Raw genomic sequence first — 110706 nt, forward strand, 5'->3', positions numbered from 1 at the left:
CAGCACCGGCGACTGCCACAGGTCCCGTCCTTCCGCCTGCCCGAACAGGAAGGCGGTGTAGCCCGCCATCAGGGCGGCTGCCGGGATGGCCAGCCAGGCCAGGACCGTCATGGCCCAGCCCACGTCGAGGACGGCAGCGAGAAGCCACAGGACCGAGCCGCCGGTGAAGAGGGTCAGCACATAGCCGCCGAGGACGAGCCAGGACGTGAAGTTCGACTTGAGGAAGAGGTAGAGGAACCGCTCGGGCCGCTTGAGGTCCCAGACGAGCAGACCACCGGTCGTCGCCGCACCGAAGATCCCGAGAGCGGGCGCAACGTAGTCGCCGAGGACGCCGAGGTCGGTGCCGAGGAGGACCGCGAGGGCGGCGACCAGCAGGGCGCCGGCCCCGATCCCCTTGGTCCACAGGTAGGTCACCACCTTCCACCCCCACGGGCGGGGGTGTGCAGTGTTGAGCGTCGTCCTCGCGCCGGTGCGCGGGCTACCCGGCACGTCGCCCTGGGTCAGCAGGCGCTGCGCGTCCGGCTTGGCCCAGATGTACGTGTCGTCCACCGGCGCGGCGAGCGGGTCGAGGACCGCCTGGTCCGCGCCGAGGTAGAACACGTTGGGGCCGGTGTTCTGCTCCGGGGTGCGCACCGACGTCTCCTGGGTGGCCACCAGCCGGGCGATGCCGCTCGTCGGGTCGTCGAGGTCGCCCACCCAGATCGAGTGGGTCGGACAGACGACGACACACGCAGGCTCCATGCCCTCGTCGACCCGGTGCGCGCACAGGTTGCACTTGGCCGCCGTGTGGGTGTTGGCATCGATGTAGATCGCGTCGTACGGACAGGCCTGCATGCAGCTCTTGCACCCGATGCACCGGTCGCCGTCGAAGTCGACGATTCCGTCGTCGCGCTTGAAGAGGGCCTGGGTCGGGCAGATCTTGACGCACGGCGCGTCGGTGCAGTGGTTGCACCGCATCACCCCGAAGGACCGCGTCGTGTCGGGGAACGTGCCGGTGTCGACGTACTTCACCCAGGTGCGGAACTGGCCCAGGGGCACCTCGTGCTCCGTCTTGCACGCGACAGTGCAGGCGTGACAGCCGATGCAGGTGCGCTGGTCGATCGCGAAACCGTACTGCACGGGCTCACGACTTCCTGACGACGTAGCGATGCACGCCATCCACGGTGGTGGCCTCGAGCAGCTCGTTCCCCGTGTCCCTGGCCCAGGAGGGGATGTCGCTCTGCGAGCCGTTGTCGGTCGCCTCGATGAGCATGACCTGGCCCGGCTGGAGGGTCTTCAGGCCGCGGGAGGCCATGAGCACGGGCATCGGGCACTTCTTGCCCTTGGCGTCGATGGTGGCGTCGATGGGGTGGTCCATGGGAGCTCCTTGCTGGCGGTCTGATGAATCGTCAGATGAAGAGGTTGACCTGGGATCGGCTCATCGCCGAGAGTGCGGTGGCTGCGCCGACCGGTTCGCCCACCCCGTCGATGAGCTGGTCGGGGCGCAGACCCATCAGCTCCATCGTCATCTCGCACGGCCAGAGGTTCACCCCGAGCTCCACGCACATCTCGAGGAGCTCCTTGGGAGGTGACACGTCATGGTCCTTGGCCAGCTTGGACATCATCCAGGCCCCCGCACCGCCCAGATGCAGCTTGGAGAGCTTCATGTTGCTGATGCCCGGGCGGTTCATCCCGGCGAGTGCCTTGGTCATGGCGTTCGTCCCGGTGATCCGGACGTCGTCCCGGACGAGGGGAAAGAGCCCCCAGAACGTGAAGAAGATCGTCGTCTGCATCCCGTAGGCCGCCCCGGTGGAACCGAGGATCAGGGTGGGCCAGATCCGGTCGAGATCGCCCGACCAGGCCACGATGGTCAGGCCCTGAGTGGCCGGGCCCTCAGCCGGGGGGACGGGGTGGGTGAGTGGGTGAGCAGGCGGATCTGCCACTGCCTCAGTCATGTTGGCCTCCTACGCGCCATTGCGAGAAGCTGTTGAATCGTGTGACACTCGACACTACATTCACGTATTCGCATATAACAAGACCCCAGTCCGTTGAATCCACCAAACACCGGAAGGACCTCTTCAATGGCGAAGACGATCACTCCCGCCCAGCTCTTCTCCGAGATCGAGGCGGGCACCGTTCCCGAGATCCTCGACGTCCGCAACAAGGACGACTTCGCGGCCAGCCCGGTCGAGGGCAGCCGCCCCATCCCCACCCGCAACGTGCCCGTCTACGAGGTGTTCGAGGACCTCGAGGAGCACTGCCGCCGCACACCCCAGGGCGCCGTGGTCATCTGTGGCCAGGGCAACGGATCCGAGCTCGTCGCGGAGGAGTTCGAGTCCCTTGGCGTCGAGACCCGCTCGCTCGAAGGTGGCACGGACGCGTGGGCGAGGCTGCTCGTGCCCAAGGAGATCACCGGGCTCCCCGGCGAGGTGCGCGCGTGGCAGTTCCAGCGCCCCGCCAAGGCCTGCCTGTCCTACGTCATCGGCGTCCCGGAGGGACGCTGCATGATCGTCGACCCGACCCGCCACCCACAGCCGTACCTCGACCTCGTCGCCGAGCACGGCATGACCGTGACGCACATCGTCGACACGCACGTCCACGCCGACCACATCAGCGGCGGCCCCGTCCTCGCGGAGCGGCTCGGCGCCGAGTACCACCTTCCCCCGGAGGACGCCGGCGGCATCGTGCCCTTCCCGAACCGTCCCCTCAAGGACGGCGACGTGCTCGATCTCGGCTCGGCGGTGGTGCAGACCCTGACGATGCACCTGCCCGGCCACACCCCCGGGACGACGGCCTTCCTCGTCAGCGACCGGCTCCTCATCGTCGGCGACACGGTCTTCGTCAGAGGTCTGGGCCGGCCCGACCTCACCGGTCAGGCGGAGGAGCTGGCGCGTGACCTCTTCCACTCCGTCCACGAGCGACTGCGTCCACTGGACCCGGCCACGATCATCGCCCCCGCCCACTGGTCGAGCAGCGCGGAGGTCAACGACGAGGGCCTTGTCGTGACGACCCTCGAGGACGTCTTCACCGCCACGTTGCTCAACGAGCAGGCGATCGAGCGCTTCGTCGAGGAGATCGTCGCGTCGCTGCCGCACGCTCCGGAGACCTACGACACGATCCGGCTCGTCAACGCCGGCAAGCTCGCGCCGCCCGAGGACGAGATGGATCTGCTCGACGTCGGCAGGAACCAGTGCGTGGCCTCGACGACGTTGGCCTGAGCCGGGGCGCCCGGGCCCGAAAACGGTCGGCCCAACCACCAAGCGCCCACCACCGATCGGGCCCGGGCCCGAAAACGGTCGGCCCGACCCCGGGCGCCGGGACAGGACCTAGACTGGCCCCGACGTCGGAGGCGTGTGGGAAGCGTTGGGGATCGGAGGAAGGATGCAGGCTGAGGTCGCACGTCAGCTGCAGGAGCTGCACGCCCGGGTGTGCAAGGCCATCGCCGACCCCAAGCGTCTGCTCATCATCAACGAGCTGCGGGACCGCGAGCTCAGCGTCGGCGACCTGAGCGAGGCCCTGAACCTCAACCAGTCCAACACGAGTCAGCACCTCGCCGTCCTCCGCGAACGCGGCATCGTCACCTCGCACCGGGTGGGGACCAACGTCTACTACGCCCTGCGCAGCCAGAAGGTCATCCAGGCCGTCGATCTGCTCCGCGAGTTCCTCGTCGAGGACCTCGCGGAGCAGGGTCGCCTCAGCGGCGCGACCTCCCACTGACCCACCGACGAGGCGGGGACATGGCCCTGGTCGTCGCACGAGCGGTCACCCGCCGCACCAGGAGAGCACCGTGACCATCCCGTTCATCCTCGACACGGACACCGCCCAGGACGACTGCGTCGCCATCATCGCCGGCCTCCTCGACGCGGAGGCGGACCTCCGGGCGATCACCATGGTGGCCGGCAACGTCGGGTTCGACCGTCAGGTCCGCAACGCGCAGCTGACGCTCAGTGCGGCGGGGCGCCTCGGCACCGTGCCGGTCCACCTGGGCTGCCGCCGCCCCCTCGTCCTGCCCTGGGTCTCCGCGGAGAACGTCCACGGTGACGGCTCGGGCGGCCTGGACATGGACTTCGACGGGGCGGTGACGGAGGCCGAGCACGGAGTCGACGCGCTGCTCCGGCTCACGGCCGAGACACCGGGCGAGCTCTCCGTCGTCGCGATCGGTCCGCTGACGAACGTCGCGATGGCGGCCGTCAAGGACCCCACCTTCGTCGACAACGTCAAGAGCCTCGTCATCATGGGGGGTTCGAACAACGGCCGCGGCAACATCACCCCGGCCGGCGAGTTCAACTTCTACGTCGACCCCCACGCAGCGCAGGTCGTCTTCGAGGCCGGATTCCGGGACATCACCGTCGTCCCGTGGGCCCCGCTCACCCTCAACGACGCCGTCTTCAGCCGGGACCAGCTCGCCGCCATCGAGGCGATCGGCACACCGCTCTCGCGGTTCTTCCTCACCGTGTGCGGCCCGACCCTGGAGTTCGACGAGAGCGTGGGCATCCCGGGTACGACCCACCCCGACTCGCTCTCGGTGGGCGTCCTGCTGCATCCGGAGCTGGTGACCCGGGCCGGCCGGTACCACGTGGCGGTGGAGACCGGCTCGACGCTGACTCGCGGCTACTCGGCGATGTCCTGGGGAGTGCACGGGCTCGAGCCGAACGCCCGGGTCATCGAGGCGGTGGACGGTCCGGCCTTCCACGACTGGATCACCGGCCTGCTCGCGACCGACACGGAGGTGAGCCGACCGCTCCGTGGTGGCCGCTTCGACTGGTAGCACCGTAGGGTTTTTGCACTGAGTGCACCGGTGCACGTAGTGTCGTGAGGTGACCGCGACTGACGCCTCCCCCGACCGTCGCGCGCAGCTGCGGCAGCGCCACCACCGGGCCATCATCGACGCGGCCGCCGCGCTCCTCGACGCCAAGGGACCCGACGGGTTCACCGTCGACGAGCTGGCCGAGCGCGCGGACGTGTCCCGACGCACGGTGTTCAACCACTTCGGCTCCGTCGACGACATCGTCATCGCCGTCTGCAGCGAGGTGCTCGGCGCCGTCGTCGACAGCGTGGAGGCGCAGGCGACCGCGCAGACCGACCCTGCGCCGGCGAGCGCCTTCGACGAGGTGGCGGCCGCGCTGCGGACCACCGACCTCGTGACCCCGATCGCCTACCTCACCCGGGTCCTCGGCGCGCCCGGCCCCGAGCCGTCCCACCGCGGGGCGCTCGTCCTGCTCCGCGCCTTCACCGAGGTGAGCGAGCACCTGTCCACCCAGCTGCTCGAGCGCCACCCCGAGGCCGACGTGCTGACGACCCGGCTGCTCGTCAGCTCCCTCATCGGGGGCCTCGTGGTGCTCCACACGCACTGGCTGGCAGCGACGGGCGGCACCGTGGACGAGCCGTCCCGGGCCGTCTGGGACGATCTGCTCGACCAGCTCATCGACCGCACTCGCGACGGCTACGGTCCCAGGCCTGTCGACGCGCCCACCCGCTGACCACCCTCACCGAAGGACTCCCATGGCTGAATTCCTCTTCCGACTCGGTCAGTCGGCGGCTCGCCGGGCCCGCCTCGTCATCGCTCTCTGGTTCGTCCTCCTCCTCACCGCCGGGTTGGCCTTCGCCGTCGGAGCAGGCACCCTGACGAGCACGGTCTCGATCCCGGGCACGCGCACCGCGCAGGTGACCGAGCGGCTCCAGGCCGTCCTGCCCCAGGCCTCCGGAGGCAACGGGACGGTCGTCTTCGCGACCACCGACGGCTCCGCCCTCACGGACGCCCAGCGGGCCGCGATCAGCGCCGAGGTGAGGGACGCGCGCGGCCTGGACGCCGTCCGGACGGTCGTCGACCCCTTTGAGACAGAGCGGGACCGGGCCGGCCGAGTCGACGAGATCGAGCAGGGGCGTGCGCAGATCGAGGACGGCCGCCAGCAGCTCGCGGCCGGTGTGGCCAAGCTGGAGGACGGCCAGACCCAGCTCGATGCGGCTCGCGAGCAAGCCGACGCCGCAGGCACGCTGGACCAGATCGCCGAGGTCCTCGATGGGCAGCAGGCCAACCTCGACGCCTCGCGCAAGGCGCTGCAGGAGCGGGCCGACCAGCTCGACGCCGGCAGCCGGCAGATCGACGAGGGAGCCCGGTTGCTGGAGCTCTCGTCCGGGATCGGGATGGTCTCGACGGACCGGAGCACGGCGCTCGTCACGGTTCTCTTCGACAAGCCCCAGGTCGAGGTCACGCAGGAGGACAAGGACGCCGTCCTCGCCGCGTTCGGCAGCCCCCTCGACGGCGTCAAGGTGTCCTACTCGGCTGAGCTGGCCAGTGGCATCCCCGGCATCCTCGGCGTGGGCGAGGTGATCGGCATCGTCGTCGCCGGGCTCGTCCTCATCGTCATGCTCGGCACCCTGGTCGGTGCGGGCCTGCCGATCCTCACCGCCCTGATCGGGGTCGCGATCGGAGCCCTCGCGACGATGTCGCTGTCGAGCGCCATCGAGATGACGTCCGTGACCCCGGTGCTCGGCCTCATGCTGGGCCTCGCCGTGGGCATCGACTACTCGCTCTTCATCGTCAACCGGCACCGGCGGCAGCTGAAGCAGGGCTATGACGTCGAGGAGTCGATCGGCCTGGCCAACGGGACCTCCGGCAACGCGGTCGTCTTCGCCGGGGCCACCGTCCTCATCGCGCTGCTCGCCCTCAACGTGACGGGCATCCCCTTCCTCGGCCTGATGGGCACGGTGGGCGCGCTGTCGATCACGATCGCGGTCCTCATCGCGGTCACGCTGACCCCGGCGCTGCTCGGCGTCCTCGGCGAGCGCATCCTCAGCCGCAGGGAACGCACCCGGCTCGCGGCGGCCGGCGCCCGAGCGGAGGCGACCGCCCTCGGCGCGCCCCCGGTCGACTCGGCGCCCACGACGCGTGGGCCGGGCACCCGCCCCATGTCGACGCTCCGGGCCGTCGGCAGCATCGTCCTCGGGATCAGTGCCCTGCTCGCCATCGCCCTGCCGTCCCTCGACCTGCGGCTCGGCCTGCCCGACGGGTCCTCGGAGGACACCGCCTCGACCCAGTACCAAGCCTTCTCGACGATCTCCGACCAGTTCGGGCCCGGCCGCAACGCCCCCCTCCTCGTCGTCGCCGACATCGCGGGAGTGCCCGGGGACACTCCCGACGTCAGCGTCCAGGCCGCCGTCGCCGAGGAGATCGCCGCCCAGGGCGACGTCGTCGCCATCGCGCCGATCGGGCTGTCCGAGGGTCGCACCGTGGCCGCCTTCCAGGTGGTCCCGGCCGGCGGGCCCAACGACCCCTCCACAGAGCAGCTCGTCCACACCCTGCGAGGGCTCGAGCCGATGGGCGGCGCGGTCAGCCTCGACGTCGCCGGCATGGCGAGCGGCAACATCGACATCTCCGGCAAGCTGTCCGACGCGCTGCCGGCCTACCTCGCCCTGGTGGTCGGCCTGTCGCTCGTCATCCTCGTCCTCGTCTTCCGCTCGCTCTTCGTGCCGGCGATCGCGACGCTCGGGTTCGTCCTCTCCTACTTCGCCGCGATCGGTGGTGTCGTCGCGATCTACCAGTGGGGCTGGCTGTCCGACATCTTCGGCGTCGACAACCCGAGCCCCATCCTCAGCTTCCTGCCGACGATGCTCGCCGGCATCCTCTTCGGCCTCGCCATGGACTACATGCTCTTCCTCGGCTCGGGCATGCGTGAGGCGTACGTCCACGGAGCCCCGGCCCGGCTGGCCGTCGTCCAGGGGCTGCACGCCGGTCGGAGCGTCGTCACGGCGGCCGCGATCATCATGATGGCGGTGTTCGGCGGCTTCGTCTTCTCGCACAGCGCGATGATCCGGCCGATCGGCTTCGGCCTCGCGTTCGGCGTCCTCGTCGATGCCTTCGTGGTGCGGATGCTCATCGTGCCGTCGCTGATGCACCTGGCCGGCGACCGGGCCTGGTGGCTGCCGGGCTGGCTCGACCGCAGGCTGCCCAACCTCGACGTCGAGGGAGCGGCTCTCGAGCGCCGCCACCCCCACCTCGAGCACCACGAGGAGGCGGTCGCACCCGGCCGACGCTGAGAGGCCACGTCCTCCCGGGGAGCGAGCCCAGCGGCATACGGCATGCTCGGCGGTATGCCGGACCTGATCCGCTCCACCGCCACCGAGGTCGTCGCTCTCCTCCGTGCCGGGGAGGTGTCCCCCACCGAGGTGCTGGACGCCCTCGAGGCGCACGTCACGGCGACGGACCCGGTCGTCAACGCGCTGCCCATCCGCTTCTTCGACGCCGCCCGCGTGGCGGCCCAACGGCTCGAGCGGGACCGGCCCACGCCGACCGGGCGCGGCTGGCTCGCGGGGCTCCCGGTGGCGGTCAAGGACTACAACGACGTCGGCGGGCAGCTCACGACGAACGGCTCGCCGATCAACCGCCACCACGTCGCCGCCGAGTCCGACGCGATGGTGCGCCGGCTCGAGAGCCACGGCGGCGTGCCGTACGCGAAGACCAACGTGCCCGAGTTCGCGGGCGGGCACACCGACAACACGGTCTGGGGCGCCACGCGCAACCCCTGGGACACCGGGCGGACGGCCGGCGGTTCGTCCGGCGGGTCCGCAGCGGCACTCGCCTCCGGTAGCGCCTGGCTCGCCACTGGCAACGACCTGGGCGGCAGCCTGCGCACCCCTGCCGGCTACAACGGCGTCGTCGGGGTCCGCCCGACACCGGGGCTCGTTCCCCGCAAGCAGCCTCCGGTCCCCTTCGACGCGCTCTGGGTCGAGGGACCGATGGCCCGCAACGTCGCCGACGTCGCCCTCATGCTCGACGCCCTCGCCGGTCCCGACCGGCACGATCCCCTCACCCACGAGCCGCCGGCGCGGTCCTTCGTCGAACGACTGGAGGAGCTCCCGCCGCGACTGCGGGTCGCCTACTCGCCCGACCTGGGGCTGCTGCCCGTCGACCGTGGCGTGCGCGAGGTCACCGAGGGCGCCCTCCACCACTTCGCCTCCCTCGGAGCCGAGGTGACCTCGGCCTGCCCCGACTTCACCGGCGCCCACGACGCCTTCCAGGCCCTCCGCGCCCAGCTCCTCGCCACGATCAACGGGCACCTCCTCGAGACCGACCGCGACCGGATCAAGGACGACATCGTCTGGAACATCGAGCTGGGCCTGACGCAGCCGCTCACGGCGGTCCAGGCCGCCGAACGGTCACGCGGCGAGCTGATCCACCGGACCATGGACTTCTTCGCCGACCACGACCTGCTCGTCGTCCCCTCGGCCCAGCTCGACCCCTTCCCCGTCGGCTGGACGTGGCCGCGCGATATCGACGGGACGGAGCAGCACACCTACGTCGACTGGATCGCGATCACCTTCCTGATCACCCTCACCGCCTGCCCCGTCGTCGCGCTGCCGTGCGGCTTCTCCGCCGAGGGGCTCCCGGTCGGGCTGCAGCTCGTCGGCCGGCCCGGGTCGGAGAGCGAGCTGCTCGCCGTGGCGGCGGGACTCGAGCGGTCGGTCGGGATCGCGGCGCAGCTCCCGATCAGTCCGCGGGAGCGCTGAGGGCCGACGGCCGTATGCCGCTGGGCGCGCCGGGTGCCCACCGGTCCTCTCGGGTCGGCCGGCTCACGGCTCGCGCTCCACGTCGGCCCAGAGGGCCCGGTGGTCGGAGATGGGAAGTGCGGGCGCGCCGCTGTCGCTCGTCGTGAGCGGCCCGCGGACGAGGACGTGGTCGATCTGCTCGCTCGGCGCGCCGACGGGGTACGTGGCGTGGCTGGCCGCCGCGCGGAGCCCGGTGGTGCGCTCCGCCTGATCCGGCCCCATGTTGAGGTCTCCCATCAGGATCACCGGCTCCCGGCAGTCGAGGGTCGCTCGCACGACCTTGCGGAGCTGGTGCACGTTCCACCGGGGGATGAAGGACAGGTGGGTCCCCACCACGGTGCACTCACCCACCGGTGAGTCCACGGTGGCCAGCACGGCGACCCGGGGCTCGTCGGTGACGAGGTACGGCCGCAGCCGACCCCTGAAGCGCATGGGAACCCGGAACGGCACGGGCTCGAGGCGGATCACCTGCCACCCCTTGACGGGGTAACGCGAGAGGAGGGCGACTCCGTAGGCGGCTGAGTCGGGCTGCTCGTCCCCCGTCGAGGCGACCCAGGTCGCCCCCGGGCTGCCGTGGATCGCCGCGACGAACCGGTGGTGGGGGGCATCCATCGCCTCCGCCGCGACCGAGGTGAGGTCGGCGAAGCCGGAGCGGTGCTGGTTCTGGTCCACCTCCTGGAGGGCCAGGATGTCCGCGTCGAGGCGCTTCACCGCGTCGGCCAGGCCGGTCGGGTCCACGTGCTGGTCCGCCGGCACGCGCCCGTTGAGGATGTTGAACGTGGCGACTCGCATGCAGGGCCGTTACCCCTCCGCACCGACTCTCCCCACGGGATCGGAGGTTGTCGAGGACGGATGCAGGCCAGCGGGTACGAGCGAGGCATGGGAGAACCTGACCAGCACGACCTGCGAGAGGCGCTCAAGACCGTCGCCGTCGCCCTGAAGCGGGCCGGGCGACCGTTCGCGCTCATCGGCGGCTACGGCGTCTGGGCGCGGGGCGGTCCTGAGCCCAACCACGACGCCGACTTCCTCATCGCCAAGGAGGACGCGGCCGAGGTCGCCCAGGCGCTGGCCGACCAGGGACTGCAGGTCGTCCAGCCGCCGGAGGACTGGCTGTTCAAGGTCTTCGTCGACGACGCCCTCGTCGACGTCATCTTCCGACCCGCCGGGACCTTCGCGGACCGCAGCGTCGTCGAGCGGGCCACCCCGCTCCGCGTCCTGTCGATCGAGATGCCGGTCATGCCCGCCACCGACCTGCTCGTCCATCGGCTCAACGCACTGACGGAGCACTACTGCGACTTCGCGGTGCACGTCCCGGTGGCTCGGGCCCTGCGGGAGCAGGTCGACTGGGACGTGGTGCGGCGCGACACGGCCCACAACGACTTCGCCGCCGCCCTGCTCTTCCTCCTCGAACGGCTCGAGATCATCAGCTCTCCTGAGGCCCCTGGTGTGGTGAACGGGGCCACCCGCCTCGGTCCTTCACCGACGAGCACCTGAGCCGCCCTCAGGGACCACCACCCATCGGACCCCGGCCCGATACGTGTCGCCCGCACGCTCGCACCTCCACCATCTATCGGACCCCGGCCCCCAAAGGGTCGCCCCCACCACGGGCCCGCACGGCTTCGGCCGGCAGGGCGTGGGCCACGCGGCCGTCGGGCGTGCGGACCGTGTCCGCCGCGAGGAGCGCATCGACGACGGCCTCCTCCACGCAGTCCATGGCCGCCTCGAAGGCCGCGCTCAGCCGCTCTGGCGGAAGGGCCTCGGAGGGCGGCCCGGGTACGACGGAGAAGGCCAGCCCGTAGTCGCCGCTGCCATGGCTGAAGCGCGCCCCCGTCCGACCGAGCCCGAACACGAGACGTCGCGCCAGGCGCGTGAGGTCGAGTGCCGAGCAGGGGAAGTCGACGGCGGCGACGATGACGCAGGACCCGGCCTCGGCGGTGACGGGACCTGCGGCGCGCAGCCCGAGGTCCCCAGGGCGGAGCAGCCGGCCGCCGAGCCGCAACGTGCCACCCATGTTGGCCTGGACGATGACGCCGATGGTGCCCCCGCGGGCACCCGGCAGGACCCGCGAGGCGGTCCCGACGCCGCCCTTGAACCCGAGGGCACAGGCACCCGTTCCCCCGCCGACGTTGCCCATCGCGACGGGGCCCGGACCGGCGGCCCGGAGTGCCGCGTGCACGTGCTCCGCGGTGACGGCCCGCGGAACGGCCGAGGAGAGCCACGAGTCGTTGATCTCGCCCACGACGGGGTTGACGCTCGTCGGTGGCCCCGGGTGGTGCTCGAGGACCCACGTCACCAGGGCGTCGGCGGCCCGGAACGTCGACAGCGTCGAGGTGAGCAGCACTGGCGTCTCGAGCAGGCCGAGCTCGACCACCTGGGTGGCTCCGACGAGCTTGCCGTAGCCGTTGCCGACGAACAGTCCCGCTGGCAGCGAGGTGCCGGCAGCGAGGGCCGGATGGCTGATCGCGGTGACTCCCGAGTGGAGGCCCGCCGCGTCGTCGCGGAGCGTGGTGTGGCCCACCGCCACGTCCGCGACGTCCGTGATCGCGTTGTGCGGACCGGTCCCGAGCTCGCCGAAGGCCAGGTCGAGCTGTCGGGCCCGGGGGCGGACGGGCCGGCCGTCAGGGTCATCCTCCACCGGTCAACCGTATGCCGCTGGGTTCGTCCGCGCGGACCTGCAGGTCGCGCGGGGCCGAGCCACCCGCGACCGCGTCGGGCCTGAGCGCTTCTGCGCGAGGCAGGGGCCCCGTGTGGCAGCCTGATCGCGTGGAGCGGTGGGCGGGTGGAGTGGACGTCCGGACTCGGGGAGAGTCCGGGTCCGCCACCGCGCTGCCCCGGCGCCGGCAGCTCATGGGGTTCGGACTCTGCCTGGTCGGCCTGCCGCTGCTCACCGTCGCCACGCTCGCGGCCGGGCTCCCCGACCGTGGCGAGAGCATCCTGCTCGTCTATCTCCTCGCCGTGGTCGTCATCGCTGTCGTCGGTGGCCTGCTCCCGGGCGTGCTCGCGGGAGTGGGGGGCTTCCTCTCCGCGAACTGGTTCCACACCCCGCCCTACAAGACCCTGACCGTCGAGCGGCCGGAGGCCCTCGTCGACCTCGTCGTCTTCGTCCTCGTCGCGGTCATCGTCAGCGTCGTGGTCGAGATCGGGGCACGGGACCGCGCCCGGGCGGAACACAACCGCCTGGCGACAGCCCGGGAGGCCGCCCGCGCCGAGCGGCTCGTCGAGACGGACCGCGTCCGCTCTGCCCTGCTCACGGCGGTCAGCCACGACCTTCGCACCCCGATCGCCGCGATCAAGGCCGCCTCGTCCGGGCTGCGTCAGGAGGACGTCGACTGGGAGCCGGCCCAGCAGAGCGAGCTCCTGGCCGCCATCGAGGGGGGCGCCGACCGGCTCGCCGATCTCGTCGACGACCTGCTCGCGATGAGCCGGATCCAGGCCGGCGCACTGTCCGTGCAGCTCACGGCGATCCCCGTCGACGAGGTGATCGACCGAGCACTCGCAGGGTGGGTGGACCCGGTCACCGTGGTGGTCTCCGATCCCGTCCCGGTGGTCCTCGCCGACTCGCCGCTGCTCGAGCGGGCGCTCGCCAACGTCCTCGACAACGCCCGCCGGTTCACCCCCGACGGCCACGCCCCCGAGATCCGCGCAGGTCGCGCCGGAGGGTCCCAACGGCGCAGGGTCGAGATCCGGGTCGTCGACCACGGACCCGGCGCCCCACCGGCGCGTTGGGAGTCCATGTTCGCGCCGTTCCAGCGGCTGGACGACAGAACTCCCGGCGGGTTGGGCCTGGGCCTGGCCGTCGCGCGCGGCCTCGTCGCGGCCATGTCCGGGACGATCCGGCCCGAGGCGACACCGGGCGGCGGGCTGACGATGTGCATCGACCTCCCGGAGGCCCGATGACCCGCGTCCTGATCGTCGAGGATGACGACCGGCTGCGCCGGACGCTCGCCATCAACCTCCAGGCCCGCAGGCACGAGGTGCACACGGCAGCTGACGGCGGGACCGGTCTCGAGCTCGCCGCGACCATCCACCCCGACCTGGTCATCCTCGACCTCGGCCTGCCCGACATGGACGGCGTCGAGATGGTCTCGCTGCTGCGCCGGCGCAGCGCCGTGCCGGTCATCATCCTGTCCGCGCGGGACGCCGAGGCCACCAAGGTCGCCGCGCTCGATGCCGGCGCTGACGACTACGTCACCAAGCCGTTCGGCATGGAGGAGCTGCTCGCCCGGATGCGCGCCGCCGTGCGACGGGCGACCCCCGAGGACCTGGCCCACGTCGAGACCCCGACCCTGTCGATCGACCTGCGGGCCAAGCGGGTCCTCCGCGACGGGCTCGAGGTCCGGCTGACCCCGACCGAGTGGCACCTGCTCGAGGCGCTGGTGCGGTCCCCGGGGCGACTCGTCCCGGGACGCGAGCTCCTGCGGCAGGTGTGGGGCCCGTCCTACGGCGAGGAGACGAACTACCTGCGGGTCTACATGGCCCAGCTGCGCCGCAAGCTCGAGGAGCTCCCGGCCTCGCCCCGTCACCTCATCACCGAGCCGGGGCTGGGTTATCGCTTCGAGCTGTGACGGAGTCTCGCGCGGCCCGATCGGGCTCCGATCGGGGCTCCACTCCGGCTCGGCGTTAAGGCTGCGTCAAGATCGGCGGCGACGCGCCCGATTCTGCCTGCCGCGGCGTCACGGGAGTCCTACCTTTCGAAGTGCGCACCCGTCCTTCCCCCTGGAGGCGGGTGCGCCTCACGTCCCCTCCTCCGCCAGAGTCCTGTGTCGCTCCTCCTGTGCCGGAGCGTTCCGTCACCCGGCAGCGGGGGCGAGCCCAGCGGCATACGGCACCTTCTCCTGTGGCCAGCGTCTCCCGGAGGGGCGAACGAAGCCCACGTCTGTAGTACTACACTCTGTCGTAGTTGGTCCGGCACACATCCGCGATACGAGGAGGCCACGAGCCCCATGTCTCCGCACAGCCCCACAGCACCGAGCAAGGTCAACTTCGACCAGCGACCGATGCTCGTCTTCTGGGAGGTCACCCGAGCCTGCCAGCTGGCCTGCAAGCACTGCCGGGCGAACGCGATGGCCGGCGCCCTCCCCGGAGAGCTCAACCATGAGCAGGGCCTCGACCTGATCGACCAGGTCGCCGCCTTCGGCCGGCCGTACCCGATCCTCGTGCTCACCGGTGGCGACTGCCTGCTGCGCCCAGACATCTGGGAGCTCGTCGAGGCCTCCCGCGCGCGCGGCATCCCCACCGCACTGTCACCGTCGGTGACGCCCCAGCTGACGCCCGAGACGATCGCCCGGATGGTCGACTCCGGCATCAACGCCGTGTCGATCAGCCTCGACGGCGCCTGCGCCGCCACCCACGACGGCGTGCGCGGTATCCCCGGGCACTTCGCGGACACGATCCCGGCCATCCGGGCGCTCTCCGACGCCGGCCTCACCGTCCAGATCAACACGACCGTGATGAAGAGCAACCTCGACGAGCTCGCCGACGTCGCCAAGCTCATCTCCGACGCCGGCGCCCACATCTGGGAGGTCTTCTTCCTCGTCCACGTCGGCCGCGGCGTCGCCGAGGGCGCGATCAGCGCCGAGGAGCACGAGGACGTCTGCAACTTCCTCTACGACGCGAGCCAGCACGGCTTCATCGTCCGGACCGTCGAGGCGCCCTTCTTCCGTCGCGTCGTCGCCTGGCGTCAAGACGGTGCTGCGCCCCCCGAGACCACCACCTACCGGCAGCTGTCCGCCCGGCTCACCGAGCTCATGGGCGAGCCGGCGGCTCGGGTCCGCGCCCAGACCGCACGGACCCGGGACGGCAAGGGCATCGTCTTCGTCGGCTACGACGGCGAAGTGACTCCGGCCGGCTTCCTCCCCCTGCCGCTCGGCTCGGTCAAGGAACGCCCCCTCGCCGAGATCTACCGCGACACTCCCCTGCTGCGCGACATCCGGGCCGCCCGCTTCTCGGGCCGGTGCGGCGTGTGCGAGTACGCCGACCTGTGCGGCGGCTCCCGAGCCCGGGCCTACGCCGCGTACGGCGACCCGCTCGCCGAGGACCCGGCCTGCGGGTACCTGCCCGGCACCGCCGCGCCTGAGCCGGCCGGACTGGCCGAGCCGGCCGGACTGGCCGAGCCGGCCGGACTGGCCGAGCCGGCGCCGCCGTTGACCTCTGTGCACGCCTGACGGCGCTTCGGTGGCCCGCGCGCGGGCGACCGAAGCGGGCGAAATAGAGTTCCCCCGTGGCTGAAACCCCCCTCCCGCAAGCCATCCCGTCCCGCCCCCTGCCCGAGCGCGAGATCACCTCACCCGTGCTCCTGACGCTCCCGGACGGGCATCTCAACGACGACGCCGTGGGGTGGACCCGCGCCCCCCTCGTCATCACCGACGGCATCGGGCGCGGCGCCCGCGCCTGGGGTCGCTCGAGACGATGGGAGCAGTGGACGGTCACGACGACCACCCACGTCGTGACCCTCACCGTCTCGGACCTCGACTACGCCGCCCTGCATGGGATCTGGATCGTGGACCGCCGCAGCGGCGCCGAGATCGCCCACGACTCGGTCGGCCTGCTCGCCGGCTCCGCCTCATTGCCCGGGACCCTCGGACGAGGATCGGTGCGGGCCCGGACCCTGCCGGTCCGCATCGACATCGACGAGATCGAGAACGGGACCCGCCTGCGCGCCGTCGGCGAACGGATCCGGGTCGACATCGTCGCCCACCGTCCTGAAGGGCACGAGAGCCTCGGAGTCGTCGTGCCGTGGAGCCGGCGCCGGTTCCTCTACACGGTCAAGGACGTCGCCCGGCCCGCCGAAGGCACCCTCTACATCGACGGCCGCCCGCAGCCCTTGCCCGCCGCTGTCTCGTGGGCGACTCACGACCACGGACGCGGACGTTGGCCGAGAACCCCCGCATGGAGCTCCGGCACGGCCTCCGGAGTCACCGACGGACGGGTCGTCGGGTTCCACCTCGGCGGCCGCTGGGCCGACGGCACCGGCTCCGCCCCGAACGGGCTGCTGGTCGACGGACGGCTGAGCAAGGTCAGCGAGGAGCTCACCTGGGAGTACTCCCCGGAGGAGTGGATGGCCCCGTGGCAGGTCCGTGGCGACACCGTTGACCTCACCTTCACGCCTGAGCACGCACGGACGTCGAGCGTCGGCACCACGTTCGGTGCGTCCACGGCGAAGCAGCTCTTCGGGACGTGGTCCGGGCGGGTGCGCGACGAGAACACAACCTGGATCACGGTGACCGACCTCTTCGGGTCCGCGGAGGAGATCCGCACCCGCTGGTGACCGCTTGGTGCCCACAGCCGTTGATGACAGGTCCACCTGAGCGTCACCCGCCGGATCCAGCTGAGCTCGAGGGCTGTGGCGATGCGGTAGGAGCCGCGGGTAGCCGTCAGGCGATGGGCCGCATCTGGCGGCTGCGCGCTGGTCCGACGGGCAGCGCGGCACGGGCATCCCGCCCAGCCGTCGTAGGCTCACGGCATGGCGAAACAGTCCCCTGTCTCCGAGTCATCCGCCCACCTGGATCTGGTCGACGCGCTGCCGGTCGTGGCCGAGTCGACCACCTCGCGGGTCCTGGTCACGAACGACGTGATGCGGATCGTGCAGTTCACCTTCGACGCAGGAGAGATGCTCACCGAGCACACGTCGCCGCGTGCCGTTGCCGTCCAGCTGGTCAGCGGCCGGATGCGGTTCACCGTGGACGGGACCGAGCACGCGATGGGAGACGGCGACATCATCTACCTCGCACCGGGTGCGTCACACGCTCTCGTCGCCGAGACAGCCTGCCGGATGACTCTCGTCATGGTCGACGTCCTGACCTGATCAGACGGGCGCCCCGCCACATCAGGTGAGCCAAGGACTCAAGGCAATCGACAAGAGGGCGAGTGATGGACACGCGACGGAGCGGCCGTCGGAAACGTGTCCCACTCCACCTACCGCGTTGCCCGGTCGGTGGAGGATCAGCTGAGTCCATGACGTTGGGGTACGACGACCCGGGGTGAGCGTGCCCAGAGGCCCTGGCACCGGGTCTGAGGATGTGCTTCGACGGGCGCTCTGCGCCGGGCTGAACGGCCCGTATCGCTGCCGCCGCGCCGTAGGGCGTGGGAGTGGCGTCAGCCACCGTGGGAGGCGAGCACTCTCCCGAGGATGAGCGCGCCCTCCGGGAAGGCGGCCGGGTTGGGGCCTGAGTAGTTGAGCCGGAGGAAGGCTCCGGCTGGTTCGGCGGGGAACCATTCCGTGCCGGGTGCGATGAGCAGCCCTGCTCGTTCGCAGTCCTGGGCGAGCCGGTCGAGGTCGGTGCTGTCGGGCAGGCGGGCCCATAGGTTGAGCCCGCCTGCGGGGATGTGGTCGACGTGCACCGTAGGTGCGTGCTGGTCCAGGCTGTCGAGGAGTAGGTCGCGGCGTGCGCGGAGCTGGTCGCGCATGCCGCGCAGGTGGGTCAGCCAGGCGGGTTGGGTGACGACGTCGAGGGCTGCGGCTTGGAGCAGGCCGCTGACGTACATGGACTCGGCGACCCGGTCGGCCAGGATCCGCTCGCGGGCGGGCCCTCGAGCGATGACGGCAGCGATCCGCAGGGCCGGGGAGACGCTCTTGGTCAGTGAACGCAGGTAGACGACGTGACCGGCGTCGTCGTGGGCGGCGACGGGCCGGGGTGTGGTGGCGATGCCGAAGTCGTGGGCCCAGTCGTCCTCGATGAGGAAGGCTCCGTGGCTGCGGACGACGTCGAGGACTTGCGCGGCACGCTCGGTCGACCACTGGATGCCGGTCGGATTGGCGTAGGTGGGTTGCGTGTAGAACGCTCGGGCTGCCGTTTCGTCGAAGGCCCTGGCCAGTTCGGCCGGGTCGGGCCCGGCGGATCCGGTGGGGACCGGGACGACGCGGACGCCGGCTTGGGCAGCAGCCGCGATGGCTCCCCAGTAGGTGGGTGACTCCATGAGGAGCGGCTGCCCCTCTGCGGCGAGGGCGCGGAAGATCGAGCTGAGCCCGCTCTGGCTGCCGGGCAGCACGGTGACGTCGCTGGGGGTGGGTGGCGTGACCCCGAGCGGGCTCGCGGTGCCCAGCTCGTGCGCGAACCAGGACTGGAGCTCCGGGAGGCCCGCCGCGGGCGGCCGCGAGAGGGCGGTGTCTCCACGGGCCGCGCGTGTCAGTGCGGAGCGCACCAGCCGTCGCGGCAGAAGCTCCGGGTCGGGGTAGCCGGCATGCAGGGCGATGACGTCGTTGCCGACGGTGCGCATGACCGTGGCTCCGGGCCTGCTGCGGGCCCGCGGCCCGCGAAGGGCCGCTGTCTGCCAGCCGTAGTCAGCCGGCCGGGCCGTGCGCACGGTCCGTACGAAGGTCCCGACGCCGGGCCGGCTCTCGACGAGACCCAGCGCGGTGAGGTCGCGCAGCGCCCTCTGCACCGTCACCGGGCTGGCTCGATGCTGGGCGACGAGCGCCCGACTCGAGGGCAGCCGGGCCCCGGGCGGGGCCGAGGCGATCCAGACGCGCAACGCGGCTGCGATACGGGAACTGCTATCGTCATTCATGTCAAGACACAGTAGCGCTACTCTCGACCGTCCCAGAGCGATACCGTCCACGCCCGCAGCCGGTTTGATGTGGGGACTGGTCGGAGTCGCGGCCTTCTCCTTCACGGTGCCGTTCACCCGCGTGACCGTAGGGGGTCTCTCGCCCCTGTTCATCGGCTCCGGGCGCGCGGTCGTGGCCGCCGTTCTCGCAGCCCTTGCTCTGGCCCTGACGCGGCAGCGGCTCCCCCGGGGAAGGCAGTGGATGCGCCTGGCAGTCGTCGGCGGCGGAGTCGTCGTCGGCTTTCCCCTGCTCACCTCGTTCGCGCTCACCACGACCCCCGCGAGCCACGCAGCGGTTGTCATCGCGCTGCTGCCCGCGGCGACCGCTGCCATGGCGGTGCTCCGCGGCCACGAACGCCCGCCCGCCCTGTTCTGGGTCGTGTCCGCCTTCGGGGCTGTGGCCGCGATGGCGTTCGCCTCGGCACAGGGTGGGGGCGTGGGCCACCTGCAGTGGTCGGACCTGCTGCTGTTCGGGGCCGTGGTGGCCGCGGCCATCGGCTACGCCGAGGGTGGCCTGCTCGCGCGCGAGCTCGGGGCCTGGCAGACCGTGTCCTGGGCTCTGGTCGTGTGCTCGCCACTGATGCTGGCCCTGACGGCGGTAGCGGTCGGCAGCCAGCCACCGTCAGGCACACCCGTGCAGTGGGCGGCCTTCGCCTACCTCGGCGTCGTCAGCATGTTCCTCGGCTTCTTCGCCTGGTACCACGGTCTGGGCATCGGACCCATGGCACAGGTCAGCCAGGTCCAGCTCGTCCAACCCGTCCTCTCCATCCTGTGGGCCGGGCTACTGCTGGGCGAACATCTCACGCGGGCAACAGTCTTCGGCGGCCTGATCGTCATCCTGTGCGCCGGCGCCGCCGTACGCGTGCGGCTGGAGCGACGTGCTTGACTCAACCCCCTGACTCACCACCCTTGGACTCACGCGACCCGCTCGCCTCTCGTCGGAGCAGGCAGGCCGCGCATGAGGATCCGCACGAGACGCCACCCGTTCGGCTCCGATGCGCCCGGCCGAGCTGGATGTGGCGATACCGGGGCAGGGCCTCGACAACCATCGCTGAACGCACGATGTGGTCTGCGGCCCAAGCCCCAACGGCGCGCACCCACCTTGGACGACAGACCGTCCGCACCAACAGCGAGGGCCATCTCGAGCTGGTGCGCTGGTCGGCACAGTCCGACGAGGACAATCAACCACGACGAAGTGGACGTTCGAGCCGGCGACACCCACCTGGAGGATCGAGGGCTCAGGTGGTGCGTACGTCGGCCTGGAGGGCACGCCTCGGCTGGGACCTGGTCACGGGGTGCTGGGCTTCGATGTGGAGGCTCCAGCCGAGAGCGGTGAAGAGCAGCATCCAGAGCCCGATGGCCAGTCGGGCGATGACGAATCCACCGAACATCCCGGGTGTCAGGACTGCGAAGGTGGCGATTCCGATCGCCAACGGCGTCCATCGCCGCCTACCGGGCCATACCTCATCCGACCACCGCACTGCGCTGACGTCCGAGCTGCTCGCGGCGGGCTGAGTCGCCGAGGTCAACAACACCCTCGACCCGGACTCCTTCACCAGCCGCCCAAGTACTGGCGGTGCCATCCGATGAGATACGTCAGCGGCGCAGCGCCTCGACCACGCCCGGAGCCAGCCTTCCGGCACTATCTGAGGACGTCGCCGCCCTCGAACGCCACGGCCCCGCGGAGTCCGCGGCCACGCCATGAACTTCACGGTCTCTGAGTGGAGCCATCGCAATCTGGACGGTCGGGGTTTACAGCCGGGGTGCTCGTGGTGCTGACCTGTCGGGACTCAGTCGGATCCCAAACTTCCGCACAATTTCCGCACCGCCAGTCGGCCGGTCCCGTGGCCAGTCGGTCATCAACGGACCCGCAGGATGGGTCGGCCATGAGGGCGGGCCACCCGCCCAGATAGGGCTAGGCCCCACCCCCCGGCCAAAATGAGCGTCATCTGCACGCGAAGGCAACAAGGGCGACGGGCTCCACGGAACCCATGCACGGCTGGAAGCCAGTCTGGCCCGCTCCACGTCGCTGCGAGAGCCTGGAGGACACAGCGCCCAAATCGTTTAGGGGGAGTGAACATTGACTGTTTACGTGGGCTAAACTACCGTGGTGCCGAAGCCGATGAAGTACCGGGACGTCGCCAGAGCGCTCAAGAAGCAGGGCTGCACCAGCCGCCCCGGCAAGGGTGATCATGAGGTGTGGACGTGTCCGTGCGACCAGAAGCACCGCGCTGTGGTCACAAAGCCGGGCGAGATCTCCCCCGGCGTCATAGGGGACGCGATCAAGAAGATGGCATGCCTGCCGAAGGGATGGCTGCAGTGAGCACCAAGACATACAGGGCCGAAGCGGTCCGTTGGGAGAAGGGCTGGGAAGTCCACATCGAGGGGGTGGGCGTCACGCAGTCCCACAGCCTCGCTGGCACGGAACAGGCAGCCCGGGACTACATCAGCAGCCTCTACGACCTCGCAGACAATGCCGACTTCGAGGTGACCGTGACGCCGCGCCTGGGTGAGATCGCCGAGCTGGTGCAGACCGCGAAGGCCAAGCGCAACGAGGCAGACGAAGCCAATAGCGCCGCCGCGGCGGCCGTGCGGCTGGTCGCCGCGAAGCTACTGGCGAAAGGCCTGTCCACGGCGGACGCTGCAACCGTCCTTGGGGTTACCAAGGGGCGAGTTTCTCAGCTGACATCCGCGGGCGCTGCCACCAAGCGCACGAGCACAGCGACCAAGGCTGGCCCCGTACGCGTGACGCGGGGGAGCAAGGTTCACAAGGCGCGCGGTGCATCCACCACCAAGCACAAGAAGGCGGAGCCGGATCCCAAGGCAGCTGTTCGCGTATCTCGATGAGCACGGTGGGTGCGAAGTCGCGAACTGTCGCCACTGGCCCGCGTCATAACGCCGCGATAGCGTCGGTCTGACTTGGCATCTTGGCGAGCGTGTTGAGCGCGGCCCGAGCGTGCCGCGGACCAAGCTCTGGGGATCTCGGGATCGGGCAGACGACGGGTGGTCGCGATCCAGGCATTAGCGGCCCTTCGTCGTCCGCTCCGGCAGCTGCTCAAGGGTGACTCCTCCGGGCTGCCACCGGATCCCGGGGATGGAATGGAGCGGCGCGAACGGGTCGGCTGCGTTTTGCCAGGCGACCGCGAGACTTTCTGCGATCAGCTGTGCCTGTGCCGGGTTGGCCTGCACAGCCAGCCGGCGCAACTGGTCGACATCGGTCAGCTTGACGGTGACCGTCCAGGCAGCCTTTCCCCTGTCGATGGACGCTGCCACCGCCTCGCTCTCCACCGAGAGGATCCGGAACGCGCCGGCCTCCCGTAGCTCGTCCAGACCATCGGTTGGCCAGATGAGCCAAGCGAGGGCGTCGAACGCCTCGTTGGCTCGCGCCACCCCGTCGCTGTCCTGCGGCTCGCAGGTCTGCGGGTCGGCAGGCAGGTTGATCATCACGCCGTCTTCTTCGGCCCGCGCATAGGCCTCAAGAAGGGCACCGGCGTCCACGACGGTGACCGCGGCGGTCGTCGTGAGGCTCCACGTCTCGCGGTTCCTCCCGCACCGCGAGCGTTCGGAAGGACCCGGCTGGTCCAGGTCAGGCAGTTCGAACAGGCCAAGCTGCGTGGCGTCCATACCGACCGACCCTATGCCGACTCGTCCGGCCCAAGCGATCTCCAGTGGGCGATCGACCCTCCAGTCAGGCCGGCACCGGCGTCACCACGCGACCAACTGCTTGCCGTCAAGGAGCGTGGCATCTTGGAGCCATGGATACGGCTGTCTGAATCATCAATCGGTATCAGCGGCGCCGGTCAGCGCGTCGAGGGCCGCGTCGAGTCGCCGCTGACGGGGCCTGTTCGACTCGTGGTTGGCTTCGGCCGCCACGTACCCAATCAGTTCGTCCAAGTCCTCGTCGCTGGCCAGCAGGGCGGCACCCTCGCCGTGAGCACGGGCCCGATAGACCAGCCGTTCGCAATCCAGGTCGAGCAACCGCAAATCGCGCAACGTTGCGGCGACGCCGGCCGATATGACGATCTCGTTGACGGCACCAGCGACGGTGAGCTGTCGCGCACGCAGATCGAACGGCGAGCCAGCCCAGTTGCTGATGACGCCCTCGTCGTCGCAGACACTGCACCGCCAACGAATCGTGGCCGGCGCCTCAGTCCGCTGCACCACCATCCGACCCGGGCAGGGACGGTTAGCTGGCCGGCGCCGACACGGCAGCGCACTCTCCCACCCGACGCCCAGGTCTCCGGACGTCGCGGCCCGAACGATGTTGCCCAGTTGCTCGGCCAGCCGTCGAGCCGGACCCGGCACATCGACCGGCAGGACGAGGAAGTGGTGCAGATCAGTAGCCATCATTGCCTCGGACACTACCGCTGGAAGAACGCAACGCCCGTGAAACCAGTTCGGGTGCCTCCCTTCCGCGAGTGATACGGGGCCGCAACGATCTCGGGACAGTTCAGCCGACCCGAAGCTCTGCCGCCCAGTCTGCAAAGAACACTCGCAGCGCGGGGACGTCCGTGACCTGTGGGTCAAGGAGCAGATCGACGTCGGTATAGGCGTCGAGGCGGTCGATCATCGAGGCGAGGACCTGCGTGTCGAACCCCAGGTCGATCATCGCTGCCTGTGTGAGCAGCGTTGGCTTCCCGAAGAGCCCGGTCAAGGAATACACATCGACGAAGTCGCGGGCGGCGGCTCGGTCGAACAGCGCGATCAGCTTACGGCCGGCGAGTTCTTCCGGCGCGAAGGTCGGTCCAGCGACGCTGGCTCTCGCCGGCATGCCTGGCCTGGACTCGAGCGCCAGGTCAACCAACAAGTCCCCCTCCCGCCCGTGGATGAGCAGGCGGCAGAAATCACCCGAGCCTTGAAGGTGCTCCACCGCCCATCCCCGGGCGCGCGCGGCAGTGGTGAACTCATCCTTGGCACGTACCACGTCGCCAACCCCGCGCACAGTGAAGAAGTCGAGATCCTGTGTCGGCCGGTGAGTCAGTTCCTGGGCAAGCAGGGCAGCACCACCGGCCAGGAGGAAACCCTCAGCAGCCGGCAGGCTGAAGAACACACGCGCAACGTCAAGCTGGAACGGCGTGAGGAGCGAACGATCGCGTCCCATCAGGCCGCCAGCAGCCGCTCGATCAGAGGCGCCCACGCGGTCCGCAGATCGGCCGGAAGCACCAGGTTCATCCACTGGTCGACCAGCAGTGCCCCGTCGACATACCGCTCGATATCCGCGCCGTCGCCCTCGCGAAGGACGATCTCGTACACACGGGCCCGGTCGCGGCGGTCACTGAGCCGGTAGAGCCGATCCGGCTCGGACCAGTTCAACCGCAGGGGAAGCCGAACCATACCCAACGCCTGTTCCACCGGCAGCCGCGGCAACCGGTCAGGGACGGCATACCGCTTGCCCCTCCGGCCCGTCACGGCCCGGAAACTCAGGCGCGGGCGGACGTCCAGCTCGTACCCACTCGCTGCCAGCAACCGCTCGACGGTCCCCAGGGACGGAGACTTGCGCCCATGCTCATAGGCGGACACAGCCGTGCGTGACGTGCGCGCCCGCTCCGCCAACTCCTGTTGGCTCAGCCCAGCGCCACGACGCGCCCGCTCCAACACATTGCTGCCAGCCATCTCCACTCCCATCTCACCCGCACCCATCGTATCCGATGAGATACGTAAGCGGCGCAGCGCCTCGGCCACAGTGGTGCGAGCCCTCCGCACCAATCGAGGACGAAGCTGCCCCCGAGCGCCACGGTCTCGCAGAGTCCGCGGCCATGCCATGAGCTTCACGGACTCTGAATGCGACGCCATCGCTATGGGGACGGTCAGGATTTCCGCTCCGATTGCATACCCCCTCCCCCGCGTTGCTGCAGGTCAGGCGATGTACGAGTCCGCACGGCGCGCCGGAAGGGGACGCAACTTCCGCACGCATTCCGCACGGGCGTCGATGCGCCTCGCGTTTCCGCAGGTCAGCGACCCGGCGTCTCACCTTCGGCATCGGTTGCGCGAGATACCCCACCGGGGTACGTGCGAGAGGCCCTGGCCGGCGTTTCCGCTGGTCAGGGCCTCTTGGGGCACTACGTGGCAGGTGAAGGATTCGAACCTTCGAAGCTTTCGCGACGGATTTACAGCCGGGTGCTCCCGGGCGGCTGAACTGCCCAAGCGTGGCTCAGCGACGAACTTCCCCACGATTTCCGCACGGGTATGTCGGGCAACCCCGCCCAAATGGGTGGTCAACGACGCCGCGTACGGCGCATCTCATGCTTCAAGCCAGCCAGCGCCGCCCCGGCCGCTGGTAGAGCCCCCTGCCCCCCGGTCCCAAGCGTCATTCTTGCTCATGAGCCGTCCGGTGAGCGGGTCCCGGACCGGACCTACCGTTGTTGCACCACACGGTCTATCTGCTTTAGGGCCTTTCGAGCCTCACTCTGGACATGTTCAGCCTGATCACTCAACTTGCTCGCGATGAAGTCTCGGGCAGGGACGTGCCCCAACTTCCCAAGACCCTCAATCGCATATCCCACAATCGATATTTCACGGTCATTCAGAAGACTCATGAGCACTGAAGGGACGCGTGGATGCCTAGTTCTTGGCAATCCCCATACAATGCGCGCCCGGGCACGGCCATACTTCACATCCAACGCCAGTTCAATGAGTTCGTCAGATATTGCCGGATTGGCCAATATTCCTAGGCCGTTGCCGATAACCCACCTAATTCTCTCTTGCGGAGGGTCCGCATCGGGTCCAGCTGTGGGATCGACAAGGTGCGCTGGAGGCTCCCGGAACAGTTTCAAGAACAGGGGTGCAACCTGCCGAGCGGCGAACTTGACCGCTAAAGTTCTTAAAACATCCTCGACAAGTGGCAAGTAGGTGATGCCATGCAATGCCTCGATCAGAATTGGGATAGCGTCGCGATACGGTTTGGACGAATTCCTCAGGTCCCCTACGGAATCGAGCTTGTAGCCAGCCGCCCGCAACGAGGCAAGCAAGTCCGCCCCCGCTTCGAGATATAGGGCTCTTGCTCGACTCATCGACGGATCTTGCTCGCGGAAACGCTGCATTCTGGGAGAATGCAGGAACTCTTGAAATTCATCCTTATTGCTTTTGGAAATCATGGCAACTCGATTACGTTTGCATTTATGGACAGCAGTTCGGCCACAAGTGGTCGAGAGAGCGTCGTTCCACCGTTCCTCCGAACGTACAAGTTGAACGTGTAGCCATTCTTTCGAGCGTAGGCGATATCATCCCTCAGTTGCGTAGAAAGGTGCTGATAAGCCACATTCTTCACCTCGCCAATCACCTTATTCATGTGATCGAACTCGTCAGGGATCCGATCCTTCCCACTTTGGCCAGGGAACGATTCATTGTTCTTTCCGATCCCCGCACCGACTTCGCCCGCCTTCCCAAGATCGTTGGGTTCGACTCCACCACAATTGTGCACAAGGACGGGCACGCCGAACTCGGTGAGCACATTGTAGGTGTGGAGGTCGGTGACGGTCAGGTTGTAGGCGGGTGCGTCGGTCCGGGTGGTCCAGTCCAGGGCCAGGACGGTGACCCGGTTCCCGTCGGGGGTCAGGAGCTGGTCGCCGCGGTTGAACTGCTGGATCTGCTCCCAGGCGCTGTCGGTGGCGTTCCAGTACGGGTGGTCTTCTGTGGTGACGATCTGACCGGCGCTGGTGCGCAGCGTGACCAGGTCGTCTCGGTGTGGCCAGGTCGCCTCGACGGCCCTGCCACCGGTTTCACCGGTCTCCGGGTCTGCGGCAGCGACCTGGTCCCCTTCACGGATCTGGTCGATCCGCTTGCGGGTCCCGTCGGCCATCAGGACCCGGGTGTCAGCCGAGAACGACATCGCCCCGGCCGGGCACGCGTCCAGGCCGCGACTGGCCCGGCTCGCGTCACCGGCGGCGTCCGCGGCGTTGCTCGCGGCCTTGGCGCCGCTCTTGAGGCTCATCACCAGACCGGCAGCGCCGCCGCCGACGATCTTGCCCAGCAGGTCCGCGCCGACACTGACGGCCAGTTTGCCGACGGCCTCACCGAAGACGTACTCGTCCCCGCCCTGGTACGCGTCCCACACTGCCTTGATCTGGTCGATGTGCGAGAAGCTGGACAAGGCGGAGCAGAACGCCCCCCACGGGTCGTCCACCATCGACTGGAGGCCCGCGATGATGTTCTTCGGGTCCAACGACTCGACGCATTCACGGAACTGCTCACCGGCGCCCTTGACGAACCCGGACTTGAAGTCGCGCGGCTGCTGCGCCGGCGGCGCGTACACCGTGCTGATCCGGCCGCCGTGCCACAGCTCCTCACCCGACGTGGTCGTCTTGGCCACCTTCGGGCTCGAGGACGGTGCCGAGCCTCCGCCCTCACCGACCGTCAACATCAGCCCGGTCGGGTCGCTGAAGCCCATCGGGTTGTTGTTCGCGTAGACGTACCCGTGCGCCGCCTGCGGGTCATCCGGCACCAGGATGGGATCGACACTGGTGAACCGGCCCGTGCTCGGGTCGTACTCCCGCGCCCCCATGTCCACTAGGCCGGTGTCGGCGTTGACCGGCTTGTTCAAGAACCCGCGGTCATCTGGCCAGGTGCCACCGGTGACGGCACCCAGCGGGTTGCCGTACGGGTCCAGGTAGCGGCGCGTCACTGACCAGGTGACCGGGTCCACCGCCAGCTGGTTGCTGCCGTGAACGTCGGACATCACGTACAGCACGCCACCCTTGTTGACCCTGGTGGCGACCTGCACCCCACCGAGCTGGTAGTACCGCGTGGTCTCCACGCCGGTGCGGGCAGCGTTGATCTTCGCCTGCATCCCCGGCAGGTAGAGCGTGGTCGACCCGTCCGGGTTGCGCCGGGCGATCGTGTTGCCGTCCGCGTCCGGGATGTACGTGCTGGACCCGGTCGCCGTCGTGACCGTGTCCAGGTCACCGTCAGCGCGGTACGAGAACGAGGTGAGCGCCCCGTTCACGATCCGGGACTTCATCGACCCGTCAAGGTTGTACGTGTAGCTCGCCGACCCGGTCCGGCCACCGGTGGTGGCGCTCGATGCCAGCGCGTGCGGCGGGAACCCGGCCACACCGCTCGTGCCACCCGGCGTGTACGTGGTCTTCACGTCGGCGACCGGGCTGCCCGGGCTCTGGTGCTGCACCTGCTCCTCTACCGTCGGGCGTGAGCCGCGTAGGGGTCAACCGATCCCCTGGCCGGCTCGGCGGGACACGGGATCGACCGCTGCACAGTGACGTTCCTCACATCACACCGCCGCCGGGCTGACATCCCTTGCCGGGCCTGCGGCCCCGGCGTAGCGTCGTCGTTACCCAACCGTGACAAGGCGCACTCGGGCAGGGTGCGGCGTTGGAGTTCGGTCGTCGCATCCCACACCGGAGGATCACATGCGGACTGACATGGCGCGTCGGCTGGGGGCGGAGCTTGTCGGAACGGCGCTGCTCGTGCTCTTCGGAGCCGGATCCGTTGTGGCCACCCTGACCGTGGGAAAGGGAGAGCTGACCTACCCGGGTCTCGGGTTCATCTCGCTGGCCTTCGCCATCGTCGTGGCCTTGGTGATCTATGTCTTCGGCCCCGTGTCGGGGGCCCACATCAATCCGGCCGTCACGATCGCCCTTGCTGTCACGCGACGCTTCCCCTGGGTCGAGGTGGTGCCCTATGTCGTCGCGCAGCTGGCCGGCGCAGTCATCGGCGGCCTGCTCGTCGTTGCCACCTTCGGCACCCACGCCGTGGACCTCGGCCTGGGAGCGACCAGCTTGGGCAACGGTGTCCCCTACTGGCAGGGCATGGTCGCGGAGGCACTCGGGACCTTCCTCCTCCTGCTCGCGGTGATGGGCCTTGCCGTGGATGCGCGCGCCCCGCTCGGCTGGGCCGGCCTCATGATCGGCCTCGCCGTGGCTCTCGAGATCCTGCTCATCGGTCCGCAGACCGGCGGCTCGGTCAACCCAGCCCGCACGTTCGGCCCGTACCTCACCCTCAGCATGTTCGGCGGGGACGTCGCGTGGTCACAGTTCGGTGTCTACGTGGTCGGCCCACTCGTCGGCGGGATCGTCGCGGTGCTCCTCTACGACCTCCTCGCTCCGACGCGTCCCGTGCAGCGACCCGCCATGGAGGACTCGTACTCACCCGGCGACCCGGGTAGCGCGATGTCCGCCCCACCAGAGACCTCCGTCGGCCCCGCAGAAGCGGGCTGACGAACCAGTACGAGGAAGAGAGGTGCAGGCAATGACAGGTAACCGAGTCGTGGTCTACAAGGGTCCCGGGGAGGTGTCGGTCGAGTCGACCGACTACCCCAAGCTCGAGCTCCCCGGCGACGTCGCCAAGGGCTTCGGCCTGAAGACGGCGGCGCCCCACGCCGCCATCCTCCGGCTCGTGGCCACCAACATCTGTGGCAGCGACCAGCACATGGTGCGCGGCCGGACGACCGCGCCCATCGGGCAGACCCTCGGTCACGAGATCACCGGCGAGGTCGTCGAGGTGGGCGACGACGTGCTCTTCCTCAAGGAGGGCGACATCTGCTCAGCGCCGTTCAACATCGCCTGCGGGCGGTGCCGGATGTGCAACGAGGGCAAGACTGGAGTGTGCCTCAACGTCAACCCGGCCCGCGCAGGCGCGGCCTATGGCTACGTCGACATGGGCGGGTGGATCGGCGGTCAGGCGGAGTACGTCATGATTCCCTTTGCGGACTTCAACCTGCTGAAGTTCCCCGACCGCGACCAGGCGCTCGAGAAGATCATGGACCTCACCATGCTTTCCGACATCTTCCCGACGGGATACCACGGCGCCTACACCGCTGGGGTCACGACCGGTTCGACCGTCTACGTCGCCGGTGCCGGGCCGGTCGGGCTGGCTGCGGCCTACGCGTCCCAGCTGCTCGGGGCCTCCGTCGTCATCGTCGGCGACATGAACGCCGAACGGCTGCGGCAGGCCGAGAGCTTCGGCTGCGAGACCGTCGACCTCAGCTCGGGCGCCGACCTCGCGGACCTCATCGAGCCGATCGTCGGCGAGCGTGAGGTCGACGCGGCTGTCGACGCGGTCGGCTTCGAGGCCCGCGGCCACGGCGCCGGTGCCAAGGAGGCGCCAGCGACGGTCCTCAACGACATTATGAGCGTCGGACGGGCGGGCGCGGGACTCGGCATCCCCGGGCTCTACGTCACCGGCGACCCGGGCGCTGTCGACGAGAACGCGAAGATCGGTCAGATCGGTGTCCGACTCGGACTCGGCTGGGCCAAGTCGCACCACTTCACGACAGGGCAGTGCCCCGTCAAGCGCTATAACCGTCATCTGATGAACCTCATCCTGGCCGACAAGGCGCACATCGCGGACGCCGTCAATGCGACGAAGATCAGCCTCGACGACGCACCGCGCGGCTACGAGGAGTTCGACAAGGGCGCAGCCAAGAAGTACGTCATCGACCCGAACGGCATGATCCCGGCCTGACAGGTCAACCCGAACGTGAGGAGGGTATGCCGCTCAGCCGGGTGAGTGTGATGTGAAGGGAGATGGGTGACACCGTTGAACGGACAGTGGTGACACTCGGGTTTACGGTTCCACGGTACTGCGCGGCCCGTCAGCTGAGCGTGGCACCGTCTTGGAGCCGGTCAAGGCCGGGGCCCTTCGGGTGTCCTGACGTCCAGCCTTGACCGGCTCCGGCGATCGGCGCCTTGGGGCGGCGGCCGGGCCGGGCTGGTCCGGAGGAGCGTGCACCTCAGCGCGGGTCGTGTGCGGTTGCCCGAGGCCGGCCTCGCGGTCGAGCTCGACCTTGGCGATGATGTCGTTGCCGTGGAAGAGCACGACGTGGCCCAGGTCGGCCAGATAGGTCAGGTCCGCGCCGGCCCAGTCCGAGCCGAGCCGGATCCGGGTTCGGGCGATGTCGACGTAGCCGCGGGAGCTGGCCCGCACGTCGTGCAGGAATCGCCGTGACTGGGGCCCACCCGGGCCGGGCTCGGCCTTGGCGGTGGCTTGGTACACGGAGGCCGGGGTGGCCCCGTCGAGGGACTGGTGGGGCCGGCTGGTGTTGAAGATGGCCTCGTACGCCTCGACCATCTTGGTCAGCTCGTCCTTGCTGTGGGCCGGTGGGCGGGCTCGCAGCCACTGCTGCAGCGAGCTCCACTCGCGTTCTTTCTTCCCGCAGGTCTGCGGGTGCCGCGGGCTGGAGGTGGTGGTCGCCACCCCGATGAACGCGAGCCGGGGCCCTCTTCGCCTCTGCGGTGCTCGTCCACCGGTGAGCCGAATGCTTTGGACCCGCGTCAGAACGCCGCCATGACACGGGGAGCACGAGGTCGGGGTAGCTGGTCGCACGGGAAGGCAGTCGACGTCTTGTGTTTTTTGTGTTTACGCGCGACTATTGCGACATGGCCACTGACGGGCAGCTGCTCACCACCGGACAGGCGGCACAAGTTCTTGGTTGTTCACGCCAGCACGTCGTCGACCTGTGCGACTCGGGAAAGCTGTCGTGCGCCGTAGTCGGTTCCCACCGGAGGGTCGCCCGCGTAGACCTTCAGAGGTTCTTGGACGAAGGCAAGGTGTTGCGTCGGGAAGAGGAGCGCTCATTATGGCTGCATCGGGCGCTGCTCGGCCCGCTGCTGCGCGACCCGGAGCGGGTGCTCGACAAAGCCCGTTCGAACATTCGCCGGTGGAGCGGCGCGCACCGACCGGATGGGATGAGCCAGTCCTGGCTGCGCGAGTGGGAGCGAGTGCTCGACCAGGGAGTGGACGCGGTCGCCGACGTCCTGGCCAGCCGCGCCCCCCGAGCGGTGGAGCTGCGAGCCAACTCCCCCTTCGCGGGAGTCCTGGACGAGCGGGAACGTCTCGCGGTCCACCAGTCCTTCCGCCGCCACTGGGCCGCCGAGCACCCGGCCGCATGAACCGCGAGCAACTCGCACACCTCTTGCGGGCCAGCACTCAGATCGCTGGCGACCCGGACATCCTGGTCATCGGCTCCCAAGCGATTCTCGGGTCGTTCGACGAGGACGACCTTCCGGCGCCGGCCACCGCCTCCCGGGAGGTGGACATCGCCTTCCTCAACGATCCCGGCGGGCAGAAGGCCGACCAAGTAGACGGCGCCATCGGGGAGCTGTCCCAATTCGATGAACAAGTTCGGCTACTACGCCCAAGGAGTCGAGGTCAGCACCGCAGTGCTGCCAACAGGCTGGGAGGACCGACTCATCACCTGGCAGAGCCAGGCCATGCGGCCATCTCGAGCACTCTTCCTCGAGCCACACGACTTGGCCCTGGCCAAGCTGGCAGCATTCCGCGACAAGGACCGAGCCTTCGTCACTGCCCTGCTCAACGCGAAGCTCCTCGCAACAGACACGATCATCGACCGACTCGCCGACCTACCGGTATCGCCGCAGACCCGCGACCGAATCACCGGCTTCCTGCGCCCCTGGTCTAGTTGAGTACGTCTTCGAGACAGAGCCCGCCGGCTTCCTCATCGCGCCGGTTCACTATCCGTCGCCGCGAAGCCGTATGACCTGCGGAAGGACCACGGCCGCCGCGCTTTTCGCCGCGTATTCGCCACCGACAGCCCTTGACGCGGCGAGGCATCCGGTGCACGTCGCGCACCTCCGGACTGCGGGTCCTCGCTGGCAGCGTCGAAATCGCGGCGAAGTCCCCCACTGGCAGCCTTCCAAGCCCATTCCAGCAACAGGCGCGAGAGAGGCCCTGAACAACCTTTCCGCTGGTCAGGGCCTCTCGGGTCACTATGTGGCAGGTGAAGGATTCGAACCTTCGAAGCTTTCGCGACGGATTTACAGTCCGCTCCCATTGGCCGCTCGGGCAACCTGCCGTGGTGCGTCTGGAAGGATAGCAAGAGAACGGTCGGGCTTCGAATCAGGCCCCACCCCGCCCGGCAAGCCATGCCAGACACCCACTGTGCCACCTCGCTGGCACCACCCCGGAAGGAGCCAGGATGGCCGACGCCTCGTTCGACATCGTCAGCAAGTTCGACAAGCAGGAGATCGCGAATGCCGTCAACAGCGCGGCCAAGGAGATCTCGACGCGCTATGACTTCAAGAACGTCGGCGCCTCGGTCGAGCTGGCCGGCGAGGTCATCAAGATGAAGGCGAACACGGAGGATCGCTGCAAGGCAGTGCTCGACGTCGTCCAGACGCACCTGGTCAAGCGCAAGGTCAGCCTGAAGCATCTCGATGTGCCCGAGGCAGGCCCGCGCCTGTCCGGCAAGGAGTACCACCTCGACTGCCCCCTCAAGGAGGGCATCTCGCAGGAGAACGCGAAGAAGATCAACAAGCTGATCCGGGACGAGGGGCCCAAGGGCGTCAAGTCGCAGATCCAGGGAGATGAGCTGCGCGTCACGAGCAAGTCTCGCGACGACCTTCAGGCCGTCCAGCGGATGCTCCAGGCCGCCGACCTCGACGTGGCGCTGAACTTCACCAACTATCGCTGAGTCCACCAACCCCGGGCCGTGGGCCGCTGGGCTCACTCAGCCCAGCGGCATACGGCGGACTCGGGTGCGCCCCCCGCTCAGAGCACCTTCCCGACGGGGGTCGTGCGCCCCGGCGCCGACCCGTCCCCGGGCTCCACCGCGGCCCGCACCGCCTGCGCGACCGCGGGGGCCACGACGGGGTCGAACACCGAGGGCACGATGTAGCTCGCGTTGAGCTCCTCGGGCTTCACCGCGTCGGCGATGGCCGTCGCCGCCGCGACCATGACCTCCTGGGTGATGTTCTTGGCTCCCGAGTCGAGCATGCCGCGGAAGAACCCCGGGAAGCAGAGCACGTTGTTGATCTGGTTGGGGTAGTCGGACCGGCCGGTGGCGACGACGGCGGCGTGCTCGCCGGCTGCCAGCGGGTCGACCTCCGGGTCGGGGTTGGCGAGCGCGAAGACGATCGCGTCGTCGGCCATCGTCGCGATGTCCTCACCGGTGAGCAGGTTGGGTGCGGACACGCCGATGAACACGTCTGAGCCCTTGAGGACGTCACGCAGCGACCCCTCCTCGTGGCTCCGGTTGGTGTGCTGGGCGATCCACTGCCGGTCGGGGTCGTCGTAGGACTGGCCCGCGTGGATCGCACCGGCACGCCCGCACGCGACGATGTCGGTCGCGCCCTGGGCGAGGAGCAGCTCGATGATGGCGTGGCCGGCCGCGCCGACCCCGCTCACGGCGATGCGGATCTGGGAGATCTCCTTGCCGACGACCCGCAGCGCATTGGTCAGTGCCGCGAGGACGACGATGGCCGTCCCGTGCTGGTCGTCGTGGAACACGGGGATGTCGAGCTCGTCCCGCAGCCGCCGCTCGATCTCGAAACACCTTGGCGCAGCGATGTCCTCGAGGTTGATCCCGCCGTACACAGGCGCGATGGCCTTGACGATGGAGATGATCTCCTCGGTGTCCTGCGTGTCGAGGCAGACGGGCCAGGCGTCGACGCCGGCGAACTGCTTGAACAGCGCAGCCTTGCCCTCCATGACGGGCAGGGCCGCGGCGGGCCCGATGTTGCCGAGCCCGAGCACGGCCGACCCGTCGGTGACGACGGCGACGGTGTTGCGCTTGATCGTCAGGCGGCGTGCGTCGGCGGGGTTGGCTGCGATGGCCAGGCAGATCCGGGCGACGCCGGGGGTGTAGGCCCGGGAGAGGTCGTCCCGGTGCTTGAGCGGCACCTTCGGGTTGACCTCGAGCTTGCCGCCGAGGTGCATCAGGAAGGTCCGGTCGCTGACCTTGCGCACGGAGACCTGCGGCACCCGGGCGAGCTCCTCGGCGATCTCCTCGGCGTGGTCGGCGTCCGACGCGTCGTAGGTCACGTCGACGACGAGCCGGTCGTGGGTCGACTCGGCGATGTCGAGCGCGGTCAGCGACCCGCCGGCCCGCTGGACCGCGGCGACGAGGCCGCCGGTGGCCCCGGCGGACGCGGGAGCCTCGACTCGAACGGTGATGGCATATCCGGGGCTGGGGTTGCGCATGCGGGCCTTCTTCTGCGACGTGCGATAGGGGTCAGGACCTGTCTAGCACTCCACCTCGCCGCCCGCTCCGGCGCCCGCCAGTTGGCCGTATGCCGCTGGGCTCACTCCGCGTGGTCCGTGGCCTCCCGCCGGGGCGGGCTCTCAGGCGGGAGGTCCGGGAAGGCCACCCTCGCCAAGGGCCACCAGAAGAGGTCGGAGCACAGCTCGGCGTACTGGGCCGGCGTCACCCAGCGGGTCTCGTGGATGCCGTCGTCACCGTCGGTGAGAGGCGGCCGGACTGCCTGGAGCGCAGTCCGGTAGACCTGCAGGTAGGGACGCTTCGGGTCGATCACGTTGTCCTTGGTGCGCGGCGTGAACCGCTCATAGCCGACGATCTCGACCGTGGACGGGTCGACGCGCAGGCCGGTCTCCTCGTGGGCCTCGCGCAGGGCGTTCTCCAGCGGAGTCTCACCCGGCTCACGCCATCCGCCCGGGGAGCCCCACTGGTCCCGACGGATGCTGTGCACGACCGCGAAGTCGCCGCCGGCGTCACGGACGAACAGCATCGCTGCAGTGACCTGGTGCTCCGGTGCCGGGTTGGGCGACGCGATGAGGTCGACGTCGCTCGCCCCGTTGGGAAACGGCAGGTTCAGGTAGCGCACCAGACCTCGGTCCCCCTTGCGCTTGCGCAAGCGCAGGCCCGAGGCGTTGAGGCGACGGATGAGCTCCACCCCGGTCGTCAGGGTCGCCCCGGCTGTGACGACGTCCGCCCAGCGAACGTCGGGCACGTCGTAGTGGTCGCCGTCGAAGGAGCGAGGGTGCAGACCCACGGCGCGGGCGAACTCGTGCAGCTCTGCGTAGGAGGCGTCGCTGACGAGGTGGGCGAAGTGGCGGCCGTGTGCCGGCCAGATCGGCTCGTCGATCCACAACGTCATGGTCGCGAGCCTATCCAGCCCCCCTCCGCTGAGACCTGTGGACAACGCGGAGGGCGTGCCGGCTGATCCGCCTAGCGTTCCCGGTGTCAGGTCAACCAGCCCGGCTGACCAGCCGAACGAAGGAGAACCACCATGGCCAGGTCCGTCGTCGACACCGAGGCGATCCGCGTCGCCTCCGTCGACATCCAGCGTCTCTCGGACGACATCCAGTCCGCCACCACGGCCCTGCGCGGCCGGCTCGGCTCGCTCGGCGGGGCGTGGGAGGGCCCGGCGCGCAAGCAGTTCGACGACGTGATGGAGCGCTACAACCAGATGCAGCAGAAGATCAACACCACGCTCGGCGAGATCAGCACCCTGACCGCCAAGGCCTCGAGCGCCTACGAGCAGCACGAGACCGCGACCCGGGCGATGTTCTCCTGACCGCTCCCCCCCGGACCGCTCGACCCGGCCATGACATCCACTGCCCCTGGGCCGGGTCGAGCCCCACGGTTTCCGGGGTGACGATCGACTACTGGGCGTCGCTCGTCATCTCGAACCCGCTCTCACGGGGCAGGCGCAGCACGAAGGAGGTCTCGGGCAGCGGCTCGAGGTCGAGCCGTCCTCCACGGCCGCGCCACGCGATCTCCCCGCCACCTCCACCGTTTGCTACGTCTTGTCCACAGGTTGCCGCGACCAGCAAGAGGGCGACAAGAAGCGAGTGCCGGACGCGCGACAGGTCGCGCGTCCGGCACTCGCCGGTGATGGTCAGGCCAGGCTCAGAAGCCCATGCCGCCCATGTCGCCCATGTCCGGGGCGCCCGCACCAGCGGACGCCTTCTCCGGCTTGTCGGCGATGACGGCCTCGGTCGTGAGGAACAGCGCCGCGATGGACGCCGCGTTCTGCAGCGCCGAGCGCGTCACCTTGACCGGGTCGATGATGCCGGCGGCCATCAGGTCGCCGTACTCGCCGGTCGCAGCGTTGAGGCCGTGACCGGGCTCGATGTTGCGGACCTTCTCGGCCACGACGCCACCCTCGAGACCGGCGTTGATCGCGATCTGCTTGAGCGGGGCCTCGGCGGCGACGCGGACGATGTTGGCGCCCGTCGCCTCGTCACCCTCGAGGTCGAGGGAGTCGACGGCCTTGGCGGCCTGGATGAGCGCCACGCCACCACCGGCGACGATGCCCTCCTCGACGGCGGCCTTGGCGTTGCGCACCGCGTCCTCGATGCGGTGCTTGCGCTCCTTGAGCTCGACCTCGGTCGCCGCGCCCGCCTTGATGACGGCGACGCCGCCGGCGAGCTTGGCGAGACGCTCCTGGAGCTTCTCGCGGTCGTAGTCGGAGTCCGACTTCTCGATCTCGGCCTTGATCTGGGCGATCCGGCCCTCGATCGCGGAACGGTCCTCGGCGTCCTCGACGATGGTCGTCTCGTCCTTCGTCACGACGACCTTGCGCGCCTTGCCGAGCAGGTCGAGGGTGGCGTTCTCGAGCTTGAGACCGACCTCCTCGGAGATGACCTGGCCGCCCGTGAGGATGGCGATGTCGGTGAGCATGGCCTTGCGGCGGTCACCGAAGCCCGGGGCCTTGACGGCCACGGACTTGAACGTGCCACGGATCTTGTTCACGACGAGCGTCGCAAGGGCCTCGCCCTCGACGTCCTCGGCGATGATGAGCAGCGGCTTGCCGGACTGCATGACCTTCTCGAGGAGCGGCAGCAGGTCCTTGACCGAGCCGATCTTGGAGTTCGCGACGAGGACGTAGGCGTCGTCGAGGACGGTCTCCATGCGCTCGGTGTCGGTCACGAAGTAGGCCGAGATGTAGCCCTTGTCGAAGCGCATCCCCTCGGTCATCTCCAGCTCGAGGCCCATGGTGTTGGAGTCCTCGACGGTGATGACGCCTTCCTTGCCGACCTTGTCCATCGCCTCGGCGATGAGCGCACCGATCTCCTCGTCCGCGGCCGAGATGGACGCGGTGGAGGCGATCTGCTCCTTGGTCGTGACCTCCGTGGCGGCGGCCAGGAGGGCCTCCGAGACGGCCTCGACGGCCTTCTCGATACCGCGCTTGAGGGCCATCGGGTTGGCGCCGGCGGCCACGTTGCGCAGGCCTTCCTTCACCATGGCCTGGGCGAGCACGGTCGCTGTCGTCGTGCCGTCACCGGCGACGTCGTCGGTCTTCTTGGCAACTTCCTTGACGAGCTCGGCGCCGATCTTCTCGTACGGGTCGTCGAGCTCGATCTCCTTGGCGATCGAAACGCCGTCGTTGGTGATGGTGGGCGCGCCCCACTTCTTCTCCAGGACGACGTTGCGGCCCTTCGGGCCCAGCGTGACGCGGACGGCGTCGGCAAGGATGTTCATGCCGCGCTCGAGGCCGCGACGCGCCTCTTCGTCAAACGCAATGATCTTGGCCATTCGGGTGGTTCCTCCCACACGAGTTGCTACGACTGGCGCGACGGGCGCTCCGGGTCTCCCTCGCTGGAGCTCGGTCGATCCTCACGCCCTGTGTCAGTCGATACGTTGGTTGGTGGCCCGCACGACGCCCGCGACGGACGAGGCCGGCGCCCTCAGCTCACGTCGCTGGGAGGACGGCCCCTCGTGGTGCGGCCCATTTCTGTCACTCCCCAGGGGAGAGTGCTAACGCCATTATTGGCACTCTCGGGGTGCGAGTGCAAACCTTGGGGACCCTTGGTTCACTCCACCTGACAGATCGGTGCCTGCCCAGGGGCGATCACGTCGAACCAGCCGTCGGGGCGCCATCAGGGAGGGCAGCGGCCAGCCGGGCGGCATACGCAGCTGCCTCGTCGTCGCTCGCATACGCCGTCCGCGGCCAGAAGAACCCGCGCAGCCCGTCGCCCTTCGTCCGCGGCACGACATGGACGTGCAGGTGCGGGACGGACTGGCTGACGACGTTGTTCATGGCGACGAACGTGCCCTGGGCGCCCAGCCCGTCCACGGCGGCCGCCGCGAGACGCTGCGCGGCCCGGGTCAGGCCGGCAGCGAGGCCGTCCGGCAGCTCGAGCAGGGTGGCGACGTGAGTCCTGGGCACGAGCAGGACGTGTCCCTTGAAGACGGGCCGACGGTCGAGGAAGCCGACGAAGTCAGCCTCGTCGAGGACGAGGTCGGCCGGGACGTCGCCGGTGACGATCGCGCAGAACGTGCAAGCCATGCCGCCAGCGTGCCACGGCTCAGAGACAGACCCCGAAGAGCTCCACCGCGCACTCCGTCGCGGCAGCGGAGGTCTCCGGCTTGGGCGGCTTGGTGGGCCGGTTGGTGTTGGGCGGCTTGTTCGGACCGGTCGACTTGGCCGTCGTGGTCGCCGGAGGCGAGGCGGTCGGGGTCGGGGTCGGGCTCGTCGCCGGCGAATCGGTCGGGGCGACCGTCGGCTCCGGCTCAGACGTCGGTGCGCCGCTCGACGTGGCGGACGTGCCGGCGCTCGTGGTGGTCGTCGCGGCCGGTGTGGAGCCGCCCGGACCCGCCACGGTCCGCCAGTCGTCGGTCAGGGGCGCCTGCGTCCACTCGGAGCCGACCGTCGTCGGGATCAGGCCGGAGGACAGCGGCTGGTCGCGCCACTGGCTGTCGTCGGGCCACCACAGGGCCAGCCCCCCGAGCAGCGCGACGACCGCCGAACCGGCCGCGACGACCGCGTGGCGGCGCCGTCGGACGGCTCGCTCCCGGGCTCTCATCTGGGCACGCATGACACAACAAGGTAGACGAAACGGGCACCTGGTGCGCATTTGCCGCGGTCCCGATACGGTGACGGGCACCGGACATTGGGGTGACGACGCGAGGAGGTCGCGGTGATGGGCTCGGGGTTCCGCGAGGTCGCAGACCGGGTGTTCGTCGCGCGTTATCCACAGTGGGATGTCAACGTCGGGCTCATCCTGGGGCGTGACGGCGCGGTCGTCGTCGACACGAGAGCGAGCCTGCTCCAGGGCTTCGGGGTCCTCGACGACATCCGCCGCCTCGGCTCCGACATCGAGGTGCGCCACGTCGTCAACACCCACGTGCACTTCGACCACACGTTCGGCAACGGGGCCTTCACGGCGGCCACGGTGCACGCCCACGCCAACGTCGCCCGGTCGGTCGAGGGCGACGCGGCGCGCATCAAGAACCTGTTCCGCGCCGACCCCGGCGACCACCCCCAGGCCGGCTACACCTCCCGCGACGTCGTCGAGGTGTGCGCGACGGCCGTTCGGCCCCCCGACCGGACGTTCGAGCACAGCGCCACCATCGACCTCGGCGACCGGGCCGTGACGATGAGCTGGGCCGGCCGCGGCCACACCGACGGAGACATCAGCGTCCACGTCGACGACGCCGGCGCGATGTTCCTCGGCGACCTCGTCGAGGAGTCGGCACCCCCGGCCTTCGGCGCCGACTCGTGGCCGCTCGAGTGGGCCGACACGCTGGGCGAGCACCTCGGGTGGCTGGACCTCAGCAGCGTCGTCGTGCCGGGCCACGGGACTCCGGTCGACACCGAGTTCGTCCGCCGACAGCGCGACGACGTCGCCATGGTCGGTCGGGTCATCCGCGAGCGACACGACGAGGGCTGGTCGCTCGACGCGGCCCTCGCCGAGCCGGACCCGCGGCTGCCCTACGCCCTGGACCGGCTCGAGGCCGCGTTCAGCCGCGGGTGGGAGCAGGCCGTTGTCGACGGCGCGGACGGTCCCGCAGGTGCGGCCGGCGCTCCGAACCCCCTGCCCACCGGACCCCTGCCCACCGGACCCATGCCGGCCTGACCCGAGTCAGCCCAGCGCCGGGGAGAGCGCCGAGGGAAACGCCTCGGACCAACTGCGGATCGTGAGTCCACCGTCCCCAGCCCGGTCCACGGAGGTCGCGGCCAGCAGGGCGTGCACGATCGCGCGGGCCACGCAGTCGGCGCCCGCCTCCATCAGGACGAGCAGGTCGATCGGCTCGAGCGGCCCCCGCTCCCCCGTCGCCATCGCGAAGAGCGTGTCGCCGTCGAACAGCGTGTGGACCGGCTTGACCGCGCGCGCCAGACCGTCGTGCCCGACGCCCGCCAGCTTCTGGCACTGGGCCTTGGTCAGGGCAGCATCCGTGGCGATGACGCCGATCGTCGTCGCCATCGCGGGCATCCCGGCAGCGCGGTCCGGCAGCGACTCGGCCCGCGCGCGAGCCTCGGCCAGCTCCTCCGCACTGCCCACCCCGACGTGGTCGAACTCGTCCGCGAGACCGAGCCCAGCGGCATACGGCCTGCCGGTGGTGGGGTCGACGGCGGAGCCGACGGCGTTGAGCGCGACGACGGCGCCGACCGTCACCCCAGACGGCAGGACCACGCTCGCGGTGCCGACCCCACCCTTGAGCCCTCCGACGCGGGCGCCGGTGCCCGCCCCGACGCAGCCCTGGGCGACCGACGTGACGGCTGCCGCATAGGCCGCGCGCCCGTCCGCGGCCCGCGGGTGGTGGCGCCACGCGCCGCCCCGACCCAGGTCGAAGAGGATCGCAGCCGGCACGATCGGCACGACCTGTCCCGGCTCGCGCATCGGCCAGCCCCGCCCGTCGTCGAAGAGCCCCTCCACGACGCCGTCCACGGCCGCCAGTCCGGGGGCGCTGCCCCCTCCCAGCACGATGGCATCGACCCGGTCCACGAGGTTGCGGGGGTCGAGCAGGTCCGTCTCGCGGGTGCCGGGTCCGCCGCCGCGCACGTCGACGCCGGCTGCGGCCCCTCCCGGCGGGGCGACGACGACGGTGACCCCGGTGAGCCACCCTGGTTCGTCGCGGGTGCAGTGCCCGACGAGGACCCCGGCCACGTCCGTGATCGAGTTGGTGGGTCCCGGTCGACCGCCGGTCACGTCCGCGGTCACTCCGGGTCCCTCAGGTCGAACTCCATGAGCCGGCCCGGCGAGGCGAAGCCCAGCCGCTCGTAGAACTGCTGCTCCTTCTCATCCGGGGCGTTGACCCGGATCCACTTCACGTCCGTGCTGCGGGACCACTCGATCATCGTCTCGGTGAGGGCCCGCGCGACCCCGAGGTCGCGACACTCGGGGATGACGTACAGACCACCGACGTGCAGCCAGCTGACGTCCTTGCGCCCCGGCCACGGCAGCGCCCGGATCCGGCGCGTCTCGAGGATGCCCGCGTGCTCGCGTCGGGCCTCGGCGATCCACGTCGGCCGGTCTGGTCGCTCGGCCAGCCACGCGTCGACGAACCGGTCGAGGTACCCGGGCTCGGACGGCAGCCCCAGCTCGCGCGCGAACTGCAGGTGCAGCGCCGCCACGATGAAGGCGTCATCGGCTGCCGCACGGCGAACCACGACGTCGGCCATGGCTGAAGTGAACCACGCCGCCCATCGAAAGAGCAGTTCGTCCCGCAGCGGCGAGTCGAGCGTTGCCACCCACCGACGGGGACGAACTGCTCTCTCGATGCGAGGTGGTGGGAGCCGTCAGGCGTTGAAGCCGAGGCGACGGCTCGTGCGGGCCCGCTGCCGGCTCGCTCGCATCCGGCGCAGCCGCTTGATCAGCATGGGATCGGCGTCGAGGGCGGCGGGCTGGTCGAGCAGGGCGTTGAGCACCTGGTAGTACCGCGTGGAGCTCATGTCGAACAGCTCCTTGATGGCCTGCTCCTTGGAGCCGGCGTACTTCCACCACTGTCGCTCGAAGGCCAGGATCTCGAGGTCCCGGTCACTGAGCTCGCTCTCGGAGTGGTGCGTCTGCTCCGTGGCGTGTTCTGTGCTCATGGTCCCTAGTCTTTGGGTCGCGCCGACTGTCGGCTGGTCCTGCGAAACGGTAGCGACTCCCGGTCAGGCACTTCCAGTCGGGAAGCTGTCCATCCCGTGAACGCGATCGCGTTGGCTCCACTACCCACCTTAGTCGGTGAATCACACGAGTGTCATTTACTCGCGGCCGTCACCCCATCGTGTCGAGGATCGCAGTGACGTCCTCCTTCGTCGTGTGTGGGTTGACCACGGCGAACCGCGTCAACGTCTCCCCGCGGAAGGTCGTCGGCACGACGAAGGCGAACTCAGCCGCGAGCATCCGGTCGGTCCACGCCTGGTAGTCCGCGGGCCCCCAGCCGAGCCGGCGGAACACGACGACGGACAGGTCCGGCTCCCGGACGAGCTCGAGGTGGGGTCGCTGCCCGATCTCCCGCGCGGCATGCCGCACGACGTCGAGGGTCCCCTCGATGGCCTCGACGTAGGCGTCGGTCCCGTGCACCGCGAGCGAGTACCAGAGCGGTAGCCCCCGGGCGCGGCGGGTGAGCCCGATCGAGTAGTCGGTGGGGTTCCACTCGGGGGCCTGGGTGAGCACGTCGAGGTAGCCGGCCTCCTGCGTGTGGGCGAGGCGGGCCAGCTCCGGCTTCCGGTAGAGCAGGGCACAGCAGTCGAACGGCGCGAAGAGCCACTTGTGCGGGTCGAGGATGAACGAGTCGGCCCGCTCGATCCCGTTGAACAGGTGGCGCACCGAGGGTGCCGCCAGACCCGCTCCCCCGTAGGCGCCGTCGACGTGCAGCCACAGCCCGAACTCCTCGCACACGTCGGCGACGGACTCGAGGTCGTCGACGACACCGAAGTTCGTCGTGCCGCTCGTCGCCACGACGGCGAAGAACGTCTCGGGCCCGTGCTCCTCGAGCGTGCGCCGCAGCTCGGGCCCGGTCATCCGCAGCTTCTCGTCGACGTGGACGCCGCAGACCTCGGCGTCCATGACGGCGGCCATGGAGACGACGGACGAGTGGGCGTTGTCGGTCGCGGCGATCCGCCACGGGCGGGCGCCGGTGCCCGCCTCCGCGGCGCGGTTGCGGGCCGTGTGGCGGGCGACGACGAGGGCGGACAGGTTGCCGACCGTCCCTCCCGGGACGAAGACCCCACCGGCCTCCTCGGGCAGACCGGCGAGGTCCGCGATCCACCGGAGGGCCTGGTTCTCCGCGTAGACGGCGCCGGCCCCCTCGAGCCAGGAGCCGCCGTAGACGGAGGAGGCGCCGACGACGACGTCGAACGCGGCCGCCTCCCGGGTCGGTGCACACGGGATGAAGGACAGGTACCTCGGGTGGTCGGTGGAGAGGCACGCCGGGGCCAGGGTGTGCTGGAACAGCTCCATGGCGCGGGTCGCTCCGAGGCCCGCCGCCGTGATCGTCTGGCCCGCCGCGCTGCGGAGGTAGTCCTCCGTCTGCGGCCCGTCGAGCGGGATCGGGTCCATCAGGAGGCGTTCCCGCGCGTAGCGCAGGACCTGCTCCACCGCGATGTGGTCGGGGTCCTTGTCGAAGCTGTGCACGGACGCACTCTAGGGCCCCACCGCACCCCTGCCGTATGCCGCTGGGCTCGCTCCCGGACAGGCGCTCGCCCAGGCGGAGGTCAGGCGGAGGTCAGGCGGAGGTCAGGAGGAGGTCACGCAGCTCGGCGGTCGTCGTGGCGACGCCGTCGGGTCGGACCTTGTCGAGGTTGGCCCGCACGCCGGCGCCCCAGGTCACCGCGATGGTCGCCATCCCGGCGGCCTTGCCGGCCAGCACGTCGACGACGGCGTCGCCCACGTACGCGGCCTTGGACGGGTCGGACTGGCCGAGCCGCTCGAGGGCGAGCAGGAGCGGGGCCGGCTCGGGCTTGTGGATCTCGGTGTCCTCCAGCGCGACGAGGGCGCCGACGTGCGGGGAGAGGCCCAGCAGGTCCATCGCCTGCTGCGCGGACTCGCGGCGCTTCGACGTCGCCACGGCGACCTTGGCCCCTGCCTCGCCCAGGGCCGCGAGCACCTCGCGGGCGCCCTCGTAGCTGCGGATGAGCCGCTCGGTGTTGTCGGCGTTCCAGCCGAGGTACGTGTCGTAGAGCTGGTCGGCGTGCTCGGGCGCGTGGTCGCGGAAGGCGCTGCTCAGGGGGCGGCCGATCCACGACCGGATCACGTCGGGGTCCTCCTCGCGGCCCATGACCGTACGGAAGGCGTACTGGTAGGACTCGACGATGAGGTTCACGGTGTCCGCGAGCGTGCCGTCGAGGTCGAAGATCACGACGGGCCAGCGCGGCCTCAGGGAATCAGTCACCCATCTACCCTAGGCGCCTTTCGGGGACGTTCAGACACCGTGGAGCCAGCGACCCGCCCGCATCACCCGGGTGACGCGGGCCGCGGGGTCGAGCACGACGAGGTCCGCGCGGGCCCCGGCGCGCAGCGCCCCCCGGTCAGCCAACCCCAGCAGGCGGGCCGGCGTGCTGGTAGCGAGCTGAGCGGCATACGGCAGGGACATCCCGGCACCGACCTGGCGGGCGACGAGGTCGGCGACGTGGCTCGTCCCCCCTGCGATGGAGCCCTCGGGCTCCCCCGGCCGGCTCGAGAGGCGGGCCGTGCCGGCGGAGACGACGACGGACAGGCCCCCGAGGACGTACGGACCGTCACCGATGCCCGCGGCCGCCATGGCGTCGGAGACGAGCGCGACGCGGGACGGGCCGACGAGGTCGACCACCGACCGAACCGTGTCGTCGGAGAGGTGGACGCCGTCGGCGATCAGCTCGAGCGTCACCCCGTCATGGACGGCCGCACGAAGGAGGGCCGGGACCGCTCCCGGCGTCCGGTGGTGCCACGGGTCCATCCCGTTGAAGAGGTGGGTCGCGAGGTCCGCGCCGGCCGCCACAGCCTGCCCGACCTGCGCATACGTCGCCGTGGTGTGCCCGATCGCGACGTGGACCCCCGAGTGGTGGAGGTGTCGCACGAGCTCCAAGCCTCGCTCGCGCTCGGGGGCCACGGTCACCTGGGTGACGTGCCCTCGGGCGGCCGTCAGCAGGCGGTCGACCTCGTGGAGGTCCGGGTCGCGGAGCAGTCGAGGGTCGTGGGCGCCGCAGCGGGCCGCCGACAGCCAGGGGCCCTCGAGGTGGATGCCGTCGACGAGTCCGTCGTCCGCGAGGTCGGCGAGGATCTCGACGCCGCGCAGCAGGTCGGCCGGCGACATCGTCACGAGGCTCGCGAGCAGGCTCGTCGAGCCGCGGGCGTGGTGGTGCCGGGCGGCAGCGGCCGCCGCGTCGGGGTCGAGATCGGTGAACGCGCTCCCCCCGCCGCCGTGGCAGTGCAGGTCGACGTATGCCGCTGACATCGTCCCCAGGACCGGCTCGCTCCCCGGGGTGGCCGGGTCGGTGGGGCCCATCGGTCGGACGGCGGCGATGCGGTCCCCGTCGACGGCGATCTCGGCGGTGACGACGGCACCGTCGATGAGGGCTGGTCCGCGCAGTGTGGTGGTCATCGAGGTCGATTCTGCCGTGTCGCCATTCGGTACCGTGAGCCCGTGCCCGCCCACCCCCTGACCGAGCTCGTCCACCCGACCTGGCTGCCCGTCCTCGAACCGGTGGCCGACACCATCCGGTCCTTGGGGGACTTCCTCCGGGCCGAGGTCGCGGCCGGGCGCGGCTACCTGCCCGCCGGACCGGCGATCCTGCGGGCGTTCACCGTCCCGCTCGACGACGTCCGCGTCCTCGTCGTGGGGCAGGATCCCTACCCGACGCCCGGACACCCGGTGGGTCTCTCCTTCTCCGTCGCCCCGGACGTGCGGCCCGTGCCGCGGTCCCTCCAGAACATCTACCAGGAGCTGGGGTCCGACCTCGGGCTCCCGACGCCGGCCGACGGGGACCTCAGCCCGTGGTTCGAGCGGGGCGTCATGCTCCTCAACCGGGTCCTCACCGTGCGCCCCGGCCAGTCCGGCAGCCACCAGGGCAAGGGCTGGGAGACGGTGACCGCGCAGGCGATCACGGGGCTGGTGCAGCGCGGGGGCCCGATGGTCGCGATCCTCTGGGGGCGGCAGGCCCAGTCCCTCGCGCCGCTGCTCGGGACCGTCCCGCGCATCGAGAGCGCCCACCCGTCACCCCTGTCGGCGCGGTCGGGCTTCTTCGGGTCCCGGCCGTTCAGCCGGGCCAACGACCTCCTCGCCCAGCAGGGCGCCGCACCGATCGACTGGAAGCTGACATGACCGAGCCGTCCGCACCGACCCGACGCCTGTGGAGCCGCTACGTGGCCATCGGCGACTCGTTCACCGAGGGGATGTGCGACGACGACCCCCTGCTCGTCGGCGACGGGTCGCACGGCGAGTTCGGTGGGTGGGCCGACCGGTTGGCCGCGCACCTGTCCGAGATGGCGCAGGACGCGGGTCTCGGGTTCGGCTACGCCAACCTCGCCGTGCGCGGTCGCAAGCTCGCGGACGTCGTCGGCCCGCAGCTGGACTCGGCCCTGGCGCTGGAGCCGGACCTCGTCAGCATCGTCGGTGGCGGCAACGACATCCTCCGGCCACGCGCCGACCTCGAGGCCCTGGCGGCGGAGCTCGAGGCAGCCGTCGCGCGCATCCGTGCGACCGGAGCCGACGTGCTCATGGCGACGCCCGTCGACCCGGCCGACGCCCCGCTCGTCAAGGCGACCCGCGCCCGGGCGGCGATCCACACGGCGAACATCTGGTCGATCGCCCGACGTCAGGGGGCGCACGTCATCGACCAGTGGGGGCTGCACGCCCTCCGGGACTGGCGGATGTGGGCCGAGGACCGGATCCACATGACGAGCGAGGGGCACCGCCGGGTGGCCCTGGCCGCGCTGCAGGCGCTCGGCCACGCCCCGGCGGACGCTGACTGGGAGACGCCGCTCGACCCGGCGCCGCCGCTGTCCCGCCGCGAGGCCCTGCACGCCAACGCCCAGTGGGCGAAGGAGTACGTCGGGCCCTGGGTGCACCGTCGCCTCACCGGTCGGTCATCCGGCGACGCCCGGTCGCCCAAGCGTCCCGAGGTGGGCCCGCTCCCCTGAGGCTTGCGGCTCGGCTCCGGCTCGGCTCCGGGGACGGATGACGCACCTTCCGCCGCCCTCGGGAGCGGCTCCGCACGAACCAGGAGCACCTGACCGGGAACCTGCGTCATCTGTCCCGATGCCTGTGGATGACCGGCTCCCACAGCTTCCCCGCCTTGGCAGTCTCAAGGCGTGCAGCACCCCCTCGCATCCCCGACTCGGGCCACTCCCCGCCGGGGCCTGACCGCAACCGACGTGGTCTCGGCCGTCCAGGCGCTCGGTGGCACCTGCTCCTGGCGCGAGCTGCGACGCGCCGTCCCCTGGCGGCTGATCGGGCCCGCCGTGACGAGCGGTCTCGTCGTCCGGTCGAGCCATGGCGTGTACACCCTGCCCACCACTGACGAGGCACGCGTCGTTGCGGCGCGGATGACCGGAGCTGTCTCCCACCGCAGCGCGGCCCTCCACTGGGGGTGGAAGGTCAAGGCGTCGCCCGACCTGCCCGACGTCACCGTCCCCACGGGCCGCAAGGTGCGTCCGAGCGTCGCGGGACTCTCGACGGTCCACCGGCGGGACTGCGCCGATGCGGAGCTCGAGGACGGGTGGGTGACCTCTCGCGAACGCACGATCATCGACTGCTGCCGTGACCTCCCCTTCGACGAGGCGCTCTCCGTCTTCGACTCAGCTCTCCGAGGCGGCCTACGACGAAGCAGCGTCACGGCTGCAGCGGGTTCGCTCGGACCGCGCCACCGGGCCAAGGTGATGGCGGTGGCCCGGGCCGCCAGTGGCAGAGCTGACAACCCCTTCGAGTCGGTGCTGCGGGCCATCGCCCTCGGCGTCCCCGACACCACGTGGGAGCCGCAGCATCGGATCCGCTACGACGACTTCTCCGCCAAGGTGGACGTCGCGTGCGAGAAGCTGCAGATCGTCCTCGAGGCCGACAGCTTCGAGTTCCACGGCCGACGCGCTGCACTGAACCGTGACTGCGAGCGCTATGACGAGCTCGTGGCCCGCGGCTGGCTGGTGCTGAGGTTCTCGTGGGAGCAGGTGATGTTCCGTCCCGAATGGGTGGCCGGCGTCATCACCCGGGCGGTCCACCTCCGACGTCGTCCGTCAGCGGATGACGCAGCCCTGCAGGGACGGATGACGCACCTTCCCGCGGTCGAAGCCGTCGCCTGAGCACGCCACCGGTCCGGCTCGCCCGGGACGTGCGTCATCAGTCCCACACTCACCGCCCTCCCAGGGCAGGCGCACGGGTGAGCCAGCCCAGCGGCATACGGCAGCAGTGACTCAGCCGACGGCCTTGGCGAACGCCGCCTCGAAGATGTCCAGCCCCTCCGACAACAGCTCGTGGGAGGCGACGAGCGGCGGCAGGAAGCGGAAGACGTTCCCGAACGTGCCGCACGTCAGCGTGACGAGCCCCTGGGCGTGGCACTCGCGGTTGACCGCCGCCGTCAGCTCGGCGTGGGGCGTCAGGTCACCGGCGCCGCGCACCAGCTCGATGGCGAGCATCGCACCGCGCCCGCGGATGTCGCCGATCTGCGGGAACCGCTCGGCCAGGCTGCGCAGCCGCGGCAGGAAGACCGCCTCGATGGCCCGCGCCCGCCCGCAGAGGTCCTCCGCGCGCATCGTCTCGATCGCACCGAGCGCGGCCGCGCAGGCCACCGGGTTGCCGCCGTAGGTCCCGCCCAGGCCGCCGCCGTGGATGGAGTCCATGACGTCGGCGCGCCCGGTCACCGCGGCGAGCGGCAGCCCGCCCGCCATGCCCTTGGCCGTGGTGATGAGGTCCGGCACGACACCCTCGTGGTCGCTGGCGAACCAGTCGCCGGTGCGACAGAACCCGGTCTGCACCTCGTCGGCGATGAAGAGGATCCCGTTGTCGCGGCACCAGTCGGCGACCTGCCGCACGAAACCGGGCGCCGGGACGATGAAGCCACCCTCGCCCTGGATCGGCTCGAGGACGACGGCGGCGATGTTCTCCTCGCCGACCTGGGCATGGACGTGCTGGACGAAGACGTCGAACGACTCCTTCGCGCAGTCTGCGGGGCCGCCGGGCCACCGGAAGGGGTAGCTCATCGGCGCCCGGTAGACCTCGCCCGCGAAGGGCCCGAACCGGTGCTTGTAGGGCATGTTCTTCGCGGTCAGCGCCATCGTCAGGTTGGTCCGACCGTGGTAGGCGTGGTCGAAGGCGACGACCGCCTGCCGTCCCGTGTGGTGCCGGGCGATCTTGACGGCGTTCTCGACGGCTTCGGCGCCGGAGTTGAAGAGGGCCGACCGCTTCTCGTGGTCGCCGGGCGTCAGCTCGGCGAGGGCCTCGCAGACCTCGAGGTACTCCTCGTAGGGCGTGACCATGAAGCAGGTATGCGTGAAGTCGGCGACCTGGGCCTGGACTCGCTCGACGACGCGGGGCGCCGCGTGGCCGACGCCGGTCACCGCGATGCCGGACCCGAAGTCGATCAGCTGGTTGCCGTCGACGTCGACGAGGATGCCGCCCTCGGCCCGCTCGACGTAGACGGGCAGTCCGACACCGACCCCCGCCGAGACGGTTGCGGCCTTGCGGGCGTGCAGCTCGGTGGACCGTGGGCCGGGGATCGCGGTCCGGAGGACGCGCTGCTGGGCGACGTTGGTCATGGGGGAACTCTAGAGGCGTCCGTATGCCGCTGGGCGCGCTCCCCGGCAAACCTTCCCGCCGCTCCTCCCGCCCACGTGGAGGGAGCGCCGACGACATCGAATGAGCAGTTCGCGACACGCGGCGCCCGCGTGACCGGGCTCGATTGTCACGAACTGCTCTTTCGATCGGCGTCACGAACTGCTCTTTCGATTGGTGGGGACGACGTGCGCGTTCGACTCAGCCGCCGAAGCGGGAACGGTGCTCGTGGTCGAGGTCGAACCCGCTTGTCGTCATGGGGCCCGCCTCAGGCGCTCGCACTCGCGGCGACGAGCTCGTCAAGGCGTTCGTAGCCCTCGCGCATGCCCTTCTCCATCCCGCTCGCGACCATGGCGTCGCGGCCCTCCACGGAGCTGCCGATGGACCGGCCCTCGAGGCGGCAGCGGCCGGGCTGTCCCTCGGGGCCGAGGTCGACGAAGCGCATGAACTCCAGGGCGATCTCGTCGGGCATCCCCTCGAACTCGAAGGTCTGCACCGCGAGCTCGTTGTCGCGGACGGTGTGGAACGTGCCCCGGAAGCCGTACTCGTTGGCGCCGTCGCGGTGCGTGTAGTGGTAGCTGCCGCCGTCCCGGAAGTCCCAGTGCTCGACGGTCATCTCGTAGCCGCGCGGCCCGAGCCACTGCTTGACGAGGTCGGGGTCGCGGTGGGCGTTGAACACGGCCGAGACCGGGGCGTCGAACTCTCGGGTGAACTCGATCCAGGGCAGGCCGGGGGGGGCGTGGATGGTCAGCTCGTTGGTCATGACTTCTCCTCTGTGGTGGTTCCTGTGGTGGAGGGTGTGGATGTGTCGGGGTTGTCCGCGAGCAGTGCGTCCAGGGTGCGGAACCGCTGCTCGTGGACGAGCCGGTAGCGGTCGATCCAGGCCGTGAGGGCCTCGAGGCGCCCCGGGTTGAGGTGGACCGGGCGGCGCTGGGCGTCGCGGCTACGGGTGACGAGGTCGGCGTGCTCGAGCACCTGGATGTGCTTGGACACCGCCTGGAGGCTGATCCGGAAGGGCTCGGCGAGCTCGTTGACCGTGGCCGGACCGCGGCTGAGCCGAGCGATGATCGCTCGGCGGATCGGGTCGGCGAGCGCGGCGAACGCGCGGTCCAGCCGCTCCTCCGTCGCTCCGTCGCCAATCATGTTCAACCAACTCCTTGATCAACTAATTACTTGATTAAAACCCCAGAGCGACGCCTGAGTCAAGGGCGTGCCCCGCGCCGATCTCCCCGGCGCGAGATCCAGCCGCAGATGCGGAGCTAGACTGACCTTCATGCCGCAACTGCGTATCAGCGAGGCCGCCGCCCTCCTCGGGGTCAGTGACGACACGGTGCGCCGCATGGTCGACTCCGGTCGACTGGCCAGCGGGACCGACGACGCCGGCCGCCGCACCGTCGAGGGCGCCGAGCTGGCCGCGGTCGCCCAGGAGCTCGCCCATCCCGCGGCCGTGGGGACGATCGGTGCGGCCTCGGCCCGGAACCGGATGCGCGGCATCATCACCGCCATCACCAAGGACACGGTGATGGCCAAGGTCGAGATGCAGTGCGGGCCCTTCCGGATCACCTCCCTCCTCTCGAGGGACTCGGTCGACGAGCTCGGGCTCGAGGTGGGCTCCGTGGCTGTGGCCTCGGTCAAGTCGACGCATGTCGTCGTGGAGGTCCCCGCGTGAGGAGGATGCGTCCGCGCGGACTGAGCCCAGCGGCATACGGCATCGTCGTGCTCGCCCTGGCGGCCTGCGGCAGCCCCGCCGCCCCCGCCACGGACACGGTCACCGTGCTGGCCGCGGCATCCCTCACCGAGGCGTTCGACCAGCTCAGCGGGGACTTCACAGCTGACCACCCCGGCGTGACGGTGGAGCTCTCCTACGGGTCGAGTGCGACGCTCGTCCAGCAGGTCGACCACGGCGCCCCCGCCGACGTCCTGGCGCTCGCCGGCGAGTCGGCCGCCGACCCCCTGGACCGGAGCGCCGTCCGCTCGTCGACCCCCTTCGCCGGCAACGTCCTCGAGATCGCCGTCCCGTCCACCAACCCGGCCCACGTCACCGGCATCGGCGACCTCGGTCGGGCCGGGCTCAAGGTCGTCCTCTGCGCGCCCGCCGTGCCCTGCGGCCGAGCGGCGGACGCGACCTTCGCCAAGGCGGGCATCATCCCGTCGGCCGTGTCACGCGAGGTCGACGTCAAGGCGACCCTGTCGAAGGTGCGCCTCGGCGAGGCGGACGCCGCGGTCGTCTACCACTCCGACGTCGTCGCGGCGGGCGTTGCCGTCACCGGGGTGCCGATCCCGGAGGCCGTCAACACCCGGCTGCGCTACCCCATCATCACGCTCACCGGGGACCCGTCGGCGCAGGCGTTCGTCGACTACGTCGTTGGTGAGCGAGGGCAGCACACCCTTCGCTCGTTCGGCTTCACGAGCCCATGAGGTATGCCGCCGGGCTCCGTTCCCGACTCACCCTCGGCCTCCCCGCGGGGCTGGCTCTCCTGCTCCTCGTCGTCCCCCTGGCCGCGCTGCTGACGCGGGCCGACTGGTCACGCCTGCCGGGGGACCTCGCCACACCGACCGTCCTGCCGGCGCTGCGGCTGTCGTTGCTGACGACCTCGACGACCGCCGGTCTGTGTCTCCTGCTCGGCACGCCGCTGGCCTGGTTCCTCGCGCGGTCGGAGCATCGCGTGACCCGGTGGGTGCGGGCGCTGCTGACCGTTCCGCTCGTCCTGCCGCCCGTCGTCGGCGGCGTCGCGCTGCTCATGGCGTGGGGGCGCACCGGTCTGCTCGGCCAGCACCTGGCGCCCTTCGGGGTGCAGATCCCCTTCACGACCGTCGCGGTGGTCCTGGCGGAGACGTTCGTCGCGATGCCGTTCTTCGTGCTCGCCGTCGAGGGCGCCATGCGGGGGCTCGACCCGCGGCTCGAGGCGGTGGCCCGGACCCTCGGGGCGACCGACGTGCGCTACCTGCGCACCGTCGCGCTCCCCCTCGTCCTGCCCGGCCTCGCGAGCGGGCTGGCGCTGGCGTGGGCCCGGGCGCTCGGGGAGTTCGGGGCGACCCTGACCTTCGCCGGGAGCTTTCCCGGGCGGACGCAGACCGCGCCGCTGGCCGTCTACGCCGCACTCGAGCAGGACCCGCAGGTGGCGATCTCGGTGAGCATCGTGCTGCTCGCGGTCAGCGTCCTCGTGCTCGGAGTGCTCCGGGGCCGGTGGCTCCGATGAGGGGCGGGCTGGACGCGCGGATCCGTCTCACCCGCGGCACCCTGGACCTCGACGTGGAGCTCGCGGCCGGCCCCGGCGAGGTCGTCGGCGTGCTCGGGCCGAACGGCGGGGGCAAGACGACGACGGTGCTGGCGCTGGCCGGCGTGCTCACCGGCTCGGACGGCTGGGTCCGCGTCGACGGCGCGACGTGGCACGAGGGCCGCGTGCGACGGGCCCCCGACCAGCGACACGTCGGCCTGATGCTCGCCGACCCGCTCCTCTTCCCCAACCTGCCGGCGGTGGAGAACGTGGCCTACGGGCTGCGCAGCCGCGGCGTCCGGCGTCCGGCCGCCCGCCGACGGGCGCTCGCCGAGCTCGAGCGGGTCGGGCTCGGCCCCCAGGCCGAGGCTCGACCGCGCGAGCTCTCCTCCGGCCAGGCCGCCCGGGTGGCGCTGGCCCGTGCCCTGGCGACCGACCCGGCGCTCCTCCTCCTTGACGAGCCGCTGTCGGCCCTGGACCCGGAGACCCGGGCCCGGACCCGGAGCGACCTCGCCGCGCGGCTGGCCGCCTACGACGGCGTGACCGTGCTCGTGACCCACGACCCCCTCGACGCCCTGACCCTCGCCGACCGCCTCGTCTTCATCGAGAACGGCCGGGTGACCCAGGCCGGCACCCCCGGCGAGGTCCTCCGCCAACCCCGCAGCCCCTACGTCGCCACCGTGGTCGGCCTCAACCTCTACGCGGCGACGGGTGACTCGCAGGGCCACGCCCGGACCGACTCCGGTTCGGTCCTCATGACGACCGACCCCACGGAGGGCCCGGTGTGGGTGGCCTTCTCCCCCAGTGCGGTCTCGCTGCACCGTCGCGAACCCGAGGGCTCGCCGCGCAACACGTGGGCGCTGCGGATCAGCGATGTCACCCTGCACGGCCAGACCGCCCGGGTCGGGCTCACCGGGCCGATCGACCTCACGGCCGAGGTGACGATGGAGTCGATCAGCGCGCTCGGGCTGCGGGTCGGGCAACAGGTGTGGGCTGCGGTCAAGGCGACCGAGGTGCGCACCTACCCGCGCTGACCGTGGTTTGGCGGCATTACTTTGACGTCCTAGTATCTGGACCATGCCAGCGACGAGGCTGATGCCCACCGACGAAGCCGCCGACCTCATCGAGCTCACCCGGGAGATCTGCCACAAGGAGCTCGCACCGAAGGTCGACGAGTCGGAGCGCAAGCACCTCTTCCCCAAGGCGACCTTCCGCACCCTCGGTGCCGCGGGCCTCCTCTCGCTGCCCTACCCGGAGGAGTTCGGCGGGGGCGGCCAGCCGTACGAGGTCTACCTCCAGGTCGTCGAGGAGATCGCCTCGGCCTGGATGAGCGTCGCGGTGGGGGTCAGCGTCCACAGCCTCACCGCCTACCCGGTCGCGACCTTCGGCACCGACGCCCAGAAGGCGGCCCTCCTCCCGGGCATGCTGTCGGGCGAGCAGCTCGGCGCCTACTGCCTCTCCGAGCCGCTGGCCGGCTCCGACATCGCGTCGATGACGACCCGCGCGACCCCGACCGGCGACGGGTCCTACTCGCTCAAGGGCACCAAGGCCTGGATCTCCCACGCCGGCCACGCCGACTACTACACGACGTTCGCCCGGACGGCCGACACCGGCAGCAAGGGCCTGTCGACCTTCGTCGTCCCCGCGGACGCGGCTGGTCTTGCCTTCGCCGCTCCGGAGCGGAAGATGGGCCTGCACGGCGACCCGGTCGCCCAGGTGATGTTCGACGGCGTCGTCGTGGACGGTGCCCGCCGGATCGGCGAGGAGGGGCAGGGCATGATGATGGCGCTGTCCGCCCTCGACTCCGGCCGCCTCGGGATCGCTGCCGGGGCGACCGGTCTCGCGCAGGCCGCCCTGGACCAGGCCGCGACCTACGCCAACGAGCGACACCAGTTCGGCCGGCCCATCGCGAGCAACCAGGGCCTCGCCTTCCTCCTCGCCGACATGGAGGCCGCGGTCACGTCGGCCCGGGCCACCTACCTCCATGCGGCCCGGCTCAAGGACGCCGGTCGGCCCTTCAGCAAGGAGGCGGCCGTCGCCAAGCTCGTCGCCACGGACGCCGCCATGAAGGTCACGACCGACGCCGTCCAGGTGCTCGGCGGCGCCGGCTACACCGAGGACTTCCCCCTCGAGCGATACCTGCGCGAGGCGAAGGTGACCCAGATCTTCGAGGGCACCAACCAGATCCAGCGGCTCGTCATCTCCCGGCACGTCCTCGCCGGCTGAGCCACCCCGAACCCCGGAAAGGCATGCCATGCAGCTGAACTCGTCGTCGGTCGCCGTCATCACGGGCGGAGGCTCCGGCCTCGGGGGCGCCACGGCCCGCCGGTTCGTCGCCGACGGGGCCAAGGTCGTCATCCTCGACCTCGAGGGCTCGGCCGGCCCCGCGCTCGTCGAGGAGCTCGGCGCCGACCACGCTGCCTTCGTCGCTGCGGATGTCCGCGACGAGGCTCAGGTGCAGACCGCGATCGACCGTGCGACGGAGCTGGGCGAGCTGCGGGTGGCCGTGAGCTGCGCGGGCGTCGCCACGCCGGGGCGGGTCATCGGCCGCAAGGGGCCGTTGGCGCTCGACGCCTTCCGGACCGTCGTCGACATCAACCTCGTCGGCTCGTTCAACGTCCTGCGCCTCGCGGCCGCCGCCATGCTCGACAACGAGCCCCTCGACGGCGACCGCGGCGTCATCGTCAACACCGCGAGCATCGCCGCGTTCGACGGCCAGGTGGGGCAGGCCGCCTACGCGGCGAGCAAGGGCGGGATCGTCGGACTGACGCTCGCAGCGGCCAGGGACTTGGCGGACAAGGCGATTCGCGTCATGACGATCGCTCCTGGCACCTTCGAGACGCCGATGCTGGCCGGCCTCCCCGAGGAGACGCGGCACGTCCTCGAGCAGCAGGTGCCGCACCCCTCGCGGCTCGGCCAGCCCGCCGAGTACGCCAGCCTGGTGCGCCACATCGTCGACAACGCGATGCTCAACGGCGAGGTCATCCGTCTCGACGGGGCCCTGCGCATGCCGCCGCGCTGACCGACCCTGCTTGCTCGCCTCCTGAACGGCGAGGACGGCGTCACGCGCCACCTGTCATCGAGGGCACGTGCAAGGACGGCACCACCGTGGTCTCCATTTCCGCTCCGACCGGACAACCGTTCGCGGCGGTGGGAGCGTATGGATCAGGTCCGCTCCTTCGACAGGGGAACCACATGGAAACCGCCGATCGTGAGGCCGACTTCACGGCCTACGTCCGGGCGAGGCAACGGCACTTCGTTCGCTTCGCCTACCTGCTGACCGGGGATCCGCACAGCGCCGAGGACCTCGTGCAGAGCGCCTTCGCCAAGGTCTACCGCAAGTGGGGGAACATCCACGGCTCGCCCGACGCCTACGTGCGCCAGACGATCATCAACGAGCACCACAGCTGGTGGCGCCGCACGTGGCGGCACCGGGAGGTCACGGGCAGCGACCTCATCACCTATGCCGACCCGCCGGCGCCCGCCGACCGCTACGCGGACGGTGATCTCCACGACCACATCCGCAACCTGCCGACCCAACAGCGCGCCGCGATCATCCTGCGCTACTACGAGGACCTCACCGAGGCCCAGACCGCCGAGGTCCTCGGGATCTCCGTCGGCACCGTCAAGAGCCACACGAGCCGGGCGCTCAGCGCCCTGCGCGTCTCCATGAAGGAGGTCACGGCATGAGCCCCAGCGAGCTGGATCTGCGCCAGACCCTGCACCACGATGCGGAGCGCATCGACGCGACCGGGGACTTCGCCCTCGCGGCGATCGGCCTCGAGCGGCGGCGGGCGCGCCGACGGACGACGATCGCCGCAGCCGCAGCGGTCACCGCCCTGGCCGTCGCGACCCCGATGATCTGGTCGAACCTCCGGACCGGGACCACACCGGCGCCGGCGACCTCGTCCACCGCTCCGGTCTCACCCTCCCCGTCACCGTCCCCCTCGGCGACCGCCACCGGCAGCCCGACCTCGGAGGAACCCACGCCCGCACCGACACTCGATGCCGACGCCCCGCCCTCGGCCACCTCGCGGCCGAGCTTCACGGCCGTCGCCGGCGCGCCCGACGTGTCCAACGTGCACGGAACGACCGTCCACGACCTGGTCCGCCACCGTGAGGTGACGCTGGAGGTGGCAGCCGACTCCCAGCTGGGGGGCGTCAACGGCCTGTTCGCCGATGGCTCCGTGCTCGGCAGCGTCCTCGCCGCCGGCGACTGGGACGTCGTCGTCTGGGACGGCGCGACGGGCGCCGTGCGGGCCCGTCTCGCTGCCGGTACGGTCCTCACCTTCGACTCCGCGCATACCCGCGCCACCTACATCGACGGCGCTGAGCGCCTGCACGTCATCCGAGCCGACGGCACCGTGGTCGCCACCGCCCCCCGCCCGGGGCTCCTCGCGGTCGGCATCATCGGCGACGTCGTCTACGTCAACGACATCCGCAGCGAGCGGCAACAGGGCTACACGTGGAACCTTCGGACCGAGGCCCTCGAACCGTTCGACGGCCGGTTCGGCCCGGCCCACGCCGGGTCAGGGCTGGTCGTCTTCCTGCCTGCACCCGACGCCGGCTCCGGGACGTGCTTCCGGCTGCTCGATGCCCGGGCGGACCTCGCCGTCCGGTGGACCGCCTGCGGGGACTTCTACCCGACCGCCTTCTCGCCCTCGGGTGAGCTCCTCGTCGGCGGCCTGGGGATCGACGGCGGGTCCCCCTATGACCTGTGGGTGATGCGATCCAGCGACGGGGCCCGCGTCCTTCACGTCGACGCCAACCGGACGGGGCTGATGCTGACCGGGAGCGCCGTCGACGATCGCGACCAGGCCCTCACGGTCGTCGCGCAGAACGCCGACCTCGAGGAGGGGCTGGTGCGGTGCCCGCTCGACGGCTCGGCATGCACCGTCGTGGGCAAACCGGAGCGTCTCGACACGACGACCGCATCCGGGATAAGTCCCCCAGCGTGGCAGGTCCTCCGCTGAGCGGCCGGTGCCTGAGAGCAAAGGGCCGCCCCGTCAGCCGGCGACAGGGGGGAACGCCTGGCCGACGGGGCGGCACCATTGGCTCCGAGGTCAAGCCTCGAGCCGCCCGAGTGGTGCAGGTCACCCCGCGTCCACCGGGTCGGGCCTCGGCGCGCACCCCTCCACGAATGCGCCCCGACGCCCTGGCAACCGTCTCCGAGGAGACGGCCACTACTCTATTGACGAGCAGTGGCGCTCATCATGACACGAATTTCCGTTGAATCGAGAACTTTCTCGAAGTCACCTAGGACCCCTGATCGTTCCGGACGATGATCGGTGGCTCGACGAGGTCGTTCGTCGGCGACAAGGCGGTCATGGGATGCGGCTGGCCGTCGTCGAGCAGCCCGGCCACCGGGGTGAGGCGGACCTCAAACTCCTCGACGTCGACCAGGAGTAGATGCGCCTGCCCGGACCACGCCGTCGTGTGCGCCTCCTCGAAACCCTCCGGAACGCGCTCGTCGAGCTGGCCCGACGCCCCCGACACCACGTAGGTCCGGCCCCCGACATCGCTGACCTGGAAGTTGTGCTCGTGGCCGGCAAGGACGAGACGTACGCCGGCCGCGTCGAAGAGCGGCTCGAAGGACTCGCGCATCTCCTCGTCGTTCTGGTGGTCCGGGCCCGCCGTGAAGACCGGGTGGTGGGAGAAGGGGATGAGCCACCGTCGTGGGCGCCCGCCGAACGTCTGCCGTAGCCAGTCCCGGTGCTTGGGGGCCTGGAAGTACCGGTGGATCTCTTGATCCTCGCTGTCCAGCGAGGTGTCCAGGCAGACCAGCTCGAGGTCGGCGCCGTAGCGGAGCCGGTAGAAGAGGCCGGGCAGGACCGAGGCCGTCTCGAGGCCGCGATGGAACCGCTCCTCGATGTGGAAGTTGTCCTCCATCTGGGCGCGGTCGTCGCTGCCCTCGGAGTCGGCGCTGTCGTGGTTGCCGATGGCTGGGAAGACGGGCACCCGGGCGATGGAGAGCCGGTACGGCTGGAAGAAGCTGGAGTACCAGTCGTCGTCCTCGCCACCCCCCTCCTCGTCCACCCGGCCGCGCTCCCCCTGGTAGACGTTGTCCCCGAGCGAGAGGGCGAAGCGGACGTCGTGGTCACGGACCAACCGGTCGAGGACGGCCGCGATCCGCTGCTGTCGCCGGCTCGACTCGGCGTCGGCGCGCATGCCCACGCCGTAGTCCCCCATCGCGACGAACCGCAGTGGTGGCGTCGGGGCGTCGGGGTGCGGCCAGGTGTGGAACCTCAGGTCGTAGTGGCGACCGGCCGGTGCGAGGTCGTAGCCGCCCCGAGCGACCGGCACCCAGTCCCACAGCTCCTCGGCGGCCCAGTCGCGCCCGTCGACGATGACCCGGTAGTGGTATTCGGTGTCCGGTTGCAGGCCCTCCACCCAGACCCAGGCTCGTTCGTCCGGCGAGGCCTCGGCGACGACCTCGCCGCCCTCCGCCAGAACCTGCACCGTCGTCGGCCCGAACGTCTCCGCGCTGGATCCGATGCAGGTCCGCCGACCCACCTTGGCAGGCAGGGACTCGTCGTCGACGATGTCCCATCGACCGTTGGGCGCCCGCTCGAAGAAGAAGGCGCCCCAGGCGACGAGGGCGCGGTCGTGGGCGACGTCGACGAGGTGGACGAAAGGCTCCCGGTGAATCGCCGGGTCGGTCCGGGAGGGGGTCATGGGCCGATCATGCCCTGACCCCCTCACCGTGTCAGTCGTCGTTGTACTTCCGGCCCTTGGGGACGGTCACCACGATCGACACGATCGACACGAGGACGATCACCAGGTTGAAGATGAAGGTGACCGCACCGGCTTGGCGCACGGCCTCGTTCGAGTGGATCCCCTGCGTGACGAGAACGTCTCCGACGAAGGAGACGCCGGGGCCGAGGAACGAGGAGAAGATCGTCAGGGAGATCGCGGCACCGATCGCACCACCGAGCGACGAGGCCATCTTGTAGATGCCGGCTCCCGCGCCCGCCTGCGCCGGCGGGAGGTTGGACAGGGCCGCGTCCGTCGACGGAGTGGCGTAGAAGGCCAGGCCGACGCCGAAGAGCGTGTAGGCGACGATCGCGAGCACCTGGTACTGGCCGACGAGGACGTTCGTCGGGATCAGCGCGAGGCAGGCGAGGCCGACGATGCCCGCGCCCCAGAGCATCGGCTTGCGCGGACCGAACCGGCGCAGCAGCTTCTCACCGACCCGGATGAAGCCGATGATGGCGACCGCATAGCCGATCGTGAGGAGTCCGGCGCGCCATGGGTCGAACATCTCGGGCCGGGCGATCTGCAGCATCTGCTGGCTCACGATGAGCAGGCCGATCGTGCCGTTGAGCAGGAAGTTCGAGAGCGTGGCGCCGGTGAAGGTCGTGTTCTTGAACAGGGCGAAGTCGATGAAGGGGAGGTCGCGGGATCGCTCGACCCGAACGAACGCCCCGGCGCCGACGAGCGCGACGATGCCGAGCCCGAGCGTCATCGGACTGGCCCAGCCGATCTGGCGGCCGAAGATGAGGACGATCATCAGGGCGAGGACGGTGACCATGAAGATCGCGAGACCGGGCACGTCGAGGCGTCGGTTGGTCCCGGCCTCGGCCTTGCTCTCCGGGGTCCCGCGCAGGAGGAGGATCGCCAGGATCGAGACCGCGATGGAGACGTAGAAGATCACTCGCCAGTCGTAGGCCGAGGCGATGAACCCGCCGAAGAGGGCCGCGATCCCTGATCCGCCCCACGAGCCGATCGACCACATCGACACCGCCCGCTGGCGCTGGGGCCCGTCCCAGTACGCCTTCACCAACGCCATGGTCGCGGGCATGATGCACGCGGCCGAGAGACCCTGGAGCGCGCGTCCGGTGAGGAGCATCGGCAGCGCGACCGACCCGCTGGCGAGGGTGAGCAGGAGCGAGCCTGCGATGTTGAGGACGTTCCCGGCGAGCGCGACCTTGACCCGGCCGATGCGGTCCGCGAGACCGCCGAAGACGACGATGAACAGGCCGGAGAAGAGGGCCGTGACCGACACTGCGAGGTTCATCTGGTTGAGGTCGACGAGCGGCTGGGCGATGTCGTCGATCGGTCCACCGTTGATGTCGGTGAGGATGGCCCGCGCAATGGTGCCAACCGTCCCGGCGAACAGCCAGAAGGTCAGCACTCCCATGACGATGCCGGTGAGGAGCTTGTCGTTGCCCTGGAACGCGCGTTTCGCTGCAGGGGCGGCCACAGCCTGGGTGGTGCTCACTGGTTGTCCTTTCCGAGGTAGGCGAGCGCCGCGACGACGATCGCCTGGGTGCCCGTGTCGAGCGTGGGTTGGATGAGGGGGGCGAAGAAGGGTGAGTGGTTCGGTACGCCTCGACCGGCGGGGAAGCCACCGACGCCCCAGTACGTGTACGGAGTGCCGAAGGCATCGGGAAGCCTGCTGAAGTCCTCGCTGGCAGGGATCCGGCCGAGCGCGACGACCCGCTCCGAACCGAAGTGCTCGCGGAAGGCCTCAGTGACCTTCGCGGTGACGTCTGCATGGTTGTCGGTCAGCGGGAACTGGTCGTAGTACTCGAACGTCGGTGGCTGCGGCGAACCGGCGGCGTCGCACTCGCCCCGCACGATGCGCTCGACCGCCGCCATGACCTGGGCCCGGACGTCGAGGTCGTAGGCGCGGAGGTTGACGAGCAGGGTGGCCCGGTCGGGGATGACGTTGCTCTTCGTGCCTGCCGTGCTCGACCCGACGGTGACGACGGCGAAGTCGGTCGGTGCCACCTCCCGGGCCACGATGGTCTGCAGGCGCAGGACGATGGAGGCAGCGAGCACGACGGGGTCGACTCCGAGATGCGGCATCGACCCGTGCGAGCCCTTGCCGAAGACGGTGATCCGGACGCTGTCGCCGGCGGACAGCACCGGACCGGACTGGGTGGCGACGACGCCCGCCTCGTGGCTGAGGACGTGCTGCCCGAACGCGACGTCCGGACGGGGAACGAGCGAGGTCAGCCCCGCCTCGATCATCGCGCGAGCGCCCTCGGCGTTCTCCTCGGCGGGTTGGAAGACGGCGATGAAGGTGCCCGACCAGGGCCCGGGCTCCGTGGCGAGCAGCTCGACGGCCCCGAGGAGGCAGGTGACGTGCGCGTCGTGACCGCACGCGTGCATGAGGCCGACCGTCGCGCCGGAGTCGTCGACCGTCGTCTCGGTCGATGCGTAGGGCAGTCCGGTCTCCTCGGTCACGGGCAGCCCGTCCATGTCGGCCCGATGGAGGACGACCGGGCCGGTGCCGTTGGTCAGGATGCCGACGACACCGCCCCCAACCTCGACGACCTCGCAGCCGACGGCACAGAGACGCTCGGCGATGATCGCGCGGGTCCGCGTCTCGTGCAGACTCAGCTCTGGGTGGGCATGGAGGTCTCGATAGAGGTCCTCCTGCCAGGCTCGGGTGGCATCGAGGTGACCGAGCACCTGTTCGACCACGGACATGAGCGTTCCTTTCGGTGTGGCGACGCAACGACCCGGGCTGCGATGGATTGGGATGAACCCGGCGGCCAAAGGCTAGGAAGAGCGCTACGATCGCAACGACCGATGATGAAAAGAGTCCAAAGTCAGGCGCTGGATGACAGATGTGGATCTCGACACGGAGGATCGGCGCCTGATCGCCGCTCTTCAGGTGCGGCCGCGTGCGTCCTGGACCGAGCTGGCCTCCGTGCTGGGTCCGAGCGCGGTGACCCTCGCCCGGCGATGGGCGCGGCTGTCGGAGGCCGGAGCGGCCTGGATCACCGTCGCTCCGAACCTCCAGCCCGGCACGGGTGCGTTGGGGCTCGGTGTCGCGCTGGTCGAGCTGCGGGTCCCGCCGGGCCAGGTCCTCGCCATCGCCGGCGAGCTGTCCGCGGTGCCGGAGGTGGCGACGATCGACCTCACCTCAGGGGGCCGTGAGCTCGTCCTGACGGTCATCGCCGGCGACGAGGACTCGCTCGCCCGGCTGCTCCTCGAGCGGCTGCACCCGTTGGGAGTCGTGCTGTCGGTCCACTCGCACCCGGTGACCCGGACCTATGTCGACGGCAGCAACTGGCGTCTCCCGGGGCTGGGCGAAGGCGAACGGACCCGCCTCGCTCCACACCTCGCACCGGCCAACCGCGCCCGCATCTCGCCGCTCCTCGAGGCCGTCGCGCGTGAGCTGGCCAGGGACGGACGGATCTCTGCGACCGACCTCGCCGAGCGGTTGGAACTGCGGCCCCGCCGAGCGCGCGCCCTGGTCGCCGAGGTCATCGGCACCCGCCGGCTGCGGTTCCGCACCGAGCTGGCCCGTCGCCACTCGGGCTACCCCCTCTGCACCTGGTACTTCCTCAAGACGCCAGCGTCCCAGCGGGCCACCGTCGCTTCCCGCATCGCAGCCCTGCAGCAGGCCCGGGCCGTGGTCGCCATGGTCGGCCAGTACGACTTGGCCGTCGACGTCTGGACCCGGACGCTCGATGACGTGCAGCGGCTCGAGGCGACGATCGAGGAGCGGATGCCCGGCGTGCACATCGCCGACCGCTCACTCGTCCTGCGCACGGTCAAGCTCATGGGGCGGTTGTTGGACGAGTCAGGATGCGCCAGCGGGTTCGTTCCCCTACCTGCCTACCTCAAGGGCGGGGAGATCTGACCGCGCACCGGTTCGTGCACGGTTGGAACTCGGTGCCGATCCGGCTCGACGAGGACAGCATGACCGACCGGCCGACCTTCGGGCCCGAGGCTGGGTCGGCGGGACCGGTCTTCGGGTGCGTGGCGCTCGAGATCCAGGCACCGGCGGACGGGTTCCTCGCACTTCCCGGGTGGGGAGGGGCTTCGTCTGGTTCAACGGCGTGCTGCTCGGCCGGTACTGGGAGGTCGGCCCGCAGGTGACGCTCTACGCTCCGGCGCCGCTGTGGCTCGCCGGGGCGAACGAGGTCGTCGTCCTGGAGGTGGACCACCCCGGCACGCAGCTGGAGCTGCGGGCCGACCCGACCTGGGTCGCCCCTCCGCCTGAGGTCCAGCACCCGCCGAAAGCCGACAAACGGGTGATAGCACCCCAATGCCCCAAACGTGGCTCGGCCACGTTTCAATGAGGTGGTGACTCGAATCGGTGCCAGCGACCTGCCCACCCAGCTCCTGCTGATTCCGGGGCTGGGGTCGGATCCCTTTGCTGATGCACTCGCGACCCCGCCCCCTCTCGTCGCGGTGCTCATCGCTGTGGCACTGATGAGCTGGGTGGCGGTCACCGCCTTCGTCCTGGTCCTCACGGTCGCGGCCTTGGTCGCGGCTTCGGCAGCGGCCGTCTTCAGCACGGTCGTCAGCCTGCGTGCGGCGGCAGTGCTCCTGAGGGTCGGCGCCCTCGCAGCGGCAGCGGCGACACTGGCCATCACGGTCATCGCACTGACGGCGTTCATTGTGCCGGTCGGCTTGGCCTTCGCCAGCGCCGTGGCCCTGAGCGTCCGCCTCACAGCACGACAGGCCCCCGGTGTCGCTCCCTCAGGCCTGACGCCCCCAGTCACGGCGCCCGCTGCCGCAGCCTACGCGGCGCCGGCGGCAGCCCCGGAACCGGCAACACTCCCCTCCCCACCCTCAGCGGCGCGAGCCGACACCGCCTCCGCGGCCGGCGCCGGCCGACCGCCGGAGACCCAGCGCACGGCCGCCTGAGCGGCTACTTCACGCTGCCTGCGGTGAGGCCGCCGACGAGGTGCTTCTCGATGATGGCGAAGAGGATGACGACGGGCACCACGGCGATGACGGACGCGGCGAACAGCTGGTCCCAGTGCTGCTCGTAGCCGGTCACGTAGGCCCGCATGCCGACGGTGAGCGGCTTGCGGTCGTCGTCGATCATCAGCGTCAGCGCGAGGGAGGAAGGCGAACCCGACGAGGGCCCCGGCCGCCGCCATGAGGGTCCGCTTCCGACGCCGAGGGGATGAGCCGTATGCCGCTGGGCTGGCTTGCGCTGGAGCCGTCGTCATCGACTCGTCTCCTCTCGCCAGTTGATGATCCGGAGGTGGATGAGGACGACCGCGAGGATGAGGAGGACGTTGAAGATCCCGGCCGCGGCCGACATCCCGACGTCCTTCTCCTCGCCGACACCGGGGTCGACGCGCTGGCCGTCGCCGTGGGCAGCTCACACGCGATGACCGAGCGCACCGCCCTGCTCGACACCGACCTCATCGCGGAGCTGCGGGCCGCGGTGCCGGTCCCCCTGGTCCTGCACGGCTCGTCCGGGGTCCCCGACGAGGGCCTCGTCGCCGCCGTCCGGGCCGGGATGGTCAAGGTCAAGATCGCGACCCACCTCAACCACGTGTTCACCGCGGCCCTGACCGACCGACTCAACGACTCACCGACCGTGGACACGCGGAAGTACATCGGAGCCGCCCGGGCCGCCGTCGCCGAGGAGGCTGCCCGTCTCCAGCGGCTCCTCGCCACCCGCTGAGGTCACTGTCGCGGGGGCGGTTTCAAGGGGACCGAGCCCAGCGGCATACGGCATCGTCGTCGCCAGATGGTGGCAAGCCAGCCCAACGCCCTGAAGGATGACCCCATGGAAGCGAAGTCCCCCGACTGGTTCGCCCGCCAGGCAGCGGAGCTCGTCGACTTCGCCGCCGGCTCCCGCCATCCCGACGGAGGTTTCGCCTGGCTCGACGACGCGGGACGGCCCGAGCTGGACCGTCCGGTCGAGCTGTGGGTCACCTGCCGGATGACCCACGTCTTCGGCCTGTCCCTCGCCCTCGGACGACCCGACTCGGCGGACCTGCTCGACCACGGTGTCACCGCCCTGAGGGACCGCCTGCGCGACGACGTCCACGGAGGTTGGTTTGCCGGGGTCGACCGCGACGGGCCCGCGGACGACTCGAAACAGGCCTATGCCCACGCGTTCGTCCTCCTCGCCGCAGCCACGGCAACCCTGGCCGGCCACCCGGACGGCCGGGAGCTCCTCGATGAGGCGACCACCGTCTTCGACGAGCGGTTCTGGCGCGCGGAGGACGGCCTCGCGGTGGACGTCTGGGACCGCGCCTGGCGCGACCTCGAGGACTACCGCGGGGTCAACGCGAACATGCACACGCTCGAGGCGTTCCTCGCGGTGCACGACGTCACCGGCGAGGGCCGCTGGCTCGACCGGGCCCTGCAGATCGCGACGCGCGTCGTGCACGGCTTTGCCCGGGACCACGACTGGCGCCTTCCCGAGCACTTCTCGGCCGACTGGAGGGTCCGGCCCGACTACAACCGGAACGACCCCGGACACCCGTTCCGGCCCTACGGCGTGACGATCGGGCACCTGCTGGAGTGGGCCCGGCTGGCCCTCAACGTGCGCACCGCTCTCGGGGCCACCGCTCCCGCCTGGCTGCTCCAGGACGCCACCGCCCTCTTCCACACCGCCGTCACCGACGGGTGGTCCGTCGACGGCGCCTCGGGCTTCGTCTACACGACCGACTTCACCGGACGGCCGGTCGTCAGGCAACGGATGCACTGGGTGCTGGCCGAGGCGCTCAACTGCGCGACAACCCTCGGGCAGGCCACCGGCAACCCGGAGTACGCCACCTGGGCCACCTCCTGGTGGGACCACGCCGACCGGTTCTTCATCGACCACGAACGCGGCTCCTGGCTGCACGAGCTGGACCCGACGAACCGGCCCTCGGCCACCGTCTGGCACGGCAAGCCGGACGTCTACCACGCCTACCAGGCGGCCATCCTGCCGTTGCTGGGCGAGATCTCCTCCTACGCCGGTGGGGTGCGCGACCACACAGAAGGGGTCATCCATGGCATGCCGAATCAGTGAGCTCGTGCTGAGCTGTCGCGACCCGGAGCTGCTCGCGCGCTTCTGGTGCGAGGTCCTCGACTTCGTCGTCCTCGACCGCGAGGAGGACGGCAGCCTCGAGATCGGGCCGCGCGACGGTTTCGGTGGTCCGCAGCCCACGATCATCCTCAGCCGCAACGACGATCCCGTCGTGGCGAGGTCCCGGCTGCACATCGACGTCAACGCCACGGACCGCGACCAGGACGCCGAACTCGAACGCCTGCTGGCGCTCGGAGCCCGGCCGGCCGACATCGGACAGACCGGCGACGAGCCCTGGCACGTCCTCGCCGACCCCGAGGGCAACGAGTTCTGCCTGCTCAGAGCGCGTCTCGACCCGCTCTGAGCCCGGCCCTGTGGCCGACCTCGGATCTGCGGGTACGTCTTGGGGTGTCAGACCAGGACGTCGTGTCCTGCGTCCTCACCTACGGAAGGCCGGTCAATGAGGTCGTGGCGCAAGTCCGAGGTTGGCTCCCTCGCCAGGACGTATGCCTGGTTGGTCGTCAAGCTCCGCTGGTTCATCGTCCTGGGCTGGGCGGCGGCCGCCGTCGCGGCCGCCGTGTCGCTACCGGCGAGCATGCCCAACAGTGACCTGAGTGGTTTCGCCCCACCCAACAGCCGCGCCATCGCGACCGAGACGGCGTCCGCGAAGGCGTTCGGGTTCCCGGTGCTCTCCCGGACCGTGATCGTGCAACGGTCCGAGGAAGGCCTGTCGCAGGCAGCCCAGGAGCGTCTGGTGCAGCGTGCGCTGGGCGTGGCCAAGGGGACCCTCGGCGACGTCGGACCCATCGCCGGGGTCTTCCCGGTCGCCAACACGAGAGGCGTGTTCCCGTCGTCGGCGGAGCCGGACACCACCGCCCTCACCTACGTCGTCAGCAAGCCGGGTACCAGTTTCAGGCAGGAGGTGGCGGCGGCGGAGGCGTTCGGCAAGCAGTACGTGAACCAACCGGACGACCACCTCGTCGGAGTGACCGGGACCATCCCCGCCCAGCTGGCCCAGACGGACATCCTCTACGACCACCTGCCGCTGCTCGAGATCGCCACCCTCGTCGTGGTCATCGTGATCGTCGCCCTCAAGTTCCGATCGGTGATCGCCCCGCTCGTCGCGTTGCTGACCGCCGCCGCCTCCTACTTCCTCGCCGTCCGGGCGACGAACTACGTCGGCGGCTTCGTGCAGGGGGGCGTGCCCGAGGAGCTGAAGCCGCTGGTCCTCGCCCTGGTGCTCGGCATCGTGACGGACTACGCGATCTTCTTCCTCTCCAGCATGCGCACCACCCTCGACGAGGGCGTGGACCGGCTCAAGGCGGCCCAGACCTCGGCGGCCCAGACCGGTCGGATCGTCCTCGTCGCCGGGGTCGCGGTCGCAGCCGGCAGCGCGGCGATGCTCGTCGCCGAGTCGCCCTTCTTCCGTGCCTTCGGCCCGGTGCTCTCCGTATCGGTGCTCACCGCCATGGTCGTGTCCCTGACCCTGCTACCGGCCCTCCTCGCGATCTTCGGCCGCGGCTTGTTCTGGCCGAGCAGCAGCCGGCGGAACAGCACGCGCCCCGTCGCGCGGGCCGCCGCCCGGGTGCTGACCATCAAGGCCGTGGCCCTGGTCCTGGGAGCGGCCTGCATCGCCGGACTGGCGCTCCTCAGCATGAACATGGAGCGCCTCCGCCTCGGCGTGTCCTTCGTCGCGGCGCTCCCAGCCGACAGTCCGCCACACATCGCCGCAGAGGCGGCGACCAGCGGCTTCGCGCCCGGAATCGTCGCACCCACGGAGCTGCTCCTGCAGGGCCGTGACTTCGCCGGCGAACCGGAGAAGCTTGCCCAGCTGGGCCGGGAGCTCGCGCAACAGCCCGGCGTCGCAGGCGTCCTCGGCCCCGGCTCCCTGCCTGAGGAGGTCGTGAGCGGGGCGCTGCTGACCCGCACCGGCGACGCCGCCCGCTTCATCGTCATCCTCGACCACGACCCGCTCGGGGCCGTGGCCATCCGCGACCTGGACCAGCTCTCCACCACGGTGCCCGACCTCCTGCAGCGCGTCGGGCTCGACGGGGCGCGCGCCGGCCTGGCCGGTGACACCGCCGTCGCCAGTGAGCTGGTGGCGGCCACGACCTCCGACCTGCGTCGCATCGCCATCGCCGTGCTCATCGTGAACCTTGTCCTGCTCATGATGTTCCTTCGTGCCATCGCCGCGCCGGTCCTGCTGCTCGCCTGCAGCGTCCTGGCCCTCACCGCCTCACTCGGAGCGCTGACCTTCGTCTTCCAGGGCCGGTTCGGCCACGACGGGGTGACCTTCTACGTGCCGTTCGCCGCCTCCGTCCTGCTCCTGTCGCTCGGATCCGACTACAACATCTACGGGGTCGGTCACATCTGGACCCGCGCGAAGCACACGACGCTGCGTCAGGCCATCGCCGAACGGATGCCCGAGACGTCCGGTGCCATCACCGCAGCGGGCATCACGCTCGCCGCCACCTTCGGCATGCTCGCCCTGGTTCCCCTGCGCCAGTTCCGCGAGCTGGCGTTCGTCATGGCTCTCGGCGTCCTCCTCGACGCCCTCGTGGTGCGCTCGGTCCTGGTTCCCGCCGTCCTCGCCCTGCTCGGCCGGTACAGCGCGTGGCCGCGGAAGCTCGAGGGCACCGACGTCGCCCGCCCGCCCGCCCGGCCAGCTCGACCACCACAGGTCGAGGAGCCCGAGCCGTCGAGATGATGCCGCCCACCTCGCCACCACGGCACCGCGCCGGACCGCTCGACCGGGCTCAGCGGCATACGGCCCCACCCGAGTTCGCGGACCACGACTGACGGAACGTAGGCTCGGGGTGCCAGCCGGCACCTCATCAGCACGCCGAGGAGGCTCCGTGTCTCACCCCCCATCCCGGATCCGGACGATTCTGCCGACCTCCGGTCGCACCGCCCTCGGCGCGACCCTGGCCGGCGGTGTCCTGACCGGTCTCGCATCGGCCCCCGAGCGGGTGAGCCGGCTGCTGCGGCGTCGCTTCCCCATGGTTGCCGTGACCGGAATGACCGGGGTCGGCAAGAGCCAGCTCGTGGACCGGTTGACCCGGCGTGCCTCAGGCGACGGCGTGACCGAGGTGGGCTCTGCGGTCATGGAACGTCGAACCCGGCGCTCGCCTCGGCTCCAGGGCTTCCGCTTCCTCGTGGTGCCGGGCGACAACGCGGCGACACGCCTCGGCGCCCTCGACGAGGTCTTCCACGACGAGCCCGTCGACGGCGTGATCCACGTGGTCGCGAACGGTCACGCCACCCCCCGGCGTGCAGGAGGCACCACGGGCGCAGCGACCGCGACCCGCGAGGCACAGCTCGTCGCCGAGCTGGAGGACTGGACCATCACGTCGCACCGGATCGCCTCCATGGCGGTTCGGCGTCACAAACCGATCTGGCTCATCATCGCGGTCACCAAGACGGACCTGTACCCGGACGACGTGGACGAGGTGGTGCACTACTACTCGCCGGACAGCGGCTCGCCGTTCGGCGACAAGGTCGACGCGCTGCGGGCGCTCGCAGGCGGTGCGAAGCTCTCGATCGACGTCCTGCCGGTGTCCAGCCAGGCCGGCGACCGCAAGTCGGCCATCTCGCCGAGGCGTGCCAGCGCCATGCTCGACGCTCTCGCCGTCCGAATGGCTCAGCTGAGCGGCCACGCCTGAGCGGTCGCCGTGGCGCGGTCACGCCCGCAACAAGAGACTTGCGACCACAGAAAAGCGATCCTCCGACCCGTTGGGTCGGAGGATCGCCAAGCCCGGTTACCGGGATCGGTCGTGGGTCAGATGCCCCGAACCTTCTCCGCCTGCGGGCCCTTCGGGCCCTGCGTGACGTCGAACTCGACCTTCTGGCCCTCCTGCAGCTCGCGGTAGCCGCCGCTCTCGATGGCTGAGTAGTGAACGAAGACGTCGGCGCCGCCGCCGTCCTGCTCAATGAAGCCGAAGCCCTTTTCGCTGTTGAACCACTTCACGGTGCCTGTTGCCACTGGTGTTCCTCTTCTTGTGCGAGGCCTCCCGTGTGGAGACCTCAGGCTGCCGGTATTCAGCACCAGCGCGACCCGCGAACCTTCGCGCGGCGCCCAGTCCTGCCCAGCCCGTAACACGGACTGGGACGACAGCTGGGATTGACGGTAGCAGTCATCGTGCTCCTGCCGGGTCTCGTTCACGGACCAGTTGCAGGCACGGACCCGGTGGAGCGGTGCTTCGGTGCGGGAAATCGCGGGGTTCAAGGGAGTTACGCCCTGCACTCAACGCGCGGGATGAGCTGCGCCCGAAGGCCCCCCGGCCCTTGTTGGCCGGGCGAATCCTCCGCTCTAGTCGAAGAGCCGCAGCAGGAGCTGTCGGTTCTTCGGCGCCCAGAACAGCTCGCGGAACTGGTCGACCGGCCCGACCGGCCATCTCTGCGCAATGCTCACGACCGCGGGGTCGCGGATCAAAGGCAGGAGCAGGGCCGGGATGTCCGCCCAGGCGACCTTGAAGGGCCTGTCCCACAACTGCACGAGCTCCGTCGTCACCGGAGGGGTCAGGCCGAGCCCGTTGTGCATGAGCACCAGCCGCTCGTACGCCGCCATCAGCGCTTCCTCACGCTCCTGCCACACCTCAGCCCGCCCGACGTTCCACAGGACGGGCGTCAGGTCCGAGCCACAGGCGAGGCGGGAGAAGGCGGTTCCGAACCACTTCGAGTACGGCGCGTACTGCCGCTCCATCAGGAAGGCGAGCCGCATGAGGTCGACCACCAGGCGCGACCCGATCAGTGCAGAGCCCAGCTCGTCGCCGGCGGTTCCTGCTCGGCCCACCAAGTTCATCTCGGGGTGGACCCGCCACCAACCGGCGATCAGCAGGTACAACCAGACGTCGTGCGGGTAGAAGGCCAGGCGGTCCCGTGCTGCCTGCAGGCCCACCTCGTCGTGAAAGACGACCCCGGAGGTGAACATGCGCAGCGCGTGCTCCGGCAGTGTCAGCCAGTCGCGCGGCTCGATGTCGCCGTCGATGTCCATCTCGAACTGTTGCCGGACGTAACCGCGGACCGTGTGGACCTCATAGCCGATGGGGTGGCCCTCGAAGGTCGGCGGCAGGTTCCGCTGCAGCTCCTCCTCGACCTCGACGCGGCGCGGTTCGTCCTTCTCGGCGATGAAGATGAGGACCCGCGGCTTCCAGTCGTGGTCGCTCGACATCTCGTCGTCGAAGCCGAGCACCTCCGAGCCGCGGCCGAGCAGCGCCGCTGAGTGCGGCAGGCCAGGGAGTCTCGAGGTCATGACGGGCTGCACGACCTGCTCGTACAACCGCCGGCTCAGCTCGGCTCCCGAGACGAACGTCGACATGCCATCAACCTCCTACACGCAATCTCAGTGTGGCCCCGGCCACCAGCCCGGTCGAGCCCCTAGGGCGGGAGGACGCCCCTGGGGGTGCTGGCAGTGGCGCGCTCTCCGGCCGCATCTCCATCGGTGCCACCACCTGGCTGCGGGGATCGCGGTCCTACGCTCTCAGCATGACCGGTGCCGCCCAGTTCCCCGTCGCTCGGCGCTGCGCGCCGCGCTGGCGCTCGGGGCGGCCTCAGCCGTCGGGTTCATGCTCACAGGGTCGATGGGCGGCTTCGGGGCGCTCCTGCTCGCCAGCGACCTCGGTCCTGCCCGGGTGACCGGCGTGGTCGCCGCCAGTGCCGCCCTCTGGCGCACGGGCGCCGAGACCCCGGCCGGCGCCTACGACGACCGCGAGGACTTCGACCGACACTCGATCTTCGGGCGGGTCGATCGGCTCGCTGGCATCCCCGTACGCCTCGACTGTGGCCGGTCGGACCCGTTCGTCGCTGCGAACCGGGCCCTCGCGGAGCGGCTGCCCGGCGTCGAGGCCCACTTCGACCCGGGCGGGCACGAGGACGCTTGGTGGCGGGCCCATGCAGCTGCAGAGATGGCTTGGCTCGCAGCCCGCGCCTGACGAGCTGGGAGGCGAACTTCCAGCCCGCTCCCATCTGGCTCCCAGCCGGCTTGCCGGTGGCACTCAGACTGTTCCAAGGTCCCTTTCATACGGTGCTCCGGTGACTCCGAGCCCCAGCGATACCAACCTCTTCCTCGAGATCAACGGCTTTGCGCAACGGACCGCTTGGCTCCATGCCCCGCTGGCGATGTACGCCAAGTTCGGCATTCTGTTCTTTGCCGGACTGCTCGTGGCTGGTTGGTGGGCGGCGCGCCGACGCGGGATCGCCCGGATGGTCGCGCTCGTGTGTGCTGGGCTCGGCACGGTGGTGGCGGTGGCCGTGAACCAGCCGCTCGTCCAGCTCTTCCACGAGGCGCGCCCTTACACGCATCTGCACCAGATCCTCGTGCTGGCTCAGCCTTCGGTGGACTTCGGCTTTCCCAGCGACCACGGCACGATGGCGGGCGCCGTGACTGCAGGGCTCTTCCTCGTCGACCCGCTCCTCGGCTCGGTATCACTCCTGCTCGCGCTGCTCATGGCCTTCTCCCGCGTCTACATCGCGGCCCACTATCCGTCTGACGTCGTGGCCGGGCTCCTTCTGGGCGCCGCAGTGGTGCTCCTCGGCCACCTCGTGGTCCGCAAACCCCTCACTCAGCTGATGAAGCGCATGGCCCGCAGCCGACTCCAGCCGCTCGTCACTGACGCGGGTGCGGCCGGTGAGGGGTAGCCCCGTGAGCTGGTACCACCCCACGAGCCTGCTGGACAAGGTCTTCGAGGGCGGCATCATCATCAAGGGGGTCACCGGGCTGGTCGAGTTCGTCGGTGGGCTGCTGCTCCTCTTCGTGAACCCGGCACAGATGCACCAGTTCGTCGCTCTCGTCACCCAGCGGGAGCTGCTCGAGGACCCGAACGACCGCGTCGCACACCTCCTCCTCACGGCGACGTCGCACTTCGCCGAGGGTGGCGCCGTGTTCGTGGTCGCCTATCTGTGGATCCATGCCGTCATCAAGCTGATCGCCGTGATCGGCATCCTCAAGAACCAGCTGTGGGCCTATCCGTTCTCGTTGCTCACGCTCGGGCTCCTGATGGTGTACCAGGCGTACTCCATCGCGTTCGTGAAGTTCTCCATCGGAATGGTTTCGCTCACCGCGTTCGACGTGTTCATCCTGTGGCTCATCTGGCGCGAGTTCGGGAAGGTCAGGGGCGAGTCGCACGCCTCAGCCCCGGGGGACTCCCGGGCTGACAACTGCGCCCGGGTCTGAGTCACGCGGACACGTCAGCCAGCAGTTCCACGGGCCGGTGATCACCGTGGCTCCAGCATGAACCACACGGTCATCCCGACGGCGTCCAGTTCCGAGCCCCACCTCGTCGAGAGCGCGTCCACGAGCTGAAGCCCACGACCGTGCACTGCCAGCGGGTCCGCGGTGACGCCGTTGAGACCAGCGACCATGCTGGAGCCGCCGTCGCGAACGGTCGTGGTCAGCACCCCCCGGTCGAGGACGACCCGCACCTCGCAGCCGGCACCGGTGTGGATGATCGCGTTGGTGACCAGCTCGCTCAGGCACAGGACCGCGTCCTCCACGGTGTCCTCGTCTGCGCCCCATTCCGAAAGGGTCGTCCGCACGAAGTGACGTGCGGAACCGACCGACCGAGGGTCCGCGGTGACGAGGTAGGTGGCGGCGTGTGCGCCGTGCGGCACCGGCTGGTCCTCGAGGGACCTGCTGGCGTGGGTCGTGGCGCGCTGGACGCCACGCAAGGCGGCTCCCAGTCTTTCCGCGAGAGCCTTCAGGCCAGCGAGCTGTGGGCCGTCGAAGCGCTGCGGAGTGTCGTAGAACAGCGCGTACCCACCCTGGACGTGGCCGGCCGCGAAGATCGGCAGCGACGCGAGCGCCCGGGTCCTCGGACTCTGGCGGCCGGTGAAGTCGGGGTAGCGGCCGGCGAGGTCGTCCAGCGAGCCCACGACCGCCTTGCCAGTGCGCACGGACTCGTTCAGCGGGACGTTCTCATAGGCGTCGACCTCACACCAGTCAACGCTGCGCTCGTTGTCGCGGTCGCTCGCGCTGAACAGCAGCCGTCGTCCACCGCCTTCGGCGAGGGCGAGCCCCACCCGATGGACCCCCGGTACCTGACCCAGCTCCGCGAGCGCCGACCGCACCCACGTGTCCCCGTCAGGAACCGGTCTGCTCACGACCGTCTGCCCCACCTCGTCAGAATAGGACCGCACGCGCACCCTGAGGGGCGGGAGAGACGCCGTCTTCAGCGCGGGTTCGCGAGGCACCCTGGCCCAGCAAGCGAGCCCAGCGGCATACGCCCTATTCCGTATGCCGCTGGGCTCGCTTCACCACGCCCCTGCCGCCGACGCTCCTACCGCAGGCTGGCCACCAGCTCCGCCTCGTCAGTGGTCACCGGCGGCGAGCCGCTCGGCGGGGCGGTTCGGCTGGAGCGAGCTCGGACCTCGATGACGAGGATCACGTCTCGGGGTCCCCCACGTCGCACGTGGAGCACCGCTCCGGTCATATGGCGACATGGTGGAACCAATTCGGGATCACGACCGACGACTGGGGCCAAGGCCCCTCCTCACACCGGGTTCGTCTGCGATAGCAGCCCTCGCCCTCGCCGTCCTCGGCCTCCGCGGTCAGGGCGCTTGGACGACTGCTTTGAATGCCTTCCTTCCGGACGGCTTCGCCCCGAATGAGTTCGCGTGGTTCGTCGTGGGGGCTGGACTAGGTTCGCTGGCGGTGGCCGTCGGCGCCTGGTGGCTGGCACGCACCGTCCTCATCAAGGACGCAATCCAGGCACCCAGCTGGGCTGAGCATCTGGCCAGAGCTGCGGTGCTCATCTCCATGATCGCCGCGGTCCTCTCGGCGCTGACTATTGTCGGCGGATTGCGTGGGCTTCCCCTGTGACGACCCGTCCCCTCGTCCACACCGCTGACGGGTGCACCCGATTAGCAACCGCGTAAGCAGGATCTTCACGCCGTGGCCTTCGGGCCAAGCCGGCGACGGCGGAGGCGACAAGACGGGCTCTGACCAGCAGGGACGCACGTCGCCATGAAGGCTCCCAGATTGGGCTAGCGCCCGCAGCGGCCGGGGGTTCGACTCGGCTACCGGGCCGCGAGGGTGTCAGAGAGGTGGAGACCGTGGTGCCCGTCCCGTCGATGGCTCAGGCCGTAGGCCGGGCTTCGCCTCGCTGGGTTCGTCGGCGCGGGAGTAGCCCCTTCCGCCGCGTAGCGCTCGGGTGGGTCAGGCGCTCTGCAGGGGATGGATCTGGTCGAGGGCGGCGCCGAGGTGGTCCTTCTCGATCTCGAGGTCGTAGCGGGTTTGCAGGTTGAGCCAGAACCGGTCGGTGGTGCCGAAGTAGCGGGCCAGGCGAAGCGCGGTGTCGGCGGTGATCCGGCGCTTTCCGTGGACGATCTCGTTGATCCGCCGGGGCGGGACACCGATCGAGACGGCGAGGTGGTGCTGGGTGACCTCCAGCGGGGTCAGGAAGTCCTCGAGGAGGACCTCCCCCGGGTGGATGGGCCGGATGGTCGCCATCGGTGTTCCTCCTTCGGTCAGTGATAGTCGACGATCTCGACGTCTTCGGGCCCTGCGGGTGTCCAGGTGAAGCAGATCCGCCACTGCTGGTTGATTCGGATGCTGTGTTGTCCGTCCCGGTCGCCGCGCAGGGCTTCGAGCCGGTTGCCGGGTGGGACCCGCAGGTCGTCGAGGGTCTCGGCCGCATCGAGCAGGACGAGCTTGCGTAGTGCGGTCCGCTCGATCCGCGGGTCGAGCTTCTTGGTGCGTTCTCGTGACCACAGCCGTTCAGTCATGGTGTTCGAGAACGACCTGATCACACCTCAAGCATAACGCGTCGCGTTATGCCCGTCGATGCGCCTGCCCCGGCCCGAGGGCTGGCTCGTGGAGGTAGCCCACTTCGCCGCCAAGCGGCGCACGTGTTTCACCGTCGGTGAGAAGGAGAACCACTTGCTGCCGTTGATCCAGATCCAGCCAGGGGATCGTTCTGGCTGACGGATCGGAGATCGCGAGCAGCGGGCTCGCGAACTACCGAGCCCTCCCGGGATCAACCCGGCGCGTCCGGTCGGCTGTGGCGCAGAGGGCCGAGTGGACGGGCAGGCACGTCCACTAAGCTAAGTGCGTCACAGCGGAAGTGTCTCGTAGCCGCGTCGAGCGCATTTCCCGAGGTGAAGAGCGGAGCTGGCGAGGGGACTCGAACCCCTAACCGCCTGTTTACAAGACTCCAAGCCCGAAAGCGCCTAACGGTCCCTGACCTGCACCGATGCACGCCGGGGTCAAGGCCACCCGTCGGCTCGTGCTATCTAGGTGCGATACCGAAGAGTCGATCCGTCCGCTGGTGGCGACGACCCCATGGGTCCGCGTCCCTCGCTGACCGCGGATCGAACCTCCTCCCGGCTACAGGGTCCACCGCCACGAGAGCACTTCGGTGAGAGGTGCTGCGCCCTTCATGCATGGCTGTCGCTGATCGCGGACCGGCTAGGACGGGCACGGATGCCGCGTCCGACGGCTGGGATCCGGGCCGCGCCTCAAGGTGCTCGAACCTACCTATGGCCGTTCATCCCGTCATGCCCGCGCCGCTGTGCACCTCGGAGGTGCCGTCTACGACGGCCAGTTCGAGCCGAGGCGGCAGTTGCGAGACAAAACGTCTACATATAGAGTTATCGGTGGACGTTTTGTTTCACCAAGAGGGAGGGCACATGCCTGCCGCGACACTGCTTCGCGCCGGTGAGCGCGCCACCTCCCGCAGCACGTTCTATCGGCGTGCAAATGCCGGCGCCTACGAGAGGATTGCACGCGGCCTCTACCTGCCCTCAGACGCTGACGCGGCTGACTGGGACTGGCTTGAGGCGGCCGCCAAGCATCCGAAGGCGACCATCTGCTTGACCTCGGCGCTGGCCTACTACGACCTGACTGACGACATTCCCCAGGCACTTGACATCGCCATTCCGAGGGGCAGTCGAACTCCGGCGACTGAGGGGGCGATCGCTTGGCACCACTTCGCTGCTGACTCCTTCGGCCTGGGCCGGACGACAATAGCCATCCCCGGCTCGAACATGCACATTGGCATCTACAGCCCGGAGCGGTCTATCGCCGACGCGTTCCGGCTACGGGGTTCGTTGGGGTACGAGTTGGGGCGTGACGCGCTGCGCAGGTGGCTGGGGCAGGGGGGGAAACCTGCTGACCTGTTGGAGATCGCGTCGAAGCTGCCGCGGACTCGGGGGCCGCTGCTGCGGACGCTGGAGGTGATGGCCTGATGGCGGCGAATGGCGCTCAGGTCCTTCGACAGCTGCAACGGCAGGCGCTGGCCTCAAGGCAGACCGGTGCCACGGTCACGACCGGCGAGTTGGTGACCCGTCATGCGTTGGAGTCGTTCCTGGACCGGCTTCAGAGGACTCCGCACGGGATGGACTTCGTGCTGAAGGGCGGCATCCTGTTGGCTGGCTACGGAGTTCGCCGGCCAACCAAGGACGTGGACTGCCAGGCTCGCTCCGCGTCCGTAACCGCTGCGCACATCGAAAGAGTCGTAAGGGATGTCGCGACCGTCGAGGCCGCTGACGGCCTCGAGATCGACTTGGGCAGCCTAGATGTCCAGACCATCCGGGAAGCGGCTGACTACCCCGGCCTTCGGATGCGGGCGCTCGGCACGGTTGGCACAGCGCGGGTGGTCGTGGCCTGGGACATCTCGACGGGGGACCCCGTCGTCCCCCTGCCGAAGATGGTGTCCATCCCCCGAGTCCTGGGTGAGCCGATCGAGATGCTCGGGTATGCGCCCGAGACGTCGGTTGCGGAGAAGGGCGTCACGATTCTCGAGCGTGGCATCACGAGCACGCGCTGGCGCGACTACGTCGACATCGTGCAACTCGCCAAACACGGTATCGACCGTAGCGTGTTGTTGGACTCGGCCCGGGCTGTCGCGCGGTTCCGCCAAGTCATTCTTCGTCCCGTCGCGGACTCGGTTGCCGGCTACGGTGCGGCATCCCAGCCAAAGTGGGCGGCATGGCGACGTAAGGAAGGCCTCGAGGACGTGTGCGAGCCGAATCTGGACGACCAGTTGCTTGAGGTCATCGCCGTCTTGGACCCCGTGTTCTCCTCGGGGTCGGAGTAGCGCGAGGATCGATCATTGTCTCGACATCGCCGCCGCTTGACCCTGCCCTTGCCCTTGACTCCGTCCTCAGCCTGAACCTTGCTCCGCAGCGGCCGGCCAAGCGAAAGCAGCGGAGCCGGCATCGTCCTTGGCTGCTCGGTCGCCGCGAGCTTTGGCTGTGCGCTGGCGCGAACGGTGGGACGATCCGGGCGTCTGCGGGCAGCCCGGCTCGATGAGCGACGGCACGCGTCGAGGGCGCCCAGCAGCGTCTTCCCACTGCTCCTTCTACGACATCGACTTGAACCTCTTCTTCTTCTTCATCGTCGTGCTGTTCTCGCTAATCACGTTCGTCGTGGTGGACGTTGACGCTGCTCGCGATGAGGGAGTACACCCATCCGAGACGTGGCGGGGTTTCCGGCCGTCCGAGCCCCTCAGTTGCCCCGGTGCCTGCGTGCGGCCGAGGTGACGGGCAGATCGGCCCGGGCAAGTCGACCGCCCCTCCAGTCGACGACGAACCTGGGCCACCGCGGCCGCCGAGCACCCGCTCGGCCCGACGGGACCCGCGAACGATGCCCGTGACGAAATTGCTAGCTCGGAGGTGACCGCTGGGAGGGGTGAAAGCTCCATCTGGTGGTCGTGAACCCCACTTTCACGCGCGCCGCAGCCCCCTGGTGTCAGCTGTGGCCCGACCGGTCATCGACGGCATCTCGTCGGGGTGGTGCCGCTGGGTAGCCCAAGGCGAATGACGCGGCGCTGGACAGGCCCTCAGCCGCGACACCCAAAACGACGACGGCCCCGGTGACTGACCTCCAAGACCCGCGAACCGGCGCGGGTCGCCCTCGGTGCGGGCGTGCGCACACCTGCGGAGGGTTCGCGGACAGCCTGCTCTCACTCCGAGGGCGGGCTCGACGGCGTGGGCTGGAATCGACGCGCGGTCGGCCTTTTGGGAGGGATTCCCAGCAGTGTGCCTTCGGCCCGGCACCTTGGTCTCCTACGCGAGCGTCACCAGGAACATCGCCACCTACAACGCACAGCTCGGCATCCGCGCCCTGGCCGGTGTCATCGACGGCGGCGGCAACAAGGCCGCCGACAACGGGGACCCCGACCAGTGCGAGGGCCTCGCCTGCACCATGGCCAAGCTTCCGACGAGTCCACCAGGGCCGCACGTGTCCGTGCCGCGCGCGTGAACGGGGCCGGCCCCACGATGCAACACTGGCCCAGCAAGCGAGCCCAGCGGCATACACCCTCCTCCGTATGCCGCTGGGCTCGCTTCGCCACGCCCCTGCCGTCGAGGCTCCTACCGCAGGCTGGCCACCAGCTCCGCCCCGTCAGTGGTCGCGGCGGCGAACCGCTCGTCGGCGGGTCGCTTCGGCTGGAGCGAGCTCGGAGCCTCGATGACTAGGATCACGTCTCGGGGTGCCCCGCGTCGCACGTGGGGCACCGCTCCGGTCACAGGGAGGGTTGATGCGTCTCGTCTCCAGGGGCGGCGCCAGTGCTGCACTCATCGCCTGCACCGGCGTGGGCGCTCTCCTGCTGTCCGCGTGCGGGAGCGCTTCGACGCTTCGAATGGCCGGTGATGCGCCAGCTGCCTTCGGCCAGACGATCCTCGCACCTGAAGGTGAGACGAAGTTATCCGTAGGCGTCATCACCCTGTGCGTCTCCGAGGGGTCTGCACGGGTCACCGCTGCCCGATTCACGAGCGGGAACCTGCCCATCGCCCACTACGGGGTGTGGTCCAGCGCCGGATCCACCGTCGGATACCTGCCTGGCGACCTCGTCACGCACGGCTTTCCCTCGGAACCCGACCCGGTCGACGTCGTGTGTGGCCCCGTCGAGGAGGAGTCAGATGTCGGCGAAGTAGCCGCTCTGGCGATCGACATCGAGGCCACCGATGAGGTCCGTGAGGGCAAGGGCCTGACCCTCACCTACGAGACAGCCGACGGGGAACAAGGTGAACTAGAGATCCCCTTCGAGCTCAAGGTCTGCCCACCCACGCAACCTGCTCCATGCCAGGAACCCAGCGGGTGAACGCTGACGGTGCCGAGAGCCACAGTTGACTCCATGACGTTGGGTTCGAGGACACCGGGGAGCGTGTCCCTGCAGACATGAGGGTACTGTCCGGCGCCAGACTGGCGGAGCACCGGCGCGCCAGTGAAAGCGGGTCCGTTCGTGACCACTCGTGTCCGGCGGGCCACCTGTCGCTCACCACGACATAACTGCAGGTCAGGGGCACTATGCGGCCTTCTGAGCGGGGAGCTGGCGAGGGGACTCGAACCCCTAACCGCCTGTTTACAAGACAGGTGCGCTACCGATTGCGCCACGCCAGCGGGTCCCAGCCGGGCAGGCGGGGAACGGCGAAAGCGTAACCGAGCCCAGCGGCATACCGGAAAAGATGGGCGGCCCCGGGACCACTCAGGGGGAAGTGGTCACGGGGCCGCCCGGTCCATGGGGCCCGTCAGGGCGGTTCGTCGCTCAGGGAAGGCGGATGACCTGTCCGACGTAGATCAGGTCGGCGTCGCGGATCGTGCCGCGGTTGGCCTGGTAGAGCGACTGCCAGCCGCCGCGCACGTCGTGCTTCGCGGCGAGCTTCGAGAGGGTGTCTCCGGAGCGGACCGTGATCTTCGCTCCGGTGCCGGTGGAGACGGCGGGCGCCCGGTTGACCTTCTTGGTCCGTGCGGGCGCATAGGTCTTCTTGGTCGAGGTCTTCTTCGTCGTCCTGGTGGCCTTGGTCGCGCTCCGGCTGGCCCGAACGGGGGCACTGGTGGCGCCGCCGTTGGCCCGGGTCAGCCCGGCTCGCACGGAGCACACGGGCCAGGCACCGGGGCCCTGGGAGGCGAGGACGCGCTGCGCGATGGCGATCTGCTCGGACCGGGTCGCGAGGTCGGCCCGCGGCGCGTAGGCGAGGCCGCCGTAGCCGGCCCAGGTGGGCTGGTAGAACTGCAGCCCGCCGTAGTAGCCGTTCCCGGTGTTGATGCTCCAGTTGCCGCTCGACTCGCACTGGGCGACGCGGTCCCACACGGAGCCGTCGGCCTTGGCCGAGCCCGCGGTGGCGACGCCGGCGAGGACGGTGGCTGCTCCGGCGAGGCTGACCCCGGCGATCCGCTGCTTGACCCGTGGACGCTTCTGGGCAGCGTGCTTCGGCTGGTAGTGCATGGGGGATCCCTTCCTGACGAGCGCCTGCGGGGTTAGCTGTCGGGTTGGGGCCGTCAGGTTGGCCCTGTCGCGGTGGCGACTTCACCCCCAGCCGGCGAAGCGCCGGCACACATGGGTCCCCCGTCCTCGCGCGATCCGGGTTTCCGGGTGACGTCCCTGGCTGGCGAGGCTCGGCGCTTCAGGGACCGCTGATGGGTGGCGTTGTGAAATTGTCGTGCCACACCGTGTGGAGCCAATGTGGTGACGACCGCCCGCTCAAGGGAGTGGCGCGGAGGCCATCGAGGCTTGACGCTACGTGACGATCGGGACCAAGACAAGACGATCCGAGATCTTTTCGTGATCTTGAGTTGACCATCTCTTTACTCGATCTCTGATCTCGCCCGTCAGAGCCCGAAGGGTCCTGCGCCGAACGGCGCCCAGCTGCTCACGCCGCGGGTGATCCCCACGAGGGCGACCGCGACCCCGGCCCCGGCCAGGACGACCGCCACGACCTGCGTGGGGGGCCCGGGCGGGACGAACCGTCGCACCACCGAGCGCGTCCCGCGGCGGAGCGAGGCCCGGCCCGGCCCCCACCACAGCATGAGGAGCCCGAGCGCGCCTCCCACGAGCAGCGTGCCTGGGGTGCCGGGATCGAGGTCGCTCCCGGCCACCCCGCTGAGCAGCAGCGCCGCCGAGAACACGCCGGCGAACGCGACGGCGACCGGCAGCAGGAGGGACACGACGGTCGCGACGAGGCCGACGACGAGGTGCCACGGGCTCGTGACGACGGTCCAGGGGACGTCGCTCTGACGCCGCCCGTACTCGAACCGGCGCAGCACCAACCCCGTCATGGCGCGGTCCACGGCGCGGGCGAGGACGGACCACGCGACGAGCCCGACGACAGCGGCCCCGGGCCAGAACGCCAGCGCTCCGAGCCATGCCAGCGCCACCGCGGCGAGCGTGCCGGTGCGCTTCGCCAGCCCGATCCGGGGGTCTCCTTCCCGTGGTGGCAGGTAGGAGTCGTCGTAGTCCTCGTAGTCGTCGTCGGTCCCCCAGTCGTCGGCCTCCTCCAGCCGGCCGTATGCCGCTGGGCTCGCTCCCGCGCGCGGCGCGGGCCAGGCGCGGGCTGGGGTCCGACCGGCGGGCGGCCCGGGCGGTCCCGGCGCCGGGGGCAGGACCGCAGCGGGGAACCCGGCGGAAGGAGTTCCAGCGGCAGCGCCCGCAGCTCGGGGCACGTCAGGGACCGTGGGGTAGACGGCGGTCCCGCGCGGGTGGAGGACCTCCGTGGACCCCACCGGCGAGGGCGCGACCGCCACGGTGTCGTCCCAGGGACCGCCACGGGGAGTCGGCACCGTCGCGGCACGGCCGGCGGCGAACCGGGCCAGGGCGTCGATGACGTCGTCGGCGTGCGGACGCCCGGCAGGTTGGGGCGAGAGGGAGGCCCGCAGCAGCGGGACCAGACGGGGGTCGACGCCGTCGAGGTCGACCTCCCCGGCGCGGACCTTCGCCAGCACGACGTCCATCCGACCCCGGCCGAACGGTGGCCGCCCCGACGCGGCGAAGGTGATCGTCGCGGCCCAGCCCCACCAGTCCGTCGCATCGGTGATGGCCGCCCCTTCGACGAGCTCGGGAGACAGGTAGCCCGGCGTCCCCATGACGAGACCGCCCATCGTGTGACGAACGTCATCCTCGATGTGGGCGATGCCGAAGTCGATGAGGACCGGTTCGCCGTCCTCGAGGAGGACGTTGCCCGGCTTGATGTCCCGGTGGACGACGCCGCTGGCGTGGATGGCGCGGATCGCCTCGGCCGTGCCGCAGGCGAGGCGCAGCAGCGCGTCCGGGTCGAGTGGGCCGTGGGCCTCGACCCAGTCGTCCAGCGCCGGGCCCGGGACGTAGCGGGTGACGATGTAGGGACGCGGCGCCATGACGTCCGCGTCGATGACGGTGGCGACGCGGTGATCCTGGATCCGGGACAGCGTCTCGACCTCCCGCTGCAGGCGCAGGCGCGCCTCGTCGTCCGTGGCGACGTGGGGGCGGAGCACCTTGATCGCGACGGCCCGCCCACGGGGGTCGAGGCCGAGGTGCACGACGCCCATCCCGCCCTCGCCGATCTCCTCGACGAGGCGGTAGCGGCCGAGCCGCTCGTGCCGGGGGCGGCCGTCCTCGGGCGCGCCGTCCGGTCCGGTGCGCCGCGGCCCCGCTGGGGGTGCGGGCACCCAGTGGGTCCGGTCGTGCGCAGCCATGCCCCTACGGTAATTGACCGAGGGGCTCGTCGACCCCGCCTGCGCCGCCACGGGCGGCGCGCCGTCAGTGCGTGATGTAGTCGCGCAGCTGGTCGCGCTCCGACTGGAGCTCGGAGAGACGGTGCTTGACGATGTCGCCGATGCTGACGATCGCCGACAGCCGGCCGTCCGCGTCGAGGATCGGGACGTGCCGCACCCGCAGCTCGGTCATCGTCGCCGCGAGGTCCGCGACGTCGTCGTGGGCGGTGCCCGTCGTCACGTCGCTCGTCATGATCGTCGAGACACTGTTCTCGAGGATCGTCGGCCCCGACGTGTGCAGGTGGCGCACCACGTCCCGCTCGCTCACGATCCCGTCGACGTGGGTGCCGTCGGCGCTGACGACGCACGCGCCGATTCCGTGCTCCGCGAGCCTCGCCAGCAGCGTGGAGACCGTCTCGTCGGGCGCGATGACGATGACCTCATCACCCTTGTGGCGCAGAACGTCGGAAATCTTCACGCTAGCCCTCCTCGACGATGGGGTATGTCCGTGATGTGCGGGGTGCCCATGGCATCCCGGCTGCAGCCTGCCTTGGGTCGACCCTAGAACGGGACCACTCCGGGCGCCAGAGCTGTGGTCGTTAGAGTGAGAGACATCTATCGCACGCCCGCCCCGGACCAGCCGGCCGGGCCCGACCTTCGAAAGAACTCGAGAGAACACCGCCAGGAGCTGATTCGGTGACGTCCACCAGGAAGACCTTCGACCTCGTCGTCGCCGCGAACCGACTCCCCGTCGACAAGCAGGTGGACGAGCAGGGCAACGTCGAGTGGCACCGCAGCCCGGGCGGTCTCGTCACGGCCATGGAGTCGGTGATGCGGTCGAACCCCGGGGCCTGGGTGGGTTGGTCCGGTGACGCCGGCGAGGCCCCGCCGCCGTTCGACGAGGAGGGCATGCACCTGCGACCCGTGGGCCTCAGCGCCGAGGAGGTCCGCGACTTCTACGAGGGCTTCAGCAACGACACCCTGTGGCCGATCTACCACGACGTCATCGTCCCGGCCTCGTTCCACCGGGAGTGGTGGGCTGCCTACGTGCGCGTCAACCGCCGGTTCGCCGAGGCGGTCGCGGAGGAGGCGGCCCCCGGCGCGCGGGTGTGGATCCAGGACTACCAGCTCCAGCTCGCGCCGGCCTTCGTGCGGCAGCTGCGCCCCGACGTCCGGATCGGCTGGTTCAACCACATTCCCTTCCCGCCGGTGGAGCTGTTCGCGCAGCTGCCGTGGCGGTCGAGCCTCCTCGAGGGCCTGCTCGGGGCCGACTTCCTCGGCTTCCAGCGCCAGGCCGACGCCCGCAACTTCGTCCGGGCCTGCCGCCAGCTGCTCGGCCTGCGGGCGAAGGGCGAGCGGGTCGCCCTCGACGACGGCTCGGGCCGCCAGGTGCGGGCCACGGCGATCCCGATCTCCGTCGACTACCGCGGCCTCGAGTCGCTCGCCCAGCAGCCGGAGGTCATGGCTCGAGCCAAGGAGATCCGGGAGAGCCTCGGCAACCCCGACGTCCTCATGCTCGGCGTCGACCGGCTCGACTACACCAAGGGCATCCGGCACCGGCTCAAGGCCTACGAGGAGCTCCTCCTCGAGCGCCACATCGGGCCACCCGACGTCACCCTGGTCCAGGTGGCGACGCCGAGCCGCGAGCGGGTCGAGGCCTACCGCTCCCTCCGCGAGGAGATCGAGCAGACGGTCGGCCGGATCAACGGCGAGCTCGGCAAGATCGGCGCGCCTGCCGTCCACTACCTGCACCACTCCTACCCGCGGGAGGAGATGGCCGCCCTCTTCCAGGCCGCGGACGTCATGCTGGTGACGCCCCTCCGGGACGGGATGAACCTCGTGGCGAAGGAGTACGTCACGTGCCGCCACGACCTTGGCGGCGCCCTCGTCCTCAGCGAGTTCACCGGGGCCTGGCACGAGCTGCACCAGGCCTTCACCTGCAACCCGCACGACATCGAGGGCCTGAAGCAGGCCATGCTCCGGGCCATCAACACGCCCAAGCGGGACAAGGAGCGCATCATGCGGGCCCTGCGGCGCCGCGTGGCCGACCACGACGTCCAACGCTGGGCCCGGCGCTACCTCGCCGCCCTCGACGCGGCACCGGGCGTGCCGGCGCCCGACCCGCGCGGAGGAGCCGCCTCGGCCCCCGTGGCGCCGCACGACTCAGCCCCTTCCGCCTCCGTCAAGGAAGGACCCCGGACCGAGACCGACGGCAGGCCCGTCCGCGCGCGGGTGGGATCCGGCCGGTGACCCCTCCGACGACGTTGCAGGAAGCCCTGGACGGAGCCGCCGCTGCATCCGGGCTGCTCGTCGCCTCCGACTTCGACGGGGTGCTCGCCCCGTTCGACGTCGACCCGATGGCGGTGCGCGCTGCTCCCGGCGGCATCGAGGCCCTCCGAGCCCTCGCCGGGCTGCCCACGACGACGGTCGCGGTCGTCTCCGGCCGTGACCTCGACACGCTGCGCACCCTGACGCGGCTCGGGGTTGACGAGCCGATCGTCCTCATCGGCAGCCACGGGGCCGAGTCCTCCGACGACGAGGTCCGGGCGGCGATGGAGGCCGCGGCCGTGACCGCCGTGGACCGGCAGCTGCTCGAGTCCCTCACGACGGACATCACCCGCCTCATCTCCGACCGTCACCCGTCGGCGGCCTTGGAGCACAAGGCGGCTGCCATCGTCGTCCACACCCGAGGGTTGCCGCCCGACGACGCGGACGCCGCCATCGCGGAGGCACGCCAGCTGGCCCTCACCCACTCGGGCGTCAAGGTGCTCAAGGGCAAGTCGGTGCTCGAGCTGACCGTGTCGCACGCCGACAAGGGCTCGGCGGTCACCGCCCTCGGCCGGGCCCGTGACGTGACCGCGCGCGTCTACTTCGGCGACGACGTGACCGACGAGGACGTCTTCACCCGGATGACCCGTCCCGACGACGTCACCGTCAAGGTCGGGTCCGGGTCCACCGCCGCGCGCTACCGCGTCGAGGACGAGACTGCGGTCGTGGCCGCCCTGCATCGGCTCGCATCGGCCCGCCGGACCGCAGCCGCCACCTCCTGACCAGCGCCCTCCCGCCGCCGCCGCTCCCCCCGCCGCCGCCCCTCCCCCACTGCCTCGGCAACACACCCGGTTATCTACCGTTCACCCCTGCTGCATCGGGGGTGAGCGGCGCATAACCGGGTGTGTTGCGGCAGGAGGCGCGGCGGCACCGGCAGGAGGCGCGGCGGCACCGGCAGGAGGCGCGGGCGGCACCGGCAGGAGGCGCGGGGGGCACCGGCAGGGGCGTGCGGGAGCGAGCCCAGCGGCATACGACAGGCGCGCGTCAGCGCCGCAGCGCCCCGGTGGAGCCGCGGACGACGAGCTCTGGCCGGAACACGTACTCCGCCCGAGGGGACGGCTGGCCCGCGATCTCGTCGAGGAGCGCCCGCACCGTCGCGGCGCTCATCGACGTCACGCTCTGGCGAACCGTCGTCAGCGGCGGGTCGGTGAAGGCGATGAGGGGCGAGTCGTCGTAGCCCACGACGGAGAAGTCACGCGGCACGTTGAGGCCCCGCTTGCGGGCCTCGCGGATGACGCCGAGCGCCATCATGTCGGAGCCGCAGACGACCGCGGTGCATCCCTTGTCGATGAGGCGACCGGCCGCGGTGGCGCCGCCCTCGACCGAGAAGAGCGAGCGCTCGATGAGTCCGTCGACGTCGGAGCGGCCGAGCAGCTCCTGCATCGAGTTGCGGAAGCCGGCGATCTTGCGGATGACCGGGACGAACCGCTCGGGCCCGACTGCCAGGCCGATCTCCCGGTGCCCGAGGCTGACGAGGTGGTCGAGGGCCAGACCCATCGAGGCGACCTCGTCGTTGGAGATGAACGGCGCGTCGACCCCCTCGATGTAGCCGTTGACGAGGACGAGCGGCAGGCCCCGCTCGCGCAGCGCGACGTAGCGGTCGGGGGCGGTGTTGGTGTCGGCGTGGAGGCCGGAGATGAAGATGATCCCGGCGACGCCCCGGTCGAGGAGCATCTGGACGTAGTCGTCCTCGTGCACCCCCCCGGCGGTCTGCGTGCACAGCACTGGGGTGTAGCCGTTCTGGGCGAGCGAGGTCTCGATCTCCTGCGCGAAGGCGGGGAAGATCGGGTTCGTCAGCTCGGGGACGATGAGGCCGACGAGCCCGGCGCTCTTGCGGCGCAACCGACTCGGGCGGTCGTAGCCGAGCACGTCAAGGGCCGTGAGGACGGACTGACGGGTCGACTCTGCCACTCCCGGCTTGCCGTTGAGGACACGCGAGACGGTCGCCTCGGACACACCCGCCTGAGCGGCGATGTCCCGCAGCCTGGCCTTCATCTTCCGGTCCTCCTTGCCCTGGGCGTGCGGAACCGCACCCCGTCGTCAGTCGGCGCCCACGACCAGATCCGCACCCCGGGGCCCGAGGCCTTCAGTGTGACAGCCCGTTTCCCCACTCGAACGCCGGATCCGTATGCCGCTCGGCCCGTCTCGACGCCCGCGAGGTGACGCACGGGGACCGTCACCGGCTCGTGGGCGGCCCGGGCGACGTGCACCAGCGCCGTCTCCGTCGGACTCTCCCGGAGGAACACGATCGCGTCGCCGTCGGCGTGGACCCACCGCAACCCGCCGTGCCGCAGCGCGTCCGACGAGCGGCGTGCCGCGATCAGGGCCCGGTAGACGTCGAGGATCCCGTGGTCCCACGTCGACTCGTCCCAGGGCATCGGCCGGCGGCCGTCCTCCCCGAAGGCCCCCTCCATCCCGATCTCGTCGCCGTAGGTGAACATCGCCAGGCTCGGCATGGTGAACAGCAGGCCGGCAGCGACCTCGACCAGCCTGGGGTCGTGGTCGACGAGCGTGCGCAGACGCGTCACGTCGTGCGACCCGACCAGGTTGAAGGAGTGCACCAGCGACTGCCAGGAGATCCGGGACGTGAAGTCACGCATCGTCTCCACGACCGCGCCGGCCTCCAACACCGGCAGCGGGGCCGGCGCCCCCATCGTCATCGGGTCGCCGGCGGTGTCGCGGACCCAGTTCCACACCGGTTTGCAGAAGCCGGCGTAGTTCATCACTCCGTGCCAGCCGTCTCCGGGCAGGTCGACGGTGTAGTCGTGGAAGTGCTCGCCGACGAGCAGGGCCTCCGGCGCGTGCCGGGCCATCGAGGCGCGCATCTGCCGGGCGACGTCGTGGTTGACGTCCGTGGCGCGCCACCGGCCCGTCATGTTGGCGACGTCGACCCGCCAGCCGTCCAGGCCCTCGCGGCGACCCGGGCGACCCAGCCACCGGCGCACGACCCCGCGGGGGTGGTCGAAGATCCGGTGGCGCAGGGCCTCGTTGCGGTGGTTGAGCTTCGGCAGCGACGGCACGCCGAGCCACGCGACGTAGGAGCCGTTCTCCCAGATGTAGTAATCCCGCTCCGGCGTCTGCCGGCCCCCGGGGCCGGCGGCGGCGAGAAACCACTCGTGGGCGTCGCCGGTGTGGTTCGTGGTGAAGTCACCCATCACCCTGAGACCGCGCTCGTGGGCAGCGGTGGTGAGGCGCCGCAACGCTCGGTCACCGCCGAGCAGGGGATCGACCTGCTCGAAGGACGACGCGTCGTAACGGTGGTTGGACCGCGCCGGGAAGAACGGCGTCAGGTAGACGACGTCCACGCCCAGCGACACCAGGTGCTCGAGGTGGTCGACGACCCCGTCGAGGTCGCCGCCGTAGAGCTGCGACGACGCTGCCGGGGGTCGCGGGTCCACTGGATCGGTCCACCGGGCCGGCTGCGCCCAGTCCGGCGTCTCCCGGCGGTCGGCACGGGCGGAGCGGGCGAAACGGTCCGGGAAGATCTGGTAGACCACGGCACCCTCGGCCCAGGCCGGCGGCGGGCTGTCGTGGGCGACGAGCCGGAAGTCGCTCGCGTCCGGCACGTCCCGGTGGTGCACGCCCGTCCCGTTGAGCCACGCATACTTCGCCGGCCCCCCGACGAGCAGGAAGCGGTAGTTCGTCACCGGGTTGTGGCAGGTCAGCCGCACCCTCCACCAGGCATCCGTCGCCGTGGTGCGCACGAGCCGCCCCGGGGCGAACTCCGTCTCCCCGTCCGGAGTCGTCCGCACGTGGACTCGCTCCACCTCCGACTCGAGAGGCACCCGCACCAGCACGTCGACGAGGTCGCCGAGGCGTGGAGCGAGGTTCGAGACGTAGCGGCGGGAGCCGTCGTGGTGCGGGAGGTGGAGTCCGACTGCACGGCTGTCGGGAACCGGGCTCAGCGGCATACGGACGTCACGCTCACTTGACGGAGCCCTGGGTGAGCCCGCCGACCAGCTGCCGCTGGAACGCCAGGTACAGCGCGACGACGGGGATCGAGGCGAGCAGGGCCCCGGCCGCGAACTGGCCGAAGAACTGGTTCGAGTCGTTGCCGAGCGTCATGCCGTAGAGGCCCACGCCGAGCGTCTGGTTCTCGACGTCGGTGAGGAAGATGCTGGCGAGCATGAACTCGCCGTAGAGCCCGACGAACACGAGCATGAAGACCGTCACGAGGATGGGCATGACCAGACGCAGGGTGATCGTGAAGAAGATCCGGGCGTGGCTGGCCCCGTCGACCGTCGCCGCCTCGTCGAGCTCCTTCGGCACCGTGTCGAAGTAGCCCTTGAGCAGCCAGACGTTGGACCCCATCGCGCCGCCGAGATAGGCCAGGATCAGGCCGATGGACGTGTTGAGCCCGAACGCCGGCAGGACGTCACCGATCCTCGCGAAGGTGATGTAGAGGGCCACCAGCGCGAGCATCGCGGGGAACATCTGCAGGAGCAGGAGCGCGAGCATCCCCGGACGGCGCCCGGTGAACCGCAGGCGGGAGAACGCGAAGGCTGCGCAGGCGCCGATGAACACTGCCGCCAGCGCCCCCAGCCCGGAGATGACCATCGAGTTCTTGTACCAGCTCCAGTAGGGGCGGGCCGGGTCCGAGAAGAGCTTGTCGAAGTTGCTCAGCGAGAACCCCGACGGCAGCAGGCTGGCCGTGTTGAGCGTGCCGCTCGGGTTGGTCGCCGCCGAGTAGATGAAGACGATCGGGAAGAGCGCCCAGACCAGGGCGAGGACGCCGAGCAGGTGCCGCCACCAGACCCGGCTGCCCATGCCGCCGCGATCCGGCGACTCGATGTGGCGACCCGCAGCGGCATCGACTCTGGTCTCCAGCCGGGGGTCGGTGGGCAGGGGTGCGTTCACGGTGGACATCAGTTGACCTCCTCGAGGGCCTTGGTCTGGCGGAACGCCGGGATCGTCATGAGCGCGACGATGATGAAGATGACGACGGACACCGCCGCGGCGAAGCCGTAGTTCGGTGCGCTGCCCGAGAACGCGAGCCGGTAGGCGTAGGTGATGAGCAGGTCGCTCGAGCCGATGCTCGTGTCGTTGCCGTCGAACGGGCCACCCTTGGTGAGCAGGTAGATGAGCCCGAAGTTGTTGAAGTTGAAGGCGAACGACGCGATGAGGAGCGGGCCGACCGCCACGAGCAGCAGCGGCATGATGATCGAGCGCAGGGTCCGGAAGGCGTTGGCGCCGTCGATGGTCGCCGCTTCCCGGACGTCCTGCGGGATCGACTGGAGCGCCCCGGTGCAGACGATGAACATGTAGGGGAAGCCGAGCCACAGGTTGGTGATGAGGATCGCGGCCTTCGCCCCCCAGGGTGAGCCGAGCCAGTCGACGTTGAGGCCGAGGGTGCCGTTGATCAGGCCGTAGTCCTGGTTGAACATGCCCCGCCACACGAGCGCGGTGATGAACCCCGGCAGCGCGTACGGGAGGATCAGCAGCGACCGGTAGACGGCCTTGCCCTTGAGCCGCGGGTCGTTGAAGAGCAGGGCGATCAGCATGCCGAGCAGGAACGTCGAGAGCACGGAGACCACGGCGAAGACGAGGTTCCAGACGAAGATCTTGGCGAAGCCGGCCCGCAGGGTCTCGTCCGTGAAGATCCGCGAGAAGTTCGAGAAGCCGACGTTCTCCTGCCATCCCTGCGGGAAGGCCACGGACGGGTCGGCCGTACTGACCCACCGGGCGTTCTTCGGCTCGTAGACGGTCGGCGGCGTCGTGCTCGAGTCGGTCAGCCGGTCCGCGGCCGCGTCGTAGGTGACGGACGGCTTGCCCTCGAAGGCCTCCGAGAGTCCGACGGGCTTGATCCCGCCGCCGTCGCCGGTCGGGACGGCGAGCGCCGAGAGGTCCTTGCTCCGCGCGTTGACCTCGCGGGCGGTGAGGATCGTGTAGCCGGGCGCCTTGGTGATCTTGCCCGTCGTCGTCTTCTCGACGCCCTCGGCCGGCAGCGGCTCGAGGCCGCCCGGCTCGCCGACGAACGTCGTGCCGTCGGGCTTCGTCAGCAGGAGGACGAGATCGCCGGTCGTCGCCGACGCCCCTTCCCTGGTCGCGACGGACATCCGGTAGCGGGGGCTGTTCGGGACCTCGCGCACGGACTGGGCGATGATGTCGGTGACCGTCTCCTCCTTGGAGATGAGGTGGCCGTCACCGTAGTTCGTGAGGGAGAGGCTGGCCGTGAAGATGATCGGCCAGAGCTGGAACGCGACGAGGAGCAGCATCCCGGGGAGCAGGTACTTCAGCGGCACGTTCCGGCGCGTTCCGTAGACGGCGAGGATGCCGATGCCGACCATGCCGGCGACGATGACGGCCATGGTGTTCCCGGCGATCGCGAGCTGCGTCGCGATCCACAGGACACCGGCCAGGGCCAGCGCGATGAGCACCCACTTGATGACGAGTGCGGTGAGCTTGGTCATGAGCCACTTCCTCTTGCGCCGGCCCGGCGCCATTGCCGTAGATGCAGGAAGGGGGAGCCGGTGAAGCTCCCCTGAGCCCCCGTCCGGGGGGACGGACCTCCGGGACCCGCCGCTGGGGCGGGTCCCGGGAACCGTTTCAGATCAAGGGAGCTCAGCCCTTGGCGATGTTCGCCGCAATTTCCTTGGCGGCCGCGTCAAGACGCGTCTTCGGGTCGGACTTGCCGGAGATGATGTCGGCGGTCGCCTGGCCGAAGGGGCCCCAGACCGAGTTCATCGCCGGGATGTTCGGCATCGGGAGACCGTCGGCACCGGCCTCGTACCAGGCCTTGACGTCGGGGTCGCTCGCGGCCACCTCGTCGTAGGCCTCCTTGAGGGCCGGCGGGCGCTTGCCGACCTCGAAGAGGGCCAGCTGGACCTCCTTGCGCGGGATGTAGTTCGTGACGAACTCCTGCGCGAGCGTCGCGTTCTTCGCCTTGCTGGACACGTAGAACATCTGCACACCGAGGAACGGCTTCATCGCGCCGCCGCCGGTGAGGCTGGGGAGCGGGGCGATGCCGTAGTTGACGCCGGCGTCCTTGGCCTTGGCGACGCTCCACGGGCCGCTGATCATGAACGGAGCGGCCTTCGTGTCGAAGAGCGCGTCCTGGTTCGTGTCGTCGACGTTGGTGGAGAGGATCTTCTTCTTGCCGAGAGCGGCGAGGACCTCACCACCCTTGATGGAGCCGGGGCTGTTCACGAGGAGCTTGTTGGGGTCGTAGTCGCCGTTGTCCTTCACGGCGAAGATGCCGCCGTCGGGGAAGGCCGACAGGTACGGGTAGGCGAAGTAGGCGTTGCCCGTCTTGGAGACGAACTGCGACAGGACCTGCTTGGCCTTGCCCTCCTTGACGAGCTTCTCACCGGTCGCGACGAGCTCGTCCATGGTCTTGGGCGGGTTCGGGACGAGGTCCTTGTTGTACATCAGGCCGATGTTCTCGACGGCGTAGGGAACGCCGTAGGCCTGGCCGTTGAACTTCGTCGCGGCGATGGCGTTCGGCAGGAACTTCGACGCGACGTCGGCCGAGAGGTTGATCGGGGCGACGGTGGAGTTCTGGACGAGCTCGCCGAGCCAGTCGTGGGCACCGACGATGACGTCGGGGCCCTTGCCGACCTTGGTGGCGTCCTTGAACTGGGCGCGGGTGTCGGTCGAGATCTGGACCTTGACGGTCACACCGTTCTCCGCGGCGAACTCGTCGGCGTACTTCTGGACCGGCTTGGAGCGGTCGGGGTCGGTCCAGATGACGAGGTCGACGTTGGCGTCACGGACCGGCGCAGCGGTGCCGGTCGGCGTCTCGGGCTCACCCGTCGTGGTCGCAGCGCTCGAGGTGCCGGGAGTGGGGTTGGACGGGGCGGCGGGCTCGGACCCACCACAGGCGCTGAGGGCCAGGGCGGCAACACCCGTGACGGCAACAGCGCCGAACGCACGCTTGTGCATGGACTCTCCTTTGAAGCCGGGTGGCACACGCCGCCACCGGTACTCCGGACCATAGCAAGATTTTTCAGACTTGTGGCAGTACTTGCTGCAAATTTTTGCAACTGGGGAGAGGCCCCATCCGACCCCGACGACCTTCGGACGTGGGGCGACGGGTGGACCGAGCCCAGCGGCATACGACATGATTCAGGTGCCCCCACCAACCGCGGGGACCTTTACAACGGATCGTCCGGCACGTTCCTGCCGGTGAAGGAGAGGCAAAGAAGCCATGGCAACAGTGACGTTCGACAACGCGACGCGGCAGTACCCGGGCAACCCGAGGCCGTCCGTCGACAAGCTCAACATCGAGATCGCGGACGGCGAGTTCCTCGTCCTCGTCGGCCCCTCGGGCTGCGGGAAGTCCACCTCCCTGCGCATGCTCGCCGGCCTCGAGGAGGTCAACGGTGGGCGCATCCTCATCGGCGACCGCGACGTGACGAACCTGTCCCCCAAGGACCGCGACGTCGCGATGGTCTTCCAGAACTACGCGCTCTACCCGCACATGTCGGTGGCCGACAACATGGGCTTCGCCCTCAAGATCGCCGGCGTCGACAAGTCGGAGATCCGCAAGCGCGTCGAGGAGGCCGCCAAGATCCTCGACCTCAGCGAGTACCTCGAGCGCAAGCCGAAGGCCCTCTCCGGTGGCCAGCGCCAGCGCGTCGCCATGGGCCGCGCGATCGTCCGCTCCCCCCAGGTCTTCCTCATGGACGAGCCCCTGTCCAACCTCGACGCCAAGCTCCGCGTCCAGACGCGTACGCAGATCGCGTCCCTCCAGCGCCGCCTCGGCGTCACGACCGTCTACGTCACCCACGACCAGGTCGAGGCCATGACCATGGGCGACCGGGTCGCGGTCCTCAAGGACGGCCTCCTCCAGCAGTGCGACACGCCCCGACGGATGTACGACCACCCGATCAACGTCTTCGTCGCCGGCTTCATCGGCTCCCCCGCGATGAACCTCCTCGACGCCCCGATCGTCGACGGCGGCGTCGATGTCGGCGGCCACGTCGTCCCCGTCGAGCGTGACCTGCTCACCGGCGCGGGCTCCCACGTCACCCTCGGAGTCCGCCCCGAGGACCTCGAGCCCGCCGAGGACGGCAGCGGCATCCCGGTGACCGTCGACGTCGTCGAGGAGCTCGGCGCCGACGCCTACATCTACGGGTCCGCCAAGGCCAAGCAGGTCGAGTCGACGGGCGAGGAGGCCAAGGACGCGCCGTTCATCGCCCGCGTCGATGGCCGGCGCCCCCCGGAGAAGGGCGAGCAGGTCTACCTGCGGCCCAAGACCGGTCACGTCCACCTCTTCAACGCGGAGACGGGCGAGCGCATCGGCGACTGACGTCGCAGACGTTCCGGAGGGCTGGCGCCGTCAGGGCGGTGCCAGCCCTCCCGCATCGAAAGAGCACTTCGTCCCCGATCGAAAGAGCAGTTCGTCCCTTCAGCCGTATGCCGCTGGGCTCACTCCGCATCGAAAGAGCAGTTCGTGCCCGGCTTGGTCCTCAGCCACCGTGGTGGCGCAACCGGCGTGCACGCAGTTCCGCGAGCTGAAGCATTCGGGTGCTGAAGAACCGCGGGTGGATCTCACTCAGGTGCAGGGACTCGACCGGACGGTCGAGGAGGTCCGCCATCCGCAGAACCAGCCGCGATCGCGCCTCGTCGCTGTTGACGTCATCGTTCCACGTGGCGACCACCGTCCAGCAGTCCTCTTCGAAGCCAGCGAACCGCACCGCGTCGAGGGCCCGCTGGTCCTCGCTGTCGTGGAACTCGCGGCCCTGGTACTCCAGGAGCACCCGCTGCTCCGGCCACCGCATGTCCGGACGACCGAGCCACCTGCCCGTGCTGGAGCAGATCGGGACGTTGAGCTCAGGTTCCGGGAGGCCAGCTCGACTGAGCACCAAGCGAGTTCGCGTCTCACCTGCTGACTCCGAGCCAACCCGGATCCACTCGAGCGCCTCCAAGAGGGTCAGCTTGCCCCGTGGTCGCACCCTCGCCGCCAAGGCCTCGTGCAGCGGGTCCACGGAGCCGAGCGTCGTTGCCACCGCGTCCCCCAGGACCACGAGGTCGTCGAGGCCGAAGGGGACACCGGGCCTGATGAGCTCCCCGAAATCGACCCAGGTGTCCGCCAACCCGACCACGGCAAGACCGTGCAGGCCGACGACGTCTCGCTCGAGCAGTCCGCGGTGTCCGACGACGTTCTCGCGCCTGACGGCTCCGTCTCGTGCATCCCGCATGACGTGCAACCGTCGGTCGTCGTCCAGGGCACGCGGTAACGGGAGGCCGTGCAGACGTGCCGCTGTCACGTGTGAGAACGCATGGCACTCCAGCACCAGCGAGGCGGCGGCGCACCTGGCGTGGAGCGACTCCGCCGGTTGCACGGTCCGGACTCCCCGGAGCGGTGACTCGAGGTCCAAGGCGTAGACCTGGCGTCGGGTCAGTCCCCACACGGTTGCCATGTCGGGGGTGAACGGTCGATGTCTCAGGGGTCGTGGCAGGCTCACAGGCACGCACTCGATCGTGCCGGAGAAGGCCCGTCCGCTGCGGGGCAGGAGAGCCCGCTGTGGACAGAGTGCTCTTTCGATCGCCTGCGAGCCCAGCGGCATACGGCAGAGTCAGGGACGAACTGCTCCTTCGATCGGGGACGGACGAACTGCTCTTTCGATGGGCAGCGTGCCACGATGGGGCGGTGAGCCTCGCGATCACCACGGCCCGGCCGGAGTCGGCACTGCTCGACCTGCCCTGGTCCACCCCGTTGGAGGACTGGCCCGAATCCGTGCTGGCCGCGCTGCCTCGCGGGATCTCACGGCACGTCGTGCGTTTCGTCCGGCTCGGCAGCCGCGTCCTGGCCGTCAAGGAGATCAAGTCCGAGCTGGCGGACCGCGAGTACGTCATGCTGCGCAACCTGCGGCGCCTCGACGTGCCCTCGGTCGAGCCCTTCGGCGTCGTCCACGGCCGGGTCGCCGCGGACGGCACCCCCCTCGACTCGTGCCTCGTCACCCGCCACCTGCAGTACTCGCTGCCCTATCGGGCGCTGTACAGCCAGTCGCTGCGGCCCGACACCGCGGTGCGCCTCATGGACGCGCTGGCCCTGCTCCTCGTCCGGCTCCACCTCGAGGGCTTCTGGTGGGGCGACGTCTCGCTGTCCAACACCCTGTTCCGACGGGACGCCGGAGCGTTCGCGGCCTACCTCGTCGACGCCGAGACCGGCGAGCTGCACCAGCACCTCAGCGACGGCCAGCGACAGCACGACCTCGACATCGCCCAGGTCAACATCGCGGGCGAGCTGATGGACCTGGAGGCCGGCGGCTTCCTCGAGGAGCAGGCCGACCCGTTCGAGGTCGCCAGCTCGGTCATCGAGCGCTACCACTCGCTGTGGGAGGCGCTGACGGGGACCCAGCGGTTCGAGGCCGGTGACCGGTGGCGGGTGGACGAGCGGATCCGGCAGCTCAACGAACTCGGCTTCGACGTCGACGAGCTGTCGATCACGACCGACATCGGCGGCACCCAGATCCAGATCACCCCGAAGGTCGTGGACGCCGGGCACCACTCACGACGGCTGCTGCGCCTCACCGGCCTCGATGTCGGCGAGAACCAGGCCCGCCGGCTCCTCAACGACCTCGACGCGTACGCCGCGGCCACGGACCGGCAGGGCGACGACGAGGAGATCGTGGCCCACGAGTGGCTGGCGAAGGTGTACGAGCCGGTCACCCGGGCGGTGCCGCGGGAGCTCACCGGACGGCTCGAGCCGGCCGAGATCTTCCACGAGGTGCTCGAGCACCGGTGGTATCTCAGCGAGCGCGCCGGCCACGACATGCCCATCGAGGAAGCCCTGGCCGACTACGTCGCCACGGTCCTGCCCGGCAAGCCGATCGAGAAGTCGGTCGTCGGCGTGGACACCGTGGAGATGCCCGTCATCGCCTGGGACGACTGACGCGCTACCGCTTCGCCGAGCGCGGCGCCGCGTCGGGATCGTCGTCCCGCGCCACCTCCGCTGCCGCGCCGGCGGGGACCGAGAGGATCTGCCCGAAGAGGACGACGATCCACAGCGCGAACGTCGCCACGTGGACGACGGTGCACCACAGGCAGATCGCGTAGATCCGGAAGAGCTCGGCCCACACGAGGTAGAGCGCCATCGCCAGGCCGACCGTGAGCAGCCCGAGCCGAGCCCGGTCGAGCCACGGCTCAGGGCGACGCCACACCGACGGGAGCATGAGCACGGTCACGGCGACGAAGAAGAGCAGGCCCAGCAGAGCCACTGGGACCCCGAGGAACGTCGACCACGCGCTCTCGGTGACCTTGGCGCAGTCGACGACGTCGGTGACCGTGCAGGCGAGAGTCTCGTTGCCCGTGTAGTGCTCGAAGGTCAGGTAGGCCGAGACGAGCAGCCCCACCACCGAGAGGGCGAGCGAGGTGGGGACGAGCCACCGCGGTCGAAGCATCACTTCTGGACCAGGGCCGCCGCTGCCGTGACGCCGGTGCTGGTGCAGACGTTGGCCGGCTGGCCGCCGGTCAGCTGGCACACCTGCGCGGCGATCATGTTGGCGCTCGCGTCGACGGACTTGCCCACGTTGCCGGTGCCGGTCTCCATCTGGGCGACGATCTCGTTCCACCCGTTGTCACCGGTGTGCTCGAGGAACGGCTGGAGCGGGATCCCGGAGCCGGGCAGCTCGTGCGTCCCGTAGAACGTCCACGGGATACCGCCCTCGGGGTTGTACCGCTTGAACAGCGCGTCGACGTCGGCGGGGAGGGTCTGGAGCGGCTTGAACTCCCGGTCCTTGGTCTCCCAGGCATTGAACGTCAGGTAGTCGCTCGTGTAGGTCGACTTGGTGAAGGTGATGGTGGGGATGTTGCCGTCGTTCGTCGCGGAGCGGGTCGGCGCAAGCCCCTCGAAGGAGCCGAAGCGGGACAGCGCGGCGACGATCGCCCACCGTTCGGAGGCGCAGTAGGGGCAGAACTCGGCGCCGACGTAGATCATCCGGGGCTTGCCGTCCGCGGTGAGGACCTGGCCACCTTCGACCTTCTGCGGAATGGCGTTGGCGTCAGCAGGCGCACCTGCGGCGTCGAAGGTCGCGGCGGGGATCGCGGCGAGCTTGGGGATGAACGCGGCGGCCGAGCCTGTCGTCGTGGCGCCCGGATCGCCCGTGCTCTTGTTGTTGGCGATGGCGACGCCGACCGCCACGGCGATGATGACGACGACCACCGCCACGGCGGCCGCGATCATCTGCTTCTGCTGCCGCTCCTTGCGCGCCTGCGCGGCACGCATCTCCGCAGCGCGCGCGGTCACCTCGGCGCGATTGCTCTTCCCCACGGGGCACCCCATCCAGTCTGTTACTACGCGTCGTAGGAGACCCTAACACCCAGCAGGAGCAGTCGCTCAGCGAGCCGGGAGTGCCTCGCACCACAGCGTATGCCGCTGGGCTCGGTCCCCGGAGCAGGCCCCCTCAGGCGCCTCCCGCCCTCCCGTCAACGGCGGCGCTGGCGGGCGATCTCATAGAGCGCGACGCCGGTCGCCAGACCCGCGTTGAGCGACTCGACGGCCGAGCTCATCGGGATGGAGACGATCTGGTCGCACGTCTCGCGGACCAGTCGGGACAGGCCCTTGCCTTCCGAGCCGGTCACGACGACGAGGGGCTCGGCAGCCAGGGTGAGGTCGGGCAGCTGCACGTCGCCGTCCATGTCGAGCCCGAGGACGAAGAAGCCGGCCCGCTTGAAGTCCTCGAGGGCCCGGGTGAGGTTCCCGGCCTTGGCGACCGGGATGCGAGCCGCGGCTCCGGCGGAGGTCTTCCAGGCCGAGGCCGTCATCCCCACGGAGCGGCGCTCGGGGACGACGACCCCGTGCCCACCGAACGCCGCCACCGACCGGACGATCGCGCCGAGGTTGCGAGGGTCGGTGATGCCGTCGAGCGCGACGATCAGGGGGACACCCGGCTGCTCGGGGTCGACGAGGTCACGCGGGTCGGCGTACTCGTACGGAGGCACCTGGAGCGCGAGGCCTTGGTGGACGGCTCCGTCGGTGAGCCGGTCGAGCTCCCCGCGCGGCGCCTCGAGGATGGGCAGTCCGCGCTCGGTGGCGAGCTTGAGTGCCTCCTTGACCCGGTCGTCGGAGTCGATCCGGGTCGCGACGAACATCGTCGACACGGGGATGTCGGCCCGGAGCGCCTCGACGACGGAGTTGCGGCCGGCGACGATCTCGCTCGACCCCTTGGTGCGGCGGGGCCCGCGTGACGGCGCACTCGATCCGCGAGGGCCCACGCTCCCCTTGGCCGCCCCCTTGGCGCGCTGGTGCGCCGGGTGGTACTCGCGGTCGACGGCCTTGGGGGTGGGGCCCTTCCCCTCGAGCCCTCGGCGACGTTGTCCGCCGGAGCCGGCGGCGGGCTTCTTGCCGCCCTTGCGCACTGCGCCGCGGCGCTGGGAGTTACCTGGCATGTCAGCCTTCCTTGCCGGTGCCGCTGGGCGGTCCGGACCCGTTGGTGCGAACGAGCGCCCACTGTGCGCCGGCGGGCGTGTCGGTGATGGCGACACCGACGGCCGCGAGCTCGTCGCGGATCGCATCGGCGCGCGCGAAGTCACGCTCCTGGCGGGCGGACTGACGCTCCTCGAGCCGCGCCCGGACCAGCGCGTCGAGAGCCACCTCGACGGCGGTCGTCGTCGCGTCCTGGGACGTGGCCCAGTTGGGTGCCAGTGGGTTGATGCCGAGCACGTCGGTCATCGCGACCACTCGAACTGCCGCCGCGAGCGCCGCGTCGTCGTCGCCCTCCTCCAGCGCGACGTTGCCGGCCCGAACCGTGTCGTGCACTGCGGCGAGGGCTCCGGAGACGCCGAGGTCGTCGTCCATCGCCTCGACGAACTCGGGCGGGAGGACCGCGCGGGCAGCCGCCGCGTCGGTCGGCGACGTGATCTCGCCGCGGCGCGCGGCGCGCTCGAGGAAGCCCTCGATGCGCTCGACCGCCGCGGCTGCCTCGTCGAGCGAGCCCGAGTGGTACTCGATCGTCGAGCGGTAGTGCGCGGCGGTGAGGTAGTAGCGCAGGACGAGCGGCCGCGTGTGCTCGAGCAGGTGGCGCACCTCGAGGGCGTTGCCGAGCGACTTGCCCATCTTCTCGCCCTTGACGGTGACCCAGGCGTTGTGCAGCCAGTAGCGGGCGAAGCCGAGGCCCGCCGCCCGCGACTGCGCCTGCTCGTTCTCGTGGTGCGGGAAGCGCAGGTCGATGCCGCCGCCGTGGATGTCGAACTCGTCGCCCAGCCAGCGCCGGGCCATGGCCGAGCACTCGAGGTGCCAGCCGGGGCGCCCGGAACCGAACGGCGTGGGCCACGAGGCGCTGAGCGGCTCGTCGGACTTGCGTCCCTTCCACAGCGCGAAGTCGCGCGGGTCGCGCTTGCCGCGGGGGTCGGCGTCCTCGGCCGCGACCATGTCGTCGAGCGACTGGTTCGACAGGGAGCCGTAGTCGGGCCACGACCGGACGTCGAAGTAGACGTCACCGGACCCGTCCGGCGCGGCGTAGGCGTGGCCCTTCTCGATGAGGGTCTCCATCAGGGCGACCATGTCGGGCACGTGGCCCGTCGCGCGCGGCTCGTACGTGGCCGGCTTGACGCCCAGCGCGTCGAGGGCATCCGTCGTCAGGCGCTCGTTGCGGTAGGTCAGCGCGAACCAGTCCTCGCCGGCGTCGGCCGCCTTGCGCAGCACCTTGTCGTCGATGTCGGTGACGTTGCGGATCAGGGTCACGTGGTAGTCGTGGGCCGTCTCGAGCCAGCGCCGCAGGACGTCGAACGCGACGGCGAAGCGGATGTGGCCGATGTGCGGCGCGCCCTGGGTGGTGAGCCCACAGATGTACATGCCGACCTTGCCGCTCTCGCGCGGGACGAATGCGCGCAGCTCACGGGTGGCGGTGTCGAACAGATGGAGACTCACTCGCGTGAGTCTATCGGCGCGGACCGGCTCCTCCGTTCCGACCGAGCTCGGGGCGGCAGCCCCCAACTGCCGGGTGTCTAGCGCACCGTTCAGGCGCTTCATCGGGCAGGATCACGAGCGGGTTGTGTGATTCAGCCCACTCGTCGACGTCTGGGGAGGCGTCGGAATCCAAGGGAGAGCTCATGAGGAACAGCACGATCGCGCGCCATCGCCGACGCGCCGTCGCTGTCGTCCCCGTCATCGCACTCGCAGCCGCTGGTCTGGCTGCGACATCGATGTCCGGGGCTGCGACTGCGGCACCCGCCGACGCGCCCACCGGCGCGCCGGAGTCAAGCGGCTACTACATCAACTACGCCGCGCCGCAGGTCGAGCGTGCCTACGCCAACGACAAGGTCATCGGGACGCTGGGCAAGGGCAAGAAGGTCGATGTCCAGGACGTCATTGCTCGCGGTGAGGCGTTCGACCGGAAGCACGCGCAGGGCAACCCGGTCACGGCCCATGAGCTGGCCAAGCTCGAGGCCAAGGCGATCAAGACCGGCAAGAGCCCGAAGCAGATCAAGAACAAGGAGTACAAGAACGCCGAGTCGAGGCAGGAGGCCAAGCTCCTGACGATCCTCGTCGAGTTCAACGAGAACGCCGACGACGACTTCTCCGACCTCTATGTGCCCGAGTACTGGGGCGCCACCACCTGCAAGTTGGGCGAGGTGGTCAACGGGCCGCTGCACAACAACATCCCGAACCCGGCTGACCCGACGAAGGCCGAGGACAACAACTCGTTCTGGGTCGAGGACTTCTCCTCCGAGCACTTCGACAAGATGCTCTTCACCGACGAGGGCATCACCGAACGCGTCCGTCCGGACCTCACGGGTCCCGACGGCGAGCCCGGCATCGACATCTCCGGCTACACGATGAAGGCGATGTACGAGGAGATGTCCAAGGGCGCCTACACCGTGAGCGGTGAGGCGACCCCGTGGATCGAGGTCGACCACTCCGAGGGCTGGTACGGCGCGACCCGCTGCTCCGAGAACGACGAGGGCGAGTGGGAGGCAGGCGCCTACCAGGGCATGCAGGGCCACCCGGACAACCCCATCGGGCCCGGACAGCTGCCGATCGACGCCGTCAACAAGCTCGCCGAGATGGACCCCGATTTCCCGTGGGCCGACTACGACATCGAGGACCAGGGCGACATCGACGGCGACGGCAACTACGACGAGCCCGACGGCGTCATCGACCACGTCGTGCTCGTCCACGCCGGGGCCGACAAGTCCGGCGGCGGCGGCGCGGAGGGCACCTACGCCATCTGGGCCCACTCGTCGGCCGTCGCCGGCGGCGCCCCGATCCCCGGCACGGACCTGAAGCTGTCGAACTACATCGTGCAGCCTGAGGACTCCGGAGTCGGCGTCTTCGCGCACGAGTACGGCCACGACCTCGGCCTGCCCGACCTGTACGACACCGGCAGCGGCGGCGACTCCGACGTCGACTTCTGGGACCTGATGAGCTCTGGCTCGCACTCGGGCCCGATCTTCCAGTCGATGCCGACCCACATGGGCCTCTGGGACAAGTGGGTCCTCGGCTGGGCCGACCCGATCCAGATGAACCCCGGGGACGACGCGAAGTCGGTCGTCGTCGGCCAGAACTCCCGCCCGCTCAAGGGCACGGCCGACGGCGTCAAGATCAACCTGCCGACCAAGGTCGTCACCCTCGCAACGCCGCACAGCGGCGACAACATGTGGTGGAGCAACAACGACCAGGACTGGGCCAGGAACACCCTGACCCGGACCGTCGACGTCCCGGACGCCACTGACGCCAAGTTCTGGATGTGGAACGACTACGTCATCGAGGAGGACTGGGACTACGGCTTCGTCGAGGTCTCGACCGACGGCGGCTCCACGTGGACCGAGCAGAAGGTCTACGACGAGGCCGGCGTGGCTCTCACGACCGCTGACGGCTACTCCGACCCGAACGGTCGCATGGCCGACTACGGCGGCAAGAAGTACGGCCTGACCGGCCACACGGACGGCTGGGAGCACCACTACATCGACCTGTCCGGCTTCGCTGGACAGACGGTGCAGGTGCGCCTGCTGATCGCCACGGACGCGGCCTTCCTGGAGCGCGGCTGGTTCGCCGACGACTTCTCGGTCACCGGCGCAGGTGCGACCACGTGGTCCGACGATGTCGAGAGCGGCCTGGGCGAATGGACGGCGGCCACCAGCACCTTCGTTTCCGGTTCGCCGCTCGGCGCCGGATGGGTCATCGACCCGGGCACCAGCTCACGGGCGCAGTACTACCTCGTCGAGTGGCGCAACTTCGACGGCTTCGACGAGGGCCTGAAGTACGCTTACGACACGACGTACAACGACGCCGACGGCCAGTGGAAGGTCGAGAAGATCAAGTACAACGCGCCCGGTGCCCTCGTCTGGTATCGCGACACGTCGTACGGCAACGCCAACCACGTGCTCAACAACCTCACCGCGCTGCCGAGTGGTGGGGCCAAGGGCGGACTGCTCATCGTGGACAGCCACTACGACCCGCTCCGTCGTTCCGGCGCGAACGGCGCTGCGGACCCGTCGACGCTGAAGAACCTGCCGTCGCGGCCGCAGTCCTCGAACGCCGCGTTCGGCCTCCGGCCGACGTACCCGTTCAAGGAGTGCCAGCTCGACGCGAACGGCGCCGAGGTGTGCAACACCTTCGGCCCGCAGGCGTCGGTGAAGACCTTCACCGACGACAAGGGCTGGGTCCCGGGTCTGGAGTTCCGGGCCGGCGTCGGGTTCTTCTGGCGTGATGCCGATGCGTCCGTCGTCGTCCCGTCGTACGAGAACACGCCGTACACCACCCGAATCGTCGACGCTGACGGCAAGCCCGTGACCGATCTGTACGGTGCCGACTTCGGGTTCACCGTGGCGGGCACCGGCAACCCGGCTGACTCCGACGCGGGCTACGGCACGTTCGTCACCGTCGCCAAGCAGCTATTCGGAAACCGGGCCGCCCAGATCAAGATCACGCCGCCCACCCCGTGAGCGACTGATCGACCGGCACGACGAGAGGGCCCGCCCCGCGAGGGGCGGGCCCTCTCGCCATCCCCCCCATCGAAAGAGCACTTTCTCCCCGTCCACGACCCACCCCACCTCGGGCATGAGGGGAGAAAGTGCTCTTTCGATGCGTCAGGGGCGGTAGATCACGAGGGCGGTGGCGATGGCGGCGATCCCCTCGCTGCGCCCCGTCAGCCCGAGCCCGTCGGTCGTCGTTCCGCTCACGGACACGGGCGCACCGACCGCCTTGGTGAGCAGGCGCTGGGCCTCGTCGCGGCGGCTGCCGATCTTGGGGCGGTTTCCGACGACCTGCACCGCGACGTTGCCGATGGTGAAACCCGCGAGGCGCACCAGCCGGACCGCCTCGGCCAGCAGGGTCACTCCGGGGGCTCCGGCGAGCTCGGGCCGGTCGGTCCCGAAGTGAGCACCGAGGTCGCCGATCCCGGCGGCGGAGAAGAGGGAATCACAGGCGGCGTGCGCCACGACGTCGGCGTCCGAGTGGCCCTCGAGCCCGCGCTCCCCGGGCCAGAGGAGCCCGGCGACCCACAGCTGCCGGTCCGATCCCTCGGGGGCGAACGCGTGGACGTCGACCCCGATGCCGACTCTGGGCAGTCCGCTCACCTCACGCCTCGGACTTCCAGTCGATGGGTGACCGGTGGATCTTGTGCGGCGCAGCCTGCGCGACCGGCTTCACGGTCAGGACGTCGATGTTGACGTGTTGCGGGAGCCCCACGACGAACGCGACGCACTCGGCGACGTCCTCGGCGACGAGCGGCCGGTCGACGCCCGCGTAGACCTTGTCGGCCGCAGCCTGGTCGCCGTGGAGCCGGGTCAACGAGAACCCCTCGGTGTGGACCATCCCGGGTCGGAGGTCGGTGACCCGGATGTGCTCGCCGTTGAGCTCGAGCCGCAGTGTCTCCGAGATGACCGACGTCCCGTGCTTGGCCGCTGTGTAGCCGCCCCCGCCCTCGTAGACCAGCTCACCGGCGATGGAGCTGACGTTGACGATCGTCGCCCGCGGGGACCGCCGGAGCAACGGCAGGACCGCTTGGGTCACCCGGACCGTGCCGAGGACGTTCGAGTCGTACATCTCGCGCCACTCGTTGAGATCGCCGTCCTCCACCCGGCTGACCCCGAGCGCGCCACCGGCGTTGTTGACCAGGACGTCACACCGGTCGAGGGCCGAGACCGCCTCCCGGACCGAGTCGTCGGACGTGACGTCCATGACCGCCACCGACGCGGAGCCGGGATGATCCACGTTGATCGACGTCGCCGTCTCCTCCAGGCGCTCGCGGCGACGGCCGGCAATGACGACGTGGAAACCCTCGGCGGCCAGGCGGCGGGCCGTCGCCGCGCCGATCCCGGTGCCCCCTCCGGTGATGAGGGCGGTGGCCGGTGCGTTCTCGTCAGCGCTCACCCTGCGAGGATACGGGCCGCCGTCTCGAGGTCGCCGGGGGTCGTCACCTTGAACGCGAGCGGGTCCCCCGCGACGACGACGACCGTCTCGCCGAGCCGCTCGACGAGCCCCGCGTCGTCGGTCGCGTCGCTCGAGGCTGCGTGAGCCCGCTCGAGGACGTCCCGACGAAAGCCCTGGGGGGTCTGGACCGCGCGCAACCGGGCCCGATCAGGAGTGCCGACCACTCGCCCGGTCGCGTCCACCTCCTTGATCGTGTCGACGACCGCGACCCCGGGGACGGCCGCAGCGGCACCCTCGCGCACGGCCGCGACCACGCGGTCGAACACCGTGGACGGCGCCAGGCAGCGGGCGGCGTCATGGACGAGGACGATCGAGACCGCCGGGGAGAGCGCCGCGAGCCCGGCCGCGACCGAGTCGCCCCGCTCAGCCCCCCCGGGGACCACCCCGATGGTCCTTCGAGTGGCGGCGGCGGGCGCGGACGCGGCGCTCGGCTGGGAGCGAGCCCAGCGGCATACGGCTGCTGCTTCGTCGGTCCATCCGGGGGGCGCCACGACGACGACCTCGGCCACCCCGGGGGACGACAAGGCCCCTCGCAGGGCGTGCCCCAGGAGGGACACCCCCGCGAGGGGCACGAAAGCCTTGGGCACGTCAGCGCCCAGACGACGACCAGAACCAGCGGCGACGACGATGAGTCCGACCGCCGCCGACTCGGGCAGCATCAGGAGGCGAGAACCTCGTCGAGGATCGACTCCGCCTTGTCCTCGTCCGTCTTCTCGGCGAGCGCGAGCTCGGACACGAGGATCTGGCGGGCCTTGGCGAGCATCCGCTTCTCACCAGCGGACAGTCCACGGTCCTGGTCGCGGCGCCACAGGTCACGAACGACCTCGGCCACCTTGATCACATCACCCGAGGCGAGCTTCTCGAGGTTGGCCTTGTAGCGGCGGGACCAGTTGGTCGGCTCCTCGGTGTGCGGGGCCCGGAGGACCTCGAAGACCCGGTCGAGACCTTCCTGGCCGACGACGTCGCGGACACCCACGAGGTCGCAGTTCTCCGCAGGGACTTCGATCGTCAGGTCACCTTGGGCTACCTTGAGCTTGAGGTAGAGCTTGTCCTCTCCCTTGATCGTGCGTGTGTTGATCTCTTCGATCAGTGCCGCCCCATGGTGGGGGTACACGACCGTCTCGCCGACCTTGAAAACCATGTGCTGTTTTCCCCTTTCGCGACCTACAGATTATCACGGAACGGCGACAGCGGCGATCTCGCGCCAGCGCATCTGCGCAGGTCAGAGGCTTGGACGTGGCTTCTTTGCCACATGTTCACGTCTTGACAACCACGCCGTCGCCGTGCTCCGTCCCGGTCGTCGAGCCCGGCCACGTCGGGTCCTCCCCTCCCCCGGCCCGCCCGCCGGTAGGCTGTCGACGTGATCCGCCGACTCCTCGTCCAGACCTCCGCGCCCGCCCCGCACGCCCGCCGCGTCGCGGCCGCCCTCGGTGGGCTCGCCGTCGCCGCCCTGGCGAGCGGCTGCATGGTGGCCAACCCCGTCCAGACCGACGTCCCCTACGAGCCGGCGGACGGCGTGTCCGCCGACGTGGGCGACCTCGCGATCCGCGACCTCCTCGTCGTCGGCAGCGGCGAGGGCACGGCGGTCGTCTCCGGAGCCGCCTTCAACGGTGGCATCGAGCCCGTGACGTTGCGGGTCACCCCCCAGGGCGCCGCTTCCGGCACCGGCTCCGAGATCGAGGTGGCCCCCCGCCAGCAGCTCAACCTGGCCACCAAGGGCCTCCACTTCGACGGCGTCGACGCCAAGCCGGGCAGCATCGTCTCCCTGTCCATCACGACCCGGCCCGGTGGCACGACGATCGTCAGCGTCCCCGTCGTCACCGCGTCCGGGCCCTACGCGACCCTGACCGCCCCGCCGGCGCCCACCCCGGCGCCCACCACGCCGACGACCGAGCCGACCGAGCCGACCGCGCAGCCCACGACCTCGGCCACGGGGACGCCGACCGAGACGCCGTCGGCGACGACCAGCTGAGCACGACCCCCACAGCGAGCGAAGGGCCCCACCGCGGTGGGGTCCTTCGTCATCTCGGCCGTATGCCGCTGGGCTCGGTCCGCGCCCACCACCTGCACCGGGACGGCTGGGACGTCAGCGCGCCTCGAACTTGTAGCCGAGCCCGCGCACGGTGACGATGTGCACCGGCCGGGCGGGGTCGGGCTCGACCTTCGCGCGCAGGCGCTTGACGTGCACATCCAGGGTCTTGGTGTCGCCGACGTAGTCGCTGCCCCACACGCGGTCGATGAGCTGCATCCGGGTCAGGACCCGTCCAGAGTTGCGCAGGAGCATCTCGAGCAGCTCGAACTCCTTGAGCGGCAGTGACGTCGGCGCCCCGTTGACCGTCACGGTGTGCCGCTCGACGTCCATCCGGACCGGACCCGCCTCGATGGTCGGCGGCAGCAGGTCCTCGGGCTCCGCGAGCCGGCGCAGGACGGCCTTGACGCGGGCGAGCAGCTCCCGGCTCGAGTACGGCTTGGTGACGTAGTCGTCCGCGCCGATCTCGAGGCCCACGACCTTGTCGATCTCGCTGTCCTTGGCGGTGAGCATGATGACCGGCACGGAGGACCGCTGCCGGAGCGCTCGGCAGACGTCGATCCCGGACAGGCCCGGAAGCATGAGGTCGAGGAGGACGAGGTCGGCGCCGTTCTTGTCGAACTCTGCGAGCCCGTCAGGACCGGTCTCGGCCACTGCGACGTCGTAGCCCTCCTTGCGGAGCAGGTAGGACAAGGGGTCGGAGAACGACACCTCGTCCTCGACGATCAGGATTCGACTCAAGGCTGACCTCTCGTGGATCTGGCCGGACCGGCCGGGTGGAACTCAACTGGAGCGTACTGGTCGGGGGCTGTCGCCCCGGCTGCGGCGCCCTCCGACGGCGCTGCCGGCAGCGAGATGGTGAACGTCGAGCCGCGGCCCACCTGGGACCACACGGCGACGGTGCCGCCGTGGTTCTCGACGACGTGCTTGACGATGGAGAGGCCGAGACCGGTGCCCCCCGTGGCCCGGGACCTGGCGGAGTCGACCCGGTAGAAGCGCTCGAAGATCCGCTGCTGCTCCTCCGGGGCGATGCCCAGCCCCTGGTCGGTGACGGCGACCTCGATGACCGCGCCGGGGCGCCGCCGGGTCGCCACACCCACCCGCGTCCCCCCGTCGGAGTAGGCGATGGCGTTGCCGATGAGGTTCGCGATGGCGGTCGTGACGAGGTCACGGTCACCCCACACGGTGCAGTCGGTCTCGGCCTGGACAGCGACGTCGATGCCGTGCTCCTCAGCGAGCAGGCGGTAGCGCTCGGCCGCGTCCTCGGACGCCGCCCCCACGTCGACGACGGTGGGGTCCTTGACGACGTCGGCGCCCTGCAGCCGGCTCAGCTCGACGATGTCCTTGACCAGGCTCGAGAGCCGCCGGGACTCGACGCCGATGCGCGCAGCGAACCGCTGGACCGCCTCGGGGTCGTCGTACGCGTCGAGCAGGGCCTCGGCGAGGAGCGAGATGCCGCCGACCGGGGTCTTGAGCTCGTGGCTGACGTTCGCGAGGAAGTC

The 110706-nt window shown here is 70.1% G+C and carries 111 protein-coding genes, 2 tRNA genes, 1 pseudogene and 1 riboswitch (2 of these 115 cut by a window edge); of the genes and pseudogenes, 56 read left to right on the forward strand and 58 right to left on the reverse strand.

The features are described 5' to 3' along the window. The 3 genes in view from INTCA_RS14255 to INTCA_RS14265 are tightly spaced (at most 31 nt apart) and all read right to left on the reverse strand, a layout consistent with a single transcriptional unit that may run on beyond the window. Positions 1-1119, reverse strand: partial view of a 4Fe-4S dicluster domain-containing protein gene (locus tag INTCA_RS14255; RefSeq protein WP_013493633.1) — the 5' portion only. The gene continues 408 nt to the left of window position 1, outside the view; the window shows 1119 of its 1527 coding nt (coding positions 1-1119); the start codon lies at positions 1117-1119; the stop codon falls past the left edge of the window. Positions 1120-1123: 4 nt separating this feature from the next. Beyond that, complete coding sequence (locus INTCA_RS14260) at positions 1124-1357, reverse strand: sulfurtransferase TusA family protein (RefSeq protein ID WP_013493634.1); 234 nt, start codon at positions 1355-1357, stop codon at positions 1124-1126. A 31-nt stretch (positions 1358-1388) separates the two neighbouring features. After that, positions 1389-1934: a DsrE/DsrF/DrsH-like family protein gene (locus INTCA_RS14265; RefSeq protein WP_013493635.1), complete on the reverse strand. Its 546-nt coding sequence runs from the start codon at positions 1932-1934 to the stop codon at positions 1389-1391. 126 nt (positions 1935-2060) lie between these two features. Here INTCA_RS14265 and INTCA_RS14270 point away from each other — a divergent pair, with 126 nt between their 5' ends. The 6 genes from INTCA_RS14270 to INTCA_RS14295 all read left to right on the forward strand — a co-directional run bounded on the left by INTCA_RS14270 (position 2061) and on the right by INTCA_RS14295 (position 9486). Then, positions 2061-3197 (forward strand): MBL fold metallo-hydrolase, encoded by a 1137-nt coding sequence (locus INTCA_RS14270; protein WP_013493636.1) that lies wholly within the window; start codon positions 2061-2063, stop codon positions 3195-3197. 163 nt (positions 3198-3360) lie between these two features. Next, positions 3361-3696 carry an ArsR/SmtB family transcription factor gene (locus INTCA_RS14275; protein WP_013493637.1) on the forward strand — a complete coding sequence of 112 codons (336 nt, stop codon included), beginning with the start codon at positions 3361-3363 and terminating at the stop codon, positions 3694-3696. 70 nt (positions 3697-3766) lie between these two features. Next, complete coding sequence (locus tag INTCA_RS14280) at positions 3767-4747, forward strand: nucleoside hydrolase (protein WP_013493638.1); 981 nt, start codon at positions 3767-3769, stop codon at positions 4745-4747. Positions 4748-4796: 49 nt separating this feature from the next. Next, positions 4797-5459, forward strand: a complete 663-nt coding sequence (locus tag INTCA_RS14285) for a TetR/AcrR family transcriptional regulator (protein WP_013493639.1) — start codon at positions 4797-4799, stop codon at positions 5457-5459. Positions 5460-5481: 22 nt separating this feature from the next. Then, positions 5482-8016: an MMPL family transporter gene (locus tag INTCA_RS14290; RefSeq protein WP_013493640.1), complete on the forward strand. Its 2535-nt coding sequence runs from the start codon at positions 5482-5484 to the stop codon at positions 8014-8016. A gap of 54 nt (positions 8017-8070) precedes the next feature. Then, positions 8071-9486 carry an amidase gene (locus INTCA_RS14295; RefSeq protein ID WP_041308811.1) on the forward strand — a complete coding sequence of 472 codons (1416 nt, stop codon included), beginning with the start codon at positions 8071-8073 and terminating at the stop codon, positions 9484-9486. 63 nt (positions 9487-9549) lie between these two features. Here INTCA_RS14295 and INTCA_RS14300 read toward each other — a convergent pair whose 3' ends face one another. Then, positions 9550-10317: an endonuclease/exonuclease/phosphatase family protein gene (locus tag INTCA_RS14300; RefSeq protein ID WP_013493642.1), complete on the reverse strand. Its 768-nt coding sequence runs from the start codon at positions 10315-10317 to the stop codon at positions 9550-9552. Between the two features lie 87 nt (positions 10318-10404). Here INTCA_RS14300 and INTCA_RS14305 point away from each other — a divergent pair, with 87 nt between their 5' ends. Next, positions 10405-11019 carry a nucleotidyltransferase family protein gene (locus INTCA_RS14305; protein WP_148236610.1) on the forward strand — a complete coding sequence of 205 codons (615 nt, stop codon included), beginning with the start codon at positions 10405-10407 and terminating at the stop codon, positions 11017-11019. 73 nt (positions 11020-11092) lie between these two features. Here the strand turns inward: INTCA_RS14305 and INTCA_RS14310 are convergent, their stop codons facing one another. Continuing rightward, entirely contained in the window at positions 11093-12160 is a 1068-nt protein-coding gene (locus INTCA_RS14310) for a P1 family peptidase (protein WP_013493644.1), read from the reverse strand. Between the two features lie 128 nt (positions 12161-12288). On the opposite strand from INTCA_RS14310, the gene INTCA_RS14315 reads away from it, so the two are divergent. The 5 genes from INTCA_RS14315 to INTCA_RS14335 all read left to right on the forward strand — a co-directional run bounded on the left by INTCA_RS14315 (position 12289) and on the right by INTCA_RS14335 (position 17329). Then, positions 12289-13422: a sensor histidine kinase gene (locus INTCA_RS14315; RefSeq protein WP_169312922.1), complete on the forward strand. Its 1134-nt coding sequence runs from the start codon at positions 12289-12291 to the stop codon at positions 13420-13422. Next, the gene (locus INTCA_RS14320) at positions 13419-14090 is read left to right on the forward strand and encodes a response regulator (protein ID WP_013493646.1); all 672 of its coding nucleotides are present in this window, start codon (positions 13419-13421) and stop codon (positions 14088-14090) included. The genes INTCA_RS14315 and INTCA_RS14320 overlap by 4 nt, the downstream gene beginning before the upstream one ends. 378 nt (positions 14091-14468) lie before the next feature. After that, on the forward strand, positions 14469-15689 hold the full coding sequence (locus tag INTCA_RS14325) for a TIGR04053 family radical SAM/SPASM domain-containing protein (protein ID WP_013493647.1): 1221 nt from the start codon (positions 14469-14471) through the stop codon (positions 15687-15689). 56 nt (positions 15690-15745) lie between these two features. After that, on the forward strand, positions 15746-16792 hold the full coding sequence (locus INTCA_RS14330; RefSeq protein WP_013493648.1) for a DUF2804 domain-containing protein: 1047 nt from the start codon (positions 15746-15748) through the stop codon (positions 16790-16792). A 195-nt stretch (positions 16793-16987) separates the two neighbouring features. Continuing rightward, positions 16988-17329 carry a cupin domain-containing protein gene (locus INTCA_RS14335; protein WP_013493649.1) on the forward strand — a complete coding sequence of 114 codons (342 nt, stop codon included), beginning with the start codon at positions 16988-16990 and terminating at the stop codon, positions 17327-17329. A gap of 290 nt (positions 17330-17619) precedes the next feature. Here INTCA_RS14335 and INTCA_RS14340 read toward each other — a convergent pair whose 3' ends face one another. Then, positions 17620-19032: an aminotransferase-like domain-containing protein gene (locus INTCA_RS14340; RefSeq protein ID WP_013493650.1), complete on the reverse strand. Its 1413-nt coding sequence runs from the start codon at positions 19030-19032 to the stop codon at positions 17620-17622. Between INTCA_RS14340 and INTCA_RS14345 the strand changes: the two genes are divergently transcribed. Then, positions 19031-19957: a DMT family transporter gene (locus INTCA_RS14345; RefSeq protein WP_013493651.1), complete on the forward strand. Its 927-nt coding sequence runs from the start codon at positions 19031-19033 to the stop codon at positions 19955-19957. The genes INTCA_RS14340 and INTCA_RS14345 overlap by 2 nt on opposite strands. 352 nt (positions 19958-20309) lie before the next feature. Here the strand turns inward: INTCA_RS14345 and INTCA_RS14350 are convergent, their stop codons facing one another. Continuing rightward, on the reverse strand, positions 20310-20504 hold the full coding sequence (locus INTCA_RS14350) for a hypothetical protein (RefSeq protein ID WP_041307773.1): 195 nt from the start codon (positions 20502-20504) through the stop codon (positions 20310-20312). 677 nt (positions 20505-21181) lie between these two features. Here INTCA_RS14350 and INTCA_RS14355 point away from each other — a divergent pair. Together INTCA_RS14355 and INTCA_RS14360 are read left to right on the forward strand one after the other, a co-directional pair. Continuing rightward, entirely contained in the window at positions 21182-21394 is a 213-nt protein-coding gene (locus INTCA_RS14355; RefSeq protein WP_199921526.1) for a type II toxin-antitoxin system HicA family toxin, read from the forward strand. Next, positions 21391-21918, forward strand: coding sequence for a hypothetical protein (locus INTCA_RS14360; protein ID WP_052338020.1), 528 nt, complete (start codon positions 21391-21393; stop codon positions 21916-21918). Before INTCA_RS14355 ends, INTCA_RS14360 begins: the two co-directional genes overlap by 4 nt. Before the next feature lie 174 nt (positions 21919-22092). Here the strand turns inward: INTCA_RS14360 and INTCA_RS14365 are convergent, their stop codons facing one another. The 6 genes from INTCA_RS14365 to INTCA_RS14390 all read right to left on the reverse strand — a co-directional run bounded on the left by INTCA_RS14365 (position 22093) and on the right by INTCA_RS14390 (position 28192). After that, positions 22093-22695 (reverse strand): hypothetical protein, encoded by a 603-nt coding sequence (locus tag INTCA_RS14365; RefSeq protein ID WP_013493655.1) that lies wholly within the window; start codon positions 22693-22695, stop codon positions 22093-22095. Between the two features lie 153 nt (positions 22696-22848). Beyond that, positions 22849-23421, reverse strand: a complete 573-nt coding sequence (locus INTCA_RS14370; RefSeq protein WP_041308822.1) for a hypothetical protein — start codon at positions 23419-23421, stop codon at positions 22849-22851. Between the two features lie 100 nt (positions 23422-23521). Beyond that, positions 23522-24121 (reverse strand): nucleotidyl transferase AbiEii/AbiGii toxin family protein, encoded by a 600-nt coding sequence (locus tag INTCA_RS14375; protein WP_218916269.1) that lies wholly within the window; start codon positions 24119-24121, stop codon positions 23522-23524. A 50-nt stretch (positions 24122-24171) separates the two neighbouring features. After that, the gene (locus INTCA_RS14380) at positions 24172-24753 is read right to left on the reverse strand and encodes a helix-turn-helix transcriptional regulator (RefSeq protein ID WP_244859832.1); all 582 of its coding nucleotides are present in this window, start codon (positions 24751-24753) and stop codon (positions 24172-24174) included. A 671-nt stretch (positions 24754-25424) separates the two neighbouring features. Then, positions 25425-26165: a HEAT repeat domain-containing protein gene (locus INTCA_RS19630; protein ID WP_013493659.1), complete on the reverse strand. Its 741-nt coding sequence runs from the start codon at positions 26163-26165 to the stop codon at positions 25425-25427. Beyond that, positions 26162-28192 (reverse strand): putative toxin, encoded by a 2031-nt coding sequence (locus tag INTCA_RS14390; RefSeq protein ID WP_013493660.1) that lies wholly within the window; start codon positions 28190-28192, stop codon positions 26162-26164. The genes INTCA_RS19630 and INTCA_RS14390 overlap by 4 nt, the downstream gene beginning before the upstream one ends. A gap of 241 nt (positions 28193-28433) precedes the next feature. Between INTCA_RS14390 and INTCA_RS14395 the strand changes: the two genes are divergently transcribed. Together INTCA_RS14395 and fdhA are read left to right on the forward strand one after the other, a co-directional pair. Continuing rightward, complete coding sequence (locus INTCA_RS14395; RefSeq protein WP_013493661.1) at positions 28434-29240, forward strand: MIP/aquaporin family protein; 807 nt, start codon at positions 28434-28436, stop codon at positions 29238-29240. A 31-nt stretch (positions 29241-29271) separates the two neighbouring features. Further along, positions 29272-30486 (forward strand): formaldehyde dehydrogenase, glutathione-independent, encoded by a 1215-nt coding sequence (fdhA, locus tag INTCA_RS14400; protein WP_013493662.1) that lies wholly within the window; start codon positions 29272-29274, stop codon positions 30484-30486. A gap of 102 nt (positions 30487-30588) precedes the next feature. Here fdhA and INTCA_RS18775 read toward each other — a convergent pair whose 3' ends face one another. Next, positions 30589-31218: an integrase core domain-containing protein gene (locus tag INTCA_RS18775; RefSeq protein WP_052338021.1), complete on the reverse strand. Its 630-nt coding sequence runs from the start codon at positions 31216-31218 to the stop codon at positions 30589-30591. A gap of 182 nt (positions 31219-31400) precedes the next feature. On the opposite strand from INTCA_RS18775, the pseudogene INTCA_RS20375 reads away from it, so the two are divergent. From INTCA_RS20375 to INTCA_RS14415, 3 genes and pseudogenes are all read left to right on the forward strand, one after another. Continuing rightward, positions 31401-31553, forward strand: a pseudogene (locus INTCA_RS20375) (helix-turn-helix domain-containing protein); the annotation flags it as partial. An 18-nt stretch (positions 31554-31571) separates the two neighbouring features. Next, on the forward strand, positions 31572-31913 hold the full coding sequence (locus tag INTCA_RS14410) for a hypothetical protein (protein WP_244859922.1): 342 nt from the start codon (positions 31572-31574) through the stop codon (positions 31911-31913). Positions 31914-32135: 222 nt separating this feature from the next. Continuing rightward, positions 32136-32447 carry a DUF6036 family nucleotidyltransferase gene (locus tag INTCA_RS14415; RefSeq protein ID WP_174411515.1) on the forward strand — a complete coding sequence of 104 codons (312 nt, stop codon included), beginning with the start codon at positions 32136-32138 and terminating at the stop codon, positions 32445-32447. Positions 32448-32755: 308 nt separating this feature from the next. On the opposite strand, the gene INTCA_RS14420 is transcribed toward INTCA_RS14415, so the two are convergent. Beyond that, a tRNA-Tyr gene (locus tag INTCA_RS14420) sits at positions 32756-32836 on the reverse strand. 123 nt (positions 32837-32959) lie between these two features. Between INTCA_RS14420 and INTCA_RS14425 the strand changes: the two genes are divergently transcribed. Then, positions 32960-33454: a YajQ family cyclic di-GMP-binding protein gene (locus tag INTCA_RS14425; RefSeq protein WP_013493664.1), complete on the forward strand. Its 495-nt coding sequence runs from the start codon at positions 32960-32962 to the stop codon at positions 33452-33454. A gap of 77 nt (positions 33455-33531) precedes the next feature. On the opposite strand, the gene INTCA_RS14430 is transcribed toward INTCA_RS14425, so the two are convergent. Then, on the reverse strand, positions 33532-34962 hold the full coding sequence (locus INTCA_RS14430) for an NAD-dependent malic enzyme (protein ID WP_013493665.1): 1431 nt from the start codon (positions 34960-34962) through the stop codon (positions 33532-33534). Between the two features lie 101 nt (positions 34963-35063). Continuing rightward, positions 35064-35876, reverse strand: a complete 813-nt coding sequence (locus INTCA_RS18780) for a DUF4031 domain-containing protein (protein ID WP_013493666.1) — start codon at positions 35874-35876, stop codon at positions 35064-35066. A 132-nt stretch (positions 35877-36008) separates the two neighbouring features. On the opposite strand from INTCA_RS18780, the gene INTCA_RS14440 reads away from it, so the two are divergent. After that, positions 36009-36296: a WXG100 family type VII secretion target gene (locus INTCA_RS14440; RefSeq protein ID WP_013493667.1), complete on the forward strand. Its 288-nt coding sequence runs from the start codon at positions 36009-36011 to the stop codon at positions 36294-36296. Positions 36297-36631: 335 nt separating this feature from the next. Here INTCA_RS14440 and groL read toward each other — a convergent pair whose 3' ends face one another. The 3 genes from groL to INTCA_RS14455 all read right to left on the reverse strand — a co-directional run bounded on the left by groL (position 36632) and on the right by INTCA_RS14455 (position 39543). Next, positions 36632-38260, reverse strand: a complete 1629-nt coding sequence (gene groL / locus INTCA_RS14445; RefSeq protein ID WP_013493668.1) for a chaperonin GroEL — start codon at positions 38258-38260, stop codon at positions 36632-36634. Positions 38261-38576: 316 nt separating this feature from the next. Next, positions 38577-39014, reverse strand: coding sequence for an HIT family protein (locus INTCA_RS14450; RefSeq protein WP_013493669.1), 438 nt, complete (start codon positions 39012-39014; stop codon positions 38577-38579). Between the two features lie 19 nt (positions 39015-39033). Then, on the reverse strand, positions 39034-39543 hold the full coding sequence (locus tag INTCA_RS14455) for a hypothetical protein (protein ID WP_013493670.1): 510 nt from the start codon (positions 39541-39543) through the stop codon (positions 39034-39036). A gap of 105 nt (positions 39544-39648) precedes the next feature. On the opposite strand from INTCA_RS14455, the gene INTCA_RS14460 reads away from it, so the two are divergent. Beyond that, positions 39649-40584 (forward strand): MBL fold metallo-hydrolase, encoded by a 936-nt coding sequence (locus INTCA_RS14460; protein WP_013493671.1) that lies wholly within the window; start codon positions 39649-39651, stop codon positions 40582-40584. Positions 40585-40590: 6 nt separating this feature from the next. Here INTCA_RS14460 and INTCA_RS14465 read toward each other — a convergent pair whose 3' ends face one another. The 6 genes from INTCA_RS14465 to INTCA_RS14490 form a co-directional block, all read right to left on the reverse strand. Beyond that, positions 40591-41670 carry a P1 family peptidase gene (locus INTCA_RS14465; RefSeq protein WP_013493672.1) on the reverse strand — a complete coding sequence of 360 codons (1080 nt, stop codon included), beginning with the start codon at positions 41668-41670 and terminating at the stop codon, positions 40591-40593. Then, entirely contained in the window at positions 41667-42131 is a 465-nt protein-coding gene (locus tag INTCA_RS14470; protein ID WP_013493673.1) for a GNAT family N-acetyltransferase, read from the reverse strand. Before INTCA_RS14470 ends, INTCA_RS14465 begins: the two co-directional genes overlap by 4 nt. Positions 42132-42248: 117 nt before the next feature. Continuing rightward, on the reverse strand, positions 42249-42542 hold the full coding sequence (locus INTCA_RS14475) for a nucleoid-associated protein NapA (RefSeq protein ID WP_013493674.1): 294 nt from the start codon (positions 42540-42542) through the stop codon (positions 42249-42251). A 169-nt stretch (positions 42543-42711) separates the two neighbouring features. Continuing rightward, a complete protein-coding gene (locus tag INTCA_RS14480; protein WP_013493675.1) occupies positions 42712-44073 on the reverse strand; it encodes a pyridoxal phosphate-dependent decarboxylase family protein in 1362 nt (453 codons plus the stop codon). Positions 44074-44164: 91 nt separating this feature from the next. After that, complete coding sequence (locus INTCA_RS14485) at positions 44165-44830, reverse strand: HAD family hydrolase (protein WP_013493676.1); 666 nt, start codon at positions 44828-44830, stop codon at positions 44165-44167. 30 nt (positions 44831-44860) lie between these two features. Beyond that, positions 44861-46018 carry an N-acetylglucosamine-6-phosphate deacetylase gene (locus INTCA_RS14490; protein ID WP_013493677.1) on the reverse strand — a complete coding sequence of 386 codons (1158 nt, stop codon included), beginning with the start codon at positions 46016-46018 and terminating at the stop codon, positions 44861-44863. 42 nt (positions 46019-46060) lie between these two features. Between INTCA_RS14490 and INTCA_RS14495 the strand changes: the two genes are divergently transcribed. From INTCA_RS14495 to INTCA_RS14505, 3 genes are all read left to right on the forward strand, one after another. Next, positions 46061-46738, forward strand: a complete 678-nt coding sequence (locus INTCA_RS14495; protein ID WP_013493678.1) for a uracil-DNA glycosylase — start codon at positions 46061-46063, stop codon at positions 46736-46738. After that, a complete protein-coding gene (locus tag INTCA_RS14500; protein WP_013493679.1) occupies positions 46735-47556 on the forward strand; it encodes an SGNH/GDSL hydrolase family protein in 822 nt (273 codons plus the stop codon). Before INTCA_RS14495 ends, INTCA_RS14500 begins: the two co-directional genes overlap by 4 nt. 171 nt (positions 47557-47727) lie before the next feature. Beyond that, positions 47728-48711: a DUF559 domain-containing protein gene (locus INTCA_RS14505; protein WP_013493680.1), complete on the forward strand. Its 984-nt coding sequence runs from the start codon at positions 47728-47730 to the stop codon at positions 48709-48711. Positions 48712-48822: 111 nt separating this feature from the next. Here INTCA_RS14505 and gabT read toward each other — a convergent pair whose 3' ends face one another. The 3 genes from gabT to INTCA_RS14520 all read right to left on the reverse strand — a co-directional run bounded on the left by gabT (position 48823) and on the right by INTCA_RS14520 (position 51322). Next, positions 48823-50163, reverse strand: coding sequence for a 4-aminobutyrate--2-oxoglutarate transaminase (gene gabT, locus INTCA_RS14510; protein ID WP_013493681.1), 1341 nt, complete (start codon positions 50161-50163; stop codon positions 48823-48825). 284 nt (positions 50164-50447) lie between these two features. Continuing rightward, positions 50448-50942, reverse strand: a complete 495-nt coding sequence (locus INTCA_RS14515) for an SRPBCC family protein (RefSeq protein ID WP_013493682.1) — start codon at positions 50940-50942, stop codon at positions 50448-50450. Continuing rightward, complete coding sequence (locus INTCA_RS14520) at positions 50939-51322, reverse strand: ArsR/SmtB family transcription factor (protein WP_013493683.1); 384 nt, start codon at positions 51320-51322, stop codon at positions 50939-50941. Before INTCA_RS14520 ends, INTCA_RS14515 begins: the two co-directional genes overlap by 4 nt. A 130-nt stretch (positions 51323-51452) precedes the next feature. Between INTCA_RS14520 and INTCA_RS14525 the strand changes: the two genes are divergently transcribed. From INTCA_RS14525 to INTCA_RS14560, 8 genes are all read left to right on the forward strand, one after another. Further along, positions 51453-51848, forward strand: a complete 396-nt coding sequence (locus tag INTCA_RS14525; RefSeq protein WP_013493684.1) for a TOBE domain-containing protein — start codon at positions 51453-51455, stop codon at positions 51846-51848. 5 nt (positions 51849-51853) lie between these two features. Further along, a complete protein-coding gene (gene modA / locus INTCA_RS14530) occupies positions 51854-52597 on the forward strand; it encodes a molybdate ABC transporter substrate-binding protein (RefSeq protein WP_041307777.1) in 744 nt (247 codons plus the stop codon). Then, a complete protein-coding gene (locus INTCA_RS14535) occupies positions 52594-53379 on the forward strand; it encodes an ABC transporter permease (RefSeq protein WP_013493686.1) in 786 nt (261 codons plus the stop codon). Before modA ends, INTCA_RS14535 begins: the two co-directional genes overlap by 4 nt. Next, on the forward strand, positions 53376-54431 hold the full coding sequence (locus INTCA_RS14540; RefSeq protein WP_013493687.1) for an ABC transporter ATP-binding protein: 1056 nt from the start codon (positions 53376-53378) through the stop codon (positions 54429-54431). The genes INTCA_RS14535 and INTCA_RS14540 overlap by 4 nt, the downstream gene beginning before the upstream one ends. 43 nt (positions 54432-54474) lie before the next feature. Next, positions 54475-55623 carry an acyl-CoA dehydrogenase family protein gene (locus INTCA_RS14545; RefSeq protein WP_013493688.1) on the forward strand — a complete coding sequence of 383 codons (1149 nt, stop codon included), beginning with the start codon at positions 54475-54477 and terminating at the stop codon, positions 55621-55623. Positions 55624-55651: 28 nt separating this feature from the next. Then, positions 55652-56419: an SDR family NAD(P)-dependent oxidoreductase gene (locus INTCA_RS14550; protein ID WP_013493689.1), complete on the forward strand. Its 768-nt coding sequence runs from the start codon at positions 55652-55654 to the stop codon at positions 56417-56419. 173 nt (positions 56420-56592) lie between these two features. Further along, a complete protein-coding gene (locus INTCA_RS14555; RefSeq protein WP_013493690.1) occupies positions 56593-57087 on the forward strand; it encodes a SigE family RNA polymerase sigma factor in 495 nt (164 codons plus the stop codon). Continuing rightward, positions 57084-58370, forward strand: coding sequence for a hypothetical protein (locus INTCA_RS14560; protein ID WP_013493691.1), 1287 nt, complete (start codon positions 57084-57086; stop codon positions 58368-58370). The genes INTCA_RS14555 and INTCA_RS14560 overlap by 4 nt, the downstream gene beginning before the upstream one ends. A 283-nt stretch (positions 58371-58653) precedes the next feature. On the opposite strand, the gene INTCA_RS14565 is transcribed toward INTCA_RS14560, so the two are convergent. From INTCA_RS14565 to INTCA_RS14575, 3 genes are read right to left on the reverse strand one after another with little or no spacing between them, the layout of a single operon-like run. Further along, entirely contained in the window at positions 58654-60072 is a 1419-nt protein-coding gene (locus INTCA_RS14565; protein ID WP_013493692.1) for a metallophosphoesterase, read from the reverse strand. 31 nt (positions 60073-60103) lie between these two features. Then, on the reverse strand, positions 60104-61618 hold the full coding sequence (locus INTCA_RS14570; protein WP_013493693.1) for an MFS transporter: 1515 nt from the start codon (positions 61616-61618) through the stop codon (positions 60104-60106). After that, the gene (locus tag INTCA_RS14575; protein WP_013493694.1) at positions 61615-62835 is read right to left on the reverse strand and encodes an amidohydrolase; all 1221 of its coding nucleotides are present in this window, start codon (positions 62833-62835) and stop codon (positions 61615-61617) included. The genes INTCA_RS14570 and INTCA_RS14575 overlap by 4 nt, the downstream gene beginning before the upstream one ends. Before the next feature lie 133 nt (positions 62836-62968). On the opposite strand from INTCA_RS14575, the gene INTCA_RS14580 reads away from it, so the two are divergent. The 3 genes from INTCA_RS14580 (at position 62969) to INTCA_RS14590 (ending at position 65010) form a co-directional block, all read left to right on the forward strand. Further along, positions 62969-63997 carry an Lrp/AsnC family transcriptional regulator gene (locus INTCA_RS14580; protein WP_013493695.1) on the forward strand — a complete coding sequence of 343 codons (1029 nt, stop codon included), beginning with the start codon at positions 62969-62971 and terminating at the stop codon, positions 63995-63997. A 169-nt stretch (positions 63998-64166) separates the two neighbouring features. Further along, positions 64167-64439, forward strand: coding sequence for a hypothetical protein (locus INTCA_RS14585; protein ID WP_041307780.1), 273 nt, complete (start codon positions 64167-64169; stop codon positions 64437-64439). Between the two features lie 4 nt (positions 64440-64443). Beyond that, on the forward strand, positions 64444-65010 hold the full coding sequence (locus tag INTCA_RS14590) for a hypothetical protein (RefSeq protein ID WP_013493696.1): 567 nt from the start codon (positions 64444-64446) through the stop codon (positions 65008-65010). Between the two features lie 4 nt (positions 65011-65014). On the opposite strand, the gene INTCA_RS14595 is transcribed toward INTCA_RS14590, so the two are convergent. After that, on the reverse strand, positions 65015-65194 hold the full coding sequence (locus INTCA_RS14595) for an ABC transporter permease family protein (protein WP_041307784.1): 180 nt from the start codon (positions 65192-65194) through the stop codon (positions 65015-65017). Positions 65195-65356: 162 nt separating this feature from the next. On the opposite strand from INTCA_RS14595, the gene INTCA_RS14600 reads away from it, so the two are divergent. The 5 genes from INTCA_RS14600 (at position 65357) to INTCA_RS14620 (ending at position 70785) form a co-directional block, all read left to right on the forward strand. After that, a complete protein-coding gene (locus INTCA_RS14600) occupies positions 65357-65785 on the forward strand; it encodes a class II fructose-bisphosphate aldolase (protein ID WP_425311126.1) in 429 nt (142 codons plus the stop codon). A gap of 105 nt (positions 65786-65890) precedes the next feature. Continuing rightward, entirely contained in the window at positions 65891-67126 is a 1236-nt protein-coding gene (locus tag INTCA_RS14605; protein WP_013493697.1) for an AGE family epimerase/isomerase, read from the forward strand. Then, entirely contained in the window at positions 67107-67487 is a 381-nt protein-coding gene (locus tag INTCA_RS14610) for a VOC family protein (protein WP_013493698.1), read from the forward strand. Before INTCA_RS14605 ends, INTCA_RS14610 begins: the two co-directional genes overlap by 20 nt. Before the next feature lie 96 nt (positions 67488-67583). After that, positions 67584-69830 carry an MMPL family transporter gene (locus INTCA_RS14615; RefSeq protein ID WP_013493699.1) on the forward strand — a complete coding sequence of 749 codons (2247 nt, stop codon included), beginning with the start codon at positions 67584-67586 and terminating at the stop codon, positions 69828-69830. Between the two features lie 148 nt (positions 69831-69978). Further along, entirely contained in the window at positions 69979-70785 is an 807-nt protein-coding gene (locus INTCA_RS14620; protein WP_013493700.1) for a P-loop NTPase family protein, read from the forward strand. 116 nt (positions 70786-70901) lie between these two features. Here INTCA_RS14620 and INTCA_RS14625 read toward each other — a convergent pair whose 3' ends face one another. Then, positions 70902-71105, reverse strand: a complete 204-nt coding sequence (locus INTCA_RS14625) for a cold-shock protein (RefSeq protein WP_013493701.1) — start codon at positions 71103-71105, stop codon at positions 70902-70904. A 327-nt stretch (positions 71106-71432) separates the two neighbouring features. Further along, positions 71433-72440 (reverse strand): DUF4037 domain-containing protein, encoded by a 1008-nt coding sequence (locus tag INTCA_RS14630; RefSeq protein WP_013493702.1) that lies wholly within the window; start codon positions 72438-72440, stop codon positions 71433-71435. A 247-nt stretch (positions 72441-72687) separates the two neighbouring features. On the opposite strand from INTCA_RS14630, the gene INTCA_RS14635 reads away from it, so the two are divergent. The 3 genes from INTCA_RS14635 to INTCA_RS14645 all read left to right on the forward strand — a co-directional run bounded on the left by INTCA_RS14635 (position 72688) and on the right by INTCA_RS14645 (position 74294). Further along, on the forward strand, positions 72688-73053 hold the full coding sequence (locus INTCA_RS14635; protein ID WP_052338024.1) for an alpha/beta hydrolase-fold protein: 366 nt from the start codon (positions 72688-72690) through the stop codon (positions 73051-73053). A 100-nt stretch (positions 73054-73153) separates the two neighbouring features. Further along, on the forward strand, positions 73154-73759 hold the full coding sequence (locus INTCA_RS14640; RefSeq protein ID WP_013493703.1) for a phosphatase PAP2 family protein: 606 nt from the start codon (positions 73154-73156) through the stop codon (positions 73757-73759). Positions 73760-73763: 4 nt separating this feature from the next. Then, positions 73764-74294, forward strand: a complete 531-nt coding sequence (locus INTCA_RS14645) for a DUF2127 domain-containing protein (protein WP_013493704.1) — start codon at positions 73764-73766, stop codon at positions 74292-74294. A 41-nt stretch (positions 74295-74335) separates the two neighbouring features. Here the strand turns inward: INTCA_RS14645 and INTCA_RS18785 are convergent, their stop codons facing one another. Next, complete coding sequence (locus tag INTCA_RS18785; protein ID WP_169312924.1) at positions 74336-75310, reverse strand: ATP-binding protein; 975 nt, start codon at positions 75308-75310, stop codon at positions 74336-74338. A 460-nt stretch (positions 75311-75770) separates the two neighbouring features. Here INTCA_RS18785 and INTCA_RS19895 point away from each other — a divergent pair, with 460 nt between their 5' ends. Continuing rightward, positions 75771-75938, forward strand: coding sequence for a hypothetical protein (locus tag INTCA_RS19895; RefSeq protein WP_169312925.1), 168 nt, complete (start codon positions 75771-75773; stop codon positions 75936-75938). A 336-nt stretch (positions 75939-76274) separates the two neighbouring features. Here INTCA_RS19895 and INTCA_RS14660 read toward each other — a convergent pair whose 3' ends face one another. Beyond that, complete coding sequence (locus INTCA_RS14660) at positions 76275-76568, reverse strand: HigA family addiction module antitoxin (RefSeq protein WP_013493707.1); 294 nt, start codon at positions 76566-76568, stop codon at positions 76275-76277. 17 nt (positions 76569-76585) lie between these two features. Then, positions 76586-76867, reverse strand: coding sequence for a type II toxin-antitoxin system RelE/ParE family toxin (locus INTCA_RS14665; RefSeq protein WP_013493708.1), 282 nt, complete (start codon positions 76865-76867; stop codon positions 76586-76588). A gap of 879 nt (positions 76868-77746) precedes the next feature. On the opposite strand from INTCA_RS14665, the gene INTCA_RS14670 reads away from it, so the two are divergent. The 4 genes from INTCA_RS14670 to INTCA_RS14690 all read left to right on the forward strand — a co-directional run bounded on the left by INTCA_RS14670 (position 77747) and on the right by INTCA_RS14690 (position 81162). Then, a complete protein-coding gene (locus INTCA_RS14670; RefSeq protein WP_013493709.1) occupies positions 77747-78304 on the forward strand; it encodes a type IV toxin-antitoxin system AbiEi family antitoxin domain-containing protein in 558 nt (185 codons plus the stop codon). Further along, complete coding sequence (locus INTCA_RS14675) at positions 78304-79155, forward strand: nucleotidyl transferase AbiEii/AbiGii toxin family protein (protein ID WP_013493710.1); 852 nt, start codon at positions 78304-78306, stop codon at positions 79153-79155. The genes INTCA_RS14670 and INTCA_RS14675 overlap by 1 nt, the downstream gene beginning before the upstream one ends. A gap of 941 nt (positions 79156-80096) precedes the next feature. Next, positions 80097-80321, forward strand: coding sequence for a hypothetical protein (locus tag INTCA_RS14685; protein ID WP_013493711.1), 225 nt, complete (start codon positions 80097-80099; stop codon positions 80319-80321). Positions 80322-80700: 379 nt separating this feature from the next. Then, positions 80701-81162, forward strand: a complete 462-nt coding sequence (locus tag INTCA_RS14690; protein WP_041307791.1) for a hypothetical protein — start codon at positions 80701-80703, stop codon at positions 81160-81162. 226 nt (positions 81163-81388) lie between these two features. Here INTCA_RS14690 and INTCA_RS14695 read toward each other — a convergent pair. From INTCA_RS14695 to INTCA_RS14710, 4 genes are all read right to left on the reverse strand, one after another. Next, positions 81389-81461: transfer RNA gene (locus INTCA_RS14695), tRNA-Thr, on the reverse strand. Positions 81462-81606: 145 nt separating this feature from the next. Next, positions 81607-82287, reverse strand: a complete 681-nt coding sequence (locus INTCA_RS14700; RefSeq protein ID WP_013493713.1) for a LysM peptidoglycan-binding domain-containing protein — start codon at positions 82285-82287, stop codon at positions 81607-81609. Between the two features lie 5 nt (positions 82288-82292). Then, positions 82293-82438: riboswitch (cyclic di-AMP (ydaO/yuaA leader) on the reverse strand. Positions 82439-82670: 232 nt separating this feature from the next. After that, complete coding sequence (locus INTCA_RS14705; protein ID WP_013493714.1) at positions 82671-84509, reverse strand: serine/threonine-protein kinase; 1839 nt, start codon at positions 84507-84509, stop codon at positions 82671-82673. A 64-nt stretch (positions 84510-84573) separates the two neighbouring features. Continuing rightward, complete coding sequence (locus tag INTCA_RS14710) at positions 84574-85005, reverse strand: CBS domain-containing protein (RefSeq protein ID WP_013493715.1); 432 nt, start codon at positions 85003-85005, stop codon at positions 84574-84576. 218 nt (positions 85006-85223) lie between these two features. Between INTCA_RS14710 and INTCA_RS14715 the strand changes: the two genes are divergently transcribed. Next, positions 85224-86777 carry an alpha,alpha-trehalose-phosphate synthase (UDP-forming) gene (locus tag INTCA_RS14715; protein ID WP_013493716.1) on the forward strand — a complete coding sequence of 518 codons (1554 nt, stop codon included), beginning with the start codon at positions 85224-85226 and terminating at the stop codon, positions 86775-86777. Then, entirely contained in the window at positions 86774-87577 is an 804-nt protein-coding gene (gene otsB, locus INTCA_RS14720; protein WP_013493717.1) for a trehalose-phosphatase, read from the forward strand. The genes INTCA_RS14715 and otsB overlap by 4 nt, the downstream gene beginning before the upstream one ends. A 262-nt stretch (positions 87578-87839) precedes the next feature. On the opposite strand, the gene INTCA_RS14725 is transcribed toward otsB, so the two are convergent. From INTCA_RS14725 to INTCA_RS14745, 5 genes are all read right to left on the reverse strand, one after another. Beyond that, a complete protein-coding gene (locus INTCA_RS14725) occupies positions 87840-88850 on the reverse strand; it encodes a LacI family DNA-binding transcriptional regulator (protein WP_013493718.1) in 1011 nt (336 codons plus the stop codon). Beyond that, on the reverse strand, positions 88847-90766 hold the full coding sequence (locus tag INTCA_RS14730) for a glycoside hydrolase family 13 protein (protein ID WP_013493719.1): 1920 nt from the start codon (positions 90764-90766) through the stop codon (positions 88847-88849). The genes INTCA_RS14725 and INTCA_RS14730 overlap by 4 nt, the downstream gene beginning before the upstream one ends. A gap of 13 nt (positions 90767-90779) precedes the next feature. Further along, positions 90780-91721, reverse strand: a complete 942-nt coding sequence (locus tag INTCA_RS14735) for a sugar ABC transporter permease (protein WP_013493720.1) — start codon at positions 91719-91721, stop codon at positions 90780-90782. Beyond that, positions 91721-93265 carry an ABC transporter permease subunit gene (locus tag INTCA_RS14740; RefSeq protein ID WP_013493721.1) on the reverse strand — a complete coding sequence of 515 codons (1545 nt, stop codon included), beginning with the start codon at positions 93263-93265 and terminating at the stop codon, positions 91721-91723. The genes INTCA_RS14735 and INTCA_RS14740 overlap by 1 nt, the downstream gene beginning before the upstream one ends. A gap of 151 nt (positions 93266-93416) precedes the next feature. Continuing rightward, positions 93417-94736, reverse strand: a complete 1320-nt coding sequence (locus tag INTCA_RS14745; RefSeq protein WP_013493722.1) for a sugar ABC transporter substrate-binding protein — start codon at positions 94734-94736, stop codon at positions 93417-93419. Positions 94737-95001: 265 nt separating this feature from the next. On the opposite strand from INTCA_RS14745, the gene INTCA_RS14750 reads away from it, so the two are divergent. Continuing rightward, positions 95002-96105 (forward strand): ABC transporter ATP-binding protein, encoded by a 1104-nt coding sequence (locus INTCA_RS14750; protein WP_013493723.1) that lies wholly within the window; start codon positions 95002-95004, stop codon positions 96103-96105. A 160-nt stretch (positions 96106-96265) separates the two neighbouring features. Here the strand turns inward: INTCA_RS14750 and INTCA_RS14755 are convergent, their stop codons facing one another. Continuing rightward, positions 96266-97219 carry a hypothetical protein gene (locus tag INTCA_RS14755; protein WP_013493724.1) on the reverse strand — a complete coding sequence of 318 codons (954 nt, stop codon included), beginning with the start codon at positions 97217-97219 and terminating at the stop codon, positions 96266-96268. Between the two features lie 230 nt (positions 97220-97449). On the opposite strand from INTCA_RS14755, the gene INTCA_RS14760 reads away from it, so the two are divergent. Then, positions 97450-98694 carry a DUF4032 domain-containing protein gene (locus INTCA_RS14760; RefSeq protein ID WP_013493725.1) on the forward strand — a complete coding sequence of 415 codons (1245 nt, stop codon included), beginning with the start codon at positions 97450-97452 and terminating at the stop codon, positions 98692-98694. 4 nt (positions 98695-98698) lie between these two features. Here the strand turns inward: INTCA_RS14760 and INTCA_RS14765 are convergent, their stop codons facing one another. From INTCA_RS14765 to cysS, 4 genes are all read right to left on the reverse strand, one after another. Beyond that, positions 98699-99202 (reverse strand): vitamin K epoxide reductase family protein, encoded by a 504-nt coding sequence (locus INTCA_RS14765; protein WP_013493726.1) that lies wholly within the window; start codon positions 99200-99202, stop codon positions 98699-98701. Next, positions 99202-100071 carry a DUF929 family protein gene (locus INTCA_RS14770; RefSeq protein ID WP_041307794.1) on the reverse strand — a complete coding sequence of 290 codons (870 nt, stop codon included), beginning with the start codon at positions 100069-100071 and terminating at the stop codon, positions 99202-99204. The genes INTCA_RS14765 and INTCA_RS14770 overlap by 1 nt, the downstream gene beginning before the upstream one ends. A gap of 155 nt (positions 100072-100226) precedes the next feature. Continuing rightward, the gene (rlmB, locus tag INTCA_RS14775) at positions 100227-101189 is read right to left on the reverse strand and encodes a 23S rRNA (guanosine(2251)-2'-O)-methyltransferase RlmB (protein ID WP_013493728.1); all 963 of its coding nucleotides are present in this window, start codon (positions 101187-101189) and stop codon (positions 100227-100229) included. Between the two features lies 1 nt (position 101190). Further along, positions 101191-102669, reverse strand: coding sequence for a cysteine--tRNA ligase (gene cysS, locus INTCA_RS14780; protein WP_013493729.1), 1479 nt, complete (start codon positions 102667-102669; stop codon positions 101191-101193). A gap of 182 nt (positions 102670-102851) precedes the next feature. Between cysS and INTCA_RS14785 the strand changes: the two genes are divergently transcribed. Next, complete coding sequence (locus INTCA_RS14785) at positions 102852-105686, forward strand: immune inhibitor A domain-containing protein (protein ID WP_013493730.1); 2835 nt, start codon at positions 102852-102854, stop codon at positions 105684-105686. Between the two features lie 144 nt (positions 105687-105830). Here the strand turns inward: INTCA_RS14785 and ispF are convergent, their stop codons facing one another. From ispF to INTCA_RS14805, 4 genes are read right to left on the reverse strand one after another with little or no spacing between them, the layout of a single operon-like run. Continuing rightward, the gene (gene ispF, locus INTCA_RS14790) at positions 105831-106319 is read right to left on the reverse strand and encodes a 2-C-methyl-D-erythritol 2,4-cyclodiphosphate synthase (protein ID WP_013493731.1); all 489 of its coding nucleotides are present in this window, start codon (positions 106317-106319) and stop codon (positions 105831-105833) included. Position 106320: 1 nt separating this feature from the next. Next, complete coding sequence (locus INTCA_RS14795) at positions 106321-107115, reverse strand: SDR family NAD(P)-dependent oxidoreductase (protein ID WP_013493732.1); 795 nt, start codon at positions 107113-107115, stop codon at positions 106321-106323. Further along, positions 107112-107834 carry a 2-C-methyl-D-erythritol 4-phosphate cytidylyltransferase gene (ispD, locus tag INTCA_RS14800; protein ID WP_013493733.1) on the reverse strand — a complete coding sequence of 241 codons (723 nt, stop codon included), beginning with the start codon at positions 107832-107834 and terminating at the stop codon, positions 107112-107114. The genes INTCA_RS14795 and ispD overlap by 4 nt, the downstream gene beginning before the upstream one ends. Beyond that, the gene (locus INTCA_RS14805; protein WP_013493734.1) at positions 107834-108316 is read right to left on the reverse strand and encodes a CarD family transcriptional regulator; all 483 of its coding nucleotides are present in this window, start codon (positions 108314-108316) and stop codon (positions 107834-107836) included. Before INTCA_RS14805 ends, ispD begins: the two co-directional genes overlap by 1 nt. 219 nt (positions 108317-108535) lie before the next feature. Between INTCA_RS14805 and INTCA_RS14810 the strand changes: the two genes are divergently transcribed. After that, on the forward strand, positions 108536-109147 hold the full coding sequence (locus INTCA_RS14810; protein ID WP_013493735.1) for a hypothetical protein: 612 nt from the start codon (positions 108536-108538) through the stop codon (positions 109145-109147). 114 nt (positions 109148-109261) lie between these two features. Here INTCA_RS14810 and INTCA_RS14815 read toward each other — a convergent pair whose 3' ends face one another. Together INTCA_RS14815 and INTCA_RS14820 are read right to left on the reverse strand one after the other, a co-directional pair. Next, positions 109262-109945 carry a response regulator transcription factor gene (locus tag INTCA_RS14815; RefSeq protein WP_013493736.1) on the reverse strand — a complete coding sequence of 228 codons (684 nt, stop codon included), beginning with the start codon at positions 109943-109945 and terminating at the stop codon, positions 109262-109264. Continuing rightward, on the reverse strand, positions 109942-110706 hold the 3' portion of the coding sequence (locus INTCA_RS14820; RefSeq protein WP_148236614.1) for a sensor histidine kinase. It continues 456 nt past the right edge of the window; 765 of the gene's 1221 nt are visible here — the last part of the coding sequence; its start codon lies off the right edge, out of view — the gene reads right to left on this strand; it ends in the stop codon at positions 109942-109944. Before INTCA_RS14820 ends, INTCA_RS14815 begins: the two co-directional genes overlap by 4 nt.

The sequence above is a fragment of the Intrasporangium calvum DSM 43043 genome (assembly GCF_000184685.1).
Lineage (GTDB): Bacteria > Actinomycetota > Actinomycetes > Actinomycetales > Dermatophilaceae > Intrasporangium > Intrasporangium calvum.

What these genes read in the sequence shown, in the direction of transcription:
- INTCA_RS14635 (WP_052338024.1), top strand. Translation starts at nt 72,688, where the DNA reads ATGCTCACAGGGTCGATGGGCGGCTTCGGGGCGCTCCTGCTCGCCAGC.
- modA (WP_041307777.1), top strand. Translation starts at nt 51,854, where the DNA reads ATGCGTCCGCGCGGACTGAGCCCAGCGGCATACGGCATCGTCGTGCTC.
- INTCA_RS14470 (WP_013493673.1), bottom strand. Translation starts at nt 42,131, where the DNA reads ATGGCCGACGTCGTGGTTCGCCGTGCGGCAGCCGATGACGCCTTCATC.
- INTCA_RS14550 (WP_013493689.1), top strand. Translation starts at nt 55,652, where the DNA reads ATGCAGCTGAACTCGTCGTCGGTCGCCGTCATCACGGGCGGAGGCTCC.
- INTCA_RS14670 (WP_013493709.1), top strand. Translation starts at nt 77,747, where the DNA reads ATGCCTGCCGCGACACTGCTTCGCGCCGGTGAGCGCGCCACCTCCCGC.
- INTCA_RS14450 (WP_013493669.1), bottom strand. Translation starts at nt 39,014, where the DNA reads ATGGCTTGCACGTTCTGCGCGATCGTCACCGGCGACGTCCCGGCCGAC.
- INTCA_RS14690 (WP_041307791.1), top strand. Translation starts at nt 80,701, where the DNA reads ATGGCCGGTGATGCGCCAGCTGCCTTCGGCCAGACGATCCTCGCACCT.
- fdhA (WP_013493662.1), top strand. Translation starts at nt 29,272, where the DNA reads ATGACAGGTAACCGAGTCGTGGTCTACAAGGGTCCCGGGGAGGTGTCG.
- INTCA_RS14525 (WP_013493684.1), top strand. Translation starts at nt 51,453, where the DNA reads ATGCCGCAACTGCGTATCAGCGAGGCCGCCGCCCTCCTCGGGGTCAGT.
- INTCA_RS14440 (WP_013493667.1), top strand. Translation starts at nt 36,009, where the DNA reads ATGGCCAGGTCCGTCGTCGACACCGAGGCGATCCGCGTCGCCTCCGTC.
- INTCA_RS14415 (WP_174411515.1), top strand. Translation starts at nt 32,136, where the DNA reads ATGAACAAGTTCGGCTACTACGCCCAAGGAGTCGAGGTCAGCACCGCA.
- INTCA_RS14455 (WP_013493670.1), bottom strand. Translation starts at nt 39,543, where the DNA reads ATGCGTGCCCAGATGAGAGCCCGGGAGCGAGCCGTCCGACGGCGCCGC.
- INTCA_RS14460 (WP_013493671.1), top strand. Translation starts at nt 39,649, where the DNA reads ATGGGCTCGGGGTTCCGCGAGGTCGCAGACCGGGTGTTCGTCGCGCGT.
- INTCA_RS14740 (WP_013493721.1), bottom strand. Translation starts at nt 93,265, where the DNA reads ATGACCAAGCTCACCGCACTCGTCATCAAGTGGGTGCTCATCGCGCTG.
- ispD (WP_013493733.1), bottom strand. Translation starts at nt 107,834, where the DNA reads ATGCTGCCCGAGTCGGCGGCGGTCGGACTCATCGTCGTCGCCGCTGGT.
- INTCA_RS19630 (WP_013493659.1), bottom strand. Translation starts at nt 26,165, where the DNA reads ATGATTTCCAAAAGCAATAAGGATGAATTTCAAGAGTTCCTGCATTCT.
- INTCA_RS14270 (WP_013493636.1), top strand. Translation starts at nt 2,061, where the DNA reads ATGGCGAAGACGATCACTCCCGCCCAGCTCTTCTCCGAGATCGAGGCG.
- groL (WP_013493668.1), bottom strand. Translation starts at nt 38,260, where the DNA reads ATGGCCAAGATCATTGCGTTTGACGAAGAGGCGCGTCGCGGCCTCGAG.
- INTCA_RS14765 (WP_013493726.1), bottom strand. Translation starts at nt 99,202, where the DNA reads ATGCTTCGACCGCGGTGGCTCGTCCCCACCTCGCTCGCCCTCTCGGTG.
- gabT (WP_013493681.1), bottom strand. Translation starts at nt 50,163, where the DNA reads ATGACCAACGTCGCCCAGCAGCGCGTCCTCCGGACCGCGATCCCCGGC.
- INTCA_RS14500 (WP_013493679.1), top strand. Translation starts at nt 46,735, where the DNA reads ATGACCGAGCCGTCCGCACCGACCCGACGCCTGTGGAGCCGCTACGTG.
- INTCA_RS14490 (WP_013493677.1), bottom strand. Translation starts at nt 46,018, where the DNA reads ATGACCACCACACTGCGCGGACCAGCCCTCATCGACGGTGCCGTCGTC.
- INTCA_RS14705 (WP_013493714.1), bottom strand. Translation starts at nt 84,509, where the DNA reads ATGGCTGCGCACGACCGGACCCACTGGGTGCCCGCACCCCCAGCGGGG.
- INTCA_RS14565 (WP_013493692.1), bottom strand. Translation starts at nt 60,072, where the DNA reads ATGACCCCCTCCCGGACCGACCCGGCGATTCACCGGGAGCCTTTCGTC.
- INTCA_RS14395 (WP_013493661.1), top strand. Translation starts at nt 28,434, where the DNA reads ATGCGGACTGACATGGCGCGTCGGCTGGGGGCGGAGCTTGTCGGAACG.
- INTCA_RS14615 (WP_013493699.1), top strand. Translation starts at nt 67,584, where the DNA reads ATGAGGTCGTGGCGCAAGTCCGAGGTTGGCTCCCTCGCCAGGACGTAT.
- INTCA_RS14430 (WP_013493665.1), bottom strand. Translation starts at nt 34,962, where the DNA reads ATGCGCAACCCCAGCCCCGGATATGCCATCACCGTTCGAGTCGAGGCT.
- INTCA_RS14295 (WP_041308811.1), top strand. Translation starts at nt 8,071, where the DNA reads ATGCCGGACCTGATCCGCTCCACCGCCACCGAGGTCGTCGCTCTCCTC.
- INTCA_RS14540 (WP_013493687.1), top strand. Translation starts at nt 53,376, where the DNA reads ATGAGGGGCGGGCTGGACGCGCGGATCCGTCTCACCCGCGGCACCCTG.
- INTCA_RS14335 (WP_013493649.1), top strand. Translation starts at nt 16,988, where the DNA reads ATGGCGAAACAGTCCCCTGTCTCCGAGTCATCCGCCCACCTGGATCTG.
- INTCA_RS14675 (WP_013493710.1), top strand. Translation starts at nt 78,304, where the DNA reads ATGGCGGCGAATGGCGCTCAGGTCCTTCGACAGCTGCAACGGCAGGCG.
- INTCA_RS14730 (WP_013493719.1), bottom strand. Translation starts at nt 90,766, where the DNA reads ATGCCGCTGAGCCCGGTTCCCGACAGCCGTGCAGTCGGACTCCACCTC.
- INTCA_RS14735 (WP_013493720.1), bottom strand. Translation starts at nt 91,721, where the DNA reads ATGTCCACCGTGAACGCACCCCTGCCCACCGACCCCCGGCTGGAGACC.
- rlmB (WP_013493728.1), bottom strand. Translation starts at nt 101,189, where the DNA reads ATGCCAGGTAACTCCCAGCGCCGCGGCGCAGTGCGCAAGGGCGGCAAG.
- INTCA_RS14560 (WP_013493691.1), top strand. Translation starts at nt 57,084, where the DNA reads ATGAGCCCCAGCGAGCTGGATCTGCGCCAGACCCTGCACCACGATGCG.
- INTCA_RS14300 (WP_013493642.1), bottom strand. Translation starts at nt 10,317, where the DNA reads ATGCGAGTCGCCACGTTCAACATCCTCAACGGGCGCGTGCCGGCGGAC.
- INTCA_RS14575 (WP_013493694.1), bottom strand. Translation starts at nt 62,835, where the DNA reads ATGTCCGTGGTCGAACAGGTGCTCGGTCACCTCGATGCCACCCGAGCC.
- INTCA_RS14265 (WP_013493635.1), bottom strand. Translation starts at nt 1,934, where the DNA reads ATGACTGAGGCAGTGGCAGATCCGCCTGCTCACCCACTCACCCACCCC.
- INTCA_RS14275 (WP_013493637.1), top strand. Translation starts at nt 3,361, where the DNA reads ATGCAGGCTGAGGTCGCACGTCAGCTGCAGGAGCTGCACGCCCGGGTG.
- INTCA_RS14605 (WP_013493697.1), top strand. Translation starts at nt 65,891, where the DNA reads ATGGAAGCGAAGTCCCCCGACTGGTTCGCCCGCCAGGCAGCGGAGCTC.
- INTCA_RS14725 (WP_013493718.1), bottom strand. Translation starts at nt 88,850, where the DNA reads ATGAAGGCCAGGCTGCGGGACATCGCCGCTCAGGCGGGTGTGTCCGAG.
- INTCA_RS14750 (WP_013493723.1), top strand. Translation starts at nt 95,002, where the DNA reads ATGGCAACAGTGACGTTCGACAACGCGACGCGGCAGTACCCGGGCAAC.
- INTCA_RS14260 (WP_013493634.1), bottom strand. Translation starts at nt 1,357, where the DNA reads ATGGACCACCCCATCGACGCCACCATCGACGCCAAGGGCAAGAAGTGC.
- INTCA_RS14545 (WP_013493688.1), top strand. Translation starts at nt 54,475, where the DNA reads ATGCCAGCGACGAGGCTGATGCCCACCGACGAAGCCGCCGACCTCATC.
- INTCA_RS14785 (WP_013493730.1), top strand. Translation starts at nt 102,852, where the DNA reads ATGAGGAACAGCACGATCGCGCGCCATCGCCGACGCGCCGTCGCTGTC.
- INTCA_RS14580 (WP_013493695.1), top strand. Translation starts at nt 62,969, where the DNA reads ATGACAGATGTGGATCTCGACACGGAGGATCGGCGCCTGATCGCCGCT.
- INTCA_RS14535 (WP_013493686.1), top strand. Translation starts at nt 52,594, where the DNA reads ATGAGGTATGCCGCCGGGCTCCGTTCCCGACTCACCCTCGGCCTCCCC.
- INTCA_RS14370 (WP_041308822.1), bottom strand. Translation starts at nt 23,421, where the DNA reads ATGATGGCTACTGATCTGCACCACTTCCTCGTCCTGCCGGTCGATGTG.
- INTCA_RS14555 (WP_013493690.1), top strand. Translation starts at nt 56,593, where the DNA reads ATGGAAACCGCCGATCGTGAGGCCGACTTCACGGCCTACGTCCGGGCG.
- INTCA_RS14365 (WP_013493655.1), bottom strand. Translation starts at nt 22,695, where the DNA reads ATGGACGCCACGCAGCTTGGCCTGTTCGAACTGCCTGACCTGGACCAG.
- INTCA_RS14805 (WP_013493734.1), bottom strand. Translation starts at nt 108,316, where the DNA reads ATGGTTTTCAAGGTCGGCGAGACGGTCGTGTACCCCCACCATGGGGCG.
- INTCA_RS14345 (WP_013493651.1), top strand. Translation starts at nt 19,031, where the DNA reads ATGTCAAGACACAGTAGCGCTACTCTCGACCGTCCCAGAGCGATACCG.
- INTCA_RS14700 (WP_013493713.1), bottom strand. Translation starts at nt 82,287, where the DNA reads ATGCACTACCAGCCGAAGCACGCTGCCCAGAAGCGTCCACGGGTCAAG.
- INTCA_RS14630 (WP_013493702.1), bottom strand. Translation starts at nt 72,440, where the DNA reads ATGTCGACGTTCGTCTCGGGAGCCGAGCTGAGCCGGCGGTTGTACGAG.
- INTCA_RS14755 (WP_013493724.1), bottom strand. Translation starts at nt 97,219, where the DNA reads ATGGCAACCGTGTGGGGACTGACCCGACGCCAGGTCTACGCCTTGGAC.
- INTCA_RS14320 (WP_013493646.1), top strand. Translation starts at nt 13,419, where the DNA reads ATGACCCGCGTCCTGATCGTCGAGGATGACGACCGGCTGCGCCGGACG.
- INTCA_RS14425 (WP_013493664.1), top strand. Translation starts at nt 32,960, where the DNA reads ATGGCCGACGCCTCGTTCGACATCGTCAGCAAGTTCGACAAGCAGGAG.
- INTCA_RS14475 (WP_013493674.1), bottom strand. Translation starts at nt 42,542, where the DNA reads ATGAGCACAGAACACGCCACGGAGCAGACGCACCACTCCGAGAGCGAG.
- INTCA_RS14290 (WP_013493640.1), top strand. Translation starts at nt 5,482, where the DNA reads ATGGCTGAATTCCTCTTCCGACTCGGTCAGTCGGCGGCTCGCCGGGCC.
- INTCA_RS14595 (WP_041307784.1), bottom strand. Translation starts at nt 65,194, where the DNA reads ATGATCGACGACGACCGCAAGCCGCTCACCGTCGGCATGCGGGCCTAC.
- INTCA_RS18780 (WP_013493666.1), bottom strand. Translation starts at nt 35,876, where the DNA reads ATGACGTTGTGGATCGACGAGCCGATCTGGCCGGCACACGGCCGCCAC.
- INTCA_RS14325 (WP_013493647.1), top strand. Translation starts at nt 14,469, where the DNA reads ATGTCTCCGCACAGCCCCACAGCACCGAGCAAGGTCAACTTCGACCAG.
- INTCA_RS14305 (WP_148236610.1), top strand. Translation starts at nt 10,405, where the DNA reads ATGGGAGAACCTGACCAGCACGACCTGCGAGAGGCGCTCAAGACCGTC.
- INTCA_RS14660 (WP_013493707.1), bottom strand. Translation starts at nt 76,568, where the DNA reads ATGGCGACCATCCGGCCCATCCACCCGGGGGAGGTCCTCCTCGAGGAC.
- INTCA_RS14745 (WP_013493722.1), bottom strand. Translation starts at nt 94,736, where the DNA reads ATGCACAAGCGTGCGTTCGGCGCTGTTGCCGTCACGGGTGTTGCCGCC.
- INTCA_RS14520 (WP_013493683.1), bottom strand. Translation starts at nt 51,322, where the DNA reads ATGATTGGCGACGGAGCGACGGAGGAGCGGCTGGACCGCGCGTTCGCC.
- INTCA_RS14340 (WP_013493650.1), bottom strand. Translation starts at nt 19,032, where the DNA reads ATGAATGACGATAGCAGTTCCCGTATCGCAGCCGCGTTGCGCGTCTGG.
- INTCA_RS14610 (WP_013493698.1), top strand. Translation starts at nt 67,107, where the DNA reads ATGGCATGCCGAATCAGTGAGCTCGTGCTGAGCTGTCGCGACCCGGAG.
- INTCA_RS14515 (WP_013493682.1), bottom strand. Translation starts at nt 50,942, where the DNA reads ATGACCAACGAGCTGACCATCCACGCCCCCCCCGGCCTGCCCTGGATC.